At 57.4% G+C, this 115343-nt stretch carries 95 protein-coding genes and 1 tRNA gene (1 of these 96 running past the window's edge); 42 read left to right on the plus strand and 54 right to left on the minus strand.

Features of this window, described 5'->3' with window-relative positions; translation table 11 throughout:
- The 7 genes from ACB034_RS17990 to ACB034_RS18020 all read right to left on the minus strand — a co-directional run.
- On the minus strand, positions 1 to 2005 hold a 2005-nt coding region (locus ACB034_RS17990; protein ID WP_371173393.1), incomplete at its 3' end, for a retention module-containing protein.
- Between the two features lie 272 nt (positions 2006 to 2277).
- Entirely contained in the window at positions 2278 to 4203 is a 1926-nt protein-coding gene (locus ACB034_RS17995; protein ID WP_201940011.1) for an EAL domain-containing protein, read from the minus strand.
- A gap of 3 nt (positions 4204 to 4206) precedes the next feature.
- Positions 4207 to 4974 (minus strand): transglutaminase-like cysteine peptidase, encoded by a 768-nt coding sequence (locus ACB034_RS18000; protein ID WP_371173394.1) that lies wholly within the window; start codon positions 4972 to 4974, stop codon positions 4207 to 4209.
- Between the two features lie 113 nt (positions 4975 to 5087).
- On the minus strand, positions 5088 to 6407 hold the full coding sequence (locus tag ACB034_RS18005) for a TolC family outer membrane protein (protein ID WP_042071778.1): 1320 nt from the start codon (positions 6405 to 6407) through the stop codon (positions 5088 to 5090).
- Positions 6408 to 6444: 37 nt separating this feature from the next.
- Positions 6445 to 7878 carry an HlyD family type I secretion periplasmic adaptor subunit gene (locus ACB034_RS18010; RefSeq protein ID WP_224211539.1) on the minus strand — a complete coding sequence of 478 codons (1434 nt, stop codon included), beginning with the start codon at positions 7876 to 7878 and terminating at the stop codon, positions 6445 to 6447.
- A complete protein-coding gene (locus tag ACB034_RS18015; RefSeq protein ID WP_216992104.1) occupies positions 7871 to 10015 on the minus strand; it encodes a type I secretion system permease/ATPase in 2145 nt (714 codons plus the stop codon). The genes ACB034_RS18010 and ACB034_RS18015 overlap by 8 nt, the downstream gene beginning before the upstream one ends.
- Positions 10016 to 10400: 385 nt before the next feature.
- A complete protein-coding gene (locus ACB034_RS18020) occupies positions 10401 to 11330 on the minus strand; it encodes a TIGR01212 family radical SAM protein (RefSeq protein ID WP_371173395.1) in 930 nt (309 codons plus the stop codon).
- A 613-nt stretch (positions 11331 to 11943) separates the two neighbouring features.
- On the opposite strand from ACB034_RS18020, the gene gltB reads away from it, so the two are divergent.
- From gltB to ACB034_RS18040, 4 genes are all read left to right on the plus strand, one after another.
- Positions 11944 to 16401 carry a glutamate synthase large subunit gene (gene gltB, locus ACB034_RS18025; protein ID WP_371173396.1) on the plus strand — a complete coding sequence of 1486 codons (4458 nt, stop codon included), beginning with the start codon at positions 11944 to 11946 and terminating at the stop codon, positions 16399 to 16401.
- Positions 16402 to 16413: 12 nt separating this feature from the next.
- On the plus strand, positions 16414 to 17829 hold the full coding sequence (locus tag ACB034_RS18030) for an FAD-dependent oxidoreductase (protein WP_371173397.1): 1416 nt from the start codon (positions 16414 to 16416) through the stop codon (positions 17827 to 17829).
- A gap of 272 nt (positions 17830 to 18101) precedes the next feature.
- Entirely contained in the window at positions 18102 to 19397 is a 1296-nt protein-coding gene (locus ACB034_RS18035; protein ID WP_268854744.1) for a DEAD/DEAH box helicase, read from the plus strand.
- 126 nt (positions 19398 to 19523) lie between these two features.
- On the plus strand, positions 19524 to 20165 hold the full coding sequence (locus ACB034_RS18040; protein ID WP_371173398.1) for a DUF2913 family protein: 642 nt from the start codon (positions 19524 to 19526) through the stop codon (positions 20163 to 20165).
- Between the two features lie 103 nt (positions 20166 to 20268).
- Here ACB034_RS18040 and ACB034_RS18045 read toward each other — a convergent pair whose 3' ends face one another.
- The 3 genes from ACB034_RS18045 to ACB034_RS18055 are packed head-to-tail and all read right to left on the minus strand — an operon-like array spanning position 20269 to position 23061.
- Positions 20269 to 20508 carry a FeoC-like transcriptional regulator gene (locus tag ACB034_RS18045; protein ID WP_371173399.1) on the minus strand — a complete coding sequence of 80 codons (240 nt, stop codon included), beginning with the start codon at positions 20506 to 20508 and terminating at the stop codon, positions 20269 to 20271.
- Positions 20505 to 22778 (minus strand): Fe(2+) transporter permease subunit FeoB, encoded by a 2274-nt coding sequence (gene feoB / locus ACB034_RS18050; protein WP_042028799.1) that lies wholly within the window; start codon positions 22776 to 22778, stop codon positions 20505 to 20507. The genes ACB034_RS18045 and feoB overlap by 4 nt, the downstream gene beginning before the upstream one ends.
- Positions 22779 to 22833: 55 nt before the next feature.
- Complete coding sequence (locus ACB034_RS18055) at positions 22834 to 23061, minus strand: FeoA family protein (protein ID WP_026458432.1); 228 nt, start codon at positions 23059 to 23061, stop codon at positions 22834 to 22836.
- 120 nt (positions 23062 to 23181) lie between these two features.
- Here ACB034_RS18055 and ACB034_RS18060 point away from each other — a divergent pair, with 120 nt between their 5' ends.
- The 12 genes from ACB034_RS18060 to ACB034_RS18115 all read left to right on the plus strand — a co-directional run bounded on the left by ACB034_RS18060 (position 23182) and on the right by ACB034_RS18115 (position 34125).
- Positions 23182 to 23511 (plus strand): translation initiation factor, encoded by a 330-nt coding sequence (locus tag ACB034_RS18060; protein ID WP_201977212.1) that lies wholly within the window; start codon positions 23182 to 23184, stop codon positions 23509 to 23511.
- 258 nt (positions 23512 to 23769) lie between these two features.
- Positions 23770 to 24327 carry a TMEM165/GDT1 family protein gene (locus ACB034_RS18065; protein WP_042028801.1) on the plus strand — a complete coding sequence of 186 codons (558 nt, stop codon included), beginning with the start codon at positions 23770 to 23772 and terminating at the stop codon, positions 24325 to 24327.
- Positions 24328 to 24475: 148 nt separating this feature from the next.
- Complete coding sequence (locus ACB034_RS18070) at positions 24476 to 25414, plus strand: DUF2157 domain-containing protein (RefSeq protein ID WP_371173400.1); 939 nt, start codon at positions 24476 to 24478, stop codon at positions 25412 to 25414.
- Positions 25407 to 26411, plus strand: coding sequence for a DUF4401 domain-containing protein (locus ACB034_RS18075; protein ID WP_371173401.1), 1005 nt, complete (start codon positions 25407 to 25409; stop codon positions 26409 to 26411). Before ACB034_RS18070 ends, ACB034_RS18075 begins: the two co-directional genes overlap by 8 nt.
- Positions 26408 to 26911: a GDYXXLXY domain-containing protein gene (locus ACB034_RS18080; protein WP_371173402.1), complete on the plus strand. Its 504-nt coding sequence runs from the start codon at positions 26408 to 26410 to the stop codon at positions 26909 to 26911. The genes ACB034_RS18075 and ACB034_RS18080 overlap by 4 nt, the downstream gene beginning before the upstream one ends.
- Before the next feature lie 70 nt (positions 26912 to 26981).
- Positions 26982 to 27728 carry an ABC transporter substrate-binding protein gene (locus ACB034_RS18085; RefSeq protein ID WP_124239194.1) on the plus strand — a complete coding sequence of 249 codons (747 nt, stop codon included), beginning with the start codon at positions 26982 to 26984 and terminating at the stop codon, positions 27726 to 27728.
- Between the two features lie 101 nt (positions 27729 to 27829).
- Positions 27830 to 28573 carry a substrate-binding periplasmic protein gene (locus tag ACB034_RS18090; protein ID WP_371173403.1) on the plus strand — a complete coding sequence of 248 codons (744 nt, stop codon included), beginning with the start codon at positions 27830 to 27832 and terminating at the stop codon, positions 28571 to 28573.
- A 166-nt stretch (positions 28574 to 28739) separates the two neighbouring features.
- Positions 28740 to 29495 (plus strand): substrate-binding periplasmic protein, encoded by a 756-nt coding sequence (locus ACB034_RS18095; RefSeq protein ID WP_371173404.1) that lies wholly within the window; start codon positions 28740 to 28742, stop codon positions 29493 to 29495.
- A 556-nt stretch (positions 29496 to 30051) separates the two neighbouring features.
- Positions 30052 to 30585, plus strand: coding sequence for a hypothetical protein (locus ACB034_RS18100; protein ID WP_371173405.1), 534 nt, complete (start codon positions 30052 to 30054; stop codon positions 30583 to 30585).
- Positions 30586 to 31206: 621 nt separating this feature from the next.
- Positions 31207 to 31857 (plus strand): hypothetical protein, encoded by a 651-nt coding sequence (locus ACB034_RS18105; protein WP_371173406.1) that lies wholly within the window; start codon positions 31207 to 31209, stop codon positions 31855 to 31857.
- A gap of 239 nt (positions 31858 to 32096) precedes the next feature.
- Positions 32097 to 32756 carry a hypothetical protein gene (locus tag ACB034_RS18110; protein WP_371173407.1) on the plus strand — a complete coding sequence of 220 codons (660 nt, stop codon included), beginning with the start codon at positions 32097 to 32099 and terminating at the stop codon, positions 32754 to 32756.
- Positions 32757 to 33111: 355 nt separating this feature from the next.
- The gene (locus ACB034_RS18115; protein WP_371173408.1) at positions 33112 to 34125 is read left to right on the plus strand and encodes a RelA/SpoT domain-containing protein; all 1014 of its coding nucleotides are present in this window, start codon (positions 33112 to 33114) and stop codon (positions 34123 to 34125) included.
- Positions 34126 to 34183: 58 nt separating this feature from the next.
- On the opposite strand, the gene ACB034_RS18120 is transcribed toward ACB034_RS18115, so the two are convergent.
- Positions 34184 to 35101 (minus strand): IS5 family transposase, encoded by a 918-nt coding sequence (locus ACB034_RS18120; protein WP_371173409.1) that lies wholly within the window; start codon positions 35099 to 35101, stop codon positions 34184 to 34186.
- 585 nt (positions 35102 to 35686) lie between these two features.
- Positions 35687 to 37063 carry a cysteine--tRNA ligase gene (gene cysS / locus ACB034_RS18125; protein WP_371173410.1) on the minus strand — a complete coding sequence of 459 codons (1377 nt, stop codon included), beginning with the start codon at positions 37061 to 37063 and terminating at the stop codon, positions 35687 to 35689.
- A 200-nt stretch (positions 37064 to 37263) separates the two neighbouring features.
- On the opposite strand from cysS, the gene ACB034_RS18130 reads away from it, so the two are divergent.
- Genes ACB034_RS18130 through lpxH form a run of 3 tightly spaced genes read left to right on the plus strand, consistent with a single transcriptional unit; the run spans position 37264 to position 39234 of the window.
- Positions 37264 to 37761, plus strand: coding sequence for a peptidylprolyl isomerase (locus ACB034_RS18130; protein WP_026457729.1), 498 nt, complete (start codon positions 37264 to 37266; stop codon positions 37759 to 37761).
- Positions 37751 to 38488: a DUF4269 domain-containing protein gene (locus ACB034_RS18135; protein WP_371173411.1), complete on the plus strand. Its 738-nt coding sequence runs from the start codon at positions 37751 to 37753 to the stop codon at positions 38486 to 38488. The genes ACB034_RS18130 and ACB034_RS18135 overlap by 11 nt, the downstream gene beginning before the upstream one ends.
- A complete protein-coding gene (gene lpxH / locus ACB034_RS18140) occupies positions 38485 to 39234 on the plus strand; it encodes a UDP-2,3-diacylglucosamine diphosphatase (protein WP_371173412.1) in 750 nt (249 codons plus the stop codon). The genes ACB034_RS18135 and lpxH overlap by 4 nt, the downstream gene beginning before the upstream one ends.
- Positions 39235 to 39361: 127 nt before the next feature.
- On the opposite strand, the gene emrD is transcribed toward lpxH, so the two are convergent.
- The 3 genes from emrD to ACB034_RS18155 form a co-directional block, all read right to left on the minus strand.
- A complete protein-coding gene (gene emrD / locus ACB034_RS18145) occupies positions 39362 to 40561 on the minus strand; it encodes a multidrug efflux MFS transporter EmrD (RefSeq protein WP_042071809.1) in 1200 nt (399 codons plus the stop codon).
- Between the two features lie 261 nt (positions 40562 to 40822).
- On the minus strand, positions 40823 to 41485 hold the full coding sequence (locus ACB034_RS18150) for a glutathione S-transferase family protein (protein ID WP_026458135.1): 663 nt from the start codon (positions 41483 to 41485) through the stop codon (positions 40823 to 40825).
- A 147-nt stretch (positions 41486 to 41632) separates the two neighbouring features.
- Entirely contained in the window at positions 41633 to 42088 is a 456-nt protein-coding gene (locus tag ACB034_RS18155; RefSeq protein WP_371173413.1) for a hypothetical protein, read from the minus strand.
- A gap of 197 nt (positions 42089 to 42285) precedes the next feature.
- On the opposite strand from ACB034_RS18155, the gene suhB reads away from it, so the two are divergent.
- Positions 42286 to 43089, plus strand: a complete 804-nt coding sequence (gene suhB, locus ACB034_RS18160; protein ID WP_026458137.1) for an inositol-1-monophosphatase — start codon at positions 42286 to 42288, stop codon at positions 43087 to 43089.
- 316 nt (positions 43090 to 43405) lie between these two features.
- Here the strand turns inward: suhB and ACB034_RS18165 are convergent, their stop codons facing one another.
- Positions 43406 to 45037: a methyl-accepting chemotaxis protein gene (locus tag ACB034_RS18165; RefSeq protein WP_371173414.1), complete on the minus strand. Its 1632-nt coding sequence runs from the start codon at positions 45035 to 45037 to the stop codon at positions 43406 to 43408.
- Between the two features lie 337 nt (positions 45038 to 45374).
- Here ACB034_RS18165 and ACB034_RS18170 point away from each other — a divergent pair, with 337 nt between their 5' ends.
- From ACB034_RS18170 to pseC, 6 genes are all read left to right on the plus strand, one after another.
- The gene (locus tag ACB034_RS18170; RefSeq protein ID WP_042028824.1) at positions 45375 to 46307 is read left to right on the plus strand and encodes a ZIP family metal transporter; all 933 of its coding nucleotides are present in this window, start codon (positions 45375 to 45377) and stop codon (positions 46305 to 46307) included.
- Between the two features lie 160 nt (positions 46308 to 46467).
- Positions 46468 to 47160, plus strand: coding sequence for a 5'-methylthioadenosine/S-adenosylhomocysteine nucleosidase (mtnN, locus tag ACB034_RS18175; RefSeq protein WP_042028825.1), 693 nt, complete (start codon positions 46468 to 46470; stop codon positions 47158 to 47160).
- Positions 47157 to 48119: a cobalamin biosynthesis protein gene (locus ACB034_RS18180; RefSeq protein ID WP_371173415.1), complete on the plus strand. Its 963-nt coding sequence runs from the start codon at positions 47157 to 47159 to the stop codon at positions 48117 to 48119. Before mtnN ends, ACB034_RS18180 begins: the two co-directional genes overlap by 4 nt.
- A complete protein-coding gene (locus tag ACB034_RS18185) occupies positions 48112 to 48948 on the plus strand; it encodes a cobalamin-binding protein (RefSeq protein ID WP_371173416.1) in 837 nt (278 codons plus the stop codon). Before ACB034_RS18180 ends, ACB034_RS18185 begins: the two co-directional genes overlap by 8 nt.
- 149 nt (positions 48949 to 49097) lie before the next feature.
- A complete protein-coding gene (gene pseB, locus ACB034_RS18190; RefSeq protein ID WP_371173417.1) occupies positions 49098 to 50102 on the plus strand; it encodes a UDP-N-acetylglucosamine 4,6-dehydratase (inverting) in 1005 nt (334 codons plus the stop codon).
- Entirely contained in the window at positions 50099 to 51244 is a 1146-nt protein-coding gene (gene pseC, locus ACB034_RS18195) for a UDP-4-amino-4,6-dideoxy-N-acetyl-beta-L-altrosamine transaminase (protein WP_371173418.1), read from the plus strand. The genes pseB and pseC overlap by 4 nt, the downstream gene beginning before the upstream one ends.
- Before the next feature lie 170 nt (positions 51245 to 51414).
- Here pseC and ACB034_RS18200 read toward each other — a convergent pair whose 3' ends face one another.
- The 14 genes from ACB034_RS18200 to ACB034_RS18265 all read right to left on the minus strand — a co-directional run bounded on the left by ACB034_RS18200 (position 51415) and on the right by ACB034_RS18265 (position 67630).
- Positions 51415 to 52536 carry a methyltransferase domain-containing protein gene (locus tag ACB034_RS18200; protein ID WP_371173419.1) on the minus strand — a complete coding sequence of 374 codons (1122 nt, stop codon included), beginning with the start codon at positions 52534 to 52536 and terminating at the stop codon, positions 51415 to 51417.
- Positions 52536 to 53747, minus strand: a complete 1212-nt coding sequence (locus ACB034_RS18205) for a hypothetical protein (protein ID WP_225632842.1) — start codon at positions 53745 to 53747, stop codon at positions 52536 to 52538. The genes ACB034_RS18200 and ACB034_RS18205 overlap by 1 nt, the downstream gene beginning before the upstream one ends.
- A 3-nt stretch (positions 53748 to 53750) precedes the next feature.
- On the minus strand, positions 53751 to 54941 hold the full coding sequence (locus ACB034_RS18210) for a glycosyltransferase family 2 protein (protein WP_371173420.1): 1191 nt from the start codon (positions 54939 to 54941) through the stop codon (positions 53751 to 53753).
- A gap of 52 nt (positions 54942 to 54993) precedes the next feature.
- A complete protein-coding gene (locus tag ACB034_RS18215; protein ID WP_371173421.1) occupies positions 54994 to 56463 on the minus strand; it encodes a glycosyltransferase in 1470 nt (489 codons plus the stop codon).
- Between the two features lie 145 nt (positions 56464 to 56608).
- Complete coding sequence (locus tag ACB034_RS18220) at positions 56609 to 57826, minus strand: glycosyltransferase (protein WP_371173422.1); 1218 nt, start codon at positions 57824 to 57826, stop codon at positions 56609 to 56611.
- The gene (locus tag ACB034_RS18225; RefSeq protein WP_371173423.1) at positions 57823 to 60228 is read right to left on the minus strand and encodes a hypothetical protein; all 2406 of its coding nucleotides are present in this window, start codon (positions 60226 to 60228) and stop codon (positions 57823 to 57825) included. The genes ACB034_RS18220 and ACB034_RS18225 overlap by 4 nt, the downstream gene beginning before the upstream one ends.
- A 23-nt stretch (positions 60229 to 60251) precedes the next feature.
- On the minus strand, positions 60252 to 61415 hold the full coding sequence (glf, locus tag ACB034_RS18230) for a UDP-galactopyranose mutase (protein WP_371173424.1): 1164 nt from the start codon (positions 61413 to 61415) through the stop codon (positions 60252 to 60254).
- The gene (locus tag ACB034_RS18235) at positions 61412 to 62365 is read right to left on the minus strand and encodes a glycosyltransferase family 2 protein (protein ID WP_371143192.1); all 954 of its coding nucleotides are present in this window, start codon (positions 62363 to 62365) and stop codon (positions 61412 to 61414) included. The genes glf and ACB034_RS18235 overlap by 4 nt, the downstream gene beginning before the upstream one ends.
- Before the next feature lie 170 nt (positions 62366 to 62535).
- On the minus strand, positions 62536 to 63726 hold the full coding sequence (locus tag ACB034_RS18240) for an acyl-CoA reductase (protein ID WP_061475463.1): 1191 nt from the start codon (positions 63724 to 63726) through the stop codon (positions 62536 to 62538).
- The gene (locus tag ACB034_RS18245) at positions 63705 to 64760 is read right to left on the minus strand and encodes an acyl-protein synthetase (RefSeq protein ID WP_026456382.1); all 1056 of its coding nucleotides are present in this window, start codon (positions 64758 to 64760) and stop codon (positions 63705 to 63707) included. Before ACB034_RS18245 ends, ACB034_RS18240 begins: the two co-directional genes overlap by 22 nt.
- Positions 64757 to 66115 (minus strand): AMP-binding protein, encoded by a 1359-nt coding sequence (locus tag ACB034_RS18250; RefSeq protein WP_371173425.1) that lies wholly within the window; start codon positions 66113 to 66115, stop codon positions 64757 to 64759. The genes ACB034_RS18245 and ACB034_RS18250 overlap by 4 nt, the downstream gene beginning before the upstream one ends.
- Positions 66112 to 66861: an SDR family NAD(P)-dependent oxidoreductase gene (locus ACB034_RS18255; protein ID WP_371143196.1), complete on the minus strand. Its 750-nt coding sequence runs from the start codon at positions 66859 to 66861 to the stop codon at positions 66112 to 66114. The genes ACB034_RS18250 and ACB034_RS18255 overlap by 4 nt, the downstream gene beginning before the upstream one ends.
- Positions 66861 to 67094 carry an acyl carrier protein gene (locus ACB034_RS18260; protein WP_119196731.1) on the minus strand — a complete coding sequence of 78 codons (234 nt, stop codon included), beginning with the start codon at positions 67092 to 67094 and terminating at the stop codon, positions 66861 to 66863. The genes ACB034_RS18255 and ACB034_RS18260 overlap by 1 nt, the downstream gene beginning before the upstream one ends.
- A complete protein-coding gene (locus ACB034_RS18265) occupies positions 67091 to 67630 on the minus strand; it encodes a GNAT family N-acetyltransferase (RefSeq protein WP_371173426.1) in 540 nt (179 codons plus the stop codon). Before ACB034_RS18265 ends, ACB034_RS18260 begins: the two co-directional genes overlap by 4 nt.
- A gap of 153 nt (positions 67631 to 67783) precedes the next feature.
- Between ACB034_RS18265 and pseF the strand changes: the two genes are divergently transcribed.
- From pseF to ACB034_RS18290, 5 genes are read left to right on the plus strand one after another with little or no spacing between them, the layout of a single operon-like run.
- A complete protein-coding gene (gene pseF, locus ACB034_RS18270; protein WP_225632861.1) occupies positions 67784 to 68479 on the plus strand; it encodes a pseudaminic acid cytidylyltransferase in 696 nt (231 codons plus the stop codon).
- The gene (gene pseG / locus ACB034_RS18275) at positions 68469 to 69740 is read left to right on the plus strand and encodes a UDP-2,4-diacetamido-2,4,6-trideoxy-beta-L-altropyranose hydrolase (protein WP_371173427.1); all 1272 of its coding nucleotides are present in this window, start codon (positions 68469 to 68471) and stop codon (positions 69738 to 69740) included. Before pseF ends, pseG begins: the two co-directional genes overlap by 11 nt.
- 6 nt (positions 69741 to 69746) lie before the next feature.
- The gene (gene pseI / locus ACB034_RS18280) at positions 69747 to 70793 is read left to right on the plus strand and encodes a pseudaminic acid synthase (RefSeq protein WP_371173428.1); all 1047 of its coding nucleotides are present in this window, start codon (positions 69747 to 69749) and stop codon (positions 70791 to 70793) included.
- Positions 70786 to 72078: a motility associated factor glycosyltransferase family protein gene (locus ACB034_RS18285; protein ID WP_371173429.1), complete on the plus strand. Its 1293-nt coding sequence runs from the start codon at positions 70786 to 70788 to the stop codon at positions 72076 to 72078. The genes pseI and ACB034_RS18285 overlap by 8 nt, the downstream gene beginning before the upstream one ends.
- On the plus strand, positions 72075 to 72338 hold the full coding sequence (locus tag ACB034_RS18290) for a hypothetical protein (protein WP_268854789.1): 264 nt from the start codon (positions 72075 to 72077) through the stop codon (positions 72336 to 72338). The genes ACB034_RS18285 and ACB034_RS18290 overlap by 4 nt, the downstream gene beginning before the upstream one ends.
- A 101-nt stretch (positions 72339 to 72439) precedes the next feature.
- On the opposite strand, the gene ACB034_RS18295 is transcribed toward ACB034_RS18290, so the two are convergent.
- The 7 genes from ACB034_RS18295 to ACB034_RS18325 all read right to left on the minus strand — a co-directional run bounded on the left by ACB034_RS18295 (position 72440) and on the right by ACB034_RS18325 (position 79653).
- Positions 72440 to 74545: a 6-hydroxymethylpterin diphosphokinase MptE-like protein gene (locus ACB034_RS18295; protein WP_371173430.1), complete on the minus strand. Its 2106-nt coding sequence runs from the start codon at positions 74543 to 74545 to the stop codon at positions 72440 to 72442.
- Positions 74545 to 74847 (minus strand): hypothetical protein, encoded by a 303-nt coding sequence (locus ACB034_RS18300; protein ID WP_371173431.1) that lies wholly within the window; start codon positions 74845 to 74847, stop codon positions 74545 to 74547. Before ACB034_RS18300 ends, ACB034_RS18295 begins: the two co-directional genes overlap by 1 nt.
- Positions 74847 to 75272 carry a flagellar export chaperone FliS gene (gene fliS, locus ACB034_RS18305; RefSeq protein ID WP_042025520.1) on the minus strand — a complete coding sequence of 142 codons (426 nt, stop codon included), beginning with the start codon at positions 75270 to 75272 and terminating at the stop codon, positions 74847 to 74849. Before fliS ends, ACB034_RS18300 begins: the two co-directional genes overlap by 1 nt.
- A gap of 19 nt (positions 75273 to 75291) precedes the next feature.
- Positions 75292 to 76686: a flagellar filament capping protein FliD gene (gene fliD / locus ACB034_RS18310; protein WP_371173432.1), complete on the minus strand. Its 1395-nt coding sequence runs from the start codon at positions 76684 to 76686 to the stop codon at positions 75292 to 75294.
- Positions 76687 to 76698: 12 nt separating this feature from the next.
- On the minus strand, positions 76699 to 77130 hold the full coding sequence (locus tag ACB034_RS18315) for a flagellar protein FlaG (protein ID WP_124238375.1): 432 nt from the start codon (positions 77128 to 77130) through the stop codon (positions 76699 to 76701).
- A 40-nt stretch (positions 77131 to 77170) separates the two neighbouring features.
- A complete protein-coding gene (locus ACB034_RS18320; RefSeq protein ID WP_224211492.1) occupies positions 77171 to 78028 on the minus strand; it encodes a flagellin in 858 nt (285 codons plus the stop codon).
- A gap of 764 nt (positions 78029 to 78792) precedes the next feature.
- A complete protein-coding gene (locus ACB034_RS18325; protein WP_061475469.1) occupies positions 78793 to 79653 on the minus strand; it encodes a flagellin in 861 nt (286 codons plus the stop codon).
- Between the two features lie 410 nt (positions 79654 to 80063).
- Here ACB034_RS18325 and ACB034_RS18330 point away from each other — a divergent pair, with 410 nt between their 5' ends.
- On the plus strand, positions 80064 to 80699 hold the full coding sequence (locus ACB034_RS18330; RefSeq protein ID WP_026458511.1) for a trimeric intracellular cation channel family protein: 636 nt from the start codon (positions 80064 to 80066) through the stop codon (positions 80697 to 80699).
- A gap of 93 nt (positions 80700 to 80792) precedes the next feature.
- Positions 80793 to 81185, plus strand: coding sequence for a hypothetical protein (locus ACB034_RS18335; protein WP_042025514.1), 393 nt, complete (start codon positions 80793 to 80795; stop codon positions 81183 to 81185).
- 72 nt (positions 81186 to 81257) lie between these two features.
- Here the strand turns inward: ACB034_RS18335 and thiI are convergent, their stop codons facing one another.
- Complete coding sequence (gene thiI, locus ACB034_RS18340) at positions 81258 to 82706, minus strand: tRNA uracil 4-sulfurtransferase ThiI (protein ID WP_371173433.1); 1449 nt, start codon at positions 82704 to 82706, stop codon at positions 81258 to 81260.
- A 177-nt stretch (positions 82707 to 82883) separates the two neighbouring features.
- Here thiI and ACB034_RS18345 point away from each other — a divergent pair, with 177 nt between their 5' ends.
- Complete coding sequence (locus tag ACB034_RS18345; protein ID WP_371173434.1) at positions 82884 to 83843, plus strand: hypothetical protein; 960 nt, start codon at positions 82884 to 82886, stop codon at positions 83841 to 83843.
- A gap of 16 nt (positions 83844 to 83859) precedes the next feature.
- Here ACB034_RS18345 and pbpC read toward each other — a convergent pair whose 3' ends face one another.
- From pbpC to ACB034_RS18365, 4 genes are all read right to left on the minus strand, one after another.
- On the minus strand, positions 83860 to 86160 hold the full coding sequence (gene pbpC / locus ACB034_RS18350; RefSeq protein ID WP_371173459.1) for a penicillin-binding protein 1C: 2301 nt from the start codon (positions 86158 to 86160) through the stop codon (positions 83860 to 83862).
- A 52-nt stretch (positions 86161 to 86212) separates the two neighbouring features.
- A complete protein-coding gene (locus tag ACB034_RS18355; protein WP_371173460.1) occupies positions 86213 to 91033 on the minus strand; it encodes an alpha-2-macroglobulin in 4821 nt (1606 codons plus the stop codon).
- 213 nt (positions 91034 to 91246) lie between these two features.
- Positions 91247 to 91906, minus strand: coding sequence for a DedA family protein (locus tag ACB034_RS18360; protein ID WP_026458498.1), 660 nt, complete (start codon positions 91904 to 91906; stop codon positions 91247 to 91249).
- 204 nt (positions 91907 to 92110) lie between these two features.
- On the minus strand, positions 92111 to 93799 hold the full coding sequence (locus ACB034_RS18365) for an FAD-dependent oxidoreductase (protein WP_371173435.1): 1689 nt from the start codon (positions 93797 to 93799) through the stop codon (positions 92111 to 92113).
- Positions 93800 to 93934: 135 nt separating this feature from the next.
- On the opposite strand from ACB034_RS18365, the gene ACB034_RS18370 reads away from it, so the two are divergent.
- From ACB034_RS18370 to ACB034_RS18385, 4 genes are all read left to right on the plus strand, one after another.
- Positions 93935 to 96871: an EAL domain-containing protein gene (locus ACB034_RS18370; RefSeq protein WP_371173436.1), complete on the plus strand. Its 2937-nt coding sequence runs from the start codon at positions 93935 to 93937 to the stop codon at positions 96869 to 96871.
- Between the two features lie 65 nt (positions 96872 to 96936).
- Positions 96937 to 97734 (plus strand): pyruvate formate lyase 1-activating protein, encoded by a 798-nt coding sequence (gene pflA, locus ACB034_RS18375; RefSeq protein WP_371173437.1) that lies wholly within the window; start codon positions 96937 to 96939, stop codon positions 97732 to 97734.
- Between the two features lie 91 nt (positions 97735 to 97825).
- Positions 97826 to 98467: an energy-coupling factor ABC transporter permease gene (locus tag ACB034_RS18380; protein ID WP_371173438.1), complete on the plus strand. Its 642-nt coding sequence runs from the start codon at positions 97826 to 97828 to the stop codon at positions 98465 to 98467.
- A 116-nt stretch (positions 98468 to 98583) separates the two neighbouring features.
- Complete coding sequence (locus ACB034_RS18385) at positions 98584 to 99774, plus strand: OmpP1/FadL family transporter (RefSeq protein ID WP_371173439.1); 1191 nt, start codon at positions 98584 to 98586, stop codon at positions 99772 to 99774.
- A gap of 249 nt (positions 99775 to 100023) precedes the next feature.
- On the opposite strand, the gene ACB034_RS18390 is transcribed toward ACB034_RS18385, so the two are convergent.
- From ACB034_RS18390 to ycfP, 3 genes are all read right to left on the minus strand, one after another.
- Entirely contained in the window at positions 100024 to 100671 is a 648-nt protein-coding gene (locus ACB034_RS18390; protein ID WP_225632882.1) for a hypothetical protein, read from the minus strand.
- A gap of 65 nt (positions 100672 to 100736) precedes the next feature.
- A complete protein-coding gene (locus tag ACB034_RS18395; RefSeq protein WP_371173440.1) occupies positions 100737 to 102029 on the minus strand; it encodes an NAD(P)/FAD-dependent oxidoreductase in 1293 nt (430 codons plus the stop codon).
- 74 nt (positions 102030 to 102103) lie between these two features.
- Complete coding sequence (gene ycfP, locus ACB034_RS18400) at positions 102104 to 102643, minus strand: alpha/beta hydrolase YcfP (RefSeq protein WP_026457291.1); 540 nt, start codon at positions 102641 to 102643, stop codon at positions 102104 to 102106.
- 484 nt (positions 102644 to 103127) lie between these two features.
- Between ycfP and ACB034_RS18405 the strand changes: the two genes are divergently transcribed.
- On the plus strand, positions 103128 to 104552 hold the full coding sequence (locus ACB034_RS18405; RefSeq protein WP_371173441.1) for a nucleobase:cation symporter-2 family protein: 1425 nt from the start codon (positions 103128 to 103130) through the stop codon (positions 104550 to 104552).
- Positions 104553 to 104603: 51 nt separating this feature from the next.
- Here ACB034_RS18405 and ACB034_RS18410 read toward each other — a convergent pair whose 3' ends face one another.
- Positions 104604 to 106412, minus strand: coding sequence for a M3 family oligoendopeptidase (locus ACB034_RS18410; protein WP_371173442.1), 1809 nt, complete (start codon positions 106410 to 106412; stop codon positions 104604 to 104606).
- 96 nt (positions 106413 to 106508) lie between these two features.
- On the minus strand, positions 106509 to 107423 hold the full coding sequence (locus tag ACB034_RS18415) for a DUF808 domain-containing protein (protein ID WP_371173443.1): 915 nt from the start codon (positions 107421 to 107423) through the stop codon (positions 106509 to 106511).
- A gap of 112 nt (positions 107424 to 107535) precedes the next feature.
- On the opposite strand from ACB034_RS18415, the gene ACB034_RS18420 reads away from it, so the two are divergent.
- On the plus strand, positions 107536 to 108138 hold the full coding sequence (locus tag ACB034_RS18420) for a DUF924 family protein (protein WP_371173444.1): 603 nt from the start codon (positions 107536 to 107538) through the stop codon (positions 108136 to 108138).
- A gap of 57 nt (positions 108139 to 108195) precedes the next feature.
- Here the strand turns inward: ACB034_RS18420 and ACB034_RS18425 are convergent, their stop codons facing one another.
- Positions 108196 to 108750 (minus strand): flavodoxin family protein, encoded by a 555-nt coding sequence (locus ACB034_RS18425; protein ID WP_371173445.1) that lies wholly within the window; start codon positions 108748 to 108750, stop codon positions 108196 to 108198.
- Between the two features lie 143 nt (positions 108751 to 108893).
- Here ACB034_RS18425 and ACB034_RS18430 point away from each other — a divergent pair, with 143 nt between their 5' ends.
- Positions 108894 to 109349 carry a winged helix-turn-helix transcriptional regulator gene (locus ACB034_RS18430; protein ID WP_371173446.1) on the plus strand — a complete coding sequence of 152 codons (456 nt, stop codon included), beginning with the start codon at positions 108894 to 108896 and terminating at the stop codon, positions 109347 to 109349.
- Between the two features lie 92 nt (positions 109350 to 109441).
- Here ACB034_RS18430 and ACB034_RS18435 read toward each other — a convergent pair whose 3' ends face one another.
- The 4 genes from ACB034_RS18435 to ACB034_RS18450 form a co-directional block, all read right to left on the minus strand.
- Positions 109442 to 110701 carry a dicarboxylate/amino acid:cation symporter gene (locus tag ACB034_RS18435; protein WP_042025500.1) on the minus strand — a complete coding sequence of 420 codons (1260 nt, stop codon included), beginning with the start codon at positions 110699 to 110701 and terminating at the stop codon, positions 109442 to 109444.
- Between the two features lie 205 nt (positions 110702 to 110906).
- Positions 110907 to 111377, minus strand: coding sequence for a hypothetical protein (locus ACB034_RS18440; protein ID WP_371173447.1), 471 nt, complete (start codon positions 111375 to 111377; stop codon positions 110907 to 110909).
- A gap of 151 nt (positions 111378 to 111528) precedes the next feature.
- A tRNA-Pro gene (locus tag ACB034_RS18445) sits at positions 111529 to 111605 on the minus strand.
- Between the two features lie 217 nt (positions 111606 to 111822).
- Positions 111823 to 113166 carry a dihydroorotase gene (locus ACB034_RS18450; RefSeq protein ID WP_371173448.1) on the minus strand — a complete coding sequence of 448 codons (1344 nt, stop codon included), beginning with the start codon at positions 113164 to 113166 and terminating at the stop codon, positions 111823 to 111825.
- Between the two features lie 79 nt (positions 113167 to 113245).
- Here ACB034_RS18450 and ACB034_RS18455 point away from each other — a divergent pair, with 79 nt between their 5' ends.
- A complete protein-coding gene (locus ACB034_RS18455; protein WP_342009624.1) occupies positions 113246 to 114121 on the plus strand; it encodes a 6-carboxytetrahydropterin synthase in 876 nt (291 codons plus the stop codon).
- Between the two features lie 66 nt (positions 114122 to 114187).
- On the opposite strand, the gene ACB034_RS18460 is transcribed toward ACB034_RS18455, so the two are convergent.
- Together ACB034_RS18460 and ACB034_RS18465 are read right to left on the minus strand one after the other, a co-directional pair.
- Positions 114188 to 114820, minus strand: a complete 633-nt coding sequence (locus ACB034_RS18460; RefSeq protein WP_216992041.1) for a LysE family translocator — start codon at positions 114818 to 114820, stop codon at positions 114188 to 114190.
- 146 nt (positions 114821 to 114966) lie between these two features.
- On the minus strand, positions 114967 to 115343 hold the 3' end of the coding sequence (locus ACB034_RS18465) for a methyl-accepting chemotaxis protein (RefSeq protein ID WP_371173449.1). Its footprint extends 1636 nt past the window's final position; only the last 377 of its 2013 coding nucleotides appear in the window; the start codon falls outside the window, past its right edge; it ends in the stop codon at positions 114967 to 114969.

Genomic DNA, 115343 nt, shown 5'->3' on the forward strand with positions numbered 1-115343 from the left:
TCAGCCACAACCCGGTCTGGGCGCCGGCCGTCGCACTCAGGCTGTACTGCACGCTGCCGGCACCGTCTGCCCCGTAGACCGGGGCATTGAACAGGGTGCCCAGGGTCACGGCGCTGATTTCCGCCGTGTCAAAGCCGCCGGTCTCATCCAGCGTGACCCCGGTACTCGCCTCCGCCTTGGCCGACGCACTCGGACCGTCGTCCTCGAAACGGAACACCCCGGCCGCCCCCAGGTCAATCGCAGCTCTATCGCTGTCGCCATCGGCGTCGGTCACGGTCTGCACCAACGTCAGCACGCCCTGACTCAGGGTCAGCGCCACGCTGTCATCTGCATTGCTGGTGTCGCCATGCCAGACGTTGTCCAGCAGGGCCAGGGTCACTTCTCCGGTGGTCGGGTTGATGGTCAGGGTGAAGTAATCCACCCCGCCGGCGCTGCCGGTGATGACGTTGCCCACCTGATTGAGCAGGATCGCCGCCCCCTGGCCGTTGACGGCCAGCGGATCTACCGCATAGAGGCCGCTTGCCACGTTGCTGCCGCTCAGCGCCAGGCTGTAGCCGATGCTGCCCGCCCCGTCGGCACCAAAGGCCGGGTTGAACTGGGCCTGCACGTCGGCCGCGCTCAAGCTGGCACTGGCTACCCCGTCATTACCGGCGCCACCCAGGCCGGGCAGACTTTCATCTACTGAAACAGCGCCTAACCCATCAGAATCAGAAACAACTGCTGCACTCGGAACATCATCCAAGATCGTGACATCAAGGGAGCCATTGGTGGTATCACCATCGGTATCAATCAGTACGACATTAAAGCTCTCTGCAAGTGAAGCGTCATTGGTGGGTTGGGCATGATTTTCATTGTCGAGCAGGGTGTAGCTGTAGCTCACGCTACCAGCCCCAGTGACCGAGTTGAAATTAATTCCCGTCACGACCAGTTGATTGCCTAGCGGACTAACAATCGTCAGAGGGAAGGTTGTGGCCGGCAGTCCATTTGCAATCAGCGCGACACCACCCAATGTCAAGCTTTGCACCCCGTCTGGGGCATTGAAGGTAAAGACATTACTTTGTGTCAGCACTGAGGGATTAGGCGCACTCCCGCCAGCCAACGCTGCCTCATTAAGGGTGAGTTCTCCTCCTGCCAGCGCCAAACCACCCAGTTCAACGGGTTCATCAACAGGTGTAATTGAAATGACGAGGGTTGACTGAACCGTATCTGTACCATCAGTCACGCTGTAAATCACTGGAGGAACCGCACCGTCATAATTGGGCGCGGGGGTGAAGGTAAAACTACCGTCCGCATTGACCACCAGGGTGCCGATACCATCAATCGTGATGCTGGTGCCTACCGTGACACTGAGATTGTCCCCCCAGCTGAAGCTGACCACTGTTGCTGCATTCGGACCATCTGGATTTGTAGTATTGGTCAGTAAATTTCCATTCAATACACCATCTTCGGGCACAACCAGTTGCTCACCCTCGTCAGCCAGTTCATTAACCAGCAATGGCTCTACGAATTGTTGGGTGTCGACAACGGGTTCAGCCTGATAGGTTGTGTCAAAGCCGGCTGCAGCAATCGTGGCATCTCCAATCCGATCGATAGTGACAAAACCACCATTACCACTGGTTCCCGCAACACCACCGATCCCGCCACCACCCGCAGCAGGTGCTCCACCGGCAGCTGACGCCTCAAAGTTTTGCGTCGGGTCTACCCCTTGCAAGATTGATTGTTGCAAAGCCGCGATATCTGAAGGTAATCCCGTGCCAGCTGCGGCTGTTTGTTGCGGCCCTGATGCTGGAACATCGGGAGCTGTTGCATCGGGCGATGCTGGAGAGGGGGTGTCATCGTAGGGCATCAAAACCAATTTGGCGTCGTCAGCAATGTTAAGCTTGGCCCCAGGTTGCAGAATTTCACCTTTTTGTAGCGGCCGACTACTGCCATCCGCCAATACAATTTCCACTTTGCCTTCAATGGCAGAGACCACAACGGTCTTGTCGATGATTTGGGTACGCATATCCATTGCTCCAAGGTGACAGATCCTGATGCATACAACATAGAAGCTATCTGTGACCCTTACCGTTGCAAAAATTTATATGGACAGCATGTCAAACTGAAGGCGATTGCATTAAATCGAACGGATTGTTTTTTTCTATATATTTCAAATGGTTGATCAATACCCATACGAGACACCCACTTCCGAATGCAGCTATAAACAGGCTTGTTCCTTCATCCATTTCAATAAAAAAGGCCCCAATGGGGCCCTTCAATTGACTCATTTGTCATTTTTCAGGACAAGGGAAAGGCTGGGTGGACGAATCCCTGATATCCATCGATATGCAATTGGGACAACACCTCAACCTGCTCCTGATCTTCTACCCGGGTCGCGATGGTGAGCACCCCGGCGTTATGAGCGGCACGGCATACAGCCGCCAGGAAGGATGTATCCGCCCCGGGCTCCATCACTTGACTGGTATAACCGTGATCCACCTTGACATAAGCTGGTGCCAGCTCTTCAAGATAGCCCAGAGACTGGAAGTGGCGACCATAGTGATCCACCCCCCACCCGAAGCCATGTTCACGCAAGACATTCACAAAAGCGGTGACTTGTTCTTTATGTTTCACGATCGCCGCTTCCGGAATTTCAAATAGCAGACGCTCCTGAAAATCATCATGGCTGGCCAGGAAGGTAGGCAACCACCCTAAAAATACCTCTGAACACAGAGCGCCTGCGGTGATATTGATGGCCAACGTCAGCTCGGGTTCACGCTGCAACAATGCCGTGCTGGCATCAAGAATGGCCTTGTCAAACTCACTTCCCATCTGAAACTGTTCAATGGCCGGCATGAACTGTCCGGCGAAATAGTCATTGCCATCGCGGGAAATGGAAGCAAACAACTCGGCATGCAAACGAGCACCATCATCAAAACGACAAGCGGGTTGTGCCTTGAAACGCCAAAGGTGATTGGCAATGGCATCTTGCACCAGATCGCGCCATGCCAAGCGTCCCATCATGCCCTGACTGTTTCCTCCTTCCATCACGACTGCTCCGCGCCGCTCATTGCGTGCCTTGCCCAAAGCATTGTCAGCTTTGGTCAGCAAGGCGGAGAGATCATCATTACCATCCCGGCCAGCAATACCAATCACAGAAAGAGGCTTGCCTTCATCCATGGGATTGACGACCAGATCCGCAATACGGGTATTAATCAGCTGGGCCAGCTCTTTAAGTTGAGCAAGATCGTTGGTTGGACAAAGCAAGGCGTATTCTGTCGCAGAAATGCGGGCCACTGCAGCCCCACTCCACCCTTGCAGTTGCTCCTGCAGCACTTGGGCAATCGACTTGACCATATTGTCTCGAGCGGCAAAACCCTCTTCCCGATAAATATCTTCAAGAATGTCGACGGCAACCAGCATCACACCACCCTGCCCCGCTTCGGCAATCCAGGCATTTACCTGCCCGACAAAATAGGCCCGATTACCCAGACCCGAAACGGCATCGACATAAACACGCTCACGCAATTTCTCAGCTTCATCGGCTTGCTCTTTAAATTGCACAGCCAGTTTGCCGGACAAAATATTGATCGCTTGCACCACCTGTTTCAATTCATAGGTTTTTGGCTCGGGGATGGCATGACCAAAATGGTGCAGCTCAATTTCAACTGCCTGTTCACAAATCTGCTTAAGCGGCTTCAGCAGGAAATTGAGGGCTCGCATCAGCAGGATGGTCGTAATCAAGAAGCCAACCACAAACCAGGTCGCCAGCTCGCTCATCCCGACCCAAAGCTCGTGATAAGCCTGTCCTGGATGGCCAACCACCTTGAGTTTGCCCAGTTGCAGCCAGCCAGACGTCAAAATTGACTCATTGGATACTTCCGGAAACAGCCCCAATTCGATAAACCAGTCAGGAACCCCCTGGATCCGGCTGGTGTTCTCCTCTTCAATCACATCTTTGGACGCAAGCAAATCCAGGCGAACCTGGCGATAATAACCACCATCAAAAATGGCCCGGATCACTGACTCAGCCCCCACCTTGTCCCCGTTTTCCAGATAAGGTGTCAATGCCAGTCCCAATGAAGTCGCGGTGTTGATCACCGTAGTTTCCTGCTGCTGTGCAAGATATGAACGCGTTGAATTGAACTGTACCCAGTAGGTAGCCGCGAATAGCAATCCAAACAGCAGCAGCATGGTTGCCAATAACTGTCGATAGAGCGTCATAGGTTAGTCATCCAAATTCATCACAGGCCGAGCCAATCGCCCCGATGTCATGCGATTGCGTAGATCATTCCATAATCCCAAGCGAGATGATTGCCCGGCCAGTTCACCCTGACCACGCGCTTTCATCAACCACAAGTGACTACCGTTAAAACTGTAAATAGGGACCAGATCCCGTCGTTGCGTTGCCGGACGAATGGAGCCAATCAGGTTGTCCAATATGACCGGTACTGATGCAGGGGTTTCATAATACGCAACGACCATATGGAACTGGTTATAATCGAGTGCCTTGACATACACCATCCGCATTTTCTCATCTGGAATACCCAATTCAAGCAAGGTCGAATATTTTGCAATGCTGAAATCTTCGCAGTCGCCTCCGGATGCCCCCAGAAACTCCAGTGGTGTTGCCCAGTAATCCTTTTTGCGCCACAACTTGCTATCGTCGATAAAACGCATCTGGTTAAAAAACTGATTCACCTTTTCCAGCTTCTGCCGCTCGGATAAGCCGGCAGTGCGGTTCTGCTCGACCAGAGTACGCCAGGTCGTCACCCTTTTCCCGGCCCGTCCTCCATAGGTTTGCTCAGCACGTTTGACCAGTTGGATGTCTTCCTGGCTCAACGGTTGGCTGGCAGATAACAGAAGGGAGATGGGAAGAAGCCATAGCCACAAGACATAGCGCAGAGCACGACTCACATATCGGCTGACAAGGGGCAGGGCTCCAGACTGATCGCCAGATAGACACCTGAAGGTCTCATCGTTCATCTGCTGCATCGTGGGTGGAAAACTCCTGAACAACACGGCCAGTTTTGGTTTGGGCAGGGTAGCTGCATAAATACAACTACCCCGCCGACGCTATTTTTCTGTGGTGAGAAAAGAGCGCTAGCTTATTGTTGCTTGGCTTGCCATTCAGTCGGCTGTTTGAAATTGAATGCATTAAGCAGGCTGCCAGTCGCATTCAGGATGCGATAATCTGCCAGCAATGCATCATATTCTGCCGTGATATAGCTACGGCGAGCTTCAAACAGTTCGTTCTCGGTGTTCAGCACATCCAGCAAGGTACGTTGACCCAGACCAAATTGCTTTTTGTATGCCTGAACAGTGTCGTAGCTCGCGTCCACATGCTCTTTCAAAAAGGTCTTCTGCTTGGTCAATGAATCCTTGGCGTTCCATGCCAAACGGGTGCCCTCTTCTACCTGGCGAAAAGCATTCAGGTGAATGTCTTTCGCCTGGGAATAGAGTGCCGAGGTCGCATTGCTTTCAGCGACATCAGAGCCGCCACGGAACAGGTTGTAACGCATTCGAACCATGGCAGTAAGATCATCGTTGCGACCTTTCACCCCATCGATGTCTTCGTTCCAGTTTTGATCAACCTCAAAGGTAACATTGGGATAGAAGCCGGATTTGGCACCTTCATGCTGGTATTTGGCCGCCTCGATATCCTGCAGGGAAGAGAGCAGGGTTGGATGCACTTCGGTCGCTACCTTGAGGGCATTGTCCAGACTGGCTGGCAGCAATTCGGCATTGGGCACTGGCTGCACCAAATCTTTTGGTACCTCGTTGACGACGCGGATAAATTCACTTTCCGCATCACGGTAGTTGTTCTCGGCAGCAGCCTGGTTGGCGTATGCACGAGCAACACGGCCATCGATCTGGGTCTGGTCAGCGGTTGAGCCCAAGCCCGAGTCCGTCCGTTTCTGGATATCGCTGCGGATCTGTTCATGAGTCTCGAGGTTTTGTCTGGAGAGCTCCAGGATCTCCTGCTGGCGCAGCATGTTGAGGTATACCTCGGCTACCCGCAGGGCGGTATTCTCGGCTTCGGAGATCATTGCCAGACGTTGGGCATTGGCTTCTGCCTCGGTTCTGGAGACGTTGTTGCTGACATCGAACCCGTCAAACAGCATCTGACGCAAGCTGATCCCTGCTTCTTTACGCGTCATGGAGTCATCGCTATTCGGATTGAGCCTGGTCGAGGGGCTATCCGTTTTTTCATAGCCTACGCCACCACGCAAATCGATTGTCGGATAATAGCCTCCCTTGGCACCATCGTGTTGATAGAGACGCGCCTGATAAAGATCAAACGCTTCTTTAATCTTGGGGTGAGTGGAAAGTGCCAGTCCAACCGACTCCTCCAGCGTTTGGGCTTGTCCCAACGCAGGCAGCAGAGTGGCGCCACTAACCAGCATGGCAACAATCGTTTTTTTCATGTTATCTCCAGTCATGTTTTGTTTTCTGATTGTTGGCTTATCGTTCTCGAAGTGCAGACTGTTTGGCCCGCAATATAGGCTTAAGTAGATAGTCTAGAACACTTTTCTTGCCAGTAATGATATCCGCACTGGCTAACATACCGGGGATGATGGGAAGTGCGTTTAGCTCATCGCCCAAGTAACTTTTTTCAGTTCGCACGCGAACCAGGTAGAAGGAATTCCCCTCCTCATCCTGGATTGAGTCCGCACTTATTTGTTCAACCTTACCATGCAATCCCCCGTAGATGGTGAAATCATACGCGGTGATCTTGACCACGGCATCCAGCCCCGGACGTAGAAATGCAATGTCTTTCGGGGAAATCTTGGCCTCGACCAGCAGGGTATCTTCCAAGGGGACGATTTCCATCAGATCCATCCCTGGCTGGACCACACCACCCAGTGTATTGATCTTGAGCTTTTTAATAGTGCCTTTAAGAGGGGCAATCACGCTGGTTCTGTCCACCCTGTCGCGCAGGCCGACCTGCCCCTCTGACAACTGACCCAACTGGCCCTGTTTCTCGTTAAGCTCGGTTTGCGAGTCGGCCCTGAATTTGAGCGCGATATCATTGCGTTTGAAAATGGTCTCACGCAGCACCGAATTAAGCTTGGGGATCAGTAGTCGGTTGCTCTCCAGCTCCCCTTGCATATCATTCACTTGCCGCTCCAATTTGATGAGCTCCACCTGCGGCACTATCCCCTCTTTTGCCAGAGGGCGACTGATGTTCAGCTCTTGCCTGGCCAGATCCACACTACGGTTCACGGTGCGGATCTTGGCATTGAGCTCGATCAGCTCCTGCTCTTTCTGCTCGATTTGCTGACCAAGAATGTAGAGCTGATTTTTCAGGTTGTTGAGACGCGCCTTTTGCACGGATCGCTCTCGGTTCGCATATTCGACGAAGACCTTCTCATAACCCTCGGGAAACTGGATCGGCACCTCTGTCACCGTCACCTGATCACGCCACCCCAGTGCGGGATCGTTTTTCACCTCGACGCTGGCCATCTCGGCACGCAGTCTCGCCACATCCCCTTTCAGGGTCACCAGCTCTTTTTCCCGCTCCCGAAAATCGGAACGAAAACGGGTGTCGTCGATACGCAGCAGAGGCTGCCCCTTCTCAACGATGTCCCCTTCCTTGACGAAGATCTCCTTGACGATCCCCCCTTCCAGGTTCTGGATCACCTGCAATTGACGGGAAGGGATGACCTTGCCCTGCCCTACCGTCACTTCATCCAGTTCGGCCCACGACGCCCAGACGATAGCGCTCATGAAGAACAGGAAACAACACCACAGCAAGATCCTCGCCCGGGTGGGGGTTGTAAGCAGTACCGCCGCAGCGCCGTCGTCAACAAACTCCAGGTGTTCGGGGGATGGCAACACCTCGCCAGAAGGGGATTTTCTGGTGCCTTTCACCCTGTTCATCAATCCCTTAACCATGGGAGACCTCCTGCACACGGACCTTGCCTTCTTTAAGCCGCTGCAAGATGACCTCCTTGGGACCATCGGCAACAATCTGCCCCTGTTCGATCACAATCACCCGACTGGCCACATCCAGCATGGATGTCTTGTGGGTGATCAGGATAAGGGTCGTTTCCGGCCCCAGTCTGGCCAGTTCCTGTTTGACCTGCATCTCGGACTGGTTGTCCATGTTGGAAGTAGGTTCATCCATCACCAGAATGGGAGGATCATTGAGCAGCGCACGAGCCAGCAAGATCGCCTGACGCTGCCCCCCTGACAACTGGCGCCCCCCTTCCCCAATCTGGCGATCCAGCCCGTTGGGATCACGATTGGTGAAGTTGGTCACCCCTGCCCGCTTGGCGGCTCGCAATACCCGCACGTCGTCCACCAGCGGGTTGCCCAGCATGATGTTGTCCCGTACCGAGCCAAAAAAGAGAACCACGTCCTGGGGCACGCAACCGATATTGCGGCGAATAACCGAAGGAGGCAGTTGATCCAGCTCGAATCCGTCGAGACGCACCGAGCCATCAGTGGGTCGATAGAGCCCCATCAACAGCTTCTCCAGCGTGGTCTTGCCTGCCCCGATCCGGCCGATAATGGCGACCTTCTCACCAGGCTGAATGCGCAAATTGATATTGTGCAGGGTGCTGGTTTCCATCCCGGGATATTTGAAGGAAACATTATCAAACTCGATCCGCCCCGAGATGACAGGATGGTGAATATACTGTTTGCCCTCATCCTGCTCGCCGGGGGTTTGCATGATCTTTTCGAGTATCTCCAGCGCAGATTTTGCCTGGTTATAGCGGGTAGAGAGCACGGAAAGCTGCACCATGGGGGCGATGGCGCGACTGGAGAGCATCACGGCGGCAATCATGCCCCCCATGGTGACCAGCCCCTCGGAAATTTGATATACGCCAACGATCACCAGCCCCACGGTCACCATCTGCTGGATATAGCTGGCAAGGGACGACATGGCGTTGGTGATGCGCCGGGTCTGCACGCCCCAGGTCGAGATGTGGGACACTGCCTGCTCCCAACGATGCTGGAACATGCTCTCGGCGCCGAAGATCTTGACGGTTTCCAGCCCGGAGATGCTCTCGATCAGATTGGCGTTTTTCTGGGAAGCGAGGCGCGATCCCTCTTCAATGGATTGCTTGAGAGGTCCCTGGATATAGAAGCTGTATGCGATCAGGATCAGGATGGCGACGATGGGGACCACCACCATGACGCCGGCAAACACCCAGATGATGAAGAGGAAGAATATCGCAAAGGGGAGATCGATAAGGGTCGACACCGTGGCGGAGGTAAAGAAATCCCGCACCGACTCGAACTCCTGCAGATGTTTGGCAAACGCCCCGGTAGAGGCTGGGCGGGATTCCATCCGCATCCCCATCACCTTGGCGAAAATCTTTGCTGACAGCAGCACATCTGATTTTTTGCCCGCAATATCGATGAAGTAGCTGCGCAGCTGGCGCATCACAAAGTCAAAGGTAAAGACCACCATGGCCCCGACAGCCAGCACCCAGAGCGAATCAAACGCCAGGTTGGGCACTATCTTGTCATAGACGTTCATGGTGAACAGCGGACTGGCCACCGCAAACAGGTTGATAAGGATGGAAGCGACCAGCACATCGCGATAGATGCCGCGCGATTCGAACAAGGTACTCCAGAACCAGTGCCCATTGCGGGTTTCCAGCACCTTGGGGGAGCGGTCATCAAACTTGAACTGCTTTTTCACATAGAAAAGGCGGCCAAGATATTCATCCCCCAGCTGGGGCGTCGATACCCACTGTGCCGCATCCCCTGCCTGCGGGAAGATGACGCGCCCCTGGCTTCTGTCGTCATTCCACTCCAGCAAGATACAGGCACTGCCATTTTGCATCTGCAACACGCAGGGCAACAGCAGGGGGGGGATCTCTTCGAGGGGTTGGATGACCTCGCGAGCAGAGAGGCCACCCCGTTCGGCCGCACGGCTAAACAGGGCGGTGGTCAGACGACCGGATACCAGTGGAAGTCCGTTCGTCAGGGCATCCTGACTATTGGGCACACCATAGAAGCGGGTCAGAAAGACCAGACACTCCAACAGTTCATCGATACGACTAGTTTCTGCTTGCATAGCATCCTGTCACGGCATAAATGAGGTCGGTACGAAACGCATCTGTTCGTATTCCCCGGCATAGCGACTCAAAGAGAACACCACGATACCATCAGGATGTCGACTCAGCAGACCAAGGCTGACATCGATGGCCCTCTTCGGATGACCGCGTCCTCCAAAAGGTGCGGCTCCGCCCTCCCCCCTTCATGGTGCATCACAGCAGACAGAGGAGATGGATATCTATGACTGGCTACACATCAGAGGGATGAAACCGGACTTGTTTGATAGCGTTTGTTCTCACGGCGCATCACTATAATAGCCTGACGATGACAAAACTATAGTTAAAAAATACAAACTTTTTTATATAACCGTCTGTTTTACTAAGAAATATTAATTTCGAACTCAATTATGGGACACAAAGTGTAAAGGGACGTCCCAGCGCCTGCCCTTGCGGGCCACTCTTCTCCAATGCCTTGGCGATGCCCGCCATGGCCGTCCAGCGGTTCTCGCACCAGGCCGGTGCCAGCAGGGTCGGCCGGCGGGCCGAAGCCGAGATGCGGTGATAAACCACCTCGGGGGGCGTGTGCTGGATCATGGCGACCGCCGCCTCCACATATTGCTCCAGAGTCAGCACCTCCAGCCTTCCGGCCTGCCAGGCCTTGCCAAGGGTACTGCCCTGCACCACGTGGAGCGGATGCAGCTTGATCCCCTCCACCCCCGTCTCCACGATGCGATGCAGGGTATCCAGGCTGTCCATCGGCACCTCGCCGGGCAAGCCGACGATAAGGTGGGCACACACCTTGATCCCCCGCTGATGGGCCCGTGTCACCGCATCGACATAGGCGGCATAGCCGTGCCCCCGATTGATGCGCTGCAAGGTCTTGTCGTTGGCACTCTGCAGTCCCAGCTCCAGCCAGACTTCGTAACCGCGGGCCTGATAGCCTGCCAGCAGATCCAGCACTGCATCCGGCACGCAGTCGGGCCGGGTACCAACGCACAATCCGACCATGTCGCTGACCGACAAGGCCTCTTCATACATCCGCTGCAGGTACTCCACCTCCGCATAGGTGCTGGTATAAGCCTGAAAATAAGCGAGATAGCGCTTGGCGCGGGTCACTTCATCCCGGCGGGCCAGCAGCTGCTGCACGACGGAGAGCTGCTGAGCCGACTCGTCGGCAAACGAGGAGACATTGCAAAATGTGCAACCGCCACGCCCCAGAGTGCCGTCCCGGTTGGGACAGGTAAAAGCACCGTGGATGGAGAGCTTGTGGATCTTCTGGCCGTGGCGCTGTTTGAGATCCTGACCGAATGTATTGACGAGTTCGTGTAACTGCATGGATCCTCCGCTAAAGGAGCGCCATTGTACGAGTTTGCGCAAAACCGGCGCTGCGCTGGATCAAGGGAAGGTAAGAGCAAGAAAACATATAAATATTCACTCTTTGTCGGATAAATATATGAAACCACCCGCTTACCGACGCTTTTGAAACCTCTGTGACCTGCGGTGACACTTTTATTCGGCCAACAAAACCAGCGATAAACTATTGTTGAACAATAAAAATTTTTAAGAGTAGCAATAGTTCATAAATGCAAGGGAGAGGTGCGCAAAATGTGATCGTCTGCACCTCTCCCGGCCCGAGATTGGTAAAATTACTACACCTTGCGTCACAGAGGGAGTCCACCATCAAAGCCTGATAATCTGGACTATCCATCTACAAAACCGAAAAATAACAAAATAAACCAACATAAAGTCACGATATCACTCTGCAAACCCATATTTTGTTATGCGTATGTAACGTTGCAAACAGCCCGGTTGTCCAATTGACCTTGCCGAAAAATCCCATTAGTTTGGAGATTCGCCACCTCAGGCGGACGGAACCACAAGAGCCAATCGCAATTTATGCAGTCTGTTTATGACAGTGCGATGCAAGGCCGAGCAAGGGAGAAATGCAATGTCACTATATGATCCAAAGCTGGAGAGGGATAACTGTGGCTTCGGCCTGTTGGCCCACATGGAAGGTGAAGCCAGCCACAAGCTTGTCCGTCTCGCGATGTCAGCATTGGCTCGCATGCAGCACCGCGGCGGCATATCAGCCGACGGTAAGACCGGCGATGGCTGCGGTCTGTTGCTGCAAAAACCGGACAGCTTCTTTAGAGCTGTCGCCGAAGAGAAGGGATGGCACCTGGGCCGCAATTATGCGGTCGGCATGCTGTTTCTCAACCCGGACCCCGTATTGGCCCAGCAGACGCGCGACATCATCGACGAAGAGCTGGAAAAAGAGACCCTGAGCCTGGTCGGCTGGCGCAAGGTGCCCGTCGACACCAATGTGCTCGGCACCATCGCCAAGGCTTCCCTGCCCAGTATTGAACAGGTCTTTGTCAACGCCCCGCCCGGCTGGGTCGACAAGGATCTTGAGCGCCGCCTCTATATCGTGCGCCGCCGCATCGAAAAGCGCATCAGCGACGACTACTTCTACGTGGTCAGCCTCTCCAACCTGGTCACCGTCTACAAAGGGCTGTGCATGCCGGTGGACCTGCCGCGCTTCTATCTGGATCTCGCCGACATCCGCATGCAGGCGGCCATCTGCGTCTTCCACCAGCGCTTCTCCACCAACACCAGCCCGCGCTGGCCGCTGGCCCAGCCATTCCGTTATCTCGCCCACAACGGCGAAATCAACACCATCGCCGGCAACCGTCAGTGGGCCAAGGCGCGTAGCTACAAGTTCGCCACCCCGCTCATTCCGGATCTGCAGGAGGCCGCCCCCTTCGTCAACACTACGGGATCGGATTCCTCCAGTCTCGACAACATGCTGGATCTCTTCCTCGCCGGCGGCATGGATCTGTTCCGTGCCATGCGCCTGCTGATCCCGCCTGCGTGGCAAAAGCACCCCAACATGGATGACGATCTGCGCGCCTTCTACGACTTCAACTCCATGCACATGGAGCCCTGGGATGGCCCGGCCGGCATCGTCATGACCGACGGCCGCTACGCCACCTGTGCGCTCGATCGCAACGGCCTGCGCCCGGCCCGCTACGTCATCACCAAGGACAAGTTCATCACGCTCGCGTCTGAGGTCGGCACTTGGGACTACACCCCGGACGAGGTGCTGGAGAAGGGCCGCGTCGGCCCGGGCGAGCTGTTCGTGGTGGACACCAGCAACGGCAAGGTGTGGACCAGCTTCGAGATCGACGACGATCTCAAGAGCCGCCACACCTACAAGCAGTGGATGGACAAGCACTGCCGCCGCCTGGTGCCGTTCGAACAGATGGATGACAGCCAGACCGGCAGCCGCGAATTCTCCGACGATCAGCTCAAGACCTATCAAAAGCTGTTCGGTTATTCCTTCGAGGAGCTCGACCAGATCATCCGCGTGCTCGGCGAAAACGGCCAGGAAGCGGTGGGTTCGATGGGTGACGACACCCCCATGGCGGTGCTCTCCGGCACCCAGCGCACTCTCTACGACTACTTCCGCCAGATGTTCGCCCAGGTGACCAACCCGCCCATCGATCCGCTGCGGGAAAACCACGTCATGTCGCTGGCCACCTGTATCGGGCGCGAGCAGAACGTCTTCAACGAGACCTTTGGCCACGCCCACCGGGTGCTGTTCCAGTCGCCCATCCTGCTCTACTCCGACTTCCACCAGCTGCTGGCCCTGGAAGGGGAGTACTATCGCCATCAGGTGATCAGCCTCAACTTCAAGCCCGAAGAGGGGCTGGAGGCGGCCATCCAGCGCATCTGCGAAGAGGCCAAGGTTGCTGCTGAAGCGGGCACAGTGCTGCTGGTGCTCTCGGATCGCGCCATCAGCGTCGATACCCTGCCCATCCCGGCCGCCATGGCGGTGGGGGCGGTACAGCGCACCCTGGTCGACAACAATCTGCGCTGTGACGCCAACATCCTGGTGGAGACCGCGAGCGTGCGTGACCCGCACCACTTCGCCGTGCTGCTGGGCTTTGGCGCCACCGCCATCTACCCCTATCTGGCCTACGAGACTCTGGCCAAGCAGGTCGAGGAAGGGGTGCTCACCATGCCCCTGCGCCAGGCCATGCTCAACTACCGCAACGGCATCAACAAGGGCCTCTACAAGGTGATGTCCAAGATGGGGATCAGCACGGTGGCGAGCTACCGCTGCTCCCAGCTGTTCGAGGCAGTGGGCCTGGCCAAATCCGTGGTCGAGATGTGTTTTCGTGGCGTATCGAGCCGCATCCAGGGGGCCGACTTTACCGATATTCAGGAAGATCAGCTCAAGCTGGCCCGTCAGGCCTGGCTGGCGCGCAAACCGCTCGGTCACGGCGGCCTCTTGAAATTCGTCCATGGCGGCGAGTACCACACCTACAACCCGGACGTGGTGCAGACCCTGCAAACGGCGGTGCGCTCCGGCAACTACGCCGATTACAAGGAGTACGCCCGTCTGGTGAACGAGCGCCCGGTCGCGACCCTGCGTGATCTGCTCACCTTGAAGAAGGTTGACAACCCGGTGGCGCTGGAGCAGGTGGAGCCGGCTGCCAAGCTGTTCCCTCGCTTCGACTCCGCCGCCATGTCCATCGGCGCCCTGGGGCCGGAGGCCCACGAGGCGCTGGCCATCGCCATGAACCGCCTCGGCGGCCAGAGCAACTCAGGTGAAGGTGGCGAAGACCCTAAGCGCTTTGGCACCGAGAAGAACTCGCGCATCAAGCAGGTGGCCTCGGGGCGCTTTGGCGTGACCCCCCACTACCTGATGAACGCCGACGTGGTGCAGATAAAAGTTGCCCAGGGCGCCAAGCCCGGCGAGGGCGGCCAGCTGCCCGGTGACAAGGTCACCGCCCAGATTGCCCAGCTGCGCTATTCCGTGCCCGGCGTGACCCTGATCTCGCCGCCGCCACACCACGACATCTACTCCATCGAGGATCTGGCCCAGCTCATCTTCGATATCAAGCAGATCAACCCTAGCTGCCTGGTGTCGGTCAAGCTGGTCTCCGAGCCCGGCGTCGGCACCATCGCCTGCGGCGTGGCCAAGGCCTATGCGGACTTCATCACCGTCTCCGGCTATGACGGCGGCACAGGCGCAAGCCCGCTCACCTCGGTGAAATACGCCGGCTCCCCCTGGGAGCTGGGGCTGGCCGAAACCCAGCAGGCGCTGGTGGCCAACGGATTGCGTCACAAGGTGCGCCTCCAGGTGGATGGCGGTCTCAAGACGGGCCTCGACATCATCAAGGCGGCCATCCTCGGCGCCGAGAGCTTTGGCTTCGGTACCGGCCCCATGGTGGCACTCGGCTGCAAATATCTGCGGATCTGTCACCTAAACAACTGCGCCACCGGCGTCGCCACTCAGGATGAGAAGCTGCGCCGCGAGCACTTCACCGGCCTGCCGGAGATGGTGATGAACTACTTCAAGTTCATCGCCGAGGAGACCCGCGAGCTGATGGCCCAGCTGGGTGTCACCCAGCTGACCGATCTGATTGGCCGCACCGATCTGCTGGAGGCCCTGCCCGGCCTCACCGCCCGCCAGGCCAAGCTGGATCTCTCCGGTATCCTGGCCCGTCCGGTGGCGCCGGCAGGCTCCAGCCTGTTCAGCCAGCAGCACAACCCCACCTTCGACAAGGGGCCACTCAACCTCAACATGGTGGACGATCTGCTGGGTGCGGTAGAGACCAAATCCGGCGGCGAGTTCCGCTACGACATCCGCAACACCGACCGCTCGGTGGGTGCGCGTCTGTCAGGCGAGATCGTCAAGCGTCACGGCAATCAGGGGATGGCGGCCGATCCGGTCAGGGTGCACTTCAACGGCACCGCAGGCCAGAGCTTCGGCGTCTGGAACGCAGGGGGCCTTGAGATGATCCTCACCGGGGATGCCAACGACTACGTGGGCAAGGGGATGACCGGCGGCAAGCTGGTGATCAAGCCTCACGTCGGCGTGGCGTTCAAGTCCCACGAGGCGGCCATCATCGGCAACACCTGCCTCTACGGCGCCACCGGCGGCAAACTCTATGCTGCCGGCACCGCTGGCGAGCGCTTCGCGGTGCGCAACTCCGGGGCCCTCGCGGTAGTAGAGGGGATCGGCGACAACGGTTGTGAATATATGACCGGCGGCATCGTCACCGTGCTCGGCCAGACCGGCGTCAACTTCGCGGCAGGCATGACGGGCGGTTTTGCCTACGTGCTCGACGAGTGCGGCAACTTTGCCAAGCGCACCAACCCCGAGCTGGTGGAGCTGCTGGAGGTGGCGGATCTGCCCATCCATCAGGAGCACCTGCGCGGCATCATCACCGCTCACCTCAATGAAACCGGCAGCCACCGTGCCGAGGAGATCCTGGCCAACTTCGACTCCTATGTGCCCAAGTTCAGGCTGATCAAACCCAAGTCCAGCGACGTCAAGTCCCTGTTGGGTCACACCAGCCGTTCCAGTGCAGAACTCAGAATCCAGGCGCAATAAGGAGGGAACCCTATGAGCCAGAACGTATTTCAGTTTATCGATGTCCAGCGGGTCGACCCGCCGAAGAAGCCGCTCAAGATCCGCAAGATCCAGTTCGTGGAGATCTATGAGTCTTTCAACAAGCCTCAGGTCGAGATGCAGGCGGATCGCTGCCTCGAGTGCGGCAACCCCTATTGCGAGTGGAAGTGCCCGGTGCACAACTACATCCCCAACTGGCTGAAACTGGCCAAGGAGGGACGCATCCTGGAGGCGGTGGAGCTCTCCCACCAGACCAACAGCCTGCCGGAGGTGTGCGGCCGGGTCTGCCCGCAAGACAGATTGTGCGAGGGTGCCTGCACCCTCAACGATCGCTTCGGTGCCGTCACCATCGGCAACATCGAAAAATACATCACCGACAAGGCGTTCGAGATGGGCTGGAAACCCGATCTCTCGAACGTGGTCAAGACTGGCAAGCGGGTCGCCGTCATCGGTGCCGGCCCTGCCGGCCTCGCCTGCGCCGATGTGCTGGCGCGGGGTGGCGTCACCCCTGTGGTGTTTGACAAGTATCCGGAGATAGGCGGCCTGCTCACCTTCGGCATCCCCTCCTTCAAGCTGGAAAAAGAGGTGATGCAACGCCGTCGCGAGATCTTCCAGGGGATGGGGGTGGAGTTTCGCCTCGAGACCGAGGTGGGCCGTGACGTCACGTTTGCAGACCTTTTGGGTGAATTCGACGCCGTCTTCCTCGGGGTAGGTACCTACAAGTACATGAAGGGTGGCTTTGCCAACGAAGAGGCGCCCGGTGTCTACGACGCCCTGCCCTACCTCATCTCCAACGCGAACCGCTTGTTGGGCTTCGAGAAGGCGCAGAGCGACTACATCGACTTCGCTGGCAAGCAGGTGGTGGTGCTGGGGGGCGGCGATACCGCCATGGACTGTGTGCGCACAGCCATCCGCCAGGGGGCAGCCAAGGTGATCTGCGCCTATCGCCGGGACGAGGAGAACATGCCGGGCTCCAAGCGGGAGGTGAAAAATGCCCGCGAGGAAGGGGTTGAGTTTATGTTCAACCTCCAACCTATCGGCGTCGAACTGGATGCCAACGGCCGCACCGTCGGCATCAAGGTGGTGAGCACCGAGCTTGGCGCCCCCGATGCCAATGGTCGCCGCAATCCGGTGGTGATCGAAGGGTCCGAGCAGGTGCTGCCTGCCGATGTGGTGGTGATGGCCTTTGGCTTCCAACCCAATCCCCAGCCCTGGATGGCGGAATACGGCATCGAGCTCGACAGCCGGGATCGCATCAAGGCGCCAGAGCAGGCCGAGTATGCCTTCCAGACCAGCAACCCCAAGGTGTTCGCCGGCGGCGACGCGGTGCGCGGTTCCGACCTGGTGGTGACCGCCATCTACGAAGGGCGCAAGGCTGCCGAAGGGATCATGGACTATCTGGCCGTCTGATCCGCCATCGCAGCCCCTGCGTCAGCCAATACAGAGCCCCGCCGATGCGGGGCTCTCTTTTTATGAGCCCTCCTGATTGGCCCCTTTCCCGTAAAAACTGAAACTATTTGAGGCAGAATTTGTAGCATCTATCTGATACACTTCGCGCCCGCCATTTTCCGGCCACTCTCTGACGTGATGTCAGACACAGCCGTCGGTGGTCATAACCGACTTTTCGCTCATACCGAGCCAACCAGGCCAGCCATAGTCCCGCTGGAACACAGGAACCCCTTATGAGATTTGAATCGTTCGATTTTGCCCCCGAGATTTTGCGCGCCATTTCAGAGTGCGGTTATCAGGAGATGACCCCTGTGCAGAGCCAAGCCATCCCGGCCGTGCGCCGTGGCCGCGACCTGCTGGCCAGCGCCCAAACCGGCACCGGCAAGACCGCCGCCTTCGCCCTGCCCATCCTGCAGCGTCTGGTGGACAATCCGGCGCCGGTGCAGCCCTCCAACGCCCGGGTACTGATCCTGACCCCGACCCGCGAGCTGGCGGCCCAGGTGGCGAGCAACATCAATGACTTCGCCAAGTATCTGGCGATCACCACCCTCACCATCGTTGGTGGCGGCAAGCAGGACGTGCAGGCCAAGCGGTTGAAAGCGGGCGCTCACATTATCGTGGCGACCCCGGGTCGTCTGCTCGAACACCTCACCGCCTGCAACCTGAGCCTCTCCGGGGTCGAGACCCTGGTGCTGGACGAGGCAGACCGCATCCTCGACATGGGCTTCAGTGCCGATGTGCAGAAGATCCTGCAGGCGGTCAACAAGACCCGCCAGAACCTGCTGTTCTCCGCCACCTTCTCCGAGGCAGTGAAGAAGCTCGCCAACCTGATGCTGGACAAGCCGCAGATCGTCAGCGTCAACAAGCAGAACTCCACTGCCGACACCGTCAGCCACACCGTCTACCCGGTGGAGCAGAAGCGCAAGCGCGAGCTGCTCTCCGAGCTCATCGGCAAGCAGAACTGGCAACAGGTACTGGTGTTCGCCAGCACCCGTGAGAGCTGCGACGAGCTGGTGGAAGAGCTGAACCTCGATGGCATCAAGTCCGCCGTGGTGCACGGCGACAAGGCTCAGGGCAGCCGTCGCCGCGCCCTGCGCGAATTCAGCGAGGGCAAGCTGCGGGTGCTGGTGGCCACCGAAGTGGCCGCCCGTGGCCTGGATATTCCGGATCTTGCCTACGTGGTCAACTATGATCTGCCGTTCCTCGCCGAAGACTACGTGCACCGCATCGGCCGCACCGGCCGCGCCGGCAAGAGCGGCATGGCCATCTCCTTCGTCAGCCGCGAAGAAGAGCGCACCCTGCTGGAGATAGAAGCGGTGATCGGTCAGAAGATCCGCCGCATCATGGTGCCGGGCTACGAGGTAAGCAGCCGCGACGAGCTGATCAAGCAGCTGCAGGAGCGCCGTCGTTTCGGCAAGCGCCCGCAGCGCGAAGACAACGCCGCCGCCCAGGCCATGGCCGAAGCCAAGCTGCAGGGCCAGCGCCTCAAGCGTCTTGCGGCCGCCAAGAAGCCGCGTCAGCCGAAGTAAGGACCAACCCTTTTCCTCCCCAGTGAGAGGAGAGGGGCAAACATCTCATATACCAAAGGCGCCACTGGCGCCTTTATGCTGTTGATTAGCCGGCCGTGAGTCCGGCTCCCTTTGTGAGGAACCGTGATGACCCTTCCCACCTACAACCAGGCCCTGCTCGAGATGGCCAGCCAGAGCCTGGCCGAACTGGCGCGCACTGCCGCCCAGAAGGCGGGCAAGCGCACACCCGCCCAGGAGAGCCATTTTCTGTGCACCTGGATGGCGGAATCTCTCAAGGAGAAGCGCTTCTCCCGGCTGGTGATGGAGGATCTCAAAGAGTGGGTTCAGCTGGGCCGCACCCTGGGGGCCGGCGCCGATCTCAAGGGGCTGCTCGAGCGCATCGTCAGCCAGTATGAGCGCGCCATGGCTGCCCCGACCCAGCTCGGGACCAGACTCAACGCACTACTGGCCGAGCTCGCCGCCGCTGGCTGGCTTGTCATCACGGAGAGCGAGATCAACGCCAAGCTCAAGTTGCAGTCGGGCGGCCAGCCCAGCCTCATCATCAGTGCCAGCGAATATGGCGAGCATATCGAGGACGGCGAGCTGACCCGCCCCCTCACCCTCTATGTGCGCGGCGACGAGCAGCAGCTGGCCCGGGCTGCCTTTACCCACGCGCTCTTGCTGAGCCAGGGCAACAAGAAGGGCTCCCTGGTCAAGCACCACAAGGCCTACCGGTTGATGCCGGGCAACGCGCAACCGGCACGGGCCCTGTTGGCCGATGCGCTCTAGCCAGATGAGACTCGTCAGCCCGCTTAAGCACTGCATCACGCCATAAGAAAACGGCAGACCACTGGGTCTGCCGTTTTCGTTTCCAGGCGATGGCAAAAGACGACTAGCGCACCTTGAGCCCAATCTGGCCCGGGGCGCACCACTCGAAGATCACCTCTTCACTCTTGCCGCAGCAGCTGCCGCCGCAGAGCCGGTTCTCCCGCTTGATCACCCGCCCCTTGCGCATCCAGACACCGAGCATGGCCTCCACCGCATCTTCCGAGGTGTGGAAGTGGCGAGCCAGATCCCGCCGGCTCGCCTTCTGCTGCACGGCGAGATAGTCACCCAGCTCGCGCAGGATCACAGGACCACCACCTTGCGGGCGACGATGTCACCGTGACGGCGCCCCAGCCACCAGAGCAGCACCAGGGAGAGACCGTAGCTCGCAATCCAGAACAGGCTCTGCTCGGGATGGTCGGCGAAGGTCGCCACCTGATAGAAGAGGGTGGCGCACATAAAGGCCATGTAGTTGCACCAGGCGGCGGTAAAGAGTGCCCACTGACGGCCGGTTTCCCGCACCAGAGCCCCCATGGCCGCGGCGCAGGGCATATAGAGCAGCACGAACAACAGGTAGGCAAAGGCACCGGCCGCCCCGTCGAAGTGGGTCTGCATGTTGCCGTAGGTGGAGATGTCGACCTCCTGCTCTTCTGCTGCGGCTTGCTGATCCGCCAGATCCCCTACCGAGATCCCCATGGGGTCGGTCGGGTCGATGGAAGAGAGATTGTCAGCCACCGCGCTGATGGCCTCCTTGAAGCTGGCCACGAGGGAGAACTCGGCCGCCTCTTCATCCCCTTCCCCGCTGCCGGCGTAGAGGCTGTTGAGCGTACCGACCACCGCTTCCTTGGCGAAGATGCCGGTGACGATACCGACTGTAGCCTGCCAGTTGTCATCGCGCACACCGATGGGGTGCAGCACCGGAGTGACCGCTTGGCTCACCTTGCTCAGCACAGAGTCTTCCTGCTCCTGGTGGCCGAAACTGCCATCGGTACCCAGGGAGTTGAGCACGCTCAGCACGGCGACCACCAGCACGATGGTTTTACCGGCGCCGAACACGAAGGATTTAAGCTTCTGCCAGGTCTTGATCCCCACGTTGACCGGACGCGGCCATTCGTAATCCGGCATCTCCATCAACATGGAGTCGCTCTTGCCCGGCAGCAGGGTGCTGCGTAGCAACAGGCCGGTGAGCACAGCCACCAGGATGCCGATGAGATAGAGACCAAACACCAGGTTCTGACCGGAGTGCGGGAAGAAGGCCACCGCAAACAGGGCGTAGACCGGCAGACGGGCACCGCACGACATGAAGGGCGCCATGGCCGAGGTCATCAGCCGCTCGCGCTCGGAGTTGAGAGTACGGGTCGCCATCACCGAGGGCACGGTGCAGCCAAAGCCCATCAACATAGGGACAAATGCCTTGCCCGGCAGGCCGAGGCGGCGCATCAGGGCGTCTACTACGAAGGCGGCCCGCGCCAGATAGCCGGAGCTCTCCAGCACCGCCAGGAACAGGTAGAGACAGCCGATCACCGGGATAAAGGTGGCGACGGTCTGCAAACCCACACCAAAACCGTCCGCCAGGATGGCACCGAGCCACTCGGGGGCATTGACCAGCCCCAACAGGTAATGCACGCCATCGACGAACAGGGCACCGCCCATGATGTCGAAGAAGTCGATGAAGGCGCTGCCCACATTGATGGCAAACATGAACATCAGGTACATCACCAGCAGGAAGAAGGGGATGCCGAACCAGCGGTTGAGCAGCACCCGATCGAGCTTCTCGCTCTGGGCCACGGTGAGCTTGCCCTTCTGCTGGCACGCCTCGGCGGCCCACAGATGAATGTGGCCATAACGGATATCCGCCAGCTGCAGATCGATGTCCTGCCCCTGCTGGGCACGGCTCACCACGTTGGCCGCCGCCTCATGCTGGCCGGGCAGCAAGGTCTCCTGCATCACTGCATCTTCTTCGAGCAGGCGCAGGGCGCGGCCACGGGTCGTCAGATGATGGGGGGCAAGCAGGCTTTCAAGCTCCGCCAGATCTTTTTCAAGCTCGGTGCCATAGTCGAGCATCAGCGCCTGTTGCGCCTTGCCGATAAACTGCTGGATCTGGCCCTTGAAGGCGGCAACCTGCCTGGCGTTGTGGGCGGAGAGCGCCACCACCGGGCAACCGAGGGACTTGGCAAGCAGGGTTTCATCTATGGTCACTCGCCGCTTTTGCAGGATATCCATCTTGTTGAGCACCACCACCATGGGCAGCCCCAGCTCGCGCAGTTGCAGCGTCAGATAGAGGGAGCGCTCCAGATTGGCGGCATCGATGACGTTGAGCAGCAGATCAGGCTGCTGATCCTCGACGAAGCGACTGGCGATCTGCTCGTCCAGGCTCCCCTCCTGATTGGCCAGGCTATAGATGCCGGGCAGGTCCATCAGCTTGTAATCGTGTCCATCGACCGAAAACTCGCCCATCTTCTTGTCGACGGTCACCCCGCTCCAGTTGCCCACCTGCTGGCGGGCCCCGGTCAGGGCATTGAACAGGGAGGTCTTGCCGCTATTGGGATTGCCGACCGTTACCAGGGAATAATTCATACCGGTTCACCCTCGATAGTGCTTTGACCAAGACGATTGTTTTGTGAGGTGTGTTTCATACCGGTTCGACCTCGATTTGCTGCGCCAGACTTTTTTGCATGGAAAGACAGATCCCCTGGCACTGGATCTGGAGCGGGTCCCCGAGGGGGGCAGAACGCAGATAGATGACTTCGGTCTGAGGCAACAATCCCATTACCATCAGCTTGCGACGCAGGGGACGGGTCAACTGGTCCAGGTTCTTGATGCGAGCACTCTGTCCCGGTGACAACTGCGTGAGTACCATGACTGACTCCTGAAAGTTAAACAATAATAATTCTCTTTTAGCCAGGCCATTATAAGCTGTGTCTTCAACTTTTATTTGAGTAAAATCAAACTCCGCTTCGCTAATCGATAAAGAAATACCATGAGTCACGATAACAACAGCCGCCTGGTTTACAGCACGGATGGCGGCATGATCAAAGAGCAGAGTGCCCCCCAATCCGCCTCTCCTTTCCCCACCGATGGCACAGTGCGTATTCGCCGCGAGACCAAGGGGCGCAAGGGCGCCGGGGTCATCACCATCCACGGCGTACCGGCCGAACAGCAAAAGGCGCTGGCTACCCTGCTCAAGAAAAAGTGTGGCACGGGCGGGGGTATCAAAGAGGGCGTGATCGAGATCCAGGGGGACAAACGGGACCTTATCAAGGCCGAGCTGGAGAAGGCCGGTTTCAGCGTCAAGCTGGTGGGGGGCTGAGCCGCCTGCGGCGCACCTTGCTTCACTTCGGCTTTTTCCCTAGAATGCCCGCTCCCATCGAGGGGGAGTAGTCTCGCACGCCGGATCCCGCCGGCCTGCGACCCTGATCAACATACTTGGTGCCAACTCACCATGGTCAGGGTGATCCAATCACCATCTGGATTTGACAAGACCTTTGACGGGCCAGTGCCAATACCGGGGACGGATGGTGCAGGCTTGTCTTTGGTTTATAACAATTCCGTCCCCCGGTTCACTTTTATGGAAGCCTTGTTAACCTCAACCCTCAGCGTGGCCATCGCCGAAATCGGCGACAAGACCCAGCTGCTGGCGTTGCTGCTCATCTGTCGTTTTCGCAAGCCCTGGCCCATCATCGCCGGCATGCTGGCGGCTACCCTGCTCAACCATGCGGGCGCCGCCTGGATTGGCGACTTCATCAGCCGCTGGCTGGATCCCAAAGTGATGACCTATCTGGTGGCCGCGGCCTTCGTTGCCATGGCGATCTGGATCCTGGTACCGGACAAGATGGATGACGAGGAGAGCTCGCTGGACAAGTACGGACCCTTCATGGCCACCTTCGTGCTCTTCTTTATCGCCGAAATTGGCGACAAGACCCAGATCGCCACCGTGCTGCTGGCCGCCAAGTATGACTCCCTGTTCCAGGTGGTCACCGGCACCACCCTCGGCATGATGCTGGCCAACGTGCCCGTGGTGCTGATCGGCAAGCTGGGGGCCGACAAGCTGCCGCTCAAGGGGATCCGCATCGCCTGCGCCCTGCTGTTTGTGGGGCTCGGGGTCACGACCCTCATCTTCGTCTGACGAGCTGACTGCCCACTCCTTCGAGCGCCCCGCCCCTGGTCGGGGCGCTCTTTTTTGTGTCGGTATGGCGCCGGTGACAAAGGGCCAACGGGCTCCCCTCCTCCTCGCCCCTCATGCCATAATGGGGCAAATTCCGTGGAGTTCCCCCATGCACAAGGTATCAAGAGAGACGCTGCTCGAATGGGTTAGACAAGGCAGGCTTGCCCCCGAGCGGCTCGACGCGGCACTGGCGCTGGCCGAATTGCCCCCTCCTCCCGCGCGCTGGCAGTGGTTGTTCGATCGTCTGTTGCTCTGGCTCGGCGCCCTCTGCCTCGGCGCCGGACTGGTGTTCTTCGTCGCCTTCAACTGGCATGAGCTGGGACGTCTGTCACGTCTGGCCCTGCTGGAAGCGCCCCTGCTCGCCACCTTGCTGGTGTTGTGGCGCACGTCCCTCGGCGACACGGCGCGCCAAGCGCTGCTGCTGATCCTGGCGCTCAATATCGGTGCCCTGCTGGCGCTGGTGGGCCAAACCTACCAGACCGGCGCCGATCCCTGGCAGCTGTTTGCCACCTGGACTTTGATGCTGCTGCCGCTGGCGGCGCTGGGCCAAAGCCCCTTGCTGTGGACCCTGAGTTGGCTGCTGGCGCAGCTGACCCTGGTGCTCTACTGGCGCCTCGGCCTGTTCGACCTCTTCTTTGCCTTTGACGAGGAGGCGCTCGGCTGGTGCCTGACCCTGCTCAACGCCGCACTCTGGGGCCTGCTGTTACTGGCACCGGCCCGCTGGCGGCTGATGCCAAGCTGGCTGGCAGGGCTTGCCGCAGGCCTTGGGATCACACTGCTCACCCTACTGGCCCTGTTTGATGCGGCCTCCCCCTGGGTGTGGCCGCTCTGGCTCGGCTGGCTCGCCGCCGCCTATGCCCTCTGGCACCACAGATTTATCGCCGGCCTCGCCATGGGGTGTCTGAGCTTCATCGCCATCATCCTGGCCACCCTTGGCAAGTGGATGGAACCCGATGTGGACGGTTTCCTGCTGCTCTGCCTTATCGCCATAGGTCTCTCGGTCGTGGCCAGCCGCTGGCTGCAGCAGCAAAGGAGGCATCATGAGTAATCTGACCCTCTGGCAACGGCTGCAACAGGCCAATCTGGTCGAGGGGGAGATGCCCGGGGACACCAGCCCCCACTGGTCGAGCCGTTTTCTGCTCGGTCTGGTGGGCTGGATTGCCGCCCTCTTCCTGCTGTTTTTCCTGTTCATGACCTTTGAGCAACTGACTCGCGAGCCGGAGCACGCCCTGCTGATGGGCACCCTGCTGCTGGCCGCGGCCTACGCCATCAACCGCAGTCAGCACGGGGACCTCTGGGATCAATTTGTGCTTGCCCTGGCGCTGGCGGCCGATGCCTGGCTGCTCTATGGCCTTATCGATCAGATAGACCCCCACCAGCCCCTGCTCTGGTTCGGTCTCTGCCTGCTCTCTTTGGGGATAGCCGTGCTGTTCGATCACTGGCTGGTGCGCCTTTTTCACAGCGTGGCCGCCGCCCTGTTGCTCACCCTGGGGCTCGCCAGCCTCGGCCTGCAACTGCTGGCCCTGCCGCTGGTGATGGCGGCCATCACCTTCTGCTGGCTGCGGGCCGAAACCGATCCGGCCCGTCACCCGCTCTATCACGCCATGACTCTGGGGCTCGCCCTCTCCCTGCTGGTGCTGGGTCGGCTGCACCATCCACTCTGGGAAGGGGGGGCCAGCCTGCTCGACGAGCTCGGCCTCTCGCGCCTGCCGCTCTGGCTCAATCCGCTGCTGTGCGCCGCCCTGCTGCTGGCCGTGATGGTGAAGCTGGCCCTGCCGCTGCGCTATGGATTGCCGCTGGTGCTGCTCAGTGCCCTTATTCCCGGCATGGGTGCCGGTGCCCTGGTGCTGAGCCTCGGTTTCTACGCAGGCAGCCTTGGTCTGATGACCCTCTCGCTCTTGCTGCTGACAGGCTATGGCGCCCTCTATTACTACGATCTCGGGCTCACCCTGATGACCAAGTCCTGGCTGCTGCTGGGCTCGGGGGCTTTGTTGCTGGGGACACGTTTTTTGTTGCAACGCCTCAACCCAAGGAGCCCGTCATGAGACCCCTTGCCATCCTGCTGGTCAGCCTCGCCATACTGGCGGGCATCAACTTCACCGTCTGGCGTTATGAACAGGCCATGGCCAACGGCGAGGTGGTACTGCTGCGGCTAGCCCCGGTCGATCCCCGCTCCCTGATGCAGGGGGACTATATGCGTCTGAATTACGAGCTAGCCCGCGAGCTTGCGACCCACAAGAGCAACGCGAGTGCCAGCGGGAGCGATACCCTGGTGATCCGCCTGGACGAGCACCAGGTGGCAAGCTGGGTAGCCGGCGACAAGCCGGAGGCCCTGGCACCCAACGAGCGATTGCTGCAGGTGAGTCGCCACGCCGGCCAGTGGCAGATTGGGCCGGATGCCTATTTCTTCGAGGAAGGCATGGGAGAGGCCCTTGAGGAGGCCCGCTACGGCGAGTTCCGGTTGCAACCCGATGGCAAGACCCTGCTGGTGGGGCTGCGCGATGAGGCGTTTCGCCCTCTGGGAGCAAGCCGCAGCCGCTGGTGAGAAAGACGATGGCACTTTGCCCGGTTCATGCCCACACTGGAATCATGATTGCCGCATAGGGATATGCACCATGAGGATATGGCTGATCTGTCACCTTTTTCTGATCCTGTGGGTCGGTGGCGTGCGGGCCGATCTCGGCAAGCTCGAATACCTCACCGAAGAGTATCCGCCCTACAACTACAACGATGAACAGGGGCAGCCCACCGGACTTGCCGTCGAACTGCTGCGAATGGTGTGGCAACATGGCGGAGTCGAGCCACAACCCGTTCGCATCATCCCCTGGGCCCGTGGCTACTACCTGCTGACTCAAAAACCCAACGTGGTGCTCTTCTCCACCGCCCGCACCCAGGCGCGGGAAGCCCTGTTCAAGTGGGTATGCCCCATCGGCTACTCGGAGTTCATCCTGCTCGGGCACAGTTCCCGCCCGCTCACCCTGGGCTCGATTGCCGAGATAAGCGACTACAGGATCAGTGCCGTGCGCTCCGATGCCGCCGAACAGCTGCTGCTCAACAACGGCATGGATGACAGCAAGATCATCCCGGCCAACCGCCTGAGCCAGGCGGTGAAGATGCTGGTCTCCGGCCGCGCCGATCTGCTCGCCACCAGCAAGCTGGCCGGCTATGAAGCTATCCGCGAACTCGGTATGCGGGTGGATGACTTCAACGTGGCGTTGCTGCTCAGTGCCGAGCAACTCTGCTACGCCTTCAGCCGCCAGGTGCCCGACAGCGATATCACCCAGTTCCAGCAGGCGCTGACCCGCGTCCTCGCCTCCCGGGAATTTCAGGCCCTGCAGGCCAAATACCTGCCCGAGCCCTGACAGCAACCCTCTCCCCAGCGCCAACCAGAAGTTGCCCGGGCTGGCGAAATGCGTCGCCCCGACAACACTTGAGGAAAAGACGCATCAAGGGGGCGGCGCAGATGACACGATGGACCGGATTGGCAGGCCTGCTGCTTGCTACCCTCGCACAGGCCAGCCCCGAGCTTGGCAAACTGCACTACATCACCGAAGAGAACAGCCCTTACAACTACCGGGATGGATCCGGCATGACCACCGGTTTTGCCGTCGAGCTGCTGCAACGGGTGTGGCAACAAACCGCTACCCCGTCACAACCCATCGATGTGATGCCCTGGGCCAGGGGCTACTCCCAGCTGAGCAAGAGATCCGATGTGGTGCTCTGCTCCGCCGTGCGCACCAGAGCGCGGGATCCCCTGTTCAAATGGGCTTGCCCCATTGACCATGCCAACATAGTGCTGATCGGCCTGACTCATCGCCATATCAATCTCGACAGGCTGGAAGATGCCAAACACTACATCATCGCCGCCGGACGGGCCGATGTGGGGGAGCAGTTGCTGATCCGCAACGGTTTTCAGGCAGACAGGATGATGACCTCCAACCGTTTCAACCATGCTATCAAGATGCTCACCTCCGGGCGGGCCGATCTGCTCTCGACCAACAAGAACACCTTCTATCAGCGTATCGGGGAGATGGGGCTCGCTCCCGACCAGTTCAGGGTGCAATGGACACTGAGCGCCGACCCCTTCTGCTACGCCTTCAGCCTCGCGGTGAGCGACCATCTGGTCGCCGAATTCCAGCAGGGGCTTCAACAGGTACTGGCCAGCCCGACCTATCCAGCGCTGCGGCGCCGCTATTTGCCAGAGTAGTAATTGCCCGAAGCACGAGCGCCAGAGCAATGAGCCAAAAGGGCCAGTGACGCCAGGCATCAGCGCCCTGAGCCTCCCCTACTGTCAGGAAATCTGACTTGGCCTTGGCGAAATCGGCTCGCTTGCCCACACTGAAACGACGATTCCCTCAAGCAGGATGGCGCTGATGAAACAATGGATTGGATTGATTGGGCTGCTGTTTGCCACCCTCACCCAGGCCAGCCCGGAGCTGGCCAAGCTTCACTACATGACCGAAGAGTACAAACCCTATAACTACACGGACGAGGCGGGCAAGCCAGCCGGCTTTGCCGTCGAGCTGCTGCAGCAGGTGTGGCAGAAGACGGGCACCACGCCGCAATCCATCACCGTCATACCTTGGGCCCGGGGCTACTACCTGCTGACCCAAAAGCCCAATGCGGTGCTCTTCTCCACCGCCCGCACCCAGGCCCGCGATCCCCTGTTCAAATGGGCCTGCCCCATCGGTTACGCCGAGATCGTGCTGGTGGGGCTCACCAGCCGCAATATCGCCATCAACAAGCTGGAGGACGCCAGGGTCTTCAATATCGGGGCGGTGCGAGCCGATGTGGGGGAGCAACTGCTGCTCAACAACGGCTTTGACGAGAGCAGGCTGATGGTCGCCAACCGGCTGCCCCAGGCCCTCAAGATGCTCACCTCGGGACGGGTCGATCTGGTCTCCACCAACAAGACCACCATGGAGCAGCTGATCCTGGAACAAAAACTCGATCCCGCCCGCTTCAAGGTGCGCTGGATATTGAGCTCGGAGCAGTTCTGCTTTGCCTTCAGCCATCCGGTGAGCGACGAATCGGTCAGAGAATTCCAGACCGGTCTGACCCAGGTGCTGGCCAGCAGCGAATTCCAGCAGTTGTACGGCAAATACTTCCCCGCCTCCGCCGCCAAATAGCGGCGCGGCGTCGAGCACCAACAACAAGGGGCCTACTGCGGGCCCCTTCGCTTTTTACCGTTTTCGCTCCCCTCGCAGCGTCACCCCACCGCCCTGCCAGTACCAAGCCCCGACAACCATCAACTAATCGCTAATTAATAAAAGTTTGTGCCAGCGCAAAAAATCACTCTTTTCTGATAGTTAGCTCACCAAAATCATAGATAAGACCACTCTGGCTCCGTAATATGGCGACGGGCGTCTGTTGACCCCTTTTCCGAGATCAATGGTCAACGGCGCAATCTGGTAGCGACAGTCAGGGGCGGTAGCGACTTTAGCGTAGGGTCGATTAGCGAAGCGTAATCGTCCGCGGTAACCATCCCCTCTCCCCTTGCGGGAGAGGGTGAGGGGGTCGGTAACGTCATTGCATAGCGGAATATCGCCAGCCTAAATGGCATGGCTTCGCCATGCAGGACCCGAGGGTACTGCCCTAGCCGGTAGGACTTATAAAAGATAAAAATGTAGAGTGCATTTAAAGTTATTTACTCTCATATTTATTAACACAATGGTTAATAACAACATGCAAATATCAAAATTAATAACAAAAATTGAAAACAATGCATTCTCTGAGAAAGAACTGATTAACTTATTCAACAACGCGACATTAAATAATAAGATAAATGAAGAGGACAAAGCACTTCTTATTTTCTCTATAGAGAAAAACACTCGCCTTCGATTTCCAAAATCGGCAAAAAAAATTTTTGGAGCCAAGGAATCTTTTGCAGAAAGTAAACTTGAGAAACTATACCAAGAGTTATGCAAAGAATTCAATCTAAGTAACAATCGGCTTAAAAATGGCGTAAAGGCTGGCGGATTAATGATATCTGGTGAATTTCATATCGATGTTTATATGTCATATAAAAACATCGAAAATCATGGTGTAGCCATAGCCCTTACACAACCAGACATAGAATCTGAATTAACCGTCACAGTAAAACGATACAAAACTTACGGTAGAGACTCTGGCACTATTAATGTTCACGAGAGCAATATGGATGATTTTGATAATTCCGCTCAAATATATAAAGCATACATTCAGGAACTAATTCAATAGATTAATAAAGGCGCATAACACAATCCGCCATCCCTATTGCAGCAAGCAAACCCGCGCCGAATCGCCGAATAGAGGTGCCATTCACTTCGTTCATGCCACCGCGGCAACCATCCCCTCTCCCCTTGCGGGAGAGGGTTAGGGTGAGGGGTCGGTAACATCATTGCATGGCGGAATATCGGCCCCCTAAATGGCATGGCTTCGCCATGCAGGACACGAGGACTCCGTCCTCGACGGGGTTTCGCCGCCGCTGCGCGGCTTGGCGAGTGACTTTTCTTTGCGTGGCCAAAGAAAAGTCACCAAAAGAAAGGCCACCCCCACTTGTTCGCCCTCCTGCGTCGGGTTCCCTCGGTTCACCCGTTTGTCCCACGGCACGCGCCGATGGGCCATCCATGGCCCAACGGCGCTCGCTCGGCGTCCTGCCTCGCGGCCTGGGCAAACGGGCTCACCTCGGCGAACAACAGGGGGGCAAAACCCAGCCCGCAGCCCAGTTAACGGCTCCCTGTGTATTTGGGGAATGGCTCGTATTGAAAGTCAGATAAAGAATTTTTAGCCGTTATATCATCTTATTTCTCGAACGTCAGATTATGCTTCGCTAATCGAATCTACCACTCAGAGGTTTTTATGAAATATTTTTCCACATTGTTTTTTGCATTGGCTGTAAATACAGCACTTGCAGAGGAACCGGGTCAAGAGCATATCACTTCAAAGGTGATTGGCGAGGCTATGGGAGATTTGGACAAAGATGGTATCGATGAAAAAGTCATTGTTCTGGATACTGGGTTGGACGGTGAAATAGGAACACAAAGAACACTGCTTATATATAAAAAGAAACAAGATAAGTGGGCCTTATGGCACTCTTCGCAAGGGCCAATATTAGATAGTGCTCATGGTGGCATGATGGGGGATCCATTCATCAGCGTTGATATACAACGAGGGGCTATCGTCATTGATCATTTTGGTGGTAGCCGTCATAAGTGGAGTTACACTCATAGATATCGTTTTAATAATAAAGCATGGTATCTAATTGGTGCCACAATAAATTATGGAGCACCATGCGAAGGTTTCTTTAACTTCGACTTCAATGTAATGACAGGAAAAGCCATTTATAAAACATATCAAGATGGTTGCATTGATGAAGAGGTTGCATCGAATTTCAAAACTGAACAGAAAGAGATCTCCGTCCCCGTTACTAAGCCTATTGACATGGATGGGTTCTATCCAGGCTCGAACAAACTGGACATAAAAGAAATTGGACAAGAAATTTATTACTAACCTTCCCCCTTCACAAGGGAATATTTCACATTCCTCACCTTGGCAAACAGTCTGGGCAACACCTGCTCCCCAATCCGAGGGAAATATAAAATAAAGGGGCAGGCCGAGTAACTAATTACACCCTATATGATTCAGCTTGGAAATAGAGGTGTAATTCACTTCGTTCATGACACTCTACGATACACACCGCTTTCTATAGAATAATTCCTTATCAGACGATAAGCATTTTCGGGATTTACATGAACAACGAATTAATTAAAAACTTGAAGTCTTTTAACCGTAAAGAGCGGTTTTACCTAATTGGTCAAATGCTGGGGAACCCGGAGTTTCGCATGGATGACAACCAGCTTGATAAGATATCAAAGCTAATCGGTCTCACCATCCCCAGAAAATACTTTGCTGCAATGGATTACCACCTTGACTGGATCTATGCAAGCTTGTACCTCACTAAAAACAACTCTAAGAGCTGCGTAGAACGCAATTTCATAGAGGAAAATGGAATTGCAATTGACTATCAAATATCAGGCACTCAAGAAGATGTCGACTTTCTTCTTGCCTTTGTTGACGAAAAGCAAATAACCCACCTTGTGATGATTGAGGCTAAAGGCGATAGCTACTTTAGTAATGCTCAGTTAGACAGTAAAAACAAACGATTCAAGGCTATTTTCGGCAATGAAAATACATGGCCAAATGTAAACCCTCATTTTTTAATTTGCAGTCCTAAAAAGCCGCAAAAGATAAACATTGAAGAACCCGCCTATTTTATATTTAACGAAGAATTAGAGATTACTTGGTTTCCGCTCGATATGAGCGATGACAAAAACAAAGTAACTCGGTGGGGTGAAGACAATAAACCATGTAGCGATGGTAACTATTGGGTAGTGGAAAGTCGTTCATAATACTTAAATTACATTCTCTTACGGAATAGCTTTATCTTATATCACACCTCACAACCGTATGGTTACGCATGATTATTTCACCAATGCAACAAATTAAATCTATTTTGTTGCACAAATGAATAATGAACGTGAATACAGCAACCAGCAGCACACTGCCCTATCTGGGAATTGCCGTATGTTGAAGACCCGATAGTGAGCATTTAACTGGGATAAAAGATGATTTCTCGAACGCCAGATTACGCTTCGCTAATCGACATTATGCCAATTGGAGGTGACATTTAAAAATCAAAAAACAGCAAAACATGACCATTTTAACGACACAATTCTGACAAAATCATAAGTGATAATAATCTCCATGTATAAATTACAACATTCAAAAAAAGAAATCGGAAGAGCCGGTGATAGGCTGGTTATTTCGGCTAAAGACGCAATACCATATGATGATATGGACATTAATATACTGCACTCTTGGAGAATGGCTCATCTATATCCACTTCAACAAATTGAATTTTATTTAGAAAGGGAAGCGTTGAAAATAAACCAAAAGGTAATAACATCGTCCAGAATAAAAAGGACACCATCTATAATTACAAAACTTATTCGATTCCCAAAAATGAAGCTACATAAGATGCAAGACTTGGGTGGATGCAGAGCAATTTTAGCAAACGTCGATGAAGTATATGAACTAGAAGGCGTAATTCAAAGCCTCAAGTTCCAACATCAACTTATTCGTGTTGACGACTATATGCGAGATGTAAAGCCATCTGGCTATAGAAGCATGCATTTAGTTTACGCATTTCACAATAAAAAACACCCTGAGTTAAATGGTTTAAGAATTGAAATTCAGGTAAGAACTACTATCCAACATAGCTGGGCAACTGCAGTTGAAATGGTAGGACTGTTTAGGCGAGAATCTCTGAAGTCTAGCCTTGGTGATGAGTCATGGTTAAGGTTTTTCAGACTTGTCTCAGATTTATTTCATATGATTGACTCTAAAAATATCGGCCATTACAACCAAACATCTGATGAAATAAAAGCCTTGGCAAAAAAACTACGTGTATTTGAAGTTTTAGATGCATACAATAAAGTCGTTCAACATATTGAGAATGACATAAAAACAGATAACGGCGTGTATGTTATTTTACTTGATACAGAAAAACGTTGGGTCAAAATTGATAATTTTAAAAATCAAAATTTCAAAGCGGCAGCAGATGCCTACATACAAGCAGAGAAATACTGTATCAAAAATGATTCTTGTGAAGTAGCAATGGTGTCTGTAAATGATATATCACAATTAAAAAATGCTTATCCAGCATATTTCTTAGATACCAAAACATTTTTAAACAATATACGAAGGTTCGTTTTCTAAACGGCGTTGTTGCCCAAATCAGCCAGCAAGTCATGACTTCCCCAGCCCCAAGTGACCGCTACACTTGGGGCTTTCTGACAAGTAGGCCCAGGGTATTCAGCTTGTTTATGGCGCTTACATACGCCATGACTTCTCCCACTTGGCCGTTGTAGTTACGCAGACTGATTTTCCCCGCCAGCAACTGCTTGAACCGATACATCGCCGTCTCTGCCAGCGAGCGACGGTGATACCCCGATATCTTCTTCCAGTGCGCCAGCCCTTCCTTGCGCATCACCAGCACAGCGTCATTTCTTGGGTGTCCCTTTTTCCATAACCCCGCGCTCTTGCGAGGTGGGATACAAGCTGTCGCCCCTTTGCGCGAGATAAGCTGATGGCTGGCTTTGCTGTCATAGGCGCCATCTGCATAAACTCGTCCCAGCTTGCGCCGCAGTGGATTGAGCAAGGTGGGCAACACCTCGGCATCATGGACATTTTCCAGCGAGACTTCCGCCGCCACGATATCGTGGGTCACCGGGTCTACCGCCAGGTGCAACTTGCGCCAGACTCGCCGTTTCTCGGCGCCGTGTTTTCTGACCTTCCACTCGCCTTCACCAAACACCTTCAGACCGGTTGAGTCGATAACCAAGTCGGTAATGCGTCCCTTTGGGGGCTGTCGATAGGCCACTGTCACCGTACGTGCTCGCTTGCTGACACAGCTATAGTCCGGTGCGCACAACGGCACATTCATCAACTCGAACAGGGAGTCGAGTAGTCCCTGAGTGGCCCGCAGAGTGAGGTTGAAAATCCCCTTGAGCATCAGGAAGGTACAGATGGTCTGGTCGGTGTAGAGCGGGCTGCGTCCCCGTCGCCCGTGATGGTCGTGGTGGAACCAGTTGTTCATGGCGGCGGCATCAACCCAGAAGGTGAGAGAGCCACGGTTAATCAGAGACCTGTTGTATTGAGGCCAGTTGGTGATGGGGTGAAGCGACGTGCCCATGATGCAGACTTGAAGGGGATGGTGGTGATCAGATCACCGCGTCCTCAGTTAGTTCCATTCAAACTGCATCGATTTGGACAACAACGCAGTTCGCTGCCCAAGCCAGAACTCTATTTAACCAGCCTCGGTCCCAGAGCGGAATAAGCTGTCAATGTGAACGCTAAAGCCACAGGCGGGCACGGTATTCGTTCCCCCTACAAACCGCTGAGTCGAGTTCAACGGGTCAGGAGCGCCATCAGGGATGATGGCGCAGCCGGCACAGGGGCCAAATTGGATCAGGGCGAGCACTGCTCGACCCCGATTTGGCGCGAGAACAAGGATGTTCGAAGCGGGCGGTTTGCCGGGGGAGAAGACCTTTGGTGTTATTTGCCAAAGAGAGCGGGTCTTTCAAAAGTCACTCGCCAAGCCGCGTAGCGGCGGCGAAACCCCTTCGAGGGCAAGGCCCTCGCCTCCTGCATGGCGAAGCCATGCCATTCAGGAGAGAGGGAAGGTGCCAGCCCTCAGACAGACCACAAAAAAACCGCAGCCCTTGAGCTGCGGTTTTTTTATTGGCTCAACCTGTTGCCAGCAACAGGACAACCGGCCTTAGGCACGGCGCCAGCTGGTTTTGCCAGCGCTGTCTTCCAGCACGATACCCATCTCGGTGAGACGGTTGCGGGCGGCATCCGCCGCGGCCCAGTTCTTGTCGGCGCGGGCCTGATTGCGCTCGGCGATCAGGCGCTCGATTTCGGCAACCTCTTCGTCCGCTTCATCCCCCTTGAGGAAGGCCTCGGGGTCTTGCTGCAGGATGCCAAGCACGGCGCCCAGCTCGCGCAGACGGGCACCGAGGCCGGCGGCGACATTGATGTCTTCCGCTTTCTGGCGGTTGATCTCACGCACCAGGTCGAACAGGGCGGAGTAGGCTTCCGGGGTGTTGAAGTCGTCATCCATGGCCTCAACAAAACGGGCCACCTGCTCGTCACCACCGGCAGCAGTGGCTTCTGGCAGGTCACGCAGGGCGGTGTACATGCGCTCCAGCGCGGCGCGGGCTTGTTTCAGGTTATCTTCCGAGTAGTTGAGCTGGCTGCGGTAGTGGCCGGACATCAGGAAGTAACGGACGGTTTCCGGATCGTAGTGAGCCAACACGTCACGAATGGTGAAGAAGTTGCCAAGGGATTTGGACATCTTCTCTTTATCCACCATCACCATGCCGCTGTGCATCCAGGTGTTGACGTAGTCGCCACCGTGGGCGCAGCAGGACTGGGCAATCTCGTTCTCGTGGTGGGGGAACTGCAGATCAGAGCCACCGCCATGGATGTCGAAGTGGTTGCCAAGGTGCTTGGAGTTCATGGCGGAGCACTCGATGTGCCAGCCGGGGCGGCCCGGGCCCCAGGGGCTGTCCCAGGTCGGCTCGCCGGGCTTGGACATCTTCCACAGCACGAAGTCCAGGGGGTTGCGCTTGGCATCCACCACATCGACACGGGCACCGGCTTGCAGCTGCTCCAGATCCTGGCCGGAGAGCTGGCCATAGTCGGCGTAGGACTCGACGATGAACATGACATCGCCGTTATCGGCCACGTAGGCGTGGCCCTTGTCCAGCAGGGATTGCACCAGTTCGATGATTTCACCGATGTGCTGGGTGGCGCGCGGCTCGATATCCGGGCGCACCATGCCGAGGGCATCAAAGTCAGCGTGCATGTCGCCGATCAGGCGCTCGGTCAGCTCGTCACAGGTGACGCGAGTTTCGGCTGCGCGTTTGATGATCTTGTCATCCACGTCGGTGATGTTGCGCACATAGGTGAGATCGTAACCGGCATAGCGCAGGTAACGGGCGACCACATCGAAGGCGACGAAGGTGCGGCCGTGGCCGATATGACAGTGATCGTAGATGGTGACACCACACACATACATGCCCACCTTGCCCGGGTGGATAGGTTTGAATTCTTCTTTTTGACGAGTGAGTGTGTTGTATATCTTCAGCATCTTATAACCACTGCCTGTGTGTAAAATGGTTGGTCATAATACCCCGTTCGACCAGAGAAAACGAGCCGGATCCCGCCTGCCATCTATGTCTTGACGCCAGATGCACTATGCCCGCCGCCCCTGATGGGCTAGAATTGCCACCACTTTATGCCATACACCCGCGGGCCTGCCTGGCTCGCTACAAAACGAAGGGACAACTCATGGTCACTCTGCATACCAATCACGGCGACATCACCCTCACCCTGAATGCTGAAAAAGCCCCGGAAACCGTGGCCAACTTCCTGCAATACTGCCGTGACGGTCACTATGACAACACCATCTTCCACCGCGTGATCGACGGCTTCATGATCCAGGGCGGCGGCTATGCCCCGGGCTTCGAAGAGAAAGACACCCGCGCTCCGATCAAGAACGAAGCAGCCAACGGTCTGTCCAACAAGATTGGCACCATCGCCATGGCCCGCACCATGGAGCCGCACTCCGCCAGCGCCCAGTTCTTCATCAACGTGAACAACAACGACTTCCTCGACTTCAAATCCGCCACCACCCAGGGCTACGGCTACTGCGTATTCGGTGAAGTGACCGCGGGCATGGACGTGGTCAACAAGATCAAGGGCGTCAAGACCGGCAACTACGGTCGCATCCACCAGGACGTACCGGTTGAAGACGTGGTGATCACCAAGGTGACCCTTGCCGAGTGATCTCTGCCGGCCAGGCTCTGACAAAACTGCGGCCCCGGCCGCAGTTTTTCCATCTGCCGCCCCAAACTGGCGCCATCTCGACTATCTGGCCCACGGCAACCCGCGCCAGCGCTCCGCTCACGCCTTTCTGACTGCGGGCCTGTGGGCGCGCTTGCAAGAGCTGTGCAGCGACGTGGCCATGGTCAGTACTCTTGCCATCGGGCTGGATCGGCCGGGCAGCGATCTCGATATCCTTTGTCAGCATCCGCTGCCATCTAACCTTGCCGCTCAACTGCGCGATCAGGGGTGGCTGGCGAGCGACAAGGGGGAAGGCGTCTGGCTGCTCGAGCGACTTTTTGCTGGCCCGGACGGGCACTCCTGGCCGGTGGAGCTCTATGTCACGCCGGCTGCGGTCGAGACTCTCAACGGCTGGCGCCACCTCACCCTGATGGCCACCCTGCTGGCGCACTTTGGGGATGATTTTTATCAGGCGTTGCTGCGTCTGCGCTTGGAAGAAGGCCTCAAAGGCGAGGCTGCCATCTGCCGCCTGCTGGGGCTGGCCGGCGACCCTTACGAGGCACTGTTGACCCTGGAGGGACGCAACCTGGCCACACTCACGTGGCAGCGGATGTCTGATCCTGCCCGGCCTGCAGTTGTCCAGACGCCGCCATCACCCCTTGCCGACCCCGAAACAGCCGTTCATTGCCCCTCCCCGGATCCGACCCTGAGCACCGACACGCCACCATGAGCACCCTCTTTATCAGTGACATTCACCTGTGCGCCCAGCGACCCGACATGACGGCGGCACTGGTGCACTTTCTCGAGCACGACGCCGTCGGCGCCGATGCCCTCTATGTGCTGGGGGATCTGTTTGAATTCTGGATTGGCGACGATGATCCCAACCCGCTCCACCAGACCATCGCCGACGCGTTTTTGGCCCTGAGCCAGCAAAACGTGCCCATCTACTTTATTCACGGCAACCGCGACTTTCTGCTGGGCCAGCAGTATGCCAAGCGCGCCGGCATGACATTGTTGGGGGATCCTTGCGTCATCGAGCTCTATGGCGAGCGGGTGGTGCTGAGTCACGGGGATCTGCTCTGCACCCTGGATGAGGGGTATCAGAAGTTTCGTCGCATCACCCAGCTCAAATGGCTGCGCTGGCTCTTTCTGCGCCTGCCGCTCCCCCGCCGGCAGGCCATCGCCTGCAAGATGCGCGGCCAAAGCCAGATGGAAAATGCCTACAAGAGCCAGAGCATCATGGACGTGACGCCCGCGGCGGTGGATGCCATGCTGCGCAGCCACGACTGCCGGATGATGATCCATGGCCACACCCACAGGCCCGCCATCCACGACTTTACCCTGGACGGCCAGCCGGTGCGGCGCATCGTGCTGGGGGACTGGTTCGAGCAGGGCTCGGTGTTGGTCTGCCGCCCGGGCGAGCAACGGCTGGAGCAGCGCCCCCTCCCCCAGGCAGACATGACATCGCAGAGGTAAGCGAGCATTTACCCGCGCAGGCCAAAAGCGTGCGCGCCACATAACAAAAGAGGCCATGACCCCGACGGGTCATGGCCTCTTTTTATTGGGCAAGGGACTGGCTCGATACGCGCCAGCCGCGATGGCGTCAGATTGCCATCTGCTCGTGGGGGGAGCCGTGGTGGCGCAGCCAGACAAAGCTCAGCGCCACGATCAGCACCATCAGGGTCATGATGGCCCCCAGGGTCACCTGGCCGGTCATCGGGAAGCAGGCCGCCAGCAGGGTGACAACACCCGCCCCCAGGTTCTGCATGCCGCCCAGGATAGCCCCCGCGGTGCCCGCCTGGCCCGGGAAGGGCTCGATGGCGCAGGAGGTGGCGGTCGGGTAGAGGATGCCGCTCCCGATGAAGTAGACGGCAGCCCCCCCGATCAGTGACGCAGCACTCACTAACCCGAACAGGCCCGGCAGCAGAATGATGAGCGAGCCGAGTGCCAGAAACGCGATGCCCAGACGCATCAGCTTGCCCTGGCTCAGGCGAAAGCTCAGCTTGGCCGAGAGCCAGGCCCCGAACAGATAACCCGGCAGCGGCAACACAAACAGCACGCTCACGGTGCGGGCACTCAATTTCAACACATCCCCGAGCAGCACGCCGGCGGCCGCCTCAAAGACCGCCAGACCGGAGAAGGTGGCCATCAGGCAGAGCAGGTTGCCCTGAAACTTGGGGTTGCCCAGCACATGGCGATAGGCTGCCCCCACCCGCAGCGGTTGCTGGCGGGCGCTCACCGGCAGGGTCTCGCCAAACCAGGCCATGATGGCCAGGGTTGCCACGGCGCCAAAACCGAACAGGAACCAGTAACCGGCGCGCCAGTTGAACAGCTCGGTCAACCAGCCACCCAGCACGGGGGCCAGCAGCGGGGAGAAGATCACCCCCATGCTCACCAGGCTGTTGGCGCGGTTGAGCTCGGCGCCACTATAACGGTCGCGCATCACGGTGCGGCTCATGGCGCCACCCGCACCGGTTCCCAGCCCCTGAATGAAGCTGCCCACCAGCAGGGCCGCGAAGTGAGGGATCAGCTGGATAGTCAGGGTCCCCAACAGAAACACCATCATGCCGATGATGAGCACTGGGCGACGACCGATGCGATCCGACAGCGGCCCATAGACAAACTGGGAGAGGCCATAGGGAATGAGGTAACAGGCCATCACCGCCTGCAGCTGACCGGAGGCCACCTGAAAGTCCCCCGCCATCATGGGAATGGAGGGGACATAGAGGGTCTGGGTCATCTGGCCCACAGCGACCATCAGAATGGTCAGGAAAAACAACGGATAAAAACTGTGCCGATCCATATCAGTCCCAAAAAATCGTCAAAAAGCTGCCGCCCCCCGGCGCAGAAATGGCCCGGGAGAGTCTCTTCACAGAAACAGTGAGTCAATCAAATCAGTGTTGGAAACAGGAGGCGGGGAGCCCGCCCGACCATCGCACAGGACGCTTGATGGTATGGGGGCATGATAGTGATTCAGCTCACAGAAAACGAACGAATCTTTATAATCAGCTTGCCTTAGTTTTTCTAATATTACGGGGCATTCCGCCCCGTCTGCAGTTAAAAATCAACGCGTTACCATCTGCTGTGCCTGCTTGATCAGATCCTCCGGCTGCTCCTTGCGCGGCGGAATGGTGATCCCCTTCTGGCAGGCAGGACGGGACTCCATGCGCGCCATCCAGGCCTGCAGATGAGGCAGCCCCTCGATGGAGATCCCGCTCCAGTCGTAGATCCGCACCCAGGGCCAGGTGGCAATGTCGGCGATGCTGTACTCATCGGCCAGATACTCGTGGTGGGCCAGATGGCTGTCGAGCACCTCGAACAGGCGGCGCCCCTCCTTCTGGTAACGCTCGATGGCCGCCGGGATCTTCTCGGGGAAGTAGCGGTAGAAGACGTTGGCCTGCCCCATCATGGGGCCAACACCGCCCATCTGGAACATCAGCCACTGGATGGCCCGGGAGCGGCGCTTGGGATCCTGCGGCAAGAGCTTGCCCGCCTTCTCGGCCAGATAGAGGAGGATGGCGCCGGATTCGAACACGGCGAAGTCATCGTTGTCCCGATCGACGATGGCCGGAATGCGGCCGTTGGGGTTGATGGCCAGAAATTCGGGCTTTTTCTGATCCAGTGCCGACAAGTCGAGCGGGATCACCCGATAAGGCAGCCCCAGCTCCTCGAGGGCTATCGCCACCTTGAAGCCATTGGGGGTCGCGGCGGTATAAAAGTCGATCATGGTCACTCCTTGGTTACGCAGATGGGGCCACCGGGCACTCATTTCCTCCGGCGGCGGGATCCTGACCCACTCTCTAGTAACACAAACGGCGCACCCAGTGCCAGTGATGGCACTGGGTGCGCCGTTTGTCGACCGATGGCGACGAGATCAGTTGAGGGTGGCGGCCGGCTTGCGATGGCGCAGCATGATGAGGCGGGATAGCAGCGGGAAGTAGGATTCCAGCTTGCGCAGCAGCACCCGGCTGCTGGCGGGATTGGCGAGATCCGACTCCTCCAGCACTATGCCGTTGGAGACGAAATAGAAGCGGGGGTCGCGCACATCCGGCCCGCAGATGGTCAGCTCCCTGTCCCCCTTGCGGATCAGCAGCGGCAACACCGGCAGCCCTATGGTGTCATCTTCCCCGCCCAAAAAACTGGCATCCTGCCAGGGGGTATTGCCATCGATCAGCAGGATCGCCGCCTCCGCCTTGGCTGGCTGCCACTCGGCAAGCGGCGTGACGCCGATGTTGGCAAAGTGGTCGCCATACTCTCTGGATGAACGCAAAATGGCCAGTAAACCTTCACTGGCGCCGGATACGTGCTGACTGACTACTGACAAGTTCATGATTCATGTCCCTATGCTCATGACAAACTGGGTTGATTGCAGGCATAAGACTAGCGCAGATCCGGCCTATATTGGAGCCGTCATATCTGGCAGTGGCAATCGAATGGCTGAATCGGGATAACAGTTGCCATCGGTGGAAATACTGGTATCATACCGCGTCCTTTTATCCCCGTTCTTTAACATCCAGTGGTGAACCTATGCATCCGATGCTGAATATCGCCGTGCGCGCTGCGCGCAACGCCGGTCAAGTTGTAGTAAAAGCCTTCTCCCAGCCCGAGAACATTGAGGCTATCCAGAAAGGCAGCAATGACTTCGTGACCAACGTTGACCGTGAAGCCGAAGCGGCCATCATTCATACCATCAAAAAATCTTACCCGGAGCACAGCATCGTAGCTGAAGAGTCTGGTGAGACTGCCGGTACCAATCCGGATTACCAATGGATCATTGACCCACTGGATGGCACGACCAACCTTGTCAAAGGCATTCCGCACTTCGCCGTTTCCATCGCCCTGCGCGTGAAAGGCAAGACCGAACAAGCCGTTATTTACGACCCGATCCGCGACGAACTGTTCACTGCTACCCGTGGTAGCGGCGCCCAGCTGAACGGCTACCGCATCCGCGTCGGCAAGGCCCGCGAACTGGCTGGTACCGTGCTGGCTACCGGCTTCCCGTTCAAGCAGAAGCACCATATCGAGCCGTACCTGAAGATGTTCCAGAGCATGTTCATCGAGTGTGCCGACATCCGTCGCTCCGGCTCCGCCGCCCTGGATCTGGCCTACGTGGCCGCCGGCCGTGTCGACGGTTTCTGGGAAATCGGCCTGAAACCCTGGGATACCGCCGCCGGCGAACTGCTGGCCAAGGAAGCGGGCGCCATCGTGACCGACTTCGTGGGTGGCCACAACTACGAAACCTCCGGCAACATAGTCGTTGCCAACCCGCGCGTGCTCAAAGAGATGCTCGGCAAGATCCGTGAAGAGCTGCCGGAGTCTCTGGCCAAATAAGCCAGCCCGTACTCGACATAACAAAAAACCGGCGCAAGCCGGTTTTTTGTTATCTGCCGCTCGTGGTTATGTGTCGCTCGTGTTTCCCCCTGCAAGGCGTTCGTGGCTTTGCGCCCTTGCAATCCAGGCTCTACCAAACCATCTATCGCTATAACCATTAACCCACTCTCCCCTTCCCTTCACGCTGACGCACACAGGCGCTGATTGCCACCTCCCCCCTCGAGATGGGGATTGGCAGACAATAAAAAACCCGGCCTAAGCCGGGTTGATATCAGCAATTCAGGCGTCTCTTCGCGCGCCTGAATTGATCTTGGTATCAGGCAAGATGAAAGCGCCCGATAGTCTGCTTGAGCCCTGCGGCCAGCTGGCTCAGCTCCAGACAGGCGCGCGCGGTATGATCGGCGCCGAAGGCAACCTCGTTGGCCGATTCGTTGATCCGCTCCACGTTGCGCCCCAGCTCGTCGGAGACCGCATCCTGTTCGCCACAGGCACTGGCGATCTGGATCGCCATGTCGGCGATCTGGGCAACTGCTTCTTCAATTTGCTGGATACCCGCCCCTGTCTGTTCGCTCTGGGTCACGCACTCGCGGATCATATCGCAGCTAAGTCCGGTCACCTCTTTGGCCTTGTTGGCACGAGCCTGCAGGGTCTCGATAATGGCCACGATCTCGCCGGTAGAGGCCTGGGTACGACCCGCCAGGGTACGCACCTCATCGGCCACCACCGCAAAGCCACGCCCCTGCTCACCGGCACGGGCGGCCTCGATGGCGGCGTTGAGGGCCAGCAGGTTGGTCTGATCGGCAATGCCGCGGATCACGTCCACCACCACATTGATCTGGGCAGACTCGCGCTCCAGCTCGGTCACCAGCACGCCGGCCTGCTCGATCTCTTCGGCAACCCGGGTGATCGCCACCAGAGAGTTGCGTACCTCCCGGTTGCCGCTGCGTGCCAGCGCATTGGCCGAGCTGGCGGATTCCGAGGCGATCTCGGTGTTGCCCGCCACGTCGGCGACGGTGGCCTTCATCTGGGTCATGGCCGTCGCCACCAGGGAGATCTCCTGCTGCTGGCTCTGGATCCCCTTGGCCGACTGCTCGGAGACGGCACTCACCTCTTCGATGGCGGTGCCCAGCTGGGTCACGGCGGCCACCACCTCTTCAATCAGGCCACGCAGGTTGTCCTGCATCTTGAGGGAAGCATTGGCCAGCGCCCCCAATTCATCGCGCCCCAGGTTGCGGCGATCCAGACGGTGAGTCAGATCCCCGCTGGCGATGGCGTGGGCCTGGGCCACCACGGCCTGTAGCGGCAGGCAGATCTGGCGGGTCAGGAACCAGGTCATCGCCATCATGAACAGCAACAAACTGCCGATGCTGACCATGGCCAGGGTGTTAAGCATGCTGACGCTGCCGAGCAGGCTGCCCCGGTTCTCCTTGACGAAGTCGAGGTTGACCCCGACCAGCTCGTTGACCGCCTGCTCCAAGGCGCCGAAAGTCGCGTTGGAAGCAAACAGTTGAGCCTGCGCCTCAGCGTGTTGGCCTGTGGCCAGCAGCTGATCGAACTCGCTCACCGAGCGGCGATAGCTCAACCAATGCTGCTTGGCCCGGTTGAATACCTGACGCTCATGGGCCGCTCCGACCGTGGCCTCATAGGCCTGGAAGCTGGTCTCTACTTTCTGGATATTGTTCTGGATCCGGCCACGACGGGCCTGCAGATCGGCACTGTCATCCACCATCAGCAGGGCAAACTGTGCCCGGCGCACATAGGAGACGTCATAGAGCAGGTTTTCCACCGACAGCACGCTCGGGAGGGTCGAGTCGGTAAAGTTCAGCACCCGATCACGCACGCTGCGCAATTCGCTGGAGAGAAACAGACCGAACAGCACGTTGACGGCGGCGATGATCGCAAAGACCACGGCAATCTTTTTGCCGATGGAGAGATTCTTGTAAAACATGGTGGCAGTGGGTCCTCGACTGCTGACTGGGTGTGGAGTGTGGCGATCACATCCCTGTGAGCTGATACCCGGACCATCCTGACGGGGAGATGCACAAAACGCGGGAAGAGGGCATTTGGCAAAGTCGCGCACTCTAGCACAAGGCGACAATGCCTTCATTTTTATTAAAAAAATTTAAATGGTGTTAATTCCTCCAGCGCCAAGGCCTCAGGCGGGTGCCCTACGCCAGTGCCCAACTGCATGCTATTTAGCTATGGGGGCAATCGCCTGCCTCGGGTAGACAAGGCGTCGGCTCAGGGATGTAATGAGCCTTATCTCTTTCTCATAAGGTCACCCGATGGACGATATGTCAGCCCTGCCCGCTTCCTCCTGGTCCCAACAACTGCGCGCCCAGATGCAATCCCGCCCCCGAACTGCCATCGGTCTCTTCATCGCGCTGGCGGCCGTATTGTTGTTGCTGTTGCAGAGCCTCGTCATGCTGGCGACGGAGGAGATCAGCAGCGGCATGCGTTATGGCCTCATCGGCGGGGCCGCCGGCTTTGCTGCCACCGCTCTCGGTGCCCTGCCCGCCCTCTTTCTGCGCGCCGTGCCGCAGCGGGTGGAGGATTCCATGCTCGGCTTTGCCGCCGGCATGATGCTGGCGGCCAGCGCTTTCTCCCTGCTGCTGCCGGGGCTCGATGCCGCCAGCGACATCACGGGCAACGGCTTTGCCGCCGCGGCCGTGGTGGTGGCAGGGATGACCCTCGGGGTGCTGCTGATGCTGGGGCTGGATCAGTTCACCCCGCACGAACACGACAAGACTGGCCCCTGCGGCCCGGGCCATGAGCAGTGCTCCCGGGTCTGGCTGTTTGTCTTCGCCATCGCCCTGCACAACCTGCCGGAGGGGATGGCCATCGGGGTCAGTTTCTCCCAGGGGGACATGTCGGTGGGGCTGCCGCTCACCACCGCCATCGCCCTGCAGGACATTCCGGAAGGGTTGGCGGTGGCGCTTGCTATGTGCGCCGCCGGTTTTCGCCCGCCACTGGCCGTGCTGGTCGCCATCGGCAGCGGCCTGCTCGAACCCCTCGGCGCCCTGCTCGGGGTGGGGCTCTCCAGTGGCCTGGCCATCGCCTATCCCATCGGTCTGGGCCTGGCGGCCGGCGCCATGCTGTTTGTGGTTTCCCATGAGGTGATCCCCGAGACTCACCGCAACGGCCATCAAACCCACGCCACCCTCGGCCTGATGGCGGGTTTTGCCCTGATGATGACCCTGGACACCGCCCTCGGTTAAACGATCACCATCCCTTCCCTCCTTAATTGTGGCGCCTCACGTTGGGGCGCCTGGGTTGCTCCCTGGCATTTCTCTTCTGGCGCTCGGCGCCGTCTTCATCTTTTGTTATGATCTACAGCAACTTAAATACAGCCTGACGGCTATCAAGACGAGGTCAGTGATGAAAGTAGGTATTATCGGCGCCATGGAACAAGAAGTGGCCCTGCTGCGCAGCCAGCTGAGCAACGCCACCACCCTGCAACTGGGTGGCTGCGAGTTCTATCAGGGGATGCTGGCCGGCAAAGAGGTGATCCTGACCCGCTCCGGCATCGGCAAGGTCGCCGCCAGCGTGGCCACCAGCCTGCTGCTGGAAAAATTTGCCCCCGATTGCGTGATCAATACCGGCTCCGCGGGCGGTTTTGCCCAGGATCTGCATATCGGTGACGTGGTGATCGCCAGCGAAATGCGCTTCCATGACGTGGACGTGACCGCTTTCGGCTACGAGATGGGCCAGATGGCACAGCAACCCGCCGCCTTCCCCTGCGACGAAAAGCTGATCACGGTGGCGCGCGAGTGCATCGCCGAGCAGGGTAAGCACCAGACCAAGGTTGGCCTCATCTGCACCGGTGATCAGTTCATGTGCAAGCCACAGGCCATCGCCAAGGCACGCGCCGACTTCCCGCAAATGCTGGCGGTCGAGATGGAAGGGGCCGCCATCGGCCAGGTATGCCACATGTTCAAGGTGCCCTATCTGGTGGTGCGCGCCATGTCTGACATCGCGGGCAAGGAGCAGGTGGAATCCTTCGACGCCTTTATCGAGGTGGCTGGCAAGCACTCGGCCGAAGTGATCATCAAGATGCTCGGCAAGCTGTGATCCCTATCGCATCGCTCGAATCGATGGCCGCCGATCTGCTTTCCACGACGGCGGCCATCATGTTGGGGGCCGCCTTGCTGGAGGCCCTCATTCCCCGCCCCGCCCACATCCGGCTCTCGGCCCTCACCCCGCAGCTCACCCGCCTTGGCCACAAGGTACACAGGGCGGACGGCTCGCCCAGACAACAGTTGCAGGCCGGCGTGCTGGCGATGCTGGTGGTCTGGCTGCCCTGCGCAGCTGGCCTCTGGTCGGTGCGCAATCTGGCCCTGAGCGAACCTCTGTTCGATCTGCTGTTTCTGCTACTGATGATTGAATCCCACCCGCTGCGGGAGCTAGCGAGCGCTACCCGGGCCCTTGCCTGCCAGGAGATGCTGCCACTGGCACGACTGCAGGCCGTGCCCTGGCTCAAGCGGGAGACCGACAAACTCTCGGTCATGGGGGTTGCCAAGGCAGTGAGCGAGAGCTGCGCCCTGCGCCTGGTGGGACAATGGGCCGGCCCCCTGCTGGGCTATGTGCTGGCCGGTGTACAGGGTGCCCTGCTCTGGCGACTGACCCAGCTGATGAGCCTGAGCTGGAGCATGAAGGATCCCGCATTCAGCCACTTTGGCCGCGCGGCGAGCGCCTTCTATCAGGCTCTCAATGCCCCGACCGTGCTGCTACTTGGCTTGCCCCTGCTACTGACCCGTCTCAAGCGTGCGGGCTGGCTGCTGCGAAGTGCTGCACTCTGGCCCTATCCTGCCATGGGTATCCTGCTGGTGCTGTTGGCGGACAAGTTTCAGACCCGGCTGGGGGGCCCGCGCTACTACCAGGGCACACTGCAACGCTGGCCCGTGCTGGGGCTCGGACAGGATCCCGGCGCCGACATGGCCACGCGGGTGCTCAATGTCTTGCAAGGTGTAGGCTGGGGATGGCTGCTGGTCGCCCTGGCGCTGACTCTGGTGGAACGCTGGCATGGTTAAACACACAGGTAAATGGATGGGGTTGCTGGCAGGTTTGCCATTCATGGCGATGGCAGCGATCCCGGAGCGGGTGGTGAGCGTGGTCCCCCACCTCACCGAGCTTCTCTATGAGATAGGGGCCGGCGACAAGCTGGTGGCGGTCGATGATGCCTCCGACTATCCCCCCGAGGTGACAGACAAGCCCAAGGTGGCGAATTACCGCAGCATCAATGTGGAAGCGCTGCTGGCCCAGAAACCGGATCTCATCCTCGCCTGGCGATCCGCCCAGTCGCGCATGCTGGCACCGCTGGAAAAGCTCGGCATTCCGGTGTTCTACTCCGAGCCCACCGATTTTGATTCACTGGCTGGCGAGATGCGGGCCCTTGGCAAGATGCTGGGGGTTGAGCAACGCGCCAACGAGGCGGCCGATCGCTATCTGACCAGACTGGCGGCCCTCAGGCAGCGCTACGACCAGCCGACCGGCGTCAAGGTGTTCTACCAGCTCTGGTACCCGCCGCTAACCAGTGCCAGTGGCCAAGCCTGGCCCGCCCAAGCCATCGAGCTGTGTGGCGGCATCAATGTGATGACCCATGCCAAGACCCCGTACCCCCAAGTCAGCCAGGAGCAAGTGATCAAGGCCAACCCTGGGCTGATCCTGGCGGGTAGTGACGATCCCGGCGCTCTGGCGCACTGGCAACAGTGGACCATGATAGACGCGGTCAAACAGGGACGATTGGCCCTCATCAACTCGGATGAGCTGCACCGCTTCACCCCGAGAGCCCTCAATGCCGTGGAGCAGGTCTGCTCCGCCATCTGGCAGAACTGGACTACGCCCGTTACGTCGCCTTAAGTCGTCATTACAATTAACTTTGAGAGTGATGACCTAAGTTCGCGTGTTAAAAGCGTTTTTGCGAATGGATCACACTCTTTGCATAAAAAGCTGGTACTTTATTTGCTAGCATATGATTCATCTACTGTTTTTCTGACGAGATGCCCGCAATGTTCAATGATAAAACGCTACTCATCACGGGTGGCACCGGCTCGTTTGGCAAGAAACTGGTCAAGACAGTACTGGAGCGTTACAAACCCAAACGCCTCATCATCTATTCCCGTGACGAGCTGAAACAGTTCGAGATGCAGCAGGTCTTCGATGCTCCCTGCATGCGTTATTTCATTGGCGATGTGCGGGATGCCAACCGCTTGACCATGGCGATGCGCGGGGTGGATTACGTAGTCCATGCCGCCGCCCTCAAGCAGGTTCCAGCCGCTGAATACAACCCCATGGAATGCATCAAGACCAATATTCACGGGGCCGAGAACGTCATCCAGGCCGCCTTGATCAATCAGGTGAAGAAGGTCATCGCGCTTTCCACCGACAAGGCCGCCAACCCGATCAACCTCTACGGAGCCACCAAGCTGGCCTCCGACAAGTTGTTCGTCGCTGCCAACAATATCGCGGGCCAGGATCCGACCCGTTTCTCTGTGGTGCGTTACGGCAATGTGGTCGGTTCCCGTGGTTCAGTCGTCCCCTTTTTCCAAAAGCAGATTGATCAGGGGGCTGACGCCCTGCCCATCACCCATGAGGAGATGACCCGCTTCTGGATCACCTTGCAGCAGGGGGTGGATTTTGTGCTGCGCAACTTCGAGCGGATGAAGGGGGGGGAAATTTTTGTTCCCAAGCTCCCTTCCGTTCGCATCACGGATCTCGCCCTTTCCATGGCACCCGAGCTGCCGCACAAGATTGTCGGCATCCGCCCGGGCGAAAAAATGCACGAAGTGATGTGTCCTGCTGACGACTCCTATCACACCTTTGAGTTCGACGACTTCTTCATCATCGGGCCGACCATCAACTTCAACAACCGCAACAACGACTTCTCGAAGACCGCCGCCGGCGAGAAGGGAAAGATGGTCGACTCGGGGTTTGAGTACAACTCTCGCAACAACCCAATCTTTCTGACCATAGAAGAGCTCAAGCAACTCAATCAGCAAGTGGTGATGGAATGATCCCGTACGGCAGACAATCGATCAGTGAAGCGGACATCGACGCCGTGGTCGGGGTCCTGAGATCCGACTTTCTGACTCAGGGGCCGGTCGTTCCCCGTTTCGAACAGGCGGTCGCCGATTACTGCAGCGCCCGCTTCGGGGTTGCGGTAAACTCCGGCACCGCCGCCCTGCACATTGCCTGCCTGGCGCTGGGAGTGGGCCCAGGTGACTGGGTCTGGACCTCTCCCATCAGCTTCGTGGCCTCTGCCAACTGCGCCCTCTATTGCGGCGCCCGAGTCGATTTTGTCGATATCGAACCCGATACCGGTAATATGTGCGCCGTGGAGCTGGAACGAAAACTGGTGGCAGCCAAGGCCGAAGATCGCCTTCCCAAGGTGGTGATCCCAGTGCACTTCGCGGGCCTGCCCTGCGACATGAAAGAGATCCACCGCCTGGGGCAAGAATATGGTTTTCGCATCATCGAAGATGCCTGCCACGCCCTCGGTGCTCGCTATCACGACGAACCCACCGGCAACGGTCGTTACAGTGACATCACGGTCTTCAGCTTCCACCCGGTGAAGATCATCACCACGGGGGAAGGTGGCATGGCCATGACCAATGACCCCGCACTGGCCAAGACCATGCGCCTGCTGCGCAGCCACGGCATCACCCGCGAACCGGAAGACTTTATCAACGAGTCGGACGGCCCCTGGTACTACGAGCAGCAAATGCTCGGCTTCAACTACCGTATGACGGATATCCAGGCCGCTCTGGGGTTAAGCCAGATGGCAAATTTAGAGGCATGGATTGAAAAACGTGGCGAGCTGGCCCGCCGCTACTTCGAAGCATTGGCGCCGGAGCTACTCCCTCGCTATTTCAGTGAAGAAAGGCGCAGTGCCTTCCATCTTTATGTACACCGCGTAGCCCCCGAGCAGCGCCTCCGTATCTTTGAGCAACTGCGGGCCCAAGGCATCGGTGCTAACGTGCACTATATGCCGATTTACAAACAGCCGTGGTATCAAAAATTAATTCAGATGCGCCAGCCAAATGCCGAACGGTTCTATACTGGAGCAATTACTTTGCCACTTTATCCCATTATTCGATGTGATGCGCAATCAAAAATAATTACGATATTATTGAAGAATATTAAAGCTCATTTTTGATATTTCTTCAGGTACTACAATATAACGAATTAGTCAGAGCAATATATATTCAGTATCATGTTATTTTGGGTCAAAAAACTTTAATCTAACGATCCGTTTGTAACAAGAGGACATAAAATAAAAACACCGGTTTAAACCGGTGTTTGATGAACCAGTCACATATAATCTAGCTATCGTTTTTTTGCCACATAAATCAGAAATAGCCCTTCAGTGTCATTCTCTACATCCCCTATGATAGGATCATGCTGTGACCATACCTCTTCAACTGATAATCCTGCAGATTCGAGAGCCTCAGTCATCTCACTATTAGTATAGTGTTTTATATGATAGGGGAAACGTTCAATATTAAAAGGTAGTTTTTCTTGATTAGGAGTTGAGACAATAAAATACCCATTATTTTTTAGCAACCTGACGATGTCAGATAAAAATAATGATGTAAAGTCAATATGTTCAAACGTCTCAAACGAGACAATTGCAGAATATTCTTCCTTCAAATTAGATATATCAGCAAGATCAAGAACACTATAATTTACATTTGTGTTATTATAATGTTTATTTGCAAAATCAATTGCTTCCTCAGATATATCTATACCTGTAACATTAGCACACGACTTGGATAATATAAAGGAACCATAGCCGATACCACATGCGGCATCCAACACATGATCTGTACTATTTAGATATCTTGTGGCAAACTCATACCTATTTCTATGGTCAGCTCTAATCAAACGCAATGATGAAGATATCTGTCTTTCACCTTTATCCATTGTTTTCTTAGCAACAGCATGTAGATGATAATTATCTTCAACATATACTTCTATATTGGAGAAACCTATACGCCCCAATAAAAATTCTAACCTTCTTTTATTGTATCCAGATTTATGCACATCCCAATAACTAGTATTATAATCTTTAAGATTTGGATTACATTCATCCTGCCACCCCCAAAAACCCGCAAATGCATGCCTCGCATCAGATTTAGGATTGCACAGTGTGTCTTCTGACCATTCGGCACTGAGCCATTGTTGAGCATGATAATCCATATCGGGAACAATTACGTGAATACTACCGCCTACTTTTAAAGCTTCATACCAGTCTCTTAATGCACAATCTGCTTCCATTGTTGTTAAATGCTCTAGCATATGCCTTGAATATATTTCATCCACATTATGTATATTTGAAGAAAGCTCCCATGCTGGGCATATAATATCAATCCCAGGTAACGCTCTAACATCTGTATGAATAAAACCATCCCGACGGTCATTACCTGCGCCTACATATATTTTCTTCATTAATATTTACCTGTCGTTAGCCAACTGAAATATAAAGGATCTACACTATATATCGAAACTTGAGAACTAATAATTGCAGCTAAAATCTTATCATTTTTTAAACATGGGTGTTCTAAAAGACAATTACCTTCACAATAAATATCTTTTCCTGCTAACGCAGCCTCGAAGATAACTGTTGAATTAATTCCATGAATCCTTTCAGCACCTAAAATAAGCGCTCTTGAGTCTTCATGAACAATGATAGCATTGCCAAAATCATAACTATATGAATTCAAATCTTTAGGGTGTGGTTTAAAAACTACTTTCAAATGACTATTTTTATAAAATTTATTTATATAATCAATAAAATCCTGCATACCATGATGGAATTGGGAGTTCATCATAATATTAGAATCATCTGGTAGCTGAAGTGGACAAAAGACATAGTCATGTTCTAGTTTAAATGGATTCACATTCTCAAAAAACTGTTTCTTTAAAGCAGCTAGTTTTTGATAGTCGGAGTCAGAAATCCATCCCAAATCATCAGTTGCCAACTCCCGATTGGCATTTATTCCCATTCTATCAAGATAGAAATATTCTTTTTGAGGAAAAAAACCGCACTCCGCATAAAGAAACTTCTTACCTATACTATGAATAAATTTTTTCACATCATCAAAGAGTACAGGTATAGAACCATTCCATAATACGATTGATATTGCATTTTTCAAGATAGAAAATTGATATTTTTGCCATGGATGAATTATTGCCACTGAAAACCCTTGACGCTTAATCTCAGATATTAAAGTTGACATCCAATAAGCACAGTGATCATTATAGTATGAGTCGATGATAACAACTTGAGGGATTGCATCTAATTTTTTTAATGAATAGGCACTCCACTCTTCATAACTGCCAATACCTACATACGGAGAAAAATCTAAAAATGTCAAACTTGCTATTTTTTTTATACCGCGACACTCTTCATAAATATTTTTGGCAATTTCATATCGCATAGTAGAGCCAATAACAACTATGCTAGGGCCATAATATAAATCATGTTTAACGTCAGCGATAAAATCAGATGAGTTTTTATAAATTATTGATGGTGGAGCTACACCTTTTTCATTCATGAATCTGCAAATTTTTTTCTGCGCTTCTCCTTCTCCAATAATGCACCATTCATCAATGTCTAGCCGTTCCAAATCAGGTATTTCAAAGCTAATGTTAAGCATTTCTCAAATAACCTTTTTTGTCCGTGATTGCAGCCATTTTTCAACATCGTCAGAATACATATTGACACCATATTTAGAGAATGCAGCATCTGCTGAATTCTTAATCGTTTTAATATCGTATCTTACATTATTATATTCATTATCAGATGGTCGAGCATGATCATGGATCATATAAAAATCAGATATGTTTGCAACCCTTACACCTCTTTTTAAGAGAGATATAGAAAACACTATGTCTTCAAACCCAATGAACATATCTTCATCAAACATCCCATGAGAAATAAAAGAGTCAACATGATAAATTGCAGAACCACCAAATAGGAATGAACCAAAAACGATCTTTGAACTAATGGTGTTTTCCACAATTAATCTATGACACCCTCCAGGTGTAAATGGTGCAACGCTGACATCATCTCCATTAATGACAACATTTCCACCAAATGAATATATTGTATTTCCATCACCATTTAACAATGGTAAATTTATATATGGTGTTTGAAAGTCAACAATAGTCTGACAAATAGAATAAAGCGGATTATCGATAAAGAAAATGTCGTTATCAACGAAGAAAGCCCATTCTTTCGTAACATGTTTCAGAGCGCAGTTTCTACCTTTTGCAACACCATAATTCTCATTGTTTAAGATTATTTTGTGGTTTATGGTGAAATCGTCCAAGTAGCTCTGCAAATTAATTATTTCATCTTGTTTAGAGCCATTATCAAATACAATTATTTCTCCAGAAAAGTCTGGCATTCTATCTTTTATTGACGTCAACAGTCTAACTGTCATATCAACTCGCCCGTAGGATAGAATCACAATGGCAAGATTTTCACCATTGATACCAGTTGGTCTATAGAACAGTCCACTACTATCTGAATGTGACATTATTTTCGATTGGTTAATCTTAACTATTGATCTGAGCAAAACTATTTTGTGAGTTGGCACATGCAAGTTCAGCAACTGTTCATATATTTCATTCTCGAAGGAGCTAGCAATTATTATAAGATCATAACTAAGATATATGATTTCTTCTGGTCTTCTTATAAGAGTACCGTCTAATTCATTTGAATCACAATGCACGTTGTTATCAATGAAGGATATGATATTAAATCTATCTATCAGTTCTTTCTTATTCAGCTTATAGAGACTTCCTGTACCAAATATAAGGACATCTTTTTTATTTACCATATTCATGCGTTCACCGAGAGCATTGATTTCGTGGATAAATTATAAATCTCTATACGAACTAATATACTGATTTATTTATAATCTCATTCCATTTTTCGACTTCATTTTGACCCGATAAAAGAATTTGCCCACAAACAGATTTAAACTGTAATACAGCCTGATGCATTGGGGAATTAATAAAATATGTAAATGCACTCACCAATCCACTTTCACTATTATCACACAAATAACCATAACTGCCATGAGCCACCATGTCAGAGTTGCCTTCACAATCAGTGGCAATAATCGGTATGCCAAGGATTATGGCCTCGCCAATGGCAAGTGGATGTCCCTCACTAACTGAGGACGACACTAAACATTGAGCAGACTTGATATATGGATAAGGATTTTCTTTCTTCCCCAATAAAATTATATGTTCTTTCATTCCTAATGAAGATATCAAATCACCCAAAGCTGATTTCATGGGGCCATCCCCGATAATAATTAACTTTATATCTTCCAGACTATTTCTTTTAATCTTGGCAAAGGCACAAATTAACTTATCGAACCCTTTGACCGCAACCAATCGCCCAACTGCAACGATATATGGAGATGAGATTTGTGAATCATTCTCCATGTTGGACATGCGAGTAATAGTTTCAATATCAAAAATATTTCCTATGATGCTGGACTCACAACCTTGCCATCCGATTCTCTCATTAAAGCCATGCTTGACAGAACCAGATACAAAGATCATGTGATCGATATTGGTATAAGCATCATATTCTGCTTTCAATGATGCATAATAAGGAGCACTGACATGATGAGAACGTAGGTTTGCATGTACGCAAGCGACTTTATAGATGCTATTTATTCCTGAAACAAGATAGGTAGAAAGCCCTTCAATATATGCAATAGCAACATCGTATTTATTTCGACAGAATAACCGGGAGCATATCTCCTTGACGGGGAAATGCATAAAAAAGCAACGAGAAAGTAGCCTGTTTTCGATAGATGAAAATATTTCTATTACTGGAACTAAATGACTAAGAACATTAAAGTATTCCCCCCCCCCTTCAATGACAATCACAAATACTTTTTCTTTATCTTCAAGCCTACGGCATAAATTTAATAATGCTCTCTCAGCCCCACCATTTCCTAAAGAGTTCATTACTATCAATTTTTTCTTTGTTAATGATAATAATGATATCCTATTTGTTGCTCGCATAAATTCGTCATGCGCAACTAAATAATGAGCCACACTCTCGCGAATCAAAAGATCATCATACACATTTACAATAACATTATCATCTATACCAAGAGAAATTAGTTTTTCCTTTATCTCCTCAAAATACATACTAGTGATAATAATAAGTTCGAAATTCAGATAAATAATATCCGAAGGAGATATAATCCTAACCCCATCATTCAATTTACCATGTTGTTTTATGTCATTATCTGAAACAGCAACTAGTTGATAGTTGGATTTTATAAACGGTGAGAATGCTCTAAACAAGCCACCAGCACCGAAGGCAATCACTTTCTTCATAATTATACCCATCAAGCTAATTGTGATTCAGCCAAAAATACAAAATCATTCCGATATGGCCCATGATTTTTATAAAGTTATGGCACGATAAACGGGACATGGCTCTTCATCTTAAATTTTGGTTAGATAAATATTTTTCATGTTCTCACCCTGCTTGCCATGTAGCTATCACTTTTTGGTAAGCAGCCAAATGTTCTGCCAACATAACACTCTTACTGTGATTAGCTGTTATCCAATCTCTTGCTCTCATACCTTTATCTATACGTTCAGGGAAAGAAAGTAGTGCAATATCTAATGCTTTTGCCAAAGCAGTCACATCACCTGTTGGTACCAACCATCCTCTTTCATTATTTCCCAATAACTCAGGTATTCCTCCAGTTGCATACGCTACCGTAGGCAGGCCACAGGCCATAGCTTCCAATAACTGCAAAGGCTGGTTATCAGCCAGGCTTGGCATCAGTAATAGATCTGCCTGGTGGTAATAACTAGCTAACATACTCTGGTCACTGATATGGCCAGTAAAGGTCACGGGCAGCCCTTCAAATCCTAGCTTGGTATTATTATCTGCTTCACCGATCACTATTAACTTATATTTTTGATGCTTTGGAATAAGTTTTAGAGCTTTTATTGCATCACCCACACCTTTATAGAGACTAGAAAGTGATGCAGCAGCAACAACTAGGACTGGTATCTCTTTGCATGCTCTCGAAACATAAATAAAAATATCTGTATTTACTCCATTTCGAAGCAATAAAGGAGGTTTTCGTATATGACCGCTATCCAATGCCCACTGCTGCAACCAGCGAGAAGGCGTTGCCAATGTCAGCTGTGAGACATCAAGAGCCTGCTGATTCAGGCGCCTCTTCAAACGGCTGTAATCAAACCGGCTGTCCAATGGCCATTGGCCATGTTGTGGGCAATCACCACAGCCACTACGATAATTGGTACAGTTCAAAGGATTAATACAGCCACCCGTGAAGGCAGAGCAATCATGCTGAGTCCACAGAACAGGCATCTGCTTAGCCAGTCTCTGCACACTCCAACTGGACATAGCTGAAGAGATATCGTGGACATGAACCAAATCAAAATTAGCCGGTAAATTCTGCCAATAAAGATTGGGCCATTCAAAAGGAATGACATCAGGTGCAAACCAACTTTTGATATTTCTGCTGTAACGGTAAAAACTGCGCTGCCAACGCTCACCATAGAGGCGACGACGATGTGTGTCATAACCGCTGTGTGTCCACGAAACCCAATGGACTGTCTCATGTCCCTGCTCCCTGAATCCTTCTGCCAAGTCTTGTGCGATACGGCTGGCCCCCCCCCCAGCAGCATCAGCCTTGGACAAAAAAGCTATCTTCAAGGTCTGACCCCCTTTATGGCGTAAATAGCGGGACACGGTAAATTTTGTTCTTGGTAATAACGAACGATGCCTTCTACGATAGCGACAGAGAAGGCCGCCGAAGCAACCAGATATTGGCCACAACCATCTCTGGCAGCACGAGCCAGTGGCACTATCTCCCTGTCCAGCACCCTTAGGCCATGAAGTGCTACATTGCTGTCGACAACAAAATCGATCTCTATTCCCCTCGCCATCGCCTCCTGAAGCATCTCATGCCCCAGCTTGCCACCACCATAAAGGGTTGCCCTTCTATGCCCAGCCAGCTTTATCTGTTCAAGTAGGGTGACACACAGCAGCTTGTGCTCCACATCATTAAATAAAACCCGACGCTGAGCTGCCAATGTGTCGGGATGGTGCCGAGTTACTACCCCTTGAGGCCAACGCACCCCACGACTCTGGTAGCCCCATTGCTGACGGGCCTGACGAAGAAAATCCTCAGCCCCAATCAACCTTAACAACTCTTCATCATACTCTGCACAAATGCGACCATATGAATCAGAACCGGCATTGTCATCAAATAACAGATCCCCAAGGTATTTTGCCTCCTGTTTTGTTGGCAACTCCAATAACCTCTGAATATGTTTTAGCTCTACTATTCGAACTTCTTCGCCAGTGAACCAATCATTATCCACATACTGACAAGCATGGGAAAAATGTTGCCAAGCCAGATCAACACCTTTGGAAAACTCCTCCAACAATAACTCCTGTTGCGGATCGTAAAAGGCTCGGCCCAGCAATGGCGAGACTGTACCATCTTGAAGACGCTGGTAACCTAACGTGGTCTGATGGCGACCCGTTAGCAATATTTCTATAGGCTCAGGACTGCGGTTAAATAACCGTAACAAAGGCAACGATTCTGATGTATGTGGCATAAATACAGCATATCGATGACCATGGCGTCTGTGTTTGGCCAACTCAGGTACAGAATATAATAGGTAATTGAGTGTTATGCGGTCAGCCAACTCACCTAAACTATCGGCCAACCACGCTAAAGAATTTCCTCCTGGCCCCAGATCCATCATCGCGACTTTCTGGTGTCCATGCCATAACGAGGAGGTGTAGTCCCTCAAACAGGTTCTTGCTTCCTTGCTTGCTTTGCGTGCAGCTTCCTGCACCGATACCGAGAAAAGATATTCCTTGAGCACTTCCTGACAGGGAATATCATTGAGCATTTTCGGTAAGTGCTCTTGCAAAGCTAGCGGTACCTCCGGTAACGCCAACTCGTCTATCAGTGCAGCCAGTGAAAATTGGCGACGACTGCAATATTGTCTGAGAGCCGGCTCATTTAATTCTCTCATGGCTGGAAGAAATGCGGCTCGTCTGGAAATATAAAATGGCTTAACCTTAATATTTGCATCTAACAGAGAAATCGCATTTTCCAGTAGTGGCGCTAAAATTGCCCCTTCTCTCATTATTGGGCAAATCAGATTTATCCCTTTTGCAATGGCATCTTTGACAGCCCAGAGCGCGAAAGCACAAAGCCCAGGACCCAAAACACTCGCACCGAAATAGCGAAAAAAAGCTGCAGGCTCATCCTTTAATGGATTAACAAAATGACCAAGCCGGCGAATTGAATGTAACGGGTCTTGCAAACAATCCATCCCCAATAACATTTCATGCTGTCCGATAACTGTTGGCAAATGAATGTGTTCGAGATAGCAGCTTATCAAACCGGTTCTTTTAGCCTGTAGATGGTCAGCTGTCAGGTCATCCCCTATATGTAATATCCGTTCAGGCATTTTCCCGGTAACTTCCAATAACCTCTGGAACAGAGTCCCCGTACCTTTGTTGGCGTCTTCTTCACAGGAGAGAAAAAGATCGATCCCTGATATATCGATCCGAGCCTTGGCTAATAATCGCTCAATGAAATCGCGGGGAAAATATGTATCACTGGTCAGGCAGAACCTAATGTTATTTTCCTGCAGTTGCTTGATTAGCGTACTGCTGTAAGGGTTGGCGAAAGAATAAGCATATTCGACATCTAATTCCAGTGCCATTAATTCAATTATCGGCAATGTTACCGGAGCCTGTTCCCATATCTGGGACAACGTCACTTCAGTGCTTTTGCCTACACTCAAACGCCTTGCTTCATGCTCCAAATCGATGCGCAATTGAGCAAAGTCTGCAGGTGATATGGATTCATCCAGTAACCCTAAGGAAATGGCCTTACGCCCTAATTCAAGAAAAAGACTTTTGGGATTAATTAAGGCTCTATGCAGCAGAGTATCAAAAATATCAAAAGACACTAGTGCATAGCTGTGCCATGCGATCTCAGATAATTTTGATGGCAATTTCCAATTTTCCTGACAGGTCATATCCATACCTACTTTGCATCGTATTTTTACTTGTTCTTGTCTACTCATACCAAAATTCTTAATCGGTATTTTTATGTATGATGAAGGACGCTACGAATAAATTTTTTCAATGCATTTGAAATCGCATCATCCATATCGAAATAACGGTATTCGGCCAAACGCCCCAATGCGATTACTTGTGGAAATTGAGCTAACTCGGTACAACAAGCAAGGTAGCGTTGCTTCGCATCATCGGTAAACAACGGGTAGTAAGGCTCGAGCCCCTGTTCTGACTGATAGTCACAGGGATATTCGTACACAATGCTGGTGCCGGGATGTACCTGCCCGCTGAAATGCTTGAACTCGGTGATCCGCGTGAAGGCTTCTTCATTCGGATAGTTGACGGTGGTGACAGGTTGAAATTGTTCCTGCGCCAGATGCCGATGCTCAAAACGCAGTGAGCGATATGGCAGGCAATTCCCCTCTGCCGGCAGCAGATGATCCAGCATCCCGGTATAGATCAAGGGGCCGTCAAACGGCGCTCCATCCAGCAGCACCTGCTTATGCTGCCAGTCCAGCTTGACATGCTGTGCCATGGGGGTCGACAGCCTCACGTCAATCAGCGGGTGCGCGAGCATGCGCTCAAACATGGCGGTATAGCCTGCGGCCGGCACCGCCTGCCAGGGATCGGTGAAATAGCGATCATCCCGACTGACCACCACGGGTACCCGCGCCGTCACCTCGGGGGAGATCTGCTCGGGCGGTACCCCCCACTGTTTGCTGGTGTAGTTGACAAAAGCCTTCTGATAGATGAAATCCGCCAGTTCACCCAGCAGGGGATCCTGTTCCTTGCGCAGTTCGAGAATCGGCACTCTGGCGCCGTCCCCGAACCGAGTGCGCAGTACCTCAATCATGGCGCCAGCCTTGTCGGCGGGGAAGCAGCGTTCGATGCTGGTCAGGTTGAACGGGATCGGCACCAATTGCCCATCGATGCGTGACAACACACGATGCTCATAAGGCTGCCACTCGGTAAACTGTGACAGGTAATCCCAAACCGCCTTGTTGTCAGTATGGAAAAGGTGCGGACCATAGCGATGGATCAATACCCCATGCTCGTCATGCTCGTCGAAGCAGTTGCCTCCGATGTGGTCGCGCTGTTCCAGCACCAGCACCTTCCAGCCGAGCTGGCTGGCCATTCGCTCAGCCATGACGACACCGGATAGGCCGGCACCGATGACAATCGCCTGATAACTCATTGAGAAGCCCCGAAAAGCTGTTGCGTCACAATAGTGGGTTGAGCACGATTCTCCCAGGCCAATTGATGTCGCTCATCGAAGAACCAGTCATCCACCACGGATTCATTGATGAAGCGCTCGAAACGCGCCACATCGCCTTGCTTGAGAAAATAGAGTGCCGTCGCGAAACGGTAGTGCGCCTTGCCTGCCGCGATAACAGAATCGGCGATCCCGAATGGACGCGCGTTATCACAGGCTTTGAGTTGATCAGCCAGTACCTGTTCCCGCCGCTCTGGCGAACGCTTGGTTTGTCCCCCAAAGCTATGGGTGTGGATCCGGTAACGTCCATAAACCTCCGGAATGCCATCGACGCTCCCCTTGCCATACAAGGCGTTGAGGATGTGCCACGGATGGTCGAGGATGATCTTGCAATCGGCATCCACCGCCTCCTGCAAGTGAGGATGGCGCCGAAAGGCGATCGAACTGGCATTGGGGAAACAGCCATAGCGGATCAAGTGTTCTGCACTGGCCTTGCGGGGAATATAAGCAGCATTGTAATAATCGCGGCTGTAATGGGCCGTAACCTCTTCTGTTTCGCTGTCAAATACCTCTGCCTCGTGATAACAGAGCGCACAGCCGGGATGGACATCCAGATAGTCGGCCAGCACCTGCAACTTGCCAGGCAGAGCAAGATCATCACCATCGACGTAGGCAATATATTCACCTCTCGCCTCGGCAAGCAAGCGTTTCTGGGTCTTGGCCAGCCCCATATTCTGCGGATTCTGCAATGCCCTCAGCCGCGGCCACCGGGCAGCCAAGCGCTGCATGATGGACCAGGAACCATCGCTCGAGCCGTCATCGATGGCGATCACTTCAAAATCGAAATTGGTTGTCTGCTCGAGCAGGCTGAGCAGGCAGGGTTCGATAAAGCGCTCCAGGTTGTAGACCGGCACCAATACGCTGAGTTTCATGACGAGATCCAGGAAAATGAGTAGAAAAGAAGCGAACGGGGGAAAATCGGCAAGGCTACCGCACGGTCTGTGTCAACCTTTCTCCCCCTTGATGGGAACTTTTACTGCAAAGCCTGTGCCAAATAAAGTTAATTCATTGAAATGTCTGGTTTTTTGTGAGATCGCAACCATTATTGCGCGTTTGTGTGCCCACGGCTGCACACTCGCAGCATATTGAGCCCATCCCAGTGCCATTCGAATGCCAGTGCCTGCCCTGGTGCCACGACCCTGTCGATGCGACAGGCTGTTGCTTCTACCAATGCGGCTTCGCACTGCGCTTTTTGTTCGCCCACCCAGACACAGGTTTGCATGTCCCAAGGCTGTTTCAGCAACTCAATCAGGTTATCGGCCACAAATTCGGCAACTGTACCTCCCCCGATATGAGGGAGCCGCAGCGAAGTCGCAGGAGTCAATAAGGTGACGCCCGGAAGTGTGCTCAACTGAATCTCACTCGCCATGGCGGCATTTTGTTGACTATTGATGAGGCGCTCCATGGCCAACGCGGGAGCCTGGGCGAAGGGAGCAAACACAGCCTCCAGCACATGCCGGCGCAGGTCATTATCTGGCTCTTCCAGCCAGCAGAGGGTTGTCGGCGAGGCGCACGCCTGTTGATTGAAGCGGGTACAGTCCTGCTGCAAGGCCGACAGCACTTGCTGCAATCGTTCTGGCGCCAGCCCTGCCAGCCAACGACTGTCGAGCACCGCCATGGAACGGCGATCCGGAAACACCACTTCCTGGGCATTCGGGGAGAGCGGAATGGCTCGCACCCGGCGGATGGTTTCATCGCCACCCCAGACGATGCGCAGGCGACAGCGCTCCGACAGCCAGGCGGTGATCCCCTCGTCATGGCCGTAACGCACGAAGCGGGTACGCTCGGCAACAGGGCGCCACCCGGGTTGTTGAAACAGCTCGTTCAGGATGGCCAGCATGGCCTCCTGCATCGGATCAATCCGTGATGAGAGACGCACCACCGAGCTGTTGCCCGTCAAGAGCGCCATCAACCAGGAGTAGAAGGCCACTGTCGGGACGTTGGAGGGCACCAGATGAAAAACCATACCAAGCGGCATGCGCCCCGCCATGCGCTTGCGCTGCTCATCAATATTCCTCGGGCGAAGCCAGAAACCCAGCGCGGCCAGATCGGGATAACGCCGCCCCTCCTGCTGCAAACGGGCCGACAGCGCTGCCACAAAATTGCAGATGACGGGGGCAAAGCAGGGCAAGGGTTGGGCAATAAAACCACGCCAATCCGCCAGAGGCGCCACGAAGCTGACCTCGGGACCGCCCTGCCACTGCGAAGGGGTTACTGGAAGGTGTCGCTGCATCCTCTCACCTCGGCGCCCGGCTGGCGCCCTGATACATGAAAATAACGGCCACGGCGGCCACAAGGGCAGTCATCCTCTCCCAGCAAGACACCAAGATCTTCAGTTAGCAAGCTATGCCCCGGATAACTGCCGGGAATGGCCGAGAGCACCTGCAACAGGCCCGGCGGGCCCATCCCCAGCGGTTGATGGGTCAGCGGATCGCGCACCAGCAGATCGGCAAACACGGGGGCATGCAAATGCCCCTGCTCGCACTCGACGAAGACCGAGCCCACCTGCTCCACCATGCCGTAAAAATTGTGCACCCGACGCAAACCCAGTTGCTGGTGACAGCGCTGCTTGAAGGCCGGATTATCCACCGCCAGATGCTGCAATTTCTTCCAGCCCCCGCTGTGAAACAGGACGCCCTCGGCAAAGGGCAACTGTATACCACGCTCGCGTAGCGGCTCCAGCAGGCACTGCCACACCATGAAGGTAAAGCCAAACAGTAACACGGGCTGACCGGCGTATTTGTCACAAAATGCCTCGATGACCGGCCAGTTGGGCCGCATCTGCTCATCAAGGGCATAGGTATGATCACGCCCGAGGAAGGAGAGCCCCAGGGCCCCCGCCCCGCGAGCCGAAAAACCGCTGCGATTCTGAATAAGCGCGGGTTGCTCCACCAGCAACATGGGCAGACGCTGCTTGCCGACAAACTCCTGCAGGATCTTCACCAGCACCTTGCTCTGCAGGGCGGCGGTCTCCCGATCCAGCACTATCCGCGACGGCGCCCCCGTGGTGCCCGATGAGGTCAGTACCTTGAATACCTCCTCCTCTGGCACGCTCTGCCATTTGGCCAGTTTGAACAGGCGCGCGGCGAGATAGGGTAACTCAGCGTAAGACGTAGCTTGCCCCCAGCCAAAGGCCGACAAGATATTGGCGTAAGGGGGACAAACTTGCTGATGCCGGGCAGTCAGCTCGTTGAGGCGCGCCAGCAACAGAGCCGACTTCTCCTGCTGGGCAAGGTCGAAAACGGGGGACTCCAGCAACTTGTTCATGATGCCTCCAACAGGGTCAGCAGGGCCGGGTAATCAATCTTCATATTGCTGCGTCGTGGCAGAGGCTGCATGCGAATGCGAACGCAGGAAGGGGGTACCATCAACCAGCGGGCAACCTCGACCTGCAGCACATCGCATGCAACCCCTTCCCCTTCGATGGCTACCAGCAGGCGATCGTCGCGACCGGTTGCGGCGCAGGAGTGGCCCCGAGCCTGCAACCAGCTCTCCACCTCGGCCAGACTCACTCGTTTGCCAAAGAGCTTCAGGAAGCGATTAAGACGCCCGGTCAGGTAGAACCGTCCGGCCTCGTCGCAGCGGGCCAGATCGCCGGTAAAGAGCGCCTCTACTTCACGCCCGCGCGCCAGCTCAGCCCTGCCTTCGGCATAGCCAAGCATGACGTTGGGGCCTTCATAGACCAGCTCTCCCTCCCCTTCGGGCAGTCCCGGCTCGGGGCGCAAGGAGAGATGCCCTCCCGGTACGGCGCGGCCGATGGCATCCGGGGCAACCAACACTTCGTCATGCCCCAACCAGGCGATGCGCGGCGCCGCCTCGGTCTGGCCATACATGACAAAAAAACGACGCCCCAGTGACGCAGCCTGATGGGCGAACTGGCTCGCCAAAGTCGGTTCGAGGCGTCCACCGGCTTGGGTCAGGGTCATGAGACTGGGGTAACGGCGCCAGTCAAAACGCAAACGACTCAGCATCTGGAAAGTAAAAGGCACCCCGGCCACGCTGGTGACCCGATGGGCATTGACCTCCTCCCAAAACTGGCGTTCGAGAGGGCTGGCCGCGCTCTGCACCAGCGAGGCTCCCACCAGCAGATGGCTGTTGAGCACCGACATGCCAAAGGAGTAGAAGAGCGGCAGGCTGGTGATCGCCCGCTCAGCTTTGTCCAGCGCCAGATACTCGGCGATGGCGGCGGCGTTGGCATTGAGGCTCGCCCGGGAGATCCGCACCCACTTGCTGGATCCCGTGCTACCTGAAGTGGGCAGCAGCAAGGCAAGCTCTGGATGCAAAGCGGGTGCCTCGCCAAGGTGCACAAGGCCGCCTTCCGACGTAACAACCAAGCTCGCGCCAAACCGTTCGCACAGGGCACGACGCGTCTCCTCGTCCTGGGCCGGATCGGCCAGCATGACTGCATGACCATCACGCAGGGCCAGCAGGTAGTGAAGCAGGTGACGAGTTGAGGTCACAAAGGGCAGATAGATCAGCTGACGCCCGCTCGGGTAGGCCTTGGCGAGCCGTGCTACCCGCTGCGCCAGCTCGCCGTAGCTGAGCCAGCCTTCATCGGGATCCCGCCAGGCAGGGGCGCTATTGCCCACCACCAGATGGGTTAGCAAGTCGGGCGCGCTCAAATCAGCATGCCTCCATCGACCCCGATCACCTGACCGGTGACATAACGGGACAGATCCGAGGCCAGGAACAGGGCCACGCTGGCGACCTCGTCCGGCGTGCCGATGCGCCCCATGGCGATGCTGGCTACCCGTTCGTCAAACTTGGCTGGCGGCAGAGAGCGCGCCATATCGGTATCGATGAAGCCGGGGGCGATGGCATTGACCCGGATCTGGCTCGCGGCCAGCTCTTTGGCCAGTGACTGGGTAATCCCGATCACCGCCGCCTTGCTGCCGGCATAGACGGCTTGGCCGGCATTGCCTACCCGGCCAATGATGGACGCCATGTTGATGATGCTGCCCCCGCCGGAGCGTTGCATCAGGCGAGCCGCATACTGGCTGCAATAGAGGGTGCTGTAACTGTTGGTCGCGAAGGTGCGCTCTATCTGCTGCTGCTGGACCATGCCGAGCAGCGCATCGTCCAGCACCCCTGCATTGTTGATCAGCACGTCCAGCTGGCGGGTCTGGCCAAAGAGTTGCTGGAAGGCCTGCTTGACCGCCTGCGGATCGGCCACATCGAAGCAAAGCGGTATACAAGGCACGCCAAACTCGACGCCGAGCGCCTCTACCATCCGGGTGATAGCTTCCTCATCGCGACCATTGAGCCACAACTCGGCGCCCTGGGCGGCAAACTGCCGGGCGATGGCGAGACCGATGCCGCGCCCAGCGCCGGTGATCACTACCCGTTTCCCCTGCAACAGGCCCGTCATCAGAGGGCGACACCATATTTGGTCAGGATCTCCCGCGCCTTGGCGACCGAGCTCATGTCGATGATGTCATCGGTATCGAGCAGCACACCGTAGTGATCCTCCAGCTGGGCAATCAAGCCCATATGGGCGACGGAGTCCCACTGGGGGATCCCCTGATAGCTGAGCGCATCGGAAACCTGTTCAAGCTCGATGCCCAGTGCATCGGAGAAAATCTGTTCTAGTTGCATCATCAATACCTTATAAAACGAGCGATTTTGGCGCGAGCGGCGAAATAGGCCTCCCGCTCGAGCACATACAAACCGAGGCCATCCTCCCGCGTCTCGTAAAGACGGTAGCCACACGCCTCGTGAAAGCGGACAGAAGCCTGATTGTTGGCAAATATCTTGCCAAACAGCTGTGACAGACCCAGCCCTTCAAAGGCCAGATCATTGAGGGCGAACGCAACGCAGAAGGGCACTATGTTGTTGCGATACTCATCGACATAGATATACATGCCCGGTTCACAATGCCCGGCGTCACGATTGACTTTGATAAGAGAAGCGACCCCGATGGGCTGATCTTTAAACCAGACCAGATAATAAAACTGATCCTGCGCGTGCTGCAGCCTGGCAAACCACTTCTGCTGCATCTCCCTCGTGATATGGGTCTTGTCCAGCATCAGGTCGGCAATCTTGGGATCGTTGCGCCACTGGCGCACCATCTCGATATCATCCTGTGCCAGCGCCACCAGCTTGACCCCGTAGCGGGCAAACTCTTTCAAACCTGTCATATCACTGTCCATTTCACGGTGATTTTCAATTATCTCTTTTGCCATCAATGAGTTCAATCGAAGATCCTGGGTCATGCCAACTGTCATCATTCACGGATTCAGGGTTACAATCCTGCTTATTACTGTCATATCGGCTTTTCATGGAGAAACTTCATGGCCATCGCCATCATCCCGGCCCGAGGGGGCAGCAAGCGCATCCCGCGCAAGAATATCCGTCCCTTCTGCGGCCAGCCCATGCTCGCCTATGCCATCAACGCCGCCAAAGCGGCAGGGTGTTTCAGCCAGATTGTGGTCTCTACCGATGATGAGGAGGTCGCCTGCGTGGCACGCCAGCTCGGCGCCGACGTGCCCTTTTTGCGCGCCGCCAACCTCGCCGACGACCATACCGGCACCACCCCGGTGGTGATCGATGCCATTCGGCGACTCGACGAGCTCGGTGTCACCAGCGATCACTACTGCTGCATCTATGCCACCGTGCCGCTCATCCAGGCCGATGACCTGAAGGCGGCCCACCAGCGACAGCTCGCAAGCCAGGCTCCCTTCGTCTATTCGGTGGCGGAATTCGGCTTTCCCATTCAGCGGGCAGTGCGCATGGATGAGCAGGGACGCGTGACTCCCTTCTGGCCAGAGCAGATGGCCAAGCGCTCTCAGGATCTGGAGCCCGCCTATCAGGATGCGGGACAATTCTACTGGGGCAGCCGCGCCGCCTGGTTGGGCGGCATCAGCCCGGTGGGCGGAGAAGGAATAGGACACATATTGCCAAGGCACAGGGTGGTCGACATCGATACGCCGGAAGATTGGCGCCTGGCCGAACTGCTCTATCGGGTATTACACCAGCATGACGTTTGATATTGCATTTCGACTCGACGCAGGCCCCGAGATAGGGCTGGGTCATCTGATGCGCTGCCTGGCCATCGCCGATCGGTTGCAGGTGGCGGGGGCCGAGTGCCACTTTCTCTGTTATGGGTTGCCGGCTCACCTGCAGCCTCTGCTTAAGCTGCACCACTACCACCCTCTGGCTGCGCTGGATGATGCGGGGCCCCTGTCCCAACTACGACCGGCCTGGCTCATCGTCGATCACTACACCATCGACCAAGCCCTTGAAGCCTCGCTGGCGCGCCACTGTTGTCAACTGCTGGTGATCGACGATCTGGCGGATCGACCGCATCACGGTCAGCTCCTGCTGGACCAGGGACCTCTTCGCACCGCAGCCAACTATCAGCCCCTGATACCAGACAACTGTCGCCTGCTGCTGGGAACCGATTACGCGCTGCTGCGCCCGGCCTTCCGACAGCTTGCACGCCAAGAGATCGCTCAGTGGCAACGGGGGCTCATCTGCTTTGGCGGCGCCGATCCGGCCGGCGCCTGTCTCACCACCCTCAACAGCTTGGCTCGTCTACCCTGGGCCCGCACCATCCAGTGGACCCTGGTGGCGGGCGGCGCCAACCCTTTCTGGGACGAATTGCAGCAGAGGGTTGCCGAGCTGCCCGAACTTGGCATCGACTTGTTGCGCCAGAGCGATCAGATGGCGCAGTTGATGACGCGACACGATTTTGCCATCGGTGCCGCCGGCGGCATGACCTGGGAGCGCGCCTGCCTCGGCCTGCCAACCCTGGCGGTGCCCATCGTCGACAACCAGCAGTTCAATGATGAGGTGATCGACCGCCTCCAGTTGGCCGAACGCCTGACGCTAAGCGAGCTCGCTGACCCCTCGCGGCTCGCGCAGGCCTTGTGTTCACTGGAACAAAAGGCCGAGGCGTATCGCCAACGCGGTCAGCAGCAAGTGGATGGCCTCGGGCTCGATCGCCTCACCGCCTGGCTGCTGCCGCAAAACGGTTATCAGCTGCGGCCCGATGGTCAACGCTGGCAATTTTTACAAAAAGATGGAGGGCAGGAAGAGACATGCCTGCTCACCCTTGAGCTAAGCGGTCAGCAGTTGGCCTGGCAGGCACACCAGCCACTCAAATCACAAGACTGGCAAGAGCTGGCATATCGCTTGCTAAAGATTTTTTCCCAATTCCCACTTTATCTTGCCAAACCGCCGCAAGATGCGCCTCCAGCCCCCTGGCAGTCGGCGCCACAAGGCTGGCAACTTGGCACAGGAACCTGAACACAGATGCAGATTGCTCATCAATCCATCGGCCCGACGCAGCCCCCCTATGTGATCGCCGAACTGTCGGCCAACCATAACGGCAACCTGGAGCGCGCCCTGGCGATCATGACCGCCGCCAAGGAGGCGGGAGCCAGCGCAGTCAAACTGCAAACCTATCGCCCCGATACCATCACCCTCAAAAGCGAGCGACCCGAATTCCAGATCCATGGCGGCCTGTGGGATGGCCACAGCCTTTATGACCTCTACGAATGGGCCCATACCCCCTGGGAGTGGCATCAGGCATTGTTTGCCAAGGGGCGCGAGCTGGGGCTCACTGTATTTAGCAGCCCGTTCGATTTCAGCGCAGTCGATTTGCTGGAATCCCTCGATTGCCCGGCTTACAAGATTGCTTCCTTTGAGTTGGTGGACCTGCCCCTCATTCGCTACGCCGCCCACACTGGCAAGCCCCTCATCATGTCCACCGGCATGGCGAATGAGGCCGAGATCGCAGCCGCTGTCGAAATGGCGCTCAAACACGGCAACGGCCAGCTGGCGCTGTTGCACTGCGTCAGTGGCTATCCGGCGCCCGCAGCCGAATATAACCTGCGGGCCATCCCCATGCTGCGCCAGCGCTTTGGCGTCCAGGTGGGGCTTTCTGATCATACGCTGGGCAGCGCCACCGCCATCGCGGCGACCGCGCTCGGCGCCACCCTCATCGAGAAGCACTTCACTCTGGCCCGGGCGGATGGCGGACCGGATTGCGCCTTCTCCATGGAGCCCGCCGAGCTTGCCGAGCTGGTTGCCTCGGTCAATACCGCCCAGGCAGCGCTCGGCGTCGCCGACTATCAGCTCACCCCGAGCGAGCAGGGCAACCGCGCATTTCGCCGCTCCCTCTATCTAGTCAAGAATATTGCTACCGGAGAGCGCCTGACCGAAGCCCACATCAAGTCGGTTCGGCCCGCCCTTGGCCTGCCCCCAGCCGATTACGATCGCCTCCTCGGCAAGCGGGTTACCCGGGACATGAGCGCCAACCAACCGCTGGATTGGGAGTGGATAGCACAGGATGAATGAGGAACTGTTTGCTCGCCATGGCCAGCTTATCAGCGAGCGCTGGCCGACCCTCTGGCCCCGCCTGTTGGCGCAAGATGTAACGCACCTCCAGGTTGAACTGACCGAGGGACTGGGTTCCACCCTCAGCGTCGACGGGATCCAGCTCACCAGCCGTCACGATAGGGTAAAAGAGGCTGAACTACAGGCCACCAGCCTGCCCGAAGAGCCCGTACTGCATATTTATGGCACCGGGCTTGGCGATCTGCCCCGCGTGCTGTTGCAACGCAGCAGCTTGCGCCGTCTGGAAGTGAAGATCATGAATGGCGCCCTGTTTGCGCTGGTACTGCGCCTGCTGGAGCAGGATGACTGGCTCGCTGATCCCAGGGTCGTGCTCACCATGGCGGGAGATGACCAGGAGATCCGGTTACCCTTCTTCGCCCTGCCGGCCGAGCTGCTGCTGGTCGACGATGCTGCCGTCCGCATCCGGGATCGGCTGATCAGCGAGATCAACCTGCCATTCGTCAATCGGCGCTTCAAAGCCGATGACCCAGAACGCCTGGCGCGACTAGAAAGCAATCGCGAGTTACTGGCGCACGATGCCGACGTGACCAAGCTGTTTGGCTCCCGACTTGACTGCACAGCACTGATCATCGCCACCGGCCCGACACTGGCACGTCACCTGCCCTATCTGGGCGGACTTGCGAAACTACCCACACGACCACTCATCATATGTGTCGATACGGCCTACAAGACGCTGCTCGCGCACCACATCAAGCCGGATCTGGTCGTCACGATCGATCACCTGATAGGTCAGGACAGGCTGCCAGCTCACGGCTCCGAAGAGGTCAAGCTGGTCTACTTCCCCATGCTGCCCCATGAGACGCTGGCCGCCTGGCAGGGGCCGCGCTATGGCGCCTACTCGATGAGCCAGACCTATGAGGCCCTGCGTACCAGCTTGCCCAGAGGCGTGCTGCATTCAGGAGGGAGCGTGATCCACCCGGCCGTGGATCTGGCCGTCAAGATGGGGGCCAACAATGTCATCTTGATGGGCGTCGACTTCGCATTCCCGGGCAATCAAACCCATACCGGTTGGCAAGATGGTTCACTTGGCCCGAGTGCCCATACGGCGCGTCATTGGGTGCACGATGGCCATGGCAACCGGGTGGCCACGACCCTGAACTTTGCCAGCTACCTGTGTGAGCTGGAGCGCTACATAGATCGTCACCCCGAGGTTCGTTTCTGGAACACCTGCAAGGATGGTGCGCATATCCAGGGCAGCCACTATCACCCGGAGATAACCCAATGAGTGCCTCTCTGACAGCCCAACTCACTGCACTGGCGCAACGTTTTCGCCTTGGCTTGTCTCTGGAGGCAATCCAGACTCTTCCTGCCTTGCTGGAGCAAACCGCATCCGAGAGCCTGAGCTGGCCAGCACAACAGCAGCAACTGCTGCCCGTGCTCATCAAGCGCATACTGGAGCAACAAGAGCGTGAAGATTGGCTGGCCCTGGCTGACGAACTCGAATATGAACTCATCGCCCTCTTCGAAATGATCGACAAGGGGTGACGCCCTCCCCGGCTTCACGTTCTACACCTCATACAAAAAAGCCCTCCATCGTCTCTGACGGGAGGGCTTTGATTGTTCTGACAGCTCAAGATGTCAAAATATTATGACAACTGATAAGCCAGACTAGGCACAGCCGCAATGTGTCTTCCCTGGATATAATCGAGGGCATGGGGATAAATCATTCCCATACGGTCAAGAAATTCCACAAAGAGATTCCTGTGCTCATTGACACATGCCATGCACAAGGTTTCATCATCGTTGAAATAGGCTATCGCCAGATACAGGGTAAACATGCCGTTGAGAGAGCCAAACAGTATGTTGTGGATATGAGACTGCCTGCTTTCACGGATCACGTTGATATATTCCATGCTGCGCTGCATCGCCTCCACCAGCATGGCCCGTGAGGCAAAATCGGCAGCCCAATCCTGTTTCATCAGTTCCATCACCCGTGCAAACAGATCAACGTCAAGCAGCGGCTCGATCGCATCACGAGAGGTATCCACCGAGATGGCCATGTCGTTGTAGATATAATCAACCAGCACCTTCTTATCAAGCATGGATGGCAAATCCACAATATCCCGGCTCTTCAGCGGTTCACAACCCTTGATCAAAGCGCCATCGGAGCAGTTGTATATGTTTGCATCCGGGCAATGCTGAACCAGAAATTCAGCCATCATCACAGAGGCAGAAAATAGCTGATTGGTTTGCACTTCACCGCCAAAGTTGGCAGGCCTGATATTGTCAGCCAGCGCCAACGCCATATCTTTATAAGCGGCGATAGGTTTGCCCTTGTCATCATAATAACCGCTCAGACGGGAGTGATGGTGCTCGGCAGACTTGAATCCATTATCAAGTCCGAATAGATAAACGCGTTCAAAACCAAGGTGCAGCGGCAAACTGATCCCCAGGTTGCCCACCAGCGGATTGATGCAACTCAAGCACTGCAGTTCTGCCGCCCAGTCAAAATGATTGCACAACAAGACGTAAAGCGGCTCGTCAGCCTTAATGCCAAGTACATATCGTTTGAACATACGCTTGGTATCGGCATGAATGACATCCGGGGCAATCATCAGGATATCCTGCAAATATTCGCTGGCATTCATCTGGGCAAGATGTGCCGCAACCATGTTGACCCGCTCGACTGCAATATATATGTCTGGCGTAATGCCCGCCCTATAGAGCGAGGAGATTGCCGTACCGCATGCAATCAATATGGCCTGATGCTGATGCGCTCTGATAAATTCGATATCCGCATCCAGCGACGGGCCATTGGCGATGACAAAGACTGGCGTTTTTTTGAGGGATGTGGGCAGTCTGTTTTTCAGACTCAGAAAACGGGCGCCGGCAAGGATATTGTCAACGCCATTTGCGAGGCCAAACAGGCTGTCATCAAAAAAGCCCCATCCCATCGCCAGCGAATAGAACTCTTTGGCAATTTGAGCTTGTAGCGATGAGAGCACTGCTGATTGGTAGTGGGACATGCCAAACACTTGGGAAGATAAAAATGCACCTTTTTTATTCACCGCATCCTTGAGGTCCTGCATGATGACATGTTCATCCTGCCCCAGAAAGATGTGAATACCCAGTTTGTTTTCAGCGATGTAATCCAGCAATGGCGCCCAATCAAAACAGAACAAGGATGCGTAGAAAAGATCCAGGTTCGGTTCAAAAACAAACAGATTGGCGATGTTCTTGCGTTCGTAGAGATATCCCAACTGATAGCCAAGGCCCAGGCCAAACATAAGCATCAGTGGAATATCGTGAGGAAGAGTCTCAGTGTTGGCGGTATTCTGTTTGCTGAACTCGGCAATCACATTCTGCAATGCATTGGTATAGAGAAAGTGCTGCTGCTGGAAAGGATCCCATTGCCGCTCGATGCCAAATTTTATCAATCCACCGGATGCCAATGCGGCTTCGATCTGTTGCAGGCATTCATCGAATGGATCTTCGCCATATAAAATATGGCCGCTCTCCTGCCAACGCAGATTGGCAATACCATTCTCGATACAAAAAATCTCAAAATCGGCGCTTGGCTTGTAGGATGAAAACTGCTCAGCTATCGAGGGAATATATTTCTGGAAGGCGTCGATATTCTGTGAAAAACGAACCGGAATTAGTTGTGCCAATGCAATTTCTTGCTGATGTTGCAATGTCAAACGTTGCAGCTCATCTTCCGAACGATTAATGATATCATTTAACGATGGCATTAGAACTCTCCACGGTTTTTATTATATGACGCCAACGCTTTGCTGCTTCTGCTGAGCAATGAAATTGATTCAGCCACTTCATTTTTATGTTGGGAAAGCGTGTCGACAATCTGAGCATCCAGTTCAGACACCTGCTTAACAAATTCGCTATAGTCGACTTGAGGGTCACGATGGGCAATCAACTTGTCGATCACCGCCCGTCGTTCGTCTATCAGAGCGGTAGTGAGGTTTTCATCCTCACCACCCAGCGATACTATGATGCGTTGCGTCAGCCTGATGATTTCATTGCGAAGATCAGGCATCAGGAGAGCTCTCCCCTTTCACGGCGCATCGCATACGCTTTTTGCTTCTCCTCTTCCGGCACCTGATCCCAGGCACTCTTGATGGGAAGCATCAGCCCGATGACCTCATCAATCGCAGCGATATCCATATTCACGGATGCATCAAGCAAACGATCCTTCATATAGGCATACAAGCCATAGAGATCATTGGTAATGCCACCCAGTTCCATATCAAGGGAGTCTTGCAGGCCATTCAATATGGCGGTAGCCGACGAAATCAGCATCGATTTTTGTTCGTAATCCTTGCGCTCAATGGCTCCCTTGGCCTTGGCCAAACGCTCCAGAAAACCCTGCATGAGCAATTGAATGACACGATGGGGATCGGCCACCGACAATTCGGCCTCAAGTGACGTAGCTTTATATGCTTTAATGTTTCGCTGATACATAACACCGTCTCAATTAAATTTACATCAACATGCCAGCCAAGGCATTGGAAGAAGAGTTCATCTTGGCGATCATCACATCGAGTGAAGCATATTTTTTGCGCAAGCCTTCTTCATAAGTCACCATATAGGAATTGAAGTCGGTTCGTTTCTGCGCAATGTCTTTCAATTGGGTATTAATCCCGTCCTGACGCTGAGCCAGCAATCCGGCAGACTTGGTATATTCCTTCATCTGCGGGTCAATGCGCTTGGCCAGACCATCACTGCCGGAAAACAGTGCAGATACGCCATTAAAATCCGACTTCAATTTGTCATCGAGTTTTGTGGAGTCAACGGAGAGTTTTCCATCCTTGTCCATCTTGATGCCGATATCAAACAGCGACTTGATGGCCCCACTGCCTGTCTCACTGGACAGCTCTTTAAAGAGGGTATTCCGGATTGCAAACAGCGTCGGATCACCGGCGAGTTCACCCGGGTCCCCGGTTCGATTACCACCGACGATCACGGGCCTTTTGCCCAATGCATCCATGGTCGTTTGCAAATCATTGTAAGCCTTGACGAAATTATTGATGTTTTCTTTGGCTTTATCGATGTTGTCTTCGACAGTGACCTTGGTTTTCTTGGAGGTGACCCCGTCAGACTCCTTGTCACTGACTCGCAGTACAGTGAACTTCAAGTCCTGGATAACGTTGTCAAAGGTGTTGGAGGAGTTGGTCACCTCCACGCCGTCGATGGTCACCTTGGCATCGACACCATTTTCCCGATCAAAAGATGAAGAGGGGCTGCTTGTATCGAATTTCTGCAGCTCTGGCGTACTGGCCGTGATTTGCAAATTGCCGCTACTGCCGGTGACGGACGATTCCAGCACGAGCTGGGACTGACCATTGCTGGTGATGATGTTGGCCGATACGCCAAAATTGCTGTCACTCTTGGCATTAATCCGTTTGCGCAGCTGTTCGAGGGTATCCCCCGCCTTGACATCAACCTCGAAGGACTTGTCACCATCGGTAAAGGTCAACTTGCCATCGGCAGTGGCAATCACGTCTTTGGGCGAACTGAATGTCCCAGACTGAGACGTGAGCTTGGTCCCCTTGGCCAACTGATCCACCTGGATATCATACTTGCCCTGACTGGCTGTATCCGTCGCCGTCATGTTCAGCACCGGATTGGTCGTATCCTGGCTTATGGTGACCTTGCGCCCCGCAAAGTCGGTCGGCTTTGCCAACTTCTGAAGGGCTGTATTGAAGGTGTCGATGGCTGATTTCAACTTGCCGACACCAGAAAGCGAGGTTTTCAGGTTGGCCTCACGGGTCACAACCTGTTTTTCAAACTGGGCTTTCTTTGCATCTAAAGATGCTTTGATGAGATCTTCCAGTGGCAAGCCGGATCCCACGCCAGCAGATGTTATCGAGCCCATACAAACCTCCCTCTACACAGATTTATCAAACAGCAGCCCTTTGCGATGACTCTCATCGAGCCCCGACTGCTCAAGTTCACGAAACCGCTTGGATATGGACAGCAACTCTTCGCTCGGGATCTGGCGGATCACCTCTCCCGAATCCTTGTCCAGCAGCTTGACGATGGTCTTGCCAAGCTCATTATCCTTGGAAATATTCAGATACCATCCTTTGATCGATACGATCGACTGCAATTCTTGTACCTGTTCTTCCAAAGATGCTGATTTTGTTTCCTCTTTGGCGGCAGCTTCCTGTTTTGCTGCCTCATCCAACTCTTGCTGACGCTTCTTCGCCACATCCTCTTTCTGCTGCGCCAAAACAAAAGCAGTAGCCTCACGGCTACTGCTTTCAGTTTTTGGAAAAGCATAGGAGGAGGCCGAGCCAAGGTTTACTTCATTTGCCATGATGTCCTCCAACTACTTTCCATACCTGTTCATCAGCTTATCAACGCAGCAGCGACAATGCACCGTTCGGACGCTGGTTGGCTTGTGCCAGCACAGTCGAGGCGGCTTGCTGCAGGATGTTGAACTGGGTCAGGTTGGCAGTTTCGACCGCGAAATCGGCATCACGTACACGCGCTCGGGCGGCAGAAAGGTTTTCGGCCACGTTGGACTGGTTACGAATGGTCGATTCCATCCGGTTTTGCACCGCACCCAGCTCTGCACGCTTGGAGTCAACAGACTTGATCATCTTGTCGACGGAGCCAAGTACAGCTTGAGCCTTGGAAGCAGTGCTGATGTTGATCCCGGATGCACCAGAAGCAAAGGCTGCAGTTGCTGCCGCATTTTTGGCGATCCCAGCCACGTTGAACGCGAAACCGGTCAGGCTGAAAGAGATGGTTTGGTTGGCATCGGAACCGACTTGGAATTCGCCCTTGAAGGAGCTATCCAGCAGTTTCTTACCACCGAAGGTAGTGTCGCTGGCAATACGGTCGATCTCGGTAGAGAGCTGGTCGACTTCTTGCTGGAGCGCGGTACGGTCGGAGGTGTTGTTGGAACCATTCGCTGACTGTTGTGCCAGAGTCCGCATGCGCTGCAGCATGCCGGTGATCTCTTCCATCGCACCTTCTGCGGTTTGTGCCAGGGAGATACCGTCGTTTGCGTTACGGTTACCCTGGTTCAAACCATTGACCTGGGAGGTCAAACGGTTGGAAATTTGCAGACCGGCGGCGTCATCCTTGGCGCTGTTGATACGCAGACCGGACGACAAACGTTGATATGAAGTGTCCAGTGTCTTGTTGGTATTCATCAAGTTACGCTGAGCGTTCAGCGAGGACACGTTGGTGTTAATAAACATAGCCATGATTTAATCTCCCAATCGATACAGACTGCAGGCCTCGCTTACATCAGCCTTGTTGCAATCCGGGAGTAGAGGGTTGAACGAGCCCGCCTACTCTCGACCAGTGGGGATTGTTTGAACGGACAATCACCCACCACACCGCAAAATCCAGGAGTCCCGAACACCCAATCTTTTGCTTACCTTGGTTAACGGCCACGCTGAACGAAGCTTTAGTCTTTTTTTTGCCGCCTGCGGCAAATGATTGCCCCCCTCAGATCAATCCGCCCCCAAAGAGCAGCTCAAACACATCGGCTACCTTTGGTTAAGAACAGATAAGTAACTGAATTGTCACAGGTGTATATCAGAAAAAAGGGGAGCAGAGACTCAAGATAGGGTCATTGTTTTGACTCGAGCCAATGGCAACAGACGCTCATTGAGCCAACAATTTGACAGTCTGAAGAGATGACTGGATCTGTCTATCCCCTCAAAACCTTGACGGTTCACGATAAAGCAGAAGCGTACGACTCCTTTTTATCGCTAGTGAAAGCATTTCAGAACTGGCATGAGTTATGCTTTGTTAAGCTGAAAATAAAAAAGGCCGACATCAAGGTCGGCCAACGAGCTTTAGCTCAGGAGAATTGGGCGGGAAGGTTTATAGAATATAAACTGCCCGCTGAGCTTAGTAGTGTACTACAGTGTTGTGACTTATCAGAGACATGATTTCCCGAACACCCTCTGATGCGTCCTCCGGAAAGGCGGCCTGAACAACCGCCTTTCATTTTTTATTCTTAACCACGCAGCAGTTGCAGTGCACCATTGGGTCGCTGGTTAGCCTGACCCAGTACGGTTGATGCTGCTTGTTGCAGGATGTTGAACTGCGTCAGATTCGCAGTTTCTACCGCAAAGTCCGCATCACGTACACGAGCTCGCGCCGCACTGACGTTTTCCGCAATGTTGGACTGGTTGCGAATGGTCGATTCCATCCGGTTTTGCACCGCACCCAGCTCGGCACGCTTGGCATCGACCTGTTTGATGAGTTTGTCCACATTTGCAAGCACCACTTGTGAAGTGGATGCAGTCTGAATGTTGATCCCATTAGCTCCAGATGCCAAAGCAGCGGATGCTGACGCATTCTTGGCAATACCATCAACATTGAACGCGAAACCGGTCAGGCTGAAAGAGATGGTCTGGTTGGCATCCGCCCCCACCTGGAAGGTGCCGTTGAACGAACCGTCGAGCAGCTTGGTACCACCGAAGGTGGTATCGCCAGCGATACGGTCAATCTCGGTAGAGAGCTGGTTCACCTCTTGCTGCAGTGCTGTACGGTCATCGGTGTTGTTTGAACCGTTCGCGGATTGCTGTGCAAGGGTGCGCATCCGCTGCAGCATGCCGGTGATCTCTTCCATCGCCCCTTCAGCCGTCTGGGCCAGAGAGATGCCGTCATTCGCGTTACGGTTACCCTGATTCAGACCGTTGATCTGGGAGGTCAGACGGTTGGAGATCTGCAGACCGGCAGCATCGTCCTTGGCGCTGTTGATACGCAGGCCGGATGACAGACGCTGATAGGCGGTATCCAGGTTAATGTTGCTATTACGCAGGTTACGCTGAGCATTGATGCTCGAAACGTTGGTATTTACATACATACTCATGACTATTCTCCTAAGCTATTAAATTTGCTCTTTTATTTACTCAGGCTTTATTGTTTTTCCTGCCTGATGCGTCTTATTTAACGGCTGCTTTTTCGATGTCTTTAGCAGTTTTTTTAACGCTTCATCGCATTAGCGCCGCTTACCCTATTTATCGGCATGTTCTCTCTTAACTTGAGGAAAAAATATCAGCAATCCATTGATGAAAGCATGCGGCCGGGGCTGACAGGCCTCATTCGGCCATCACCTTATCCCTTCACGTTGCAGTATTACCGCCCCACGCACCTAGCCATTCATGCTGTCGCAGACAAAAACTTGGTCTGGCTCCCACTTCTTGCAGACGCCCATTGGTCAGAGGCGGCGCGCCCCCTAAAATCGCGACCCCATCAATAACTGGACGTAAGTTGTTCTCCATGCAGACACTGGTTGAGCAGATTGTTTATATCAGCGACATGTTTGGTACTGCGGTATTCGCGTTTTCGGGAGTGTTGGTTGCAGGGAGGCTAAGGATGGACGGCTTCGGTGTCATGGTGCTGGCCGCCGTCACCGCCATCGGCGGTGGCACCATCCGCGACATGATCCTGGGGGCTACCCCTGTGTTCTGGGTACGCGATCCCCTCTATATCTGGGTGGTGATCGTCACGGCACTTGTAGGCATGTGGATGGTCAAGTTACCCAGACGCATGCCCTGGTACGTATTGCCGGTAGCCGATGCCTTCGGGCTTGCCCTGTTTACCGTGATCGGCGCCCAGAAGGCCCTCAACTTCGGTACCCCCGGGCTCATCGCGGTGATCATGGGTACCATGACGGGGGTCGCAGGCGGCATGATCCGGGACGTGCTGGCCCGGGAAGTCCCGATGGTGCTGCAAAAGGAGATCTATGCCACCGCCTGCATCCTGGGGGGCATTCTCTATACCCTGGCGCTGGAGGCCAACGTGGATCGGGTGACGGCCATGCTCATCTGCATGACAACCGTCTTTGGCTTGCGGGTTGCCGCCATCTATTGGCACCTGTCACTGCCTACCTTCTCGTTGCAGCGCAGCCAATGACAAGTGCGGGGGGCTTGCCCCCCGGCCTTGTTCGTTGAACCAAGCAGGCTTTTCTGTTGTCATAGGATCCAGTGTTGTAAGCCGGAATCCCTTATGCAAAAACTTGGACTCATCACTTCACTGTTACTGATCTATGCGACAACGGCGCAAGCCGACGCGCAGGTGCTGTTCGGCCGTCTTGCGTCAACCCCGGTACAGCAGTTCAACCAGCAGATCCGCCAGGCGAGCAGTGCACGCCAGAGCTGGGTCAATGATTACCGTGAAGTGGCACTGCGTTTCGTCGGCCACAACGACATACCCAGTCGTATCCAGGCCAGACAGCTGGACAACGATCTGGTGCTCTCCGTTGCCCTCGATGGCAACAAGAGCGACATGCTCTACATCCTGACCCTCTATCGCAGCAACAACCTGTGGCAAATGCGTCAGGCCGAAATGGGCTGGCGCTGTCAGGGTCAAACCACCTTTACCCCGGTCCCCTGCCCCTGAGGGCAACCGTCACGATGTGCAACAAAAAATCCGGCTCATTGGCCGGATTTTTTATTAAGAGTCACTTAACCATTACGGACGGTACACCTTGACGTTGTCAAAGCCCTTCTCTTTCAAGTAGAGCGCCTGCAGCTTGCTCATCACGCCGCGATCGCAGTAAAGCAGGTAGGTCTTCTCTTTCGGCAGGTCACCAAAGGCGGTAGCCAGCTTGAAGAAGGGGATATGCATGACCTCACGCCCTTCCACCACCAGCGGCTTCTCGTCGTGCTCGTCCATAGAGCGGATATCGAGAATCACCTCGTTGTCGGTAGTGTCGCTGGTGGTCTCCACCTCCTGCACCTCGGCGGCGGTCTCTTCACCGATGCGACGAATGTCGAGGTAACGGGCCTCGGCTACCACCTTGTCCAGAATGGCGAAGTCGAAGTTGGCCTCTTCCGCTTCGATCCGGGCAAGATCCGCCTTCACGGTCGGCTTCTTGGAGATGACGCCGCAGTACTCGGGCATGGTCTCGGCAAACTCCAGGGTACCGATACGGCGCGCTTCGCTGATGATATCCGGCTTGTCCCAGGTGATGAGCGGGCGCAGGATCACCTTGTCGGTCACCCGGTCGATCACGTTCAAGTTGGTGAGGGTCTGGCTGGAGACCTGACCCACACACTCGCCGGTCACCAACGCCGGGATCTGGAACTCGTCGGCCACCTTGGCGGCGGCGCGCATCATCATCCGTTTGAGCACAACGCCCATCTGGCCGTTGTCGATCTTCTCGAGGATCTCGGCCACCACAGGCTCGAAGTCCACCGCGGTGAAGCGCACCCGGTGGGAGGAGCCGAAGCGGTTCCACAGGTGATAAGCCACCTGCTTGACGCCGATCTCGTGGGCCGCGCCGCCCAGATTGAAGAAGCAGTAGTGCACGCGGCAACCGCGCTTGATGAACTGGAAGGAGGCTACGCCCGAGTCAAAACCGCCGGAGATGAGGCTCAGCACGTCCTCCTGGGTGGCGATGGGCATACCGCTCAAGCCCTGATGGATGGCGCTGACAATAAACAGCTCCTCACCGTCGATCTCGAGGTTGATCTTCACATCCGGGTTCTTCAGGCGCACACCGTTGCTCTCACAGTGCTGGTTCAGGCCACCACCTACATAGCGTTCAATTTCAAGAGAGGAGAACTCGTGCTTGCCGTGACGCTTGGCACGCACGCAGAAAGTCTTGCCCTTGAGCTGGTCACCCCACACGGCTTTCACCTGCTCGAAGATGTCGTGCAGGTCGGTGAACTTGCTGGCCTGTACCTCGAGGAAGGACTGGATGCCGGGGATGCAGGCGAGCGCCTCTATGGCCTGGTCGCGGAACTGGTCATTGCGCGAGCTCACGATCAGCTTGTCCCAGTCCATACGCACCCGGGCGTCGTCGTCGAAGCGTCGCAGGACGTTGCGGATGTTGCCCTGCAGGATCTTGATGAAACGCTGGCGAACCGACTTGCTCTTGATGGTGATTTCCGGGAACAGCTTGATAATGAACTTCATGGTAATGACTCGGGTGACCTTGATTTAAGGGCGCGAATTATATCAGAACTTTGTGCCCAGCGCCTACTGGATGAGCGTTTGCTCACAGACCACCACGCAATGTTTGCCGCACGGCGGCGATTTTGCGTATATTCCCGACCCTGCGCCCTGGCAAGATCCCGACAACAGATTGATCCGATGAAGACTTATATCTACTACCCCGGCATGGAGGTACGTGACGAGCTCTGGCTCAAGTTTGCCCTGCTCTATCTGGAGCGGCTCGCCTTCGTCTTCACCGTCAGCGAAAAGAGCGGCCTGACCGCCCTGCTGGATACCCTCGAAACAGAGACGGATCTGCTGGCAGAGCGGCCGGAACCCGCCTTCTTTGCCGCCATCACCCCTCAGCTGGAGAGTCAGCTCGGCAGCCTTCTCACCCCCGATTTTGTCCGCCACAAGGTATTTGGCAACAAAGAACTCATCGCACGCTGGCGTCAAAGCGCCAATCACGACTGCTTTTGCCCGGCCCAGGCCGGCCTGGAGCGCTTGCACGGTTTTTGCCTCGACAACGGCTTTGCCAGCCGGGACGAGGGAGGGATCAGGATGGCACGACGCTTTGCCAACCTTCTATCCATGCGTCTCGCCCGTGAGTGGGCGCTCGCCAATGAGGGAGCCCTTATCACGGATCACGACTATCTGGACAGGTTGCTCCACCTGCTCGAATCCCGTTATCACAACCGCGGCGGCCAGGATTGCTTCCATCTGGAGATCCCGTTGCAAGTGCCCACTCACTTGAACGAGATCCCGTTTGCGGAGCTCATCGCCCTGCGTGGACGCAGCGGTTTTCGCCAGCAGCTGGCCGAGTTTCATCAGGCCCTCGACGGCCTGCTCGCCATGCTCGGCAGCGGATACCCGGAACCCGCGGCACTGACGCGATTCGAGCAGGCCCAGCAGGCACTCAACCAACTACTGGGGCCACAAACCCGAAGCCTGCCCCTCACCACCATGATCAGCACCAGTCTGCCCGCCATGGCGATGATCCACCGCCTCAAGGCGAGCCACCCAGACAGCAACCTGGTGTTTCACTCCATCAAGAAGAGCCACTTCCACCAGCGCAAGAGCCAGCACTTCTTCACCCGCCTGGGGCAGGTCAAATCCTGAGCGTACTCCCTCCCGATCAGGAGGGATTTTCCAGGCGAAATTCGATGCGGTCGCTATTGCCCGCCTCGTCCACCACCACCAGCTGGTAACGGCCCGCCTTGCTCAGCACCTGATCCCCGTCCCAGCGCAGCCGCTGACCGTTGAGAAACCAGAACGGTTTACCCACCCCACCCAGCACCCTGGGCTGCAAGCGGTAACGTTCGCTGCGGATAAGGTTCCCCTCCCCCAGTGCCATGATGCGGATGGGCGCCTGCAACTCGGTACGCACCGCCTCTCCCGCACAGCCGCCAGCCAACACTGCTTGACGCCGCTCGCCAAAAGCCCGCCAGGGCTCCAGCGAGAGCGGCCAGAGCGCCCGCCAGCCTGAGCCTGCGGCCTCACGGCAACGGGCCAGGGTCGGTTTTCCCTGATCGGTCAGCGCAACCTGACGCAGCGGCGAAGGCCAGTCCAGCGGATCGGGCAAGGTGGGGGGATCCCGCTCCTCCAGCAGCCAGGCACTCTGTCGTTGCAAGCAGGTCTCCGGCAGGGTGGTGCTCGCCCGCCGCCCCAGCGGCCAGCAAATCTCGGCCTCGCTCACCGTGTTGGGCTGCACCGGCAAGGGACTGTCGTCACCGAGCCGCGAGTAAACCGAGAGCAGCAGCGGCACTGCCGCACTCTGGCCGTAGAAACCGGGCATAGGGGTGCCGTCAGGGCGCCCGAGCCAAACCCCTAAGGTCCAGCGACCGGAGACCCCCAGCGCCCAACTGTCCCGATAGCCATAGCTGGTGCCCGTCTTCCAGGCCAGCCGATTGACCCGGCCGGTCGCCTCGCTGGCAAAGGGCTGATCCGCTCGCCCCTGGGCACTCAGGATTTGCCAGATGATCCAGGCGGCCCCCGGGCTCAACAAGGGGCGCGACACTGCCTGCTGATCTGCCAGCCAGACCGGCATCGCCACCTGCCCTTGGCGAGTCAGCGCGCTGTAGAGCGCCACCAGCTGCTCGAGCCGAATGCCTGCCGCCCCCAGCGCAATGGCCGGATTGGGTTTGTCCGAGAGCGCCAGCCTCACCCCGGCATTGTCGAGCCGGCTGGCCAGCTTGTCCGGACCCAGTGCCTCCAGCACCTGCACTGCCGGCACGTTGAGGGATTGCTGCAGGGCCCGAGTCAGGGTCACCGGCCCCTGAAAGGCGCCGGTGAAGTTGGCGGGGCGATAGTCAGCCCCAAGCCTTGGTGCATCGGAGAGCAGAGAGGCCGAATGAACCAGCCCCTCATCCAGCGCCAGGCCATAGATGAAGGGTTTGAGGGTGGAGCCGGGGGAGCGGATCGCCTGCACCATGTCGAGGTAGCCGTGACGCTTCAGGTTGCCGTACTCGGCGCTGCCTACGTAGGCACGCACCGCCATGGTCCGGTTGTCGACAAGCAGCAGCGCGGCGGAGGTCTGCTCGGGGAAGCGGCGGATATAGCTCTCTACCCGCCCCTCCAGCCAGCGCTGCAGATCGCCGTCTATGGTGGTGTGCACCAGTGCCCCGGCCTGATTGTCGGCGGCGAGTCGGGCGAACAGCGGCGCCTCCATCGGCGTGAAGTGACCACGGGCCAGCACCGGCTCGATACGCCCCTCCCGCCACACGGCCTCGGGCCAGGCGCCCTGCCTGACCAGCCGCAGCATCACCTTGTCACGAGCGGCGCGGGCCCGCTCGGGATGCCTGTCCGGCCGGTAGCGGCTGGGAGCTTGGGGCAGCACCGCCAACATCGCCGCTTCGGCATGGGTCAGCCTGGCCGCACTCTTGCCGAGATAGGCAAAGCTCGCCGCCTGGACGCCTTCCAGATTGCCACCAAAGGGAGCCCGGTTGAGGTAGACGGTGAGCAGGGTGCGCTTGTCGTAGTGCCACTCCAGCTGCAGCGCCCGCGCCATCTGGCGCAGCTTGCCGGGCACGCTCCTGTGATAGGGTTCGATCAGGCGGGCAACCTGCATGGTGAGGGTCGAGCCCCCCGATACCGCCCGCCCGTGGCGCAGCCACAACCAGACCCCGCGCACCATGGCCACCGGATTGACCCCGGGATGGCGCCAGAAATAGCGATCCTCGTAGCCCAGCAGCGCCTCGATATAGCGGGGGGAGACCTGCTCCAGCGTCACGGGGTAGCGCCACACGCCGCTGGTATCGGCAAAGGCGCGCAGTGGCCTCCCCTTCATGTCGAGCACCACCCGCGCATACGCGGGATCGAGCGGCGGCAGCGGAAAGGCGCGATCCAGCGCCAGCAGCGACAGGAGCAGGACAATAGCCCCCAGCCCCGAGTAGCGCAGCCAGCGCCGACAGGCGCGACCACTGCGACTCAATTTCAGCCAGCCACGCTGCCAGAAAGTGAGCGGGCGAACCCGCTCAAGGGAGGGAACGTTACTCAGAGATGATCACCTCATGGATATCCTCACCCACAGCCCGCAGCTCGGGCCGGTACATATCCTCCACCTGGGTCGGCGGCACCTGATAGCGACCCGGCGTCACCGCCCGCATCAGGTAGACCAGCTGCTGGTTACTCCCCTCGCTCAGGTCCAGCGCCGCCGTATAGCGATCGTCGCGATACTCCTGATGTTTGAGGTAGTCGTTCCACTCGCTCTGCCAGGCCGGTTTCCCCTCAATCGAGAGCTCCTCGAGCTTGATGCTGTTGCCAAGGGCCGGATTCTCCAGCTCGAAACCGGCCGGCAGCATCTCCACCAGCAGGGCATCGGGCACCGCCGATCCGCTGCTGACATTGAGGCGTACCACTACCAGATCGCCCACCTTCACCTTGGCGGGATCAAACTGCTGACCGTCGCTGTTGAACCAGCTGCGGGTCACGCTTATCCCCTGACTCAACCGGGCAGGAGCCTGCTCGGGGTAGCCAATCAGGGTGCGCTGCACATAGAGCGAGCCCTTGCCCTCGTTGGTAACCGTGCTGGCCGCCAGCGCCTCGGGGGCGCCAAGCTGCAGGCTGGTGTCACCGGCAACCGGTTGAGTACCGGATGACGAGGTGATCCGCGCCTGCCACCCGGCGGCCGGATCGGCCTGAGCCAGGCGCAGCAGGGCGAGGCGCTCCTGGGTGCTGAGCCACTGACGATGGGCCAGGGTATCTGCCACCTGGGCGCTGAGCGCTGGCCAGCGATCTTCCGCCAGCTTGTGCCGGCGCAGCAGGGAGAGCTCAAGGGCCTGGTCACGCAGCGCAGAACCATAATCCCCCAGATAGCCGTCAGCACGCTCGGTGGCCAGCGCCCGGTCGATGGCTCTGGCCGCGTTCTGCTCATCCCCCATGACCGAGAAGGCCAGCGAGAGGTGCAAAAGCGGCAGACCGGAGCGGGCGTGATCGGCCTGCTGCTCCCAGATAAGGCGCAGGGTAGCGAGCGGCGCCTTGCCCACCCGCGCCAGCACATAGGCGCTATAAGCCTGATAGGCCAGGCGGCTGTGTTCGGGGGCACTGCTCCAGCGCTCCCCGTATTGACTGTCGGTGAGGTAGCTCTGCAGGCGCTTGAGGGCCTGACTCAACATGGCTTCCGGCACCGCATCGCCGGCCTCCTGGCGAGCCAGCAGGTAGTCGGCGGCATAGGCGGTGAGCCACTGCTCCTCGTCGGAGCGGCCGTCCCACAGGCCAAAGCCGCCGCTTGGCAGTTGCAACCGCTGCAAACGCTGGAGCAAGGCGCGCTGCAGCTCCGCCTCGCTCAGCGGTTTGTCGGCCTTGGGCAAACCTTTAGACCAGCTCTTGCGCTCCTCTGCCGTGGTCAGCAAGTAAGGCCAGGCACGGGACAGGGTCTGCTCCAGACAGGCGTAAGGATAATCGGCCAGCGCCTGCCACTGGGCGGCCGGATCCCAGGGCGGCGTACCGGAGAGGCTGAGCAGCCCCTGCAAATTGGCGCCATCCAGCCCGGCCAGCTCGTCTGGCGCAAAACTCATCTGCTGGCCGGGGGCCAGCATCTGGTAACGCTGGCGAGTCTGGGCCGGCCAGGGAGAGCGCAGTGGCAGCGACCAATCGCGGCTTATCGCGATATCCTTGCCGCTGGCGGCGAGTTGCAAACGCGCTACCCCGCTCGCTCCGGTCACCGTGAGCGGCAGGGTCAGCCACTGCTCCTCGCCATTTTTAAGGGAAAGGGTGCTGGGCAGATTGCCGTTCGCCTTAAGTCCGCCATTCAGGGTCCAATCAAGGGAGAGGGTCTGATCCTCGCCGCTCATGTTGCGCAGTTGCACCAGGGCCCGGGTCTCATCGCCTCTCGCGCCAAAGCGCGGCCAACCGATCTCGGCCACCAGCGGCGCCACCACCTTGACGGCGCGCTCTGCCTGCCCCACCTGCTGCTCGTTCCAGGCCAGCGCCATCAGCGCCAGCTCGCCGTTGAAGTTCGGCAGTTCGAGCGAGATCAGCGCCATGCCCTGCTCGTCAAAACTCACCTCGCCGCTCCAGAGCGCGGCGATCTCGACCCTGCTCTCCAGCGCCCCGCCCTTCTTCAGGGCCGGCGCATCGCCGCCGTAGTTGAGACGGGCCAGCTTGCCATCCTGGGGCGGGATCACCTGGCCATAGTTATCGAACAAATCCTGAGCGAAGCGCTTGCGACCGAAGAAGATCTCGAACGGATCGAGGGGGCGATAGTCGCTGATGTTGAGCACGCCCCGATCCACCGCCGCCAGCACCACCCGCCCCTGGCTATTCGGGGTCGAGGTAGCGGTCACCTCGAGACGGGTGAGCGGTACCGCCCTGTCCGGCGCACTCAGGGTGAGCGGCAGGCGGCGGGACTCCCTGTCCAGGGTCAGCGGCACCAGCCCGATCGAGCGCAGACCCGGCGCCCCCTTGCCGCTCGCCGCCGTCGATCCGTTGTCGGGGGCTGCGATCTGGGCCGAGATATGCAAATCATGACGCTGCCACTCGGGACTGACGGGGATCTCGAACTCGCCACGCCCCTCTTTTTCACTGCCTTCGGCTTTTAACTCGATACGCTGCCACCAGCGCAGGCCGTCGCCATCTTCCACCATCAGCAACCCCTTGCCCGGGCGCGGAGCCACCAGAGTCACCCTGGCATTGTCACCGGCCTGATAGGCGCGCTTGTCGAGGGTGATGGCGATCTTGTCGGGCCGCGCCTGCTCGCCACCACCGCCCCAGGCGTAGCTGCCGATCTCCAGCCGCAGACTGGATTGATGACCCTGGCTATTTTCCACCTCAAGGCGATACCAGCCCGCCGCTAGCGTCAGACTGAGAGGCGTCGGCCCCTTGCCATCCAGCTGCAGAGTCTGCTCCTGTTCCAGATAGGGTTGGCTGTTGAACTCGTATTTCCACCCCTCGCCATCGGCGTAGTGCCAGTAGTAATCGCGGTACTCGTTGATGAGGCGCACCTTCACCTCACCCGCTACCGGTTGCCCTTGTTTATCGAGGTTGAGGATCTGGAACGGCAGCGGCCTGCCTCCCTCCACCCGATCAGCCACAAAATCGGCCTTGAGCGCCGGCCACTGGCTCCCCTCGGGCCAGCCGTATTGGGTGCGGCTGCGATTGACGGCGCGGCCGCCGGGCTCGGAGAGCGACACACGATAGGCTACCTCCAGCGGCCCGAGGGCACGCACGCCGTCGAGTTCATCTGCCAGCGAAACGGTCCCCTGTCCCTGCTCATTGAGAGTGAGATTGACGGGATCGAGCGCCTTGGCCTGCTCGCCGAGCAGCACGTCTCCCAGGGTGAACTCCTGCCACCGGGTAAAGGGCATGGTGGCGCGGCTTATCTTCACCTCCGCCTTCGCCCTGGTGGCACTCGCTGGCGCGCCGTAGAGGTAATCCCCCCTGAGCGGCAGGGTGAGGGCGGCGTCCAGATCCGTGACTTCACCATCCGGCCCCTTGCCAAGCTGCAGTTTCAACCGTTCAGGCAGAAATTCCTCCACCAGAAAAGGCCACTCGAAGCGACTGCCAGCGGCGGTCTTGAGGTTGATGGTCCAGCGCCCGAGCGGCGCATCCATCGGCAGACGCAGGCCGTAGTGGGCGGCGCCCAGGTTGTCCGGCAGCAGCCGTTTTTGTTCGAGCAGCTGGCCGTCCGGCTGTTTCACTTCCAGCTCCACCGCCATCCCCGGCAGCAGCTGGCCATCCTGCCCTTTGAGCAGGATCTCGCTGTCAAGCCGCTCACCGGGACGATAGAGATCGCGCCCGCTGAACAGATACAACTGCTGGGCCTGCCAGGGTTGGGTTCCAAGATCGAAGGTGGAGAGGTCAAGCGCCGCACCATCGAGACGCAGCACTGCCAGATGCTTGCCCTGCTCCGCCAGCAGCAAGCGGGCTCCCTGCACCTGATCGAACCGGCGATGACCGCGATTGTCGGTGGCGTGCACCTGCAGCCGGTTGCCCTTCTCGTCGAGCAGAGAGAGTTGCACATCCTTGAGGGGATCGGCGCTCGCCAGGGAGCTCACGAACACCTCCAGCTGATCCCGGTAGCGGCGGGCACTGAGCCCCATGTCGCTCACCGCGAAATAGGTGGTCTCCTTGCGCCAGTCGTAGTTGCCAAGGGGCGACATCACCGCAAAGTAGACGCCGGCCTCCGCCAGCTGTGGCTCCTTCACATTGATGAGGCGGGTCTCCCGCCGGTTGGGATCCAGCGACAAGGCATAGCGACCGCTGAACACCCGCTTGGCGCGCTGGGTGATCTGCTCGAGATCCCAGTTGCCCATGCCGGCGCCGGGGCGATACTCGGCCAGAAAACGGGGCAGATATTCCGCATCCACCCGGAAGAAGTCGATATTGACCTCGTCCACGTTGACCGCGCTGATGGGCAGACGCAGATCGTCGCGCAGCGGCAATACCATGCCGCTCGCGGTAAACGAGGCCCCCGCCTCCAGCGGACGGGTCTTGAGAGTCCAGCTCTGGGGAGATGGGCCCAGCCCAGCCTTGAGGGTCACCTCGTAACGCTTGTCGGGCTGCACGTTCGGGAAATAGAGGGTGCGGCCATCATCGGCCAGGATCCACTCCCCCTGCACTTGCTTGCCCCCCTCGCTCACCGCAAGCCAGCGCTGCCAGCTTGCGCTGGGGGTGAGCGGACCGGAGAAAACCAGCGCCAGCGCCGGTGCATCCCGATATTGACGGGCATTGGCTTGCACCACGGCGTCCGGCGCCCCAATCTCTTGTTGCGCTGCGGGAGCCTCTGCCGTAGTCGCGGGCTTGTCCGGACCGCAGCCGGCCAACAGCAGACCGGTGATCCCCGCCAACAGCAGGGCCGCTGCGCGGCGCATAAAGGGGAAAGAGGGTGAACGGACGGCGTGGTGGAAAACAGGGCGAAGGGTAAAGAGGCGCATAGGATCCATCCCGGGGTAAAGCGCTGCCATGGCAGCGTGACAGGGAACAGGATAAGGCATCCCGCCCCCTCGACACAAAGCCCATTACCGACGCGGCGATCCCTTGGCAGACAACCGCCGCACGCCACCAGCGGGAGTCAAGATTATCCGTTACTCGTGGGTCGTCTCCCTCTTCGCTCCCCCCTTGAACCAGCGAAAGAGAATGGCCATGACGGCAGCGAGGAAGAGCACCAGGGAGGCGATCAGCAGCAGGCGAGTCAGCAGCTCGCTGTGATGGGCGAAGAAGGAGGTTTTCATCGCCAGCTTGCCCACCAGGCTCAGGCAAAGCGCCCACAGAAAGGCGCTGGCGAAGCTGGCGATGCACATGCGCAGCACGCTCAGGCGGCCAATCCCCATCAGCATGGGAGTCAGCACCCGCACGAACGGGATGAAGCGGGACGAGAACATGGCCAGAAAACCATATCGTTTCAACAGGTTGGTTGCCCTTGGCAAACTCTCGGCGGGCAGCATTCGTTCGATATGGTCCATGAAGCGAGTGCGCTGCAGCGCCCGTCCTTGCAGATAGGCGAGCACGGAGCCAATCCCCGCCGCCAGCGGCAGATAACCGAGGGTGACTTCGGGGCCAAAGACTCCCATCCCGACCAGGCCACCGGCCAACAGCACCAGGCTGTCTCCCGGCAGGGGCAGAAAGACGAAGGCGGATTCCAGCAGCAGCACCAGCATCAGGCAGCCGATCAGCATAGGCACGGCCTGCATCTGAACCAGTGCATCAAAGTCCTGATGCCAAATGGCGATCAGCATATCCAGCATGTCACACTCCCTACCACACTGTTTCTCGTGTACAAGGCTCGCGTTATAGCCGCACGCCCCTGAACAACACGTTAATTTTTCACAATGTCAGCAAAAAAAGTGTGTCTATCTGTTGCAGGCCGGATGAGGGGACTGAATGACGGGTATAAAAAGCCCCTCATCTTGCGCGCACAAGGGAGAGGGGCAAACAGGCACAGAAAGTAATCAGTCGGCGGTGGCCATCTGCCAGGTCTTGAAGCCGCCGGAAAGGTTCTTCACCTTGAAGCCGTGCTGGCTCAGCATGCGGCAGGCCACATGGCCGCGCAGCCCCACCTGACAACTGATCAGCAGTTCCTTGTCCTTGGGCAGCTCCGCGAGGCGGCCGCGCAACTCATCGAGGGGAATATGCATCGCCCCCGGGATGCGGCCCAGCTTGTCGAGCTCGGGGGTATTGCGCACATCCAGCACCAGCTGGTGCGGCTGACGAGCCTGCACCTCGGCCACGTGGCAGAGGGTGGCATCCCCTTTCAGATGGTTGCTCGCCACGAATCCGGCCATGTTGATCACATCCTTGGCCGAGCCAAACGGCGGCGCATAGGTGAGCTCCAGATCCTGCAAGTCGAACACGGTGAGCCCGGCACGCTGGGCGACCGCCAGCACATCGATTCGTTTGTCGACGCCATCCTTGCCGATGGCCTGGGCGCCGTAGATCTTGCCATCCGGGGCAAACAGCAGCTTGAGGCTGACCGGATGGGCTCCCGGGTAGTAGCCGGCGTGACTGCCCGGATGGACATAGGCCTTCTCGAACGGCAGACCCAGCTGCACCAACCGCTTCTCGTTGAGACCTGTGCTCGCCACCGCCAGATCGAACAGCTTGCAGATGGCGGTCCCCTGGGTCTTCTTGTAGGTCTCGCTGCGCCCCAGCATGTTGTCGGCGGCGATGCGGCCCTGACGGTTGGCAGGGCCTGCCAGCGGGATCAGCACGGACTCACCGGTCACAAAGTCGGTCTCCTCCACCGCATCCCCCACCGCGTAGATGAAGGGATCCGAGGTGCGCATGCCGGCATCCACCTTGATGCCGCCGCGCGGGCCCAGCTCCAGCCCGGCCTTGGCGGCGAGCAGGGTCTCGGGCTTGACGCCGATGGCCAGGATCAGCAGACCGGTATCGAGATGGGTGCCATCGCTCAGGGTCAGGCGCAATCCACCCCGTTGTTCGGTGGCCACTGCGGCGGTTTTTTCCGCCAGTACATCCAGGCTCTCGATGGCAGAGAGGCCGGTGCGCAGGCGCAGATCGATCCCCTCCTCGCGAATGCGGGCGTGGAGCATGTTGGCCATCTCTTTATCGACCGGTGCCATCACCTGATCGGAGAGCTCCAGCAGGGTGACCTCCAGCTTGCGCTGGTGCAGGGCTTCCATCATCTCCAGGCCGATGAAACCGCCCCCCACCACGGTGACGTGGCGTGGCTGATCGTGCTCAAGGGCGGCCAGGATACGATCCATGTCCGGAATATTGCGCAGGGTGTGGACATGGGGGCTGTCGATGCCCGGGAAAGGCGGACGAATGGGGGCCGCCCCCGGGCTTAGCAGCAGCACATCATAGGGTTCGCGCTGCTCCTCACCGGTTTGCAGATTGCGCACCAGCAGGGTCTTGCCGGCCTTGTCTATCTCGATGACGTCATGGAAGACACGCACATCGACGTTGAAGCGACGTTTGAAACTCTGGGGAGTCTGCAGCAACAGGGCATCCCGATGAGGGATATCCCCCCCGATGTGATAGGGCAGACCGCAGTTGGCGAAGCTGACGAATTCGCCCCGCTCAAACATCACGATCTCCGCATCCTCGCTCAGGCGACGGGCCCTGGCGGCCGCCGATGCGCCCCCCGCTACACCACCAATAATCAGGATCCTTTTCATCAGCATGACTCCTCATGGACGTTAATGGCCAATAAATTAGCTTTTTCTAATTTAGAGTTCAATGAAATTTTGTTTCCCTCGATTTTGCAGTATTCTTGCAAGCCCGACGGTTGCTTAACAGGATGTTGTTTGTTCATGTCGTCTACCGCACTCAGTCAGATCTCTTCTCCCCGCCAGACGCCGCTCTTTTTTCGTCTGGATATGCACAGCCAACGGCTGGTCGCACTGACCGACGTGATGCAGACACCGCTCTATTGGCTCGATGAGCCCAGAGCCCCCTGGCCAGCCCAGCTTCCCGACCCCCTGCGCCACCCCATCGAACAGCTGCTGGCCAATGGCCAGGGGGGCAAGATCTCCCTGCGCTTTGCCGAGCAGCAGTGGCACATCGCCATCGCCCATGAACAAAATGACTTCTGGCTGATCTGCCTGCAGCATCAGCGCCAGCTTCCGGTGGCCGATCTTGCCCTGCAACTGCCGCGGCTGAGCCAGATGGCAAGCCAGCAACAGTATGCGCCGCTGCTGGAGACGCTGAAAGAGACATTGGGGGCCGATCGACTCATTCTCTGGCACTACCAGGCCAATGGCGAGCTGGGGGGTGAACAGCTCAGCCCGGTGTTTACCCTGGGGGTAGAGAGCCTCTATCCGATCCGGGGTGACAGTCGCTACATTCGTGCCCTGCGCACCCGCAAATCCTTGAGTTTTTCCGAGGCTGCCCACCAGCCCATGCTGAGCCAGCACCTCTATTTGACCAGCGCCGGCGTCCGCTCACGCCTCGATTGCGCCCTGCTTGAGCAGGACAAGCTGTTTGGTGTCCTCAGCCTCGAATATCTGGAGCCGACCCCCATCAGCGACGAGATGCTGCAACTGGTGCGCCACAGCGCCCAGCTGCTTGGCCACTGGCAGCCAGGGGACGAACCCCATGACGACGAGCCAACCCTGCCCACCGAGCTGCACCGGCTGACCGGCATTGACTACTGCAAGACCCTGGTGCAGTGGGCCATGACCATCAGCGGGGCCCGTATCGGCCTCATCGGTGAGTACCAGCCCCGCGGCCAGGAGCTCTGGATCATCCCCCGCTGCGTCTTTCATGAGCAGACCTTCTCCACCCTCAAGCCCATCCAGATGGACCCGGGGCCGGGCAGGGAGCTCTTTGAGCACGGGCAGGCCCTCTATGTGGAAGATCTCCCCCTGCGCTATCCCAATGCCACCAAGCTGCTGGCCACCAATGCCAACGCCTATGTCGGCATCCCCCTGCACGGCGCCGACGGCACCATCATGGGTCACCTCTCCCTGCTGCTCGATGCGCCGCTGGCCGATCCCGAGCCCCTGCTCGATCAGCTGAGCAGCCAGCACGAGCGGGCCGCCATCGAGCTGCGCCGACTCGCCGCCGACGATGCGCTGCGCCTGGCCGAAGTGGCCTTCAATACCCATGACGGCCTGGTGGTGATGGATCACCATGGCATCGTGCTCAAGGTCAATCTCTCCTTCAGCCGGATCACCGGCTTTAGCGAGGTGGAGGTGATTGGTCACTCCATTCGCCAGCTACGCCCCACCTACTATGGGGACGATCTCAAGGAGGTGGTGCGACGTGCGGTCACCGAGCAGGAGTTTTGGCTCGGCGAAGAGCAGTGCCTGCACAAGGATGGCCACCTCTTTCCGGTGCGCCTGATGGTGAGCGGGGTCAAGGATGGGCAGGGGGAGATCAGTCACTTCATCTGCAGCTTCTACGACATCACCCAGGAGAAGGAGGCTGCCAGACATATCGAGCAGCTTGCCTACTACGACGATCTGAGTGGTCTCTACAATCGCCGCAGTCTCAACGATGCGCTGCAGCGCACCCTGGGTGAATCCAGCGGCCAGTGGGGCGCCCTCTTGCTGGTGGATCTCGATAACTTCAAGTCGATCAACGACTCCCTCGGCCACGCCTGCGGCGATCAGCTGCTGCAGGCGGTGGTGCGGCGTTTTCGGGAGTTGCCCCAGGACAACCTGATCCAGGCCCGCATCTCGGGAGACGAGTTCGCCCTGCTGTTCACCCAGCTGGGGCAAGGAGAGGTCACCGCCAAGATCCTGGCGGAACACTTCGCCCGCGAGTTGATGGGGCTGTTTCGTACCCCGTTCGACATCGGCGATCACAAGCTGCACTGCAGCGCCTCTGTGGGGATCAGCCTCTTTACCAGCAACGGCATGGATCACCTGACCCTGATGCAGCAGGCCGATACCGCCACCCACATGGCCAAGCGAACCGGCCAGGGCAGCTACGTCTTCTTCAGCGAGGCGATGGCCCAGCAGGAGAAAAACCGCCTGACCCTGACCAACCAGCTGCGCGATGCCCTGCGCCACCATGAGCTGCTGCTGCACTACCAGCCCCAGTACCGGGTCGACAACGGCAGCCTCTCCGGCATCGAGGCCCTGCTGCGCTGGCAGCGCAGCGATGGCACCATGGTGCCGCCGGGTGAGTTCATCCCCATCGCCGAGGAGACCAGCCTCATCCTGGAGATCGGTTACTGGGTAATGAAAACCGCCTGCGCCCAATACAGCTTCTGGCTCAACCAGGGGCTCCAGATCCCTCACCTCTCGGTCAACGTCAGCGCCCGCCAGTTCCACACCCAGGGCTTCGTGCAGCAGGTGGAGTACATACTGCGCGATACCGGCGTCCCGCCCTCCCGCCTGTTGCTGGAGGTGACCGAGTCCGTGGTGCTGGAAAACCGCCGCGAGAGCATTGCCCGGATGCGCCAGTTGAAGGAGCTCGGTATCCTGCTCTCCATCGATGACTTTGGCACCGGCTACTCATCCCTGGCCTATCTGCGCGACCTGCCCGCCGACGAGGTGAAGCTCGACAGAAGCTTCATCCAGACCCTGGTGCACAGCGAGCAGGACAAGGCCATCGTCAAGGCGATCCTGGATCTGGCCCAGGTGTTCCGTTTCACCGTGACGGCGGAAGGGGTCGAGGATGAGGCCCAGCTGGCCATTCTCAAGGAGCTGGGTTGCCAGCACTATCAGGGCTTCCTCACTTGTCGTCCGCTCCCCGTCAGGGCACTCGAACAACTGCTCGGCGGCCATCCGGCAGACTAAAGGTGTAGGAACAATAAGGATTTATGTAATAAAATAACGGCCTGCGCGAATCGTTGGAGTTGCCTATGTCTGTCACTAACCGGATCCCTGCCGTCGAAATCAGCGAACAAGCCAAGCCCCAGGGGGTCATTGGCCGGATCCATTCCGTTGAAACCTGCGGCACTGTCGATGGTCCGGGAATCCGCTTTATCGTATTCATGCAAGGGTGCCTGATGCGCTGCAAGTACTGCCACAACCGGGACACCTGGGATACCCAGGGTGGCCGTGAAGTGACAGTGCCGGAGTTGATGCAGGACATCACCAGCTACCGCCACTTCATGAATGCCTCCGGCGGCGGTGTGACCGCATCGGGCGGCGAGGCCATGCTGCAACCCGCCTTCATCACCGAGCTCTTCACCGCCTGCAAGGAGAAGGGCATTCACACCTGCCTCGACACCAACGGCTTCGTCCGCCATCTCGACGACCAGGTCGATGCCCTGCTCGACCAGACCGATCTGGTGCTGCTCGACATCAAGCAGATCAATGACGAGAAACACATTCCCCTGACCCACGTCAGCAATAAATACACCCTGGAGTTCGCCCGTCACTTGGCCGCCAGGGGCAAGACCATGTGGATCCGCTACGTCGTCGTCCCCACCTGGAGCGACGACGACGAGAGCGCCGACGAGCTGGGCAAGTTCATCGCCGAGCTGGGCGAGAGCGTCGAGAAGGTGGAGCTGCTGCCCTATCACGAACTCGGCAAACACAAGTGGGACGTGCTGGGCGACCCTTACGAGCTGAGCAGTATCAAGCCCCCCAGCAAGGAGACCATGGACAGGGTCAAGGCCATCATCGGCAAGTATCACCCCAACGTGAAATATTGATGCCAACGGCAGGCTGGACCATCAGCCTGCTTCAGGCCCGGGCGGCAGGGAGTACGCTGCCCGGCAACTTCTCCAGGCAATGGACGCCCCCATGAGTGAAGGACAACTCGCCGCCCTGCTGATCTGGCTGTTGCTATTGGTGTTCAGCCTGCGCCGCCCTCTGTGGCAAACCCTCCATGACAATCCCCTTTACCAGCATCTGCTGCTGGGCAGCGCCATCGCCCTGATCCCGCTCTGGTATTTGCGCGCCGGCCTGCACGAAGGGCTGGAGGTCCACTTTCTCGGCCTCACCACCCTCACCCTGCTGCTGGGCTGGCGACTGGCCCTGCTCGCTCCTTGCCTGACCCTGCTGGTGCTCGGCTATTTCGGCGTCACCAACCTGGCTGATTTTGGCTGGCAGGCCCTCATCGGCATCGGCTTGCCGGTGGCCACCAGCTGGCTGCTGTTTCTGGCGAGCTGGGCCTGGCTGCCCCGCCATCTGTTCGTCTATATCTTCGTCGCGGCCTTTCTCGGCGGCGCCGTCACCATCTCGGTCAAGGTGGTGGCCAGCGCTTTGTTGATGGGAGTGAGCGGTACCTATCCCTGGCACACCATCAGTGCCGACTATCTTTCCATCTGGCCGCTCCTGCTGTTTCCGGAGGCCCTGCTCAACGGCATGGCAATGACAGTGCTGGCCATCTATCGCCCCCACTGGGTCAACACCTTTTTCGACCGTACCTATCTGGGGCGCTGAGTCTCCTCTCGCCAGCCCAAACAGAACCCTATATAAATGGAGACAGCGCCATCGATGCCTGTCCGGATCACCCGTGCTCACTACCCGGCTCAACGTTGCATGAAAAAGGAACTTGTATGAAACGACTCGACTCGCTGTGGTCCCTGTGTCTGCTGTTCACCGCCACCAGCCAGGCTGGCGGCCTCTACCTCTATGAAACGGGCACGGATGATGTTGGCCTTGCCTCGGCAGGCATGGCCGCGCGGGCACAGGATGCCACCGTGCAGTTCATGAATCCGGCTGGCCTCAGCCGACTGCAGGGGCACCATCTCACCATGGGTGGCCAGGCGCTCTACGGGGACGTGCCCTACGATCTGGCGGACGCTTCCCAGCAAGATGTCGATACCGTGGTGGGCTGGTTTCCCTCTGCCTCCCTCTACTACAGCCAGCAGATCGACGACCGCTGGACCCTGGGCTTCGCCACCTACGGCAACTTCGGCCTGGGGCTCGACTTTAGCGGTTGGGCCGGGCAACAGCTGGTGAAGGAGGCCACCCTGATGGCGCTGACGATGCAACCCTCCGTCGCCTACCGGATCGACGAGCACTGGTCCCTCGGAGCGGCAGTGGGTCTCAACTACGGACTGTTCGCCCTCAAGCGCGAGACAGACCACGGCGAGAGCAAGCTCGACGACAGCGACTGGGCCATCAACGGCAAGGTTGGCGTGCTCTATGAGCTCACCCCGGCGACCCGCTTTGGCCTCGGCTACAGCAGCGAAATCAAGTATCACTTTGACGTCCAGACCCAGATCACCCTGCAAAGGCCCAACATGCCCGGGATCTCGGCCCAGCTGCCCATCTCCGGCATGGTCAACAGCCCGCAGCAGCTGATGCTGAGCGGCTACCACGAACTGGCCCCCGACTGGGCACTGATGGGCAACTTGGGCTGGCAGGACTGGAGCCACTACAACGGCAACGACGTGAGCATCGTCGGCGTCAGCAAGGGGAACAAGGGGCTCTTCCAGGATACCTATCACGTGGCCGTGGGGCTGCAGCACACCCTGACGCCCCAGTGGGTGCTCAATGGCGGGCTGGCCTATGACAGCAGCGTTTACAAGGATCAGGACAAGACCTCCCTGACCATTCCGAGCGGCGCCGCCGTCCGGGTCGGGTTCGGGGCCAGATATGCCCTCAATCCCGGGGAGAGCATAGGGGCCGCCATGGAGTACATCGATCAGGAGAGCGCCAGCGTCCAGGCGGACTACCTATCAGGCAGCTACGACAACCCCAGCTTCTATTTCTTCGCGGTCAACTACAGCAAGCAGTTCTGACAAGAGGCATGAGTCGAGAGGCAAGAAGCCTCTTCATCTTGTCACCCGCCATGTACGCCGGGGCCGGCTTCTTTCGCTGGCCCCGCCACAAGCCCGGCTCATCGTTCCAATCAACATGAACAAGATGGCAGAGCGGTGCGGTCGAAGAGGCATTGCCCGGCGTTATCGACCAAACCGGGCGTCAAGAAAGGAGTAGAGAAGCATGCGGCCAGAAGAGAAGGCTGACCGCAGATTGGCAGGGAGTGCGCCTCAGCGCATGTAACCACCCTGGGTGAGGATCCCGTAGGCGACATAGTTATACCCCAACAGCTCGATCCCTTCCTGCAGCGCGGTTTTGAAATCGAAGCCACTGTCCATGCCCAGCAGATCGTTCCAGATGAGGGAGCCGCTGCCAAACACGCGGCTGAAGACGGCGACCAGCAGCAGGCCAAAGAGCGTGAACAGCGCGCTTCTGTGCCGGACAAACTGGACACCACCGCTTAGCAGGGTGTCACGCCCGTGACGCCAGGTATGCACCAGGGTCAAGCTGGCCAACAGCAGGGCCGGATATAGCCAGAAGCCGTGCCACACCCTGTCGAAGTAGACGTCAAGTTCGCGGATCAGCAGGCAACCAAAGAAACCGGCGAGCAGCCAGAGGAAGGCGCGTACCGCCGGTATGGTCCGCCCTTTCCAGTACAGGCCGATGACGATGGAGAGCAGCACTCCCTCCTGCAGCAGCTCGGTGATGGAGTCTTCTCCGACCCCGTTGTGCAACCAGTGCAGATCGAGCACGACCGTCACGGCCGGCACCAGGGTCAGAACCAGAAGAAACAACACGTCGCAGGTGGCGCGCAGCAGGATACTCAAGGGGCCGGTCAGGCCGAGAAAAGGGATGTTTTCGCAAGAGGTCGTATTCATGATCGTGCCTCGTCGATGGTTACAAGATGGGAGAGGACCCGGCAGCCGCCGGGTCCTGGTCGCTGTCAGTGCAGCTTCAGGGTCGGGCGCAGTACCCGGTTGATGCGGCCCACCAGCATGATGAGGCCGGTTTTGATGTAGCCGTGCAGGGCAATCTGGTGCATCCGGTAGAGGGAGATGTAAACCAGACGGGCGATGTAGCCCTCCACCATCATGGAGCCACGCATCAGGTTGCCCATCAGGCTGCCCACGGTGGAGAAGCGGCTCAGCGACACCAGAGAGCCGTGGTCGTGGTAGAGGTAGGGCTTGAGCTCGCCGCCATTCATCTTGGCCAGGATGTTCTTGAACGCCTGGGTCGCCATCTGGTGGGCAGACTGGGCGCGCGGCGGCACGAACTTGCCATCCGGCTGCGGACAGGCGGCGCAGTCACCGATGACAAAGATATTCTCGTCACGGGTGGTCTGCAGGGTCTCTTTCACCACCAGCTGGTTGATGCGGTTGGTCTCAAGACCAGCGATATCCTTCATGAAATCCGGCGCCTTGATGCCGGCCGCCCACACCATGAGGTCTGCTTCAATGAGATCGCCATCCTTGGTGTGCAGACCATCGCTGGTCGCCTCGGTGATCATGGTGGCGGTGCGCACGTCCACGCCCAGCTTGACCAGCTCCTGATGGGCGGCACCGCTGATGCGCTCCGGCAGGGCCGGCAGGATGCGGGGGCCCGCTTCCACCAGAGTGACCTTGAGGCTGTCGGTGGTGAGGTTCTTGAAGCCGTAGGCGTAGAGCTGCTCCACCGCGTTGTAGAGCTCGGCAGAGAGCTCGACGCCGGTGGCGCCGCCACCCACGATGGCAATCTTCACCTTGTCGCCCGGCTGGTATTCGGTGGCGAACTGCAAGAAGCGGTTCATCATGCTGTTGTGGAAACGGTGCGCCTGGGAGGGGCTGTCCAGGAAGATGCAGTGATCCTTGATGCCCTTGGTATTGAAATCATTGGAGACGGAGCCGATGGCCATCACCAGGTAGTCGTAGGGCAGCTCGCGCTCATGGACCACCACTTCGCCATTTTCGTCGTGGATGGGCGCCAGCACGATGCGCTTTTCTTCACGCTTGATATCGGTCAGGGTGCCGAGCTGGAAGTCGAAACCGTGGTTCTTGGCGTGGGACTGGTAGCTCAGGGCGTCGATTCCCGCGTCCATGGAGCCGGTGGCCACTTCGTGCAACAGGGGTTTCCACAGGTGGGTACGGTTGCGATCCACCAGGGTGATCCTGGCCTTGTTCTTCTTGCCCAGCTTGCGGCCCAGACTGGTGGCCAGCTCCAGGCCTCCGGCGCCGCCGCCTACAACGACAATATTCATCATGATGGTTTTCCTCGGTTCCTCAAAACGAAAGGGAGCCTTCGGCTCCCTAAAACGAAATCGGTCGACGTACCGGATCAGGCTTCTTTGAAGGCCTTCATCCGTTGCAGATGGTGCGAGATGTTCTTGAATTTATGGGTCTCGCGCTCATCCCATACGATGTCGTAATAGTTCTTCAATTCACGCTCAGTGTCCCGATTATCTCGCACTTCATCCGCAACGGAAAGGATGCACAGGCAGTTTCCTGAATTTTTCTTACGAAATTCAGTTACACATTTAGTGCCTATGTCCTCGTACTCCTCCGGCCGGTCGATCTTGCCCTGCATGTTCTCTTCCGGGTGCAGATTGGGGTTGAAGATCACCTGACGGATGCCGCACAAAAAACCGATACGCTCGCTCCAGTAGCCACCGAGCCCTACCCCGCAGATGAGGGGCTTGGGGTCCGAACTCATGTCGAGCTGCTTCTTCACTTCCTTGAGCAGGTGGCTCATGTCGTGACGGGGGTGAACCGTGCTGTAGTGGACGAAACGCACATCATCATCAATAAACTGCAACTGCAGCACTTTCTCATGATTGCCGGGGCTGGTGGCATCAAAGCCATGCAGATAGATGATCATGGATAAGACCTCAAGATCTGTGTCAGTTCTATCGAAACTACCCCGCGCTAGCCTCATGCGCCACCAAAACATCCTGCTTTCTTGCTTTGGATCACGCCAGATGCCCCCGCTGGCAGGGGGCACGCCCCCAGTGATGGCGCGGCTGGCACACACTCTCTATCAAACTGAGAGGACACGGCCGAATAATGATAACCCGGCTACCAATCTGAGATCGCCGCCCGACCTGGAAACAGCGCCAACCCGGCATCCTGGTCGCCAGGATGTGACCTGTTCCGCAAAACGGACCTCTTTCCCCCTGCCCTGCACCTCTTGATAACCAAGCGAGCACGCTTTGTGCACTCCCTCTGGCCACGACTGCGCGGCCCCCTCATCCCCTGTGTCGATGAAAAAGGGCCCTGTCCAGAAATGATCGCAATGACCGGAAGCTTCGGCTTTCACTATCTTGCCCGCGCCTGTCGCCCGGGTTGCAAGGAGTGATGTGTTCATGAACGAGACCAATCCCCCCTCCCCCCAAGCGGGGCAACGCCAGCGCCCGGTCGATGAAGTGGAGCGCATGCTACCGCCGGGTCAGCTCTTCACTCTGGGCCTGCAACACGTGCTGGTGATGTATGCCGGCGCAGTGGCGGTGCCGCTGGTCATCGGCGGCAGTTTGGGGCTGCCCAAGGAACAGATCTCCTACCTCATCAGCTCGGATCTCTTCTGCTGCGGCATCGTCACCCTGCTCCAGTGCCTCGGCATCGGGCGTTTTGCCGGGATCCGCCTGCCGGTCATTATGTCGGTCACCTTTGCCGCCGTGATGCCCATGCTGGCCATCGGCGCCAATCCGGATCTGGGGCTAACCGGCATCTTCGGCGCCACCATAGCCGCAGGCATCCTTTCAACCTTATTGGTACCCCTCATCGGTCGTCTGATGCCGCTTTTTCCCACAGTAGTGACCGGGGTGGTCATCACCTCCATCGGGATCAGCATCATGCAGGTGGGGATCGATTGGATGGCCGGGGGCAAGGGCAATCCCGAGTACGGCAGCCTGCGCTACATCGGCACCAGCTTTCTGGTGCTCGCCTTCATCCTGCTGGTGACCCGCTTCACCAAGGGATTTTTCAGCAACATCTCGGTACTGCTCGGGATCCTGTTTGGCTTCGGGGTGGCCATCGCCATGGGCGAGGTGAGCCTGGACGGTCTCAATGACGCAGCATGGTTTGCTCCCATAGTGCCATTCGCCTTTGGCTGGCCCACCTTCGACCCTATCTCCATCGCCACCCTGACGGTGATCATGCTTATCACCTTCATCGAGTCGATGGGGATGTTTCTGGCTCTCGGTGACATCGTCGGTCACCCGGCCAGCCGTGGCGACATAGTGCGCGGGCTGAGGGTGGATGGCATAGGCACCATCATCGGCGGCATCTTCAACAGCTTCCCCCACACCTCGTTTTCCCAGAACATCGGGCTGGTGAGCGTGACCGGGGTATCGAGCCGCTGGGTCTGCGTCATGTCGGGGGGGATCCTGCTCGCCTTCGGCCTCATTCCCAAGATGTCGGTGCTGGTCGCCTCCATTCCCCCCTTCGTGCTCGGCGGTGCTGGCATCGTCATGTTCGGCATGGTGCTGGCCACCGGCATCCGCATCCTGGCGCGGGCCGACTACAACAGCAACCGCCACAACCTCTACATCGTCGCCATCAGCTTGGGGATAGGCATGATCCCCACCGTCTCGGGCAATTTCTTCCAGCACTTCCCCGCCGCCCTGCAGCCGCTGTTTCATAGCGGCATCCTCTTGGCCACCATCAGCTCTGTGCTGCTCAACCTCTTCTTCAACGGCTACCAGCCGGACCTGCGCCACCAGCCGAGGCCCCTGCTGGTAGGGCCGGTGCGCCCGCCCGCTCAGCCCCAGCCAGGCAAACCCGCCCCATAAAAAACCGCCGGGCAGCATGGCTGCCCGGCGGTTTCATTCAGCAAGCCTGTGTTAGCCGCGGGTCTGGGCAAAGCGCTCCACTGCCGCTTCTACCAACGCCAGACTGCCCTGCCAGAAGGCGGGCTCGCGAATATCCTGCCCCAGGTGCTTGGCCACCAGCTCTTCGGCACTCATGCGGCCGGTGTCCCGCAGCAGGGCGCGGTACGCCTCGGCCACATTCGTTTCTCCCGCCCCCTGGCGGCTCATCAGCTGCTGATAAACCCCGAGGCTGAACAGATAGCCAAACAGATAGGGGTAGTTGTAAAAGCCCAGGCCCGCGATGGAAAAGTGCGCCTTGGCCGCCCAGAACATGGGGTGATAGCGGCACAGGCTCCCCTCATACCAGCGGCCCCAGGCCTCGTCGGTCATCGCCTTGAGCTGCCCGGCCGGCACATAGCCCTGCTCGCGCGCCGCCACCAGGGCGCGCTCGAAGTCGAAGCGGGCCGGGATATTGACCAGGAAGGTGGCGGCACCATCGGCCTCGGCCCAGGCGATGGCCAGCTGCTCCTCCGGGCTCTGCGCCTGCTCAAGCAGGGCGCGGCGCACCAGGGTCTCGGCAAAGATGGAGGCAGTTTCGGCCAGCGTCATGGGGTAGCCGCGCTGGCTCATGGGCAGATCGCGGATGAGCCAGTTGTGCCAGGCGTGGCCGAGCTCGTGGGCGAGGGTGATGACGTTATCCATGGTGCCGGCGTAGGTGACAAAGACCCGCGGCTCCACCGGTTCGGCAAACTTGGTACAGTAGGCCCCGGTGCGCCGGTTTGGGGTGGGTGCGGCATCAATCCATCCCTTCTCCGCCATCATGCGGGCAAAGTCCCCCATCTCGGGATCGAAGCGGGCGAACGCCTCGGCGATGATGGCGATCGCCTCCTCGAACGGGATCTCGCGGCTTACGGTGGCCGGCGGCGGGGCAAACAGATCCTCGGCCCCCATATCCTCAATGCCAAGACGACGGGCCATCAGCCCCAGCGCCCGTTGCCCCAGCCCACGGGCGAGATAGGTCTGCGCCATCAGCGTATCCAGGGTTGCCCGCTCGATATGGCTCTGGTGACAGGAGAGATCGAGCGCATCGAGCTGGCGCGCACTGCCGCGCTGGCGCGAGAGCTCCAGGCGCCAGCCATTGAGGGCATTGAGGATGGCGGCCACCGTCTCCTCCTCCCCTTTCCAACCAGCGCTGATGGCATCGAAGGCCTCCCGGCGCAGGACTCGCAGCGGGCTGGAGAGCAGGTTGCTCGCCTCGGCCAGCCCCATCTCGCGGCCGTCGATCACCAGCCGGATCTTGCCCACCAGATCGTTGTAGAGGTTACCCCAGGCGTGCAGACCGTCGGTGCCAAGGCCGATCACCAGCTGCTCCGCCGCCACCGGCAGACGCTGATCCTGCAAAAGGCGCTCGTGGCGCAACCGGTACGCCTCCTCTCCGAGCAGGGGATCCTGCATCAGCAGGGTAAACTGCGCCTCCGGCAGCGCCAGCATCAGGTCTTCCACTGGTGCCAGGGTCTTGAACAAGTCGGCGTTGAGGGCACGGGCGCGGGAGGCCAGCTGCTTGGCGATCACATCCCGGGCATCCTGGCTGCCCCGGCAGGCCGCCAGAATGGCGACGTTCCAGCCGATATTGCGGATGTGCCGGGCGCGCAGGCGCACCTCCCGCAAGAAATCCAGCAGGGCATCGGGCTGCCCTTTCACCTGCTCCAGGGTGCCGATAAAGGTGGTCAGCTGGTCAAGGCTGGTGCGGGCCTGCGCCATGTCCGCCTCAAGCTCGGGGCAGTCGAGGGCGGGATAGATGTGTCGGTTGTCCCACTGCTGGGGGTAAGGTGTTTGCTGCATAAAGAAGATGCCATCAAAATCTGGCGGGCCAGGCCCGCGAAACAAGAGGGCGGCGCAGGGGCCGCCCGTGAAACGTGACGCGCAACAACAGCGCCCTTATTTGGCGGGTTTGAGCTTGCCTACCAGAGTCATCACCACCACCAGCACCAGGCCCACCACCACGCCGGCAAGGGCATTGAGCAGGGTCGGGAGCAGGGCCGAGAGCACGGCGCCCACGGCAGGCAGGGTGGCAACGGCCGCGGCCGTGCCTTCGGTCAGATGATGGGCAAAGGGCAGGCCGTGCATCAGGATGCCGCCCCCCACCATAAACATGGCGATGGTACCGACCAGTGCCAGCAAGTGCATCAGGCGGGGGGCCGTTACCAGCAGCCCCTGCCCCATGCTACGGCGCAGGGCGCTGCCATCGGGCTTTTGCAGCAGATGCAGACCGATGTCGTCGAGCTTGACGATAAGCCCCACCAGACCGTAGACCCCCACCGTCATCAACAGGGCGATCCCCGCCACTACCGAGAGCTGCAGGGCCAGGCTCGCCCCCTGCACGGTGCCGAGGGCGATGACGATGATCTCGGCCGACAGAATAAAGTCGGTGCGAATGGCCCCCTTCACCTTCTGCTGCTCGAAGGCGGCCAGATCATCGGGGATGGGTTCGTCCTGCGTGGCGTGTGCCTCTTCGTGGGGCAGAAACTTGTGGACCAGCTTCTCGGCCCCCTCGAAACAGAGATAGGCGCCCCCCAGCATCAACAAGGGGGTGATAAGCCAGGGCACCAGGGCACTGATGGCGATGGCGGCAGGCACCAGGATAAGCTTGTTGCGAAGCGATCCCTTGGCCACCGCCCACACCACCGGCAGCTCCCGCTCGGCCCGCACCCCGGAGACCTGCTCGGCATTGAGGGCAAGATCGTCCCCCAGCACCCCGGCGGTCTTCTTGGCTGCCACCTTGGTCATCAGGGCAACATCATCGAGCACGCTGGCAATATCATCGAGCAGGGCCAACAAACTGGTTCCGGCCATCAGGAATTCCTCATTTCGGGCAAAAGATGCCACAGTGTAACGATAAGCGGCGCCGTCGGCAGCAAGCACGTCGCCCCTTTTGAGCCTTATCCCCCTGACACAAGGAGTCTTCATGCAACCCTGGCAGCCCCTGCTCGATCTCTGGTTTGGCGATGATGCCGACGATGCGGCCCGGGCCAAACGGCAAGCCCCGCTCTGGTGGGGCAAAGACACGGCGACGGATAGCATGCTGGCCAGCCGCTTCGGCGAACTGGCTGAGGCCGCAGCCAACGGCCGGCTCGGCGACTGGGCCGAAGTTCCCGCCGGGCGGCTGGCGCTGATCCTGCTGCTCGACCAGTTGCCGCGCAATATCCATCGCGGCACTCCGGCCGCCTTCGCCCAGGATGCCAAGGCCCGCGAGCTCTGTCTGCAGGGATTGGCACAGGGGGCGGATCGGGCTCTCTCGCCACTGGCACGAGTCTTTTTCTATCTGCCGCTCGAGCATGCGGAATCCCGCGAGTTGCAGGCCCGCAGCGTGGCACTGTTCGATGCCCTGGCAACGGAGCAGGCGGCAGGGCCCGCCCTCACCACCTTCGCCGGCTTTGCCGACTTTGCCCGCCGCCATCAGCTGATCATCGAACGCTTCGGCCGCTTCCCTCACCGCAATGCCATCCTGGGTCGCCCCGATAGCGAAGACGAAGCCGCCTTCCTGCAACAACCCGGCTCCGGTTTCTAACCCTCACATCATAAACAAACGCCAGGGGATCCCCTGGCGTTGTCATGTTCTGATGGTCTAGCCGCGCAGGCGTGCCGCCACCGACGCCACCCGGGCGCCGTAGAGACGGGCGCTCTCGAGATCTCCGCTCGGGATCGCCTCGGCACCGGCGTCAGAAGGGCCCTGGGCCAGCAACCCCACCGAACCTCCCAGGCTGTTGAGATCGGCCCGGGTAGCCGCCTGGGTGTTGGAGGGCAACAGCCCCAGACTGACCCAGATACCACCATGCTGGGAGGCCAGAGTCTGCAGGTAGATGAGGGTCACCTGCTTGTCACCGTTGAGGCTGGCGCTCACGGTAAAGCCACCAAATACCTTGTCCTGCCAGGCGCGGGTAAACCAGGCCTTGGAACTGGCGTCGGCGAACTTCTTGAACTGCCAGGGCACGCCGCCCATGTAGGTTGGCGCGCCGAAGATGATGGCATCGGCAGCGTCCAGCGCGGCGAACGCTTCAGCAGAGATATCCCCCTGCTCATCGATGACGACTGACTCGGCGCCGGCGCCCAGCGCCACCTCTTCGGCCACACGGCGGGTGTGCCCATAACCGGAAAAATAGACCACGACTGTCTTGGCCATCTGCTCTCTCCTTGCGAGTGCGAACTGCATGCTGCAGAAAAAGGCGGCCCCGGGATGGAGCCGTCATCAAGGAAGATGGTATCTTTAAGAAACCTGGTCGCCAATGAGTGGCGCCAAGGTGCCCTGGTTACCCGGAGGAAACCATGTCCGATTACAACGTCTACTCCCGCCACTGCCCTGCCCGCCTCTTCTTCGACCGGCTGGCCGAGCGCTGGGTACTGCTCATCATCGGCCTGCTGCGCCAGCAACCGACCCTGCGCTTCAACGAGATCAAGCGGGAGGTTGATGGCATCTCCCAGAAGGTGCTGTCGCAAAAGCTCAAGCTGCTCGAGCGAGACGGCCTGGTGGCGCGGGAGGTTTACCCCTCGATGCCGGTGCGAGTCGAGTACCGCCTCACCGAGCTCGGTCGCTCTTACGCCGACACCATAGAGCAGGTCTCCCTGTGGGCCCAGCAGCACGTCGAGACCCTGCTGGCGGCCCAGCTGCGTTTCGACGAAACCCAGGCAGCCGAGGAAGAGGAGCGCGCCCGGCCGCCCCTGCGCTTCCTCCCCCCGCTCAACAAACCCGCCAATCCCGGGAATAACAAGAACGGCAACTAACGACCGGCCAAGCGCCAATAAAAAAATCCCCGTCATGACGGGGATTTTTTATTGGGCCAGGGGCCAACACCAGCGGTCGGCCTGAAGCAGACTCACACCTTGACGGGTTCACTCTCCCCTTGCACCACTGTCTCGCCCAGGCTGTCCTCGGTCTTGGCCACCACGCTCGCGGCGATGGCGTTGCCCAGCACGTTGGTGGCGGAGCGACCCATGTCGAGGAAGTGGTCGATCCCCAGCAGCAGCAAGACGCCGGCTTCGGGAATATGGAACTGGTTCAGGGTGGCGGCAATCACCACCAGGGAGGCGCGCGGCACCCCGGCCATCCCCTTGGAGGTGACCATCAGCAGCAACAGCATAGTGATCTGCTGGGCCATGGAGAGCTCGATGCCATAGGCCTGGGCGATGAACATCACCGCAAAGGTGCAGTACATCATGGAGCCATCCAGGTTGAAGGAGTAACCCATGGGCAGCACGAAGCTGGCGATGCGCTTGTCACAACCGAATTTTTCCAGCCGATCCAGAGTTTTGGGATAGGCCGCCTCGGAGCTCGCGGTGGAAAATGCCAGCAGAATGGGTTCGCGGATCATGGCCAGCAGCTTGAGCACCCGCTCGCGCAGGAACAGGCTGCCCATGGCGACCAGCAGCAACCAGAGACAGCCCAGGGCCAGATAGAACTGGGCCATGAAGCTGCCGTAGGTCAGCAGGATGCCGAGCCCCTCCTTGGCCACCATGGCGGAGATGGCACCGAACACGGCAAACGGCGCGAAGTTCATCACGTAGCCGGTGACTTTCAGCATGATCTCCGCCGCGCTGGCCATCAGCACGACCACCGGCTTGGCCAGATCCCCGAGGGCGGCAGCGGCCAGCCCGAAGAAGAGGGAGAACACCACGATCTGCAGGATCTCGTTGGTGGCCATGGCTTCCACCACGCTCTTGGGAATGGCGTGGGTGACAAAGTCTTTCAGGGTGATGGCGCCCACCGCAATGCCGGAGCTGGCGGTGTCATCGGGCAGGGAGAGGGAGAGGCCGACGCCCGGTTGCAGCAGAGTCACCATCACCAGCCCCAGGCTCAGGGACATCAGGGAGGCCAGCATGAACCAGCCCAGGGTCTTGGCCCCGATGCGACCCACGGTGCGGGTATCGCCCATCTTGGCGATGCCGACCACCAGGGTACTGAAGACCAGGGGGGCGATGATCATCTTGATCAGTCGCAGGAAGATATCGGTAAGAATCGTGATGTTGCTGGCGAAATCCGCCGCCTGATCGGCGGCAAACAGACGATAACCCTGACCGGTGAGGATGCCAAACATCATCGAAATGAGGATGGCGACCGTCAGCTTATTCATTTTCATGGGGGTTTCTCGATAGAGAGTGATACAAGCCTTCATCAGTGGCAGTGGGTGCCACTAAAGTCCGTTTTTGTGATCCGACCCGTTGACTCCGGGTAGTCGGTATGCTGGGAGCATGCCTAAAAGCGAGGGGTAAATCCAGAGCCAGGCTCCGGAATTTTATGCTACTGACAGATGTATATTATCTACACCTTGCCTAACCATTATATTAATCACTGTTTATTTCTATGTTTGCGAGATATTCAGCCGAGAGACTGTTTTTGTCCGTCGCCTCATTGTCGAGGGTAAACACCAGCAGGGCCGAGGTGGTGTGCTGGACATGCATCTCATCGAGAAAGGGATCCGGCTCATCCTCGTCAAAATCGAAGACGGGGCGCGAGGGGGTCACCCGGATGGCGTCCCGGCTGATCGTCAGCTCATCCACCCGCAACCGCCGATAGCCTTCGGCCAGCGCCACCTCCCCTGCCCGCTTGAGCACGTACTTGCGAGCCGTCTCCCTATCCACCAGATCGTTGCCGACAAACTCCAGCTGCCAGGTGGCGGGGCCAAGCCGGGTCTGGGAAAAACCGGTCTGTCCGTTCCAGAAGGATTTTTCACTGTGATAGGAGGTGGCGCAGCCGCCGAGCAGCAGCGTCGCCAGCAACAGCCACCGGACAGGGGAGAGGATGGATGCAGACAAGAGAGGCCTCCGGCACAAGGCTGATGGATAGACGCCGTTACTAGAGCACAGGCTGGCGAGCGAGACAATCGCCGAGCGCGAGGCCAGCAAGGGGAATACCGGAAAAAGAAAAAGGCCTTGTCACAAGACAAGGCCTTTATTCGGGGAATGATGGTCGGCGTGAGAGGATTTGAACCTCCGACCCCTGACACCCCATGACAGTGCGCTACCTGGCTGCGCTACACGCCGACGAAGTCAGTCTGAGCTGACGGGGGCTGAGTTTATGGAGATGCTCCCCCCCTGTCAACAAAGAAACCGTCACAACGATGCGTTCGCCTGCTTTGCGAGCAATCTGCGCTCAAAGTGCCGCCATCAGCCCATTATCTGCCCACTATCCGCCCGCTTGCAGGGCTTAAAGGCCAATAGCTCCTGCCATTGCCCTGCTCGCGTCCCCTCATCAACCGGCTCAGCGGTTGAAGGTCAACCGCTTGCCCAGCACCAGATCACTGACCTGGCCGTTTTGCCAAGCTATTTGGCCATTCACCAAGGTCATCTCCACCGTGCTGTGGAAGCGGTAGCCGTTGAACGGCGACCAGCCGCAGTGGTAGAGGATGTTGTCATCGTTGACCACGTAGGGCTTGCCCAGATCCAACAGCACCAGATCGGCGAAGTAACCCTCGCGGATATAGCCGCGATCCTGCACCTGGAAGCGCTCGGCCACCGCGTGGGAGGTCTTCTTGACGATGGTTTCCAGGGTGAAGACGCCGTTGTGGTAGAGTTCCAGCAACGCCAGCAGGGAGTGCTGCACCAGGGGAATGCCGGACGGCGCCTTGAAGTAGCTGTTCTGCTTCTCTTCCCAGGTATGGGGAGCATGGTCGGTGGCGATGATGTCCAGCACGTCGTTGCGCACCGCATCGAGCAGAGCCCGCTGATCCGCGGCGCTCTTCACCGCCGGGTTGCACTTGATCTGGCTGCCCAGGGTCTCGTAATCGGCGTCATTGAAGAAGAGGTGGTGAACACACACCTCGGCGGTGATGTTCTTGTCTTTCAGCTCGCTCAGGTCGTGGCTGGCGGTAAAGAGCGACAGCTCCTTAGCGGTGGTGAGGTGCAGCACGTGCAGCTTGGCGCCATATTTTTTCGCCAGCGCCACCGCCATGCTGGAGGACTTGTAGCACGCCTCGTCGCTGCGAATGCGACCATGCTCGCCCATCGGCACGTTCTCGCCCCACTTGGCCCGCGCAGCCTCTTCGGCCTGGGCGATGGTCGGAGTGTCTTCGCAGTGGGTGACGATCATCACCGGACTCTCGCGGAAAATTGCCGCCAGGGTCTCCTGGTTGTCCACCAACATGTTGCCGGTGGAGGAGCCCATGAACACCTTGACCCCGCAGGACTGCTTGGGATCGAGGCGCTTGATTTCGCTCAGGTTGTCGTTGGTGGCGCCGAGGTAGAAGCTGTAGTTGGCAACGGAGGCGTTGGCGGCTATCTGGTATTTGGCTTCGAGGGCTTCGAGGGTGGTGGTCTGGGGATTGACGTTGGGCATTTCCATGAAACTGGTGGTACCACCGGCGACGGCAGCCCGGGATTCGCTGGCAATGGTCCCCTTGTGGGTCAGCCCCGGCTCCCGGAAGTGGACCTGATCATCGATCATTCCCGGGATGAGGTGACGGCCCGCGGCATCGATGACCAGCGCGTCGGGAGCCTCGATCTGCGGGGCGATGCGGGCAATCCTTTCCCCCTCGATCAACACGTCGGAGGCATAGATGCGGCCTTCGTTGACCAGGGTGGCATTCTTGATAAGCAGTTTGTTCATGGGGGGTTCCAGTTCCTTTGCCGATAATCGCGGGTCATAATATCGCAAACTGCCCTTTCGCTATAGCAAGGCCTGACTGATGAAGTTATTTGTAAGAGATTTGACCGTGATCGACTCCAGCTACCTGTGCGAACGCCGCGGCATGGTAGGGGAAAGCTGGCTGGTGGATATCGAGATGAGTGGCGAGCTCAACGAAATGAGCATGCTGCTGGACTTTGGCCGGGTGAAAAAGCTCATCAAGTCGATCATCGACGAAGAGGTGGATCACAAGCTGCTGGTGCCCACCGAATGCGCCCTGATCCATGTCGAACATCTGGAGGGGGACGAGAGCACCGTCGACCTGCTGCGCCAGGGGCGCTCCATCCACCTGCGCTGCCCGACCCAGGGCTTTGCCTTCATCCCGGCGCCCCAGGTGGACAAGGAGTCCGTCACCCGCTACCTGCTGGCGGTGCTGGCCAAGCGGCTGCCCGGCAACATCAAGGATCTCTCCCTGACCCTGCGCCAGGAGCAGATCGAGGGGGCCTTCTACCACTACAGCCATGGCCTGAAGAAACACGACGGTAACTGTCAGCGCATCGCCCACGGCCACCGCTCCCCCATCGAGATCCACGTGGATGGCGAGCGGGATGAAGAGCTAGAGCAGAACTGGGCCGAGCGCTGGGCCGATATTTATCTGGGCACCGAAGAGGACAGGGTCACCCTCACCGAGCTGGCCCTGAGCGCTCGCGCCAACGTGCTGCTGGGGGATCACCACGCCGGTTTCAAATATGTGGCGCCCCAGGGGCTGTTCCAGCTGGCCATCCCGTCCGCCGAGGTCGAGATGATCGACACCGACACCACGGTCGAGCTGCTGGCCCACTACATCGCCCGGGAAGTGAAAAAAGCGGTGGGTGACAAGTTCGTGAAGATTGTCGCCTATGAAGGGGTTGGCAAGGGCGCCATCGCCTACGCCTGATCCCGGCGCCACTCAACCTGATAAAAAGGCTCCCTGCGGGGAGCCTTGCTGTTTCTGCCCGTCAGCCTAGCTACGCCCCTGAGCCAGCAGGCGAACCGCCAGCAGCCCCAGTACTGTGGCCATCAAATAGCGCTGCACCGCCAGCCAGAGGCGATGGCGGGCAAACCAGCCGCTAAGACGGGCGGCGGACAAGGCCACCGAGAGGTTGACGGCCGCGCTGATAAGAATTTGCACTGTGCCAAGCTGCAGGCTCTGGCCAAGTACCGTGCCCGCATCCGGCGAGATGAACTGGGGCAACACCGACAGATAGAAGATCGCGACCTTGGGGTTGAGCACGCTGGTCAGCAGTCCCATCAGAAACAGTCGCCCCGGGGAGTGCGCCACCAGCGGCGCCGGTTCGAACGGGGAACGGGAGCCAGGCTTGACCCCCTGCCAGGCGATCCAGAGCAGATAGAGTGCACCGGCCACCTTGAGCAGCTCGTAACCCATGGGGATCGCCATGAAGAGCGCCGTGAGGCCGATGGCGGCGCACAGCATGTGCACGGTAAACCCCAGCACCACGCCGCCCCAGGACATGATGGCCGCCACGCGCCCCTGACAGAGGGAGCGTGACAGCAGGTAGAGCATGTTGGGGCCGGGCGTCAGGGCCATCAGGAGGGAGGCACCGGCAAACAGCAGCAACTGGCTTAGGGAGATCATGGTTACGTCCTGACGTTCAAGTGGCTCTAAAGGCGGCAGATCCGACTATGCTGGCGCGCGGTGACCCGGCTTTCCGTGACCGGGATCGGCCTTTGGCACTGCCGGATAAAAAAGGGGCCCGCGGGCCCCATGTAAAACATCCAGATTCAGGCACTGAGCCGGAAACGCTTGACCAGCTCCTCCTGCTGCTCGGCCAGCGCATCGAGCTGCTGGCTGGTCTCGGCAACCCGCTCTATGCCCTGATAGTTGAGATCCGAGATATCCGAGATGCGGTTGAGGTTGGTGGCGATATCGGCACTGGTGGCCTGCTGCTGCTCGGCGGCGGAGGCGATTTGGCTCGACATGTCGCTGATCAGCACTACTATGCCCTGCACCTCCTCCATCGCGTTGTTGGCGTGGGAACTCTGATCCATGCAGCTGTCCATCTCGCGGGAGCACTCCTGCATCACGGCCACCGCCTTGGCGACCCCCTGCTGCAGGTTCTCGATCATGGTCTGGATCTCGCTGGTGGACTGGGCGGTGC

Origin of the sequence: Aeromonas sp. S18(2024), assembly GCF_041402525.1 — a bacterium.
GTDB lineage: Bacteria > Pseudomonadota > Gammaproteobacteria > Enterobacterales > Aeromonadaceae > Aeromonas > Aeromonas enteropelogenes.

Excerpts from the sequence above, each read along its gene's own strand:
- ACB034_RS18235 (WP_371143192.1), bottom strand. The coding sequence starts at position 62,365 with ATGAAACTCAGCGTATTGGTGCCGGTCTACAACCTGGAGCGCTTTATC.
- ACB034_RS18075 (WP_371173401.1), top strand. The coding sequence starts at position 25,407 with ATGAGTAATCTGACCCTCTGGCAACGGCTGCAACAGGCCAATCTGGTC.
- ACB034_RS18070 (WP_371173400.1), top strand. The coding sequence starts at position 24,476 with ATGCACAAGGTATCAAGAGAGACGCTGCTCGAATGGGTTAGACAAGGC.
- ACB034_RS17995 (WP_201940011.1), bottom strand. The coding sequence starts at position 4,203 with ATGACGCTCTATCGACAGTTATTGGCAACCATGCTGCTGCTGTTTGGA.
- ACB034_RS18405 (WP_371173441.1), top strand. The coding sequence starts at position 103,128 with ATGAACGAGACCAATCCCCCCTCCCCCCAAGCGGGGCAACGCCAGCGC.
- ACB034_RS18000 (WP_371173394.1), bottom strand. The coding sequence starts at position 4,974 with ATGCAGCAGATGAACGATGAGACCTTCAGGTGTCTATCTGGCGATCAG.
- ACB034_RS18085 (WP_124239194.1), top strand. The coding sequence starts at position 26,982 with ATGAGGATATGGCTGATCTGTCACCTTTTTCTGATCCTGTGGGTCGGT.
- ACB034_RS18020 (WP_371173395.1), bottom strand. The coding sequence starts at position 11,330 with ATGCAGTTACACGAACTCGTCAATACATTCGGTCAGGATCTCAAACAG.
- emrD (WP_042071809.1), bottom strand. The coding sequence starts at position 40,561 with ATGGATCGGCACAGTTTTTATCCGTTGTTTTTCCTGACCATTCTGATG.
- ACB034_RS18150 (WP_026458135.1), bottom strand. The coding sequence starts at position 41,485 with ATGATCGACTTTTATACCGCCGCGACCCCCAATGGCTTCAAGGTGGCG.
- ACB034_RS18110 (WP_371173407.1), top strand. The coding sequence starts at position 32,097 with ATGAACAACGAATTAATTAAAAACTTGAAGTCTTTTAACCGTAAAGAG.
- ACB034_RS18100 (WP_371173405.1), top strand. The coding sequence starts at position 30,052 with ATGCAAATATCAAAATTAATAACAAAAATTGAAAACAATGCATTCTCT.
- ACB034_RS18095 (WP_371173404.1), top strand. The coding sequence starts at position 28,740 with ATGAAACAATGGATTGGATTGATTGGGCTGCTGTTTGCCACCCTCACC.
- pseF (WP_225632861.1), top strand. The coding sequence starts at position 67,784 with ATGGCCATCGCCATCATCCCGGCCCGAGGGGGCAGCAAGCGCATCCCG.
- ACB034_RS18430 (WP_371173446.1), top strand. The coding sequence starts at position 108,894 with ATGTCCGATTACAACGTCTACTCCCGCCACTGCCCTGCCCGCCTCTTC.
- ACB034_RS18320 (WP_224211492.1), bottom strand. The coding sequence starts at position 78,028 with ATGGCTATGTTTATTAACACCAACGTGTCCTCGCTGAACGCTCAGCGT.
- glf (WP_371173424.1), bottom strand. The coding sequence starts at position 61,415 with ATGAGTTATCAGGCGATTGTCATCGGTGCCGGCCTATCCGGTGTCGTC.
- cysS (WP_371173410.1), bottom strand. The coding sequence starts at position 37,063 with ATGCTGAAGATATACAACACACTCACTCGTCAAAAAGAAGAATTCAAA.
- fliD (WP_371173432.1), bottom strand. The coding sequence starts at position 76,686 with ATGGGCTCGATAACATCTGCTGGCGTGGGATCCGGCTTGCCACTGGAA.
- mtnN (WP_042028825.1), top strand. The coding sequence starts at position 46,468 with ATGAAAGTAGGTATTATCGGCGCCATGGAACAAGAAGTGGCCCTGCTG.
- ACB034_RS18225 (WP_371173423.1), bottom strand. The coding sequence starts at position 60,228 with ATGAGTAGACAAGAACAAGTAAAAATACGATGCAAAGTAGGTATGGAT.
- ACB034_RS18365 (WP_371173435.1), bottom strand. The coding sequence starts at position 93,799 with ATGAAAAGGATCCTGATTATTGGTGGTGTAGCGGGGGGCGCATCGGCG.
- ACB034_RS18060 (WP_201977212.1), top strand. The coding sequence starts at position 23,182 with ATGAGTCACGATAACAACAGCCGCCTGGTTTACAGCACGGATGGCGGC.
- ACB034_RS18120 (WP_371173409.1), bottom strand. The coding sequence starts at position 35,101 with ATGGGCACGTCGCTTCACCCCATCACCAACTGGCCTCAATACAACAGG.
- ACB034_RS18325 (WP_061475469.1), bottom strand. The coding sequence starts at position 79,653 with ATGAGTATGTATGTAAATACCAACGTTTCGAGCATCAATGCTCAGCGT.
- ACB034_RS18330 (WP_026458511.1), top strand. The coding sequence starts at position 80,064 with ATGCAGACACTGGTTGAGCAGATTGTTTATATCAGCGACATGTTTGGT.
- ACB034_RS18360 (WP_026458498.1), bottom strand. The coding sequence starts at position 91,906 with ATGCTGGATATGCTGATCGCCATTTGGCATCAGGACTTTGATGCACTG.
- ACB034_RS18255 (WP_371143196.1), bottom strand. The coding sequence starts at position 66,861 with ATGACGGGCCTGTTGCAGGGGAAACGGGTAGTGATCACCGGCGCTGGG.
- ycfP (WP_026457291.1), bottom strand. The coding sequence starts at position 102,643 with ATGATCATCTATCTGCATGGCTTTGATGCCACCAGCCCCGGCAATCAT.
- ACB034_RS18065 (WP_042028801.1), top strand. The coding sequence starts at position 23,770 with ATGGAAGCCTTGTTAACCTCAACCCTCAGCGTGGCCATCGCCGAAATC.
- ACB034_RS18290 (WP_268854789.1), top strand. The coding sequence starts at position 72,075 with ATGAGTGCCTCTCTGACAGCCCAACTCACTGCACTGGCGCAACGTTTT.
- ACB034_RS18415 (WP_371173443.1), bottom strand. The coding sequence starts at position 107,423 with ATGGCCGGAACCAGTTTGTTGGCCCTGCTCGATGATATTGCCAGCGTG.
- ACB034_RS18205 (WP_225632842.1), bottom strand. The coding sequence starts at position 53,747 with ATGCTTAACATTAGCTTTGAAATACCTGATTTGGAACGGCTAGACATT.
- gltB (WP_371173396.1), top strand. The coding sequence starts at position 11,944 with ATGTCACTATATGATCCAAAGCTGGAGAGGGATAACTGTGGCTTCGGC.
- pseB (WP_371173417.1), top strand. The coding sequence starts at position 49,098 with ATGTTCAATGATAAAACGCTACTCATCACGGGTGGCACCGGCTCGTTT.
- ACB034_RS18370 (WP_371173436.1), top strand. The coding sequence starts at position 93,935 with ATGTCGTCTACCGCACTCAGTCAGATCTCTTCTCCCCGCCAGACGCCG.
- ACB034_RS18345 (WP_371173434.1), top strand. The coding sequence starts at position 82,884 with ATGAAGACTTATATCTACTACCCCGGCATGGAGGTACGTGACGAGCTC.
- ACB034_RS18035 (WP_268854744.1), top strand. The coding sequence starts at position 18,102 with ATGAGATTTGAATCGTTCGATTTTGCCCCCGAGATTTTGCGCGCCATT.
- ACB034_RS18425 (WP_371173445.1), bottom strand. The coding sequence starts at position 108,750 with ATGGCCAAGACAGTCGTGGTCTATTTTTCCGGTTATGGGCACACCCGC.
- ACB034_RS18090 (WP_371173403.1), top strand. The coding sequence starts at position 27,830 with ATGACACGATGGACCGGATTGGCAGGCCTGCTGCTTGCTACCCTCGCA.
- ACB034_RS18455 (WP_342009624.1), top strand. The coding sequence starts at position 113,246 with ATGAAGTTATTTGTAAGAGATTTGACCGTGATCGACTCCAGCTACCTG.
- fliS (WP_042025520.1), bottom strand. The coding sequence starts at position 75,272 with ATGTATCAGCGAAACATTAAAGCATATAAAGCTACGTCACTTGAGGCC.
- ACB034_RS18450 (WP_371173448.1), bottom strand. The coding sequence starts at position 113,166 with ATGAACAAACTGCTTATCAAGAATGCCACCCTGGTCAACGAAGGCCGC.
- thiI (WP_371173433.1), bottom strand. The coding sequence starts at position 82,706 with ATGAAGTTCATTATCAAGCTGTTCCCGGAAATCACCATCAAGAGCAAG.
- ACB034_RS18210 (WP_371173420.1), bottom strand. The coding sequence starts at position 54,941 with ATGAATATGGTAAATAAAAAAGATGTCCTTATATTTGGTACAGGAAGT.
- ACB034_RS18165 (WP_371173414.1), bottom strand. The coding sequence starts at position 45,037 with ATGTTTTACAAGAATCTCTCCATCGGCAAAAAGATTGCCGTGGTCTTT.
- pseI (WP_371173428.1), top strand. The coding sequence starts at position 69,747 with ATGCAGATTGCTCATCAATCCATCGGCCCGACGCAGCCCCCCTATGTG.
- ACB034_RS18295 (WP_371173430.1), bottom strand. The coding sequence starts at position 74,545 with ATGCCATCGTTAAATGATATCATTAATCGTTCGGAAGATGAGCTGCAA.
- suhB (WP_026458137.1), top strand. The coding sequence starts at position 42,286 with ATGCATCCGATGCTGAATATCGCCGTGCGCGCTGCGCGCAACGCCGGT.
- ACB034_RS18055 (WP_026458432.1), bottom strand. The coding sequence starts at position 23,061 with ATGGTACTCACGCAGTTGTCACCGGGACAGAGTGCTCGCATCAAGAAC.
- ACB034_RS18240 (WP_061475463.1), bottom strand. The coding sequence starts at position 63,726 with ATGCAGCGACACCTTCCAGTAACCCCTTCGCAGTGGCAGGGCGGTCCC.
- ACB034_RS18040 (WP_371173398.1), top strand. The coding sequence starts at position 19,524 with ATGACCCTTCCCACCTACAACCAGGCCCTGCTCGAGATGGCCAGCCAG.
- ACB034_RS18300 (WP_371173431.1), bottom strand. The coding sequence starts at position 74,847 with ATGCCTGATCTTCGCAATGAAATCATCAGGCTGACGCAACGCATCATA.
- ACB034_RS18285 (WP_371173429.1), top strand. The coding sequence starts at position 70,786 with ATGAATGAGGAACTGTTTGCTCGCCATGGCCAGCTTATCAGCGAGCGC.
- ACB034_RS18460 (WP_216992041.1), bottom strand. The coding sequence starts at position 114,820 with ATGATCTCCCTAAGCCAGTTGCTGCTGTTTGCCGGTGCCTCCCTCCTG.
- pflA (WP_371173437.1), top strand. The coding sequence starts at position 96,937 with ATGTCTGTCACTAACCGGATCCCTGCCGTCGAAATCAGCGAACAAGCC.
- ACB034_RS18200 (WP_371173419.1), bottom strand. The coding sequence starts at position 52,536 with ATGAAGAAAATATATGTAGGCGCAGGTAATGACCGTCGGGATGGTTTT.
- ACB034_RS18355 (WP_371173460.1), bottom strand. The coding sequence starts at position 91,033 with ATGCGCCGCGCAGCGGCCCTGCTGTTGGCGGGGATCACCGGTCTGCTG.
- ACB034_RS18130 (WP_026457729.1), top strand. The coding sequence starts at position 37,264 with ATGGTCACTCTGCATACCAATCACGGCGACATCACCCTCACCCTGAAT.
- ACB034_RS18335 (WP_042025514.1), top strand. The coding sequence starts at position 80,793 with ATGCAAAAACTTGGACTCATCACTTCACTGTTACTGATCTATGCGACA.
- ACB034_RS18015 (WP_216992104.1), bottom strand. The coding sequence starts at position 10,015 with ATGCAAGCAGAAACTAGTCGTATCGATGAACTGTTGGAGTGTCTGGTC.
- ACB034_RS18030 (WP_371173397.1), top strand. The coding sequence starts at position 16,414 with ATGAGCCAGAACGTATTTCAGTTTATCGATGTCCAGCGGGTCGACCCG.
- ACB034_RS18420 (WP_371173444.1), top strand. The coding sequence starts at position 107,536 with ATGCAACCCTGGCAGCCCCTGCTCGATCTCTGGTTTGGCGATGATGCC.
- ACB034_RS18215 (WP_371173421.1), bottom strand. The coding sequence starts at position 56,463 with ATGAAGAAAGTGATTGCCTTCGGTGCTGGTGGCTTGTTTAGAGCATTC.
- feoB (WP_042028799.1), bottom strand. The coding sequence starts at position 22,778 with ATGAATTATTCCCTGGTAACGGTCGGCAATCCCAATAGCGGCAAGACC.
- ACB034_RS18265 (WP_371173426.1), bottom strand. The coding sequence starts at position 67,630 with ATGACAGGTTTGAAAGAGTTTGCCCGCTACGGGGTCAAGCTGGTGGCG.
- ACB034_RS18010 (WP_224211539.1), bottom strand. The coding sequence starts at position 7,878 with ATGGTTAAGGGATTGATGAACAGGGTGAAAGGCACCAGAAAATCCCCT.
- ACB034_RS18115 (WP_371173408.1), top strand. The coding sequence starts at position 33,112 with ATGTATAAATTACAACATTCAAAAAAAGAAATCGGAAGAGCCGGTGAT.
- ACB034_RS18005 (WP_042071778.1), bottom strand. The coding sequence starts at position 6,407 with ATGAAAAAAACGATTGTTGCCATGCTGGTTAGTGGCGCCACTCTGCTG.
- ACB034_RS18170 (WP_042028824.1), top strand. The coding sequence starts at position 45,375 with ATGGACGATATGTCAGCCCTGCCCGCTTCCTCCTGGTCCCAACAACTG.
- ACB034_RS18380 (WP_371173438.1), top strand. The coding sequence starts at position 97,826 with ATGAGTGAAGGACAACTCGCCGCCCTGCTGATCTGGCTGTTGCTATTG.
- ACB034_RS18080 (WP_371173402.1), top strand. The coding sequence starts at position 26,408 with ATGAGACCCCTTGCCATCCTGCTGGTCAGCCTCGCCATACTGGCGGGC.
- ACB034_RS18395 (WP_371173440.1), bottom strand. The coding sequence starts at position 102,029 with ATGATGAATATTGTCGTTGTAGGCGGCGGCGCCGGAGGCCTGGAGCTG.
- ACB034_RS18155 (WP_371173413.1), bottom strand. The coding sequence starts at position 42,088 with ATGAACTTGTCAGTAGTCAGTCAGCACGTATCCGGCGCCAGTGAAGGT.
- ACB034_RS18385 (WP_371173439.1), top strand. The coding sequence starts at position 98,584 with ATGAAACGACTCGACTCGCTGTGGTCCCTGTGTCTGCTGTTCACCGCC.
- pseG (WP_371173427.1), top strand. The coding sequence starts at position 68,469 with ATGACGTTTGATATTGCATTTCGACTCGACGCAGGCCCCGAGATAGGG.
- lpxH (WP_371173412.1), top strand. The coding sequence starts at position 38,485 with ATGAGCACCCTCTTTATCAGTGACATTCACCTGTGCGCCCAGCGACCC.
- pseC (WP_371173418.1), top strand. The coding sequence starts at position 50,099 with ATGATCCCGTACGGCAGACAATCGATCAGTGAAGCGGACATCGACGCC.
- ACB034_RS18410 (WP_371173442.1), bottom strand. The coding sequence starts at position 106,412 with ATGCAGCAAACACCTTACCCCCAGCAGTGGGACAACCGACACATCTAT.
- ACB034_RS18435 (WP_042025500.1), bottom strand. The coding sequence starts at position 110,701 with ATGAAAATGAATAAGCTGACGGTCGCCATCCTCATTTCGATGATGTTT.
- ACB034_RS18315 (WP_124238375.1), bottom strand. The coding sequence starts at position 77,130 with ATGGCAAATGAAGTAAACCTTGGCTCGGCCTCCTCCTATGCTTTTCCA.
- ACB034_RS18245 (WP_026456382.1), bottom strand. The coding sequence starts at position 64,760 with ATGAACAAGTTGCTGGAGTCCCCCGTTTTCGACCTTGCCCAGCAGGAG.
- ACB034_RS18185 (WP_371173416.1), top strand. The coding sequence starts at position 48,112 with ATGGTTAAACACACAGGTAAATGGATGGGGTTGCTGGCAGGTTTGCCA.
- ACB034_RS18390 (WP_225632882.1), bottom strand. The coding sequence starts at position 100,671 with ATGAATACGACCTCTTGCGAAAACATCCCTTTTCTCGGCCTGACCGGC.
- ACB034_RS18105 (WP_371173406.1), top strand. The coding sequence starts at position 31,207 with ATGAAATATTTTTCCACATTGTTTTTTGCATTGGCTGTAAATACAGCA.